Source organism: Chitinophaga sp., from assembly GCF_019236475.1.
Classification (GTDB): domain Bacteria; phylum Bacteroidota; class Bacteroidia; order Chitinophagales; family Chitinophagaceae; genus Chitinophaga.
Genome location: NZ_JAFAIX010000010.1, coordinates 115,343 through 230,685 on the forward strand (window position 1 = coordinate 115,343; position 115,343 = coordinate 230,685).

The 115,343-nt window shown below is 45.1% G+C and carries 86 protein-coding genes and 1 other RNA gene (2 of these 87 running past the window's edge); 41 read left to right on the plus strand and 46 right to left on the minus strand.

Annotated elements, in window-relative coordinates; all coding sequences use genetic code 11:
- Nucleotides 1–140, minus strand: the start of a protein-coding gene (locus JO154_RS14080) for an isoprenylcysteine carboxylmethyltransferase family protein (protein WP_291946536.1). 424 nt of this gene lie to the left of the window's left edge; 140 of the gene's 564 nt are visible here — the first part of the coding sequence; the start codon lies at nt 138–140; the stop codon falls past the left edge of the window.
- Between the two features lie 112 nt (nt 141–252).
- Between JO154_RS14080 and trxA the strand changes: the two genes are divergently transcribed.
- On the plus strand, nt 253–552 hold the full coding sequence (gene trxA, locus JO154_RS14085; RefSeq protein ID WP_291946538.1) for a thioredoxin: 300 nt from the start codon (nt 253–255) through the stop codon (nt 550–552).
- Between the two features lie 123 nt (nt 553–675).
- On the opposite strand, the gene JO154_RS14090 is transcribed toward trxA, so the two are convergent.
- The 4 genes from JO154_RS14090 to fbaA form a co-directional block, all read right to left on the minus strand.
- On the minus strand, nt 676–1,833 hold the full coding sequence (locus JO154_RS14090) for a hypothetical protein (RefSeq protein ID WP_291946540.1): 1,158 nt from the start codon (nt 1,831–1,833) through the stop codon (nt 676–678).
- 32 nt (nt 1,834–1,865) lie between these two features.
- The gene (gene smpB, locus JO154_RS14095; RefSeq protein ID WP_291946542.1) at nt 1,866–2,303 is read right to left on the minus strand and encodes an SsrA-binding protein SmpB; all 438 of its coding nucleotides are present in this window, start codon (nt 2,301–2,303) and stop codon (nt 1,866–1,868) included.
- A 76-nt stretch (nt 2,304–2,379) separates the two neighbouring features.
- Complete coding sequence (accD, locus tag JO154_RS14100) at nt 2,380–3,228, minus strand: acetyl-CoA carboxylase, carboxyltransferase subunit beta (RefSeq protein WP_291946544.1); 849 nt, start codon at nt 3,226–3,228, stop codon at nt 2,380–2,382.
- A gap of 148 nt (nt 3,229–3,376) precedes the next feature.
- On the minus strand, nt 3,377–4,444 hold the full coding sequence (gene fbaA, locus JO154_RS14105) for a class II fructose-bisphosphate aldolase (protein WP_111593010.1): 1,068 nt from the start codon (nt 4,442–4,444) through the stop codon (nt 3,377–3,379).
- A gap of 137 nt (nt 4,445–4,581) precedes the next feature.
- Here fbaA and JO154_RS14110 point away from each other — a divergent pair, with 137 nt between their 5' ends.
- A complete protein-coding gene (locus tag JO154_RS14110; RefSeq protein ID WP_291946548.1) occupies nt 4,582–4,821 on the plus strand; it encodes a hypothetical protein in 240 nt (79 codons plus the stop codon).
- Nucleotides 4,822–4,856: 35 nt separating this feature from the next.
- Here the strand turns inward: JO154_RS14110 and JO154_RS14115 are convergent, their stop codons facing one another.
- The 3 genes from JO154_RS14115 to JO154_RS14125 form a co-directional block, all read right to left on the minus strand.
- Nucleotides 4,857–5,294, minus strand: coding sequence for a ubiquinol-cytochrome c reductase iron-sulfur subunit (locus tag JO154_RS14115; RefSeq protein ID WP_291946550.1), 438 nt, complete (start codon nt 5,292–5,294; stop codon nt 4,857–4,859).
- Between the two features lie 90 nt (nt 5,295–5,384).
- Complete coding sequence (locus tag JO154_RS14120) at nt 5,385–6,176, minus strand: helical backbone metal receptor (protein ID WP_291946552.1); 792 nt, start codon at nt 6,174–6,176, stop codon at nt 5,385–5,387.
- Nucleotides 6,176–7,534: a pyridoxal-phosphate dependent enzyme gene (locus JO154_RS14125; protein ID WP_291946555.1), complete on the minus strand. Its 1,359-nt coding sequence runs from the start codon at nt 7,532–7,534 to the stop codon at nt 6,176–6,178. Before JO154_RS14125 ends, JO154_RS14120 begins: the two co-directional genes overlap by 1 nt.
- Nucleotides 7,535–7,624: 90 nt before the next feature.
- On the opposite strand from JO154_RS14125, the gene bioD reads away from it, so the two are divergent.
- The 10 genes from bioD to JO154_RS14175 all read left to right on the plus strand — a co-directional run bounded on the left by bioD (nt 7,625) and on the right by JO154_RS14175 (nt 18,648).
- Nucleotides 7,625–8,266, plus strand: a complete 642-nt coding sequence (bioD, locus tag JO154_RS14130) for a dethiobiotin synthase (RefSeq protein ID WP_291946557.1) — start codon at nt 7,625–7,627, stop codon at nt 8,264–8,266.
- A complete protein-coding gene (locus JO154_RS14135; protein ID WP_291946560.1) occupies nt 8,263–8,835 on the plus strand; it encodes a 5-formyltetrahydrofolate cyclo-ligase in 573 nt (190 codons plus the stop codon). The genes bioD and JO154_RS14135 overlap by 4 nt, the downstream gene beginning before the upstream one ends.
- A 12-nt stretch (nt 8,836–8,847) precedes the next feature.
- Nucleotides 8,848–9,918: a tetraacyldisaccharide 4'-kinase gene (lpxK, locus tag JO154_RS14140; RefSeq protein ID WP_291946562.1), complete on the plus strand. Its 1,071-nt coding sequence runs from the start codon at nt 8,848–8,850 to the stop codon at nt 9,916–9,918.
- A 16-nt stretch (nt 9,919–9,934) separates the two neighbouring features.
- Nucleotides 9,935–13,132, plus strand: a complete 3,198-nt coding sequence (gene rnr, locus JO154_RS14145; RefSeq protein WP_291946564.1) for a ribonuclease R — start codon at nt 9,935–9,937, stop codon at nt 13,130–13,132.
- 19 nt (nt 13,133–13,151) lie between these two features.
- Entirely contained in the window at nt 13,152–14,123 is a 972-nt protein-coding gene (locus JO154_RS14150; RefSeq protein WP_291946566.1) for a polyprenyl synthetase family protein, read from the plus strand.
- 123 nt (nt 14,124–14,246) lie between these two features.
- On the plus strand, nt 14,247–15,875 hold the full coding sequence (locus JO154_RS14155) for an amino acid permease (protein WP_291946568.1): 1,629 nt from the start codon (nt 14,247–14,249) through the stop codon (nt 15,873–15,875).
- A gap of 48 nt (nt 15,876–15,923) precedes the next feature.
- Nucleotides 15,924–16,412, plus strand: a complete 489-nt coding sequence (locus tag JO154_RS14160; RefSeq protein ID WP_291946570.1) for a DoxX family protein — start codon at nt 15,924–15,926, stop codon at nt 16,410–16,412.
- A gap of 183 nt (nt 16,413–16,595) precedes the next feature.
- Complete coding sequence (locus JO154_RS14165; protein WP_291946572.1) at nt 16,596–17,672, plus strand: Smr/MutS family protein; 1,077 nt, start codon at nt 16,596–16,598, stop codon at nt 17,670–17,672.
- 113 nt (nt 17,673–17,785) lie between these two features.
- Nucleotides 17,786–18,163: RNase P RNA component class A (gene rnpB / locus JO154_RS14170), an RNA gene on the plus strand.
- Nucleotides 18,164–18,231: 68 nt separating this feature from the next.
- Complete coding sequence (locus JO154_RS14175; protein ID WP_291946574.1) at nt 18,232–18,648, plus strand: DUF4870 domain-containing protein; 417 nt, start codon at nt 18,232–18,234, stop codon at nt 18,646–18,648.
- Nucleotides 18,649–18,777: 129 nt separating this feature from the next.
- On the opposite strand, the gene JO154_RS14180 is transcribed toward JO154_RS14175, so the two are convergent.
- The 10 genes from JO154_RS14180 to panC form a co-directional block, all read right to left on the minus strand.
- Nucleotides 18,778–20,475 carry a S8 family serine peptidase gene (locus JO154_RS14180; RefSeq protein WP_291946576.1) on the minus strand — a complete coding sequence of 566 codons (1,698 nt, stop codon included), beginning with the start codon at nt 20,473–20,475 and terminating at the stop codon, nt 18,778–18,780.
- Between the two features lie 531 nt (nt 20,476–21,006).
- On the minus strand, nt 21,007–22,533 hold the full coding sequence (locus JO154_RS14185; protein WP_291946578.1) for an aldehyde dehydrogenase family protein: 1,527 nt from the start codon (nt 22,531–22,533) through the stop codon (nt 21,007–21,009).
- A gap of 36 nt (nt 22,534–22,569) precedes the next feature.
- Nucleotides 22,570–23,460 carry a DUF1338 domain-containing protein gene (locus JO154_RS14190; RefSeq protein WP_291946580.1) on the minus strand — a complete coding sequence of 297 codons (891 nt, stop codon included), beginning with the start codon at nt 23,458–23,460 and terminating at the stop codon, nt 22,570–22,572.
- 10 nt (nt 23,461–23,470) lie between these two features.
- Complete coding sequence (locus JO154_RS14195) at nt 23,471–24,544, minus strand: saccharopine dehydrogenase C-terminal domain-containing protein (protein WP_291946582.1); 1,074 nt, start codon at nt 24,542–24,544, stop codon at nt 23,471–23,473.
- A gap of 340 nt (nt 24,545–24,884) precedes the next feature.
- Nucleotides 24,885–25,700 (minus strand): 3-methyl-2-oxobutanoate hydroxymethyltransferase, encoded by an 816-nt coding sequence (panB, locus tag JO154_RS14200; RefSeq protein ID WP_291946584.1) that lies wholly within the window; start codon nt 25,698–25,700, stop codon nt 24,885–24,887.
- Nucleotides 25,701–25,761: 61 nt separating this feature from the next.
- The gene (locus tag JO154_RS14205) at nt 25,762–26,658 is read right to left on the minus strand and encodes an exopolyphosphatase (protein WP_291946586.1); all 897 of its coding nucleotides are present in this window, start codon (nt 26,656–26,658) and stop codon (nt 25,762–25,764) included.
- Between the two features lie 70 nt (nt 26,659–26,728).
- Nucleotides 26,729–28,876: a polyphosphate kinase 1 gene (gene ppk1 / locus JO154_RS14210; RefSeq protein ID WP_291946588.1), complete on the minus strand. Its 2,148-nt coding sequence runs from the start codon at nt 28,874–28,876 to the stop codon at nt 26,729–26,731.
- A gap of 246 nt (nt 28,877–29,122) precedes the next feature.
- Nucleotides 29,123–30,154, minus strand: a complete 1,032-nt coding sequence (locus tag JO154_RS14215) for a lysylphosphatidylglycerol synthase transmembrane domain-containing protein (protein WP_291946590.1) — start codon at nt 30,152–30,154, stop codon at nt 29,123–29,125.
- Nucleotides 30,155–30,204: 50 nt separating this feature from the next.
- Nucleotides 30,205–30,549: an aspartate 1-decarboxylase gene (panD, locus tag JO154_RS14220; protein ID WP_291946592.1), complete on the minus strand. Its 345-nt coding sequence runs from the start codon at nt 30,547–30,549 to the stop codon at nt 30,205–30,207.
- 231 nt (nt 30,550–30,780) lie between these two features.
- Nucleotides 30,781–31,647, minus strand: a complete 867-nt coding sequence (panC, locus tag JO154_RS14225) for a pantoate--beta-alanine ligase (protein ID WP_291946594.1) — start codon at nt 31,645–31,647, stop codon at nt 30,781–30,783.
- A 110-nt stretch (nt 31,648–31,757) separates the two neighbouring features.
- Between panC and JO154_RS14230 the strand changes: the two genes are divergently transcribed.
- From JO154_RS14230 to metK, 3 genes are read left to right on the plus strand one after another with little or no spacing between them, the layout of a single operon-like run.
- A complete protein-coding gene (locus JO154_RS14230; protein WP_291946596.1) occupies nt 31,758–32,576 on the plus strand; it encodes a glycogen/starch synthase in 819 nt (272 codons plus the stop codon).
- A gap of 52 nt (nt 32,577–32,628) precedes the next feature.
- Entirely contained in the window at nt 32,629–33,984 is a 1,356-nt protein-coding gene (locus JO154_RS14235; RefSeq protein ID WP_291946598.1) for a DUF4270 family protein, read from the plus strand.
- Between the two features lie 21 nt (nt 33,985–34,005).
- Entirely contained in the window at nt 34,006–35,262 is a 1,257-nt protein-coding gene (gene metK / locus JO154_RS14240) for a methionine adenosyltransferase (protein ID WP_291946601.1), read from the plus strand.
- A 60-nt stretch (nt 35,263–35,322) separates the two neighbouring features.
- On the opposite strand, the gene JO154_RS14245 is transcribed toward metK, so the two are convergent.
- From JO154_RS14245 to JO154_RS14280, 8 genes are all read right to left on the minus strand, one after another.
- Nucleotides 35,323–36,975, minus strand: a complete 1,653-nt coding sequence (locus JO154_RS14245) for a hypothetical protein (protein WP_291946604.1) — start codon at nt 36,973–36,975, stop codon at nt 35,323–35,325.
- Between the two features lie 14 nt (nt 36,976–36,989).
- Entirely contained in the window at nt 36,990–37,736 is a 747-nt protein-coding gene (locus JO154_RS14250) for a TolC family protein (protein WP_291946605.1), read from the minus strand.
- A gap of 16 nt (nt 37,737–37,752) precedes the next feature.
- The gene (locus JO154_RS14255; protein WP_291946607.1) at nt 37,753–39,174 is read right to left on the minus strand and encodes an O-antigen ligase family protein; all 1,422 of its coding nucleotides are present in this window, start codon (nt 39,172–39,174) and stop codon (nt 37,753–37,755) included.
- Between the two features lie 107 nt (nt 39,175–39,281).
- Nucleotides 39,282–40,334: an acyltransferase gene (locus JO154_RS14260; protein ID WP_291946609.1), complete on the minus strand. Its 1,053-nt coding sequence runs from the start codon at nt 40,332–40,334 to the stop codon at nt 39,282–39,284.
- A gap of 1 nt (nt 40,335) precedes the next feature.
- On the minus strand, nt 40,336–42,537 hold the full coding sequence (locus tag JO154_RS14265; RefSeq protein ID WP_291946611.1) for a hypothetical protein: 2,202 nt from the start codon (nt 42,535–42,537) through the stop codon (nt 40,336–40,338).
- A 91-nt stretch (nt 42,538–42,628) separates the two neighbouring features.
- On the minus strand, nt 42,629–49,675 hold the full coding sequence (locus tag JO154_RS14270; protein ID WP_291946613.1) for a LamG-like jellyroll fold domain-containing protein: 7,047 nt from the start codon (nt 49,673–49,675) through the stop codon (nt 42,629–42,631).
- Between the two features lie 371 nt (nt 49,676–50,046).
- Nucleotides 50,047–51,231, minus strand: coding sequence for a glycosyltransferase family 2 protein (locus JO154_RS14275; RefSeq protein ID WP_291946615.1), 1,185 nt, complete (start codon nt 51,229–51,231; stop codon nt 50,047–50,049).
- Nucleotides 51,232–51,241: 10 nt separating this feature from the next.
- The gene (locus JO154_RS14280) at nt 51,242–52,486 is read right to left on the minus strand and encodes a hypothetical protein (protein WP_291946617.1); all 1,245 of its coding nucleotides are present in this window, start codon (nt 52,484–52,486) and stop codon (nt 51,242–51,244) included.
- 435 nt (nt 52,487–52,921) lie between these two features.
- Between JO154_RS14280 and JO154_RS14285 the strand changes: the two genes are divergently transcribed.
- Genes JO154_RS14285 through JO154_RS14305 form a run of 5 tightly spaced genes read left to right on the plus strand, consistent with a single transcriptional unit; the run spans nt 52,922 to nt 57,775 of the window.
- Complete coding sequence (locus tag JO154_RS14285; RefSeq protein WP_291946619.1) at nt 52,922–53,311, plus strand: response regulator; 390 nt, start codon at nt 52,922–52,924, stop codon at nt 53,309–53,311.
- A 37-nt stretch (nt 53,312–53,348) separates the two neighbouring features.
- Nucleotides 53,349–54,494: a sugar transferase gene (locus JO154_RS14290; RefSeq protein WP_291946621.1), complete on the plus strand. Its 1,146-nt coding sequence runs from the start codon at nt 53,349–53,351 to the stop codon at nt 54,492–54,494.
- 2 nt (nt 54,495–54,496) lie between these two features.
- Nucleotides 54,497–55,723, plus strand: coding sequence for a glycosyltransferase family 2 protein (locus JO154_RS14295; RefSeq protein ID WP_291946623.1), 1,227 nt, complete (start codon nt 54,497–54,499; stop codon nt 55,721–55,723).
- Nucleotides 55,710–56,603: a glycosyltransferase family 2 protein gene (locus tag JO154_RS14300; RefSeq protein ID WP_291946625.1), complete on the plus strand. Its 894-nt coding sequence runs from the start codon at nt 55,710–55,712 to the stop codon at nt 56,601–56,603. The genes JO154_RS14295 and JO154_RS14300 overlap by 14 nt, the downstream gene beginning before the upstream one ends.
- Before the next feature lie 29 nt (nt 56,604–56,632).
- Nucleotides 56,633–57,775, plus strand: coding sequence for a glycosyltransferase (locus tag JO154_RS14305; protein WP_291946627.1), 1,143 nt, complete (start codon nt 56,633–56,635; stop codon nt 57,773–57,775).
- Nucleotides 57,776–57,779: 4 nt separating this feature from the next.
- On the opposite strand, the gene JO154_RS14310 is transcribed toward JO154_RS14305, so the two are convergent.
- Both JO154_RS14310 and JO154_RS14315 read right to left on the minus strand, forming a co-directional pair.
- Nucleotides 57,780–58,637, minus strand: a complete 858-nt coding sequence (locus JO154_RS14310) for a beta-1,6-N-acetylglucosaminyltransferase (RefSeq protein WP_291946629.1) — start codon at nt 58,635–58,637, stop codon at nt 57,780–57,782.
- A gap of 8 nt (nt 58,638–58,645) precedes the next feature.
- Nucleotides 58,646–59,986, minus strand: coding sequence for a lipopolysaccharide biosynthesis protein (locus JO154_RS14315; RefSeq protein WP_291946631.1), 1,341 nt, complete (start codon nt 59,984–59,986; stop codon nt 58,646–58,648).
- 352 nt (nt 59,987–60,338) lie between these two features.
- Here JO154_RS14315 and JO154_RS14320 point away from each other — a divergent pair, with 352 nt between their 5' ends.
- Nucleotides 60,339–62,321 carry a PKD domain-containing protein gene (locus JO154_RS14320; RefSeq protein WP_291946633.1) on the plus strand — a complete coding sequence of 661 codons (1,983 nt, stop codon included), beginning with the start codon at nt 60,339–60,341 and terminating at the stop codon, nt 62,319–62,321.
- A 33-nt stretch (nt 62,322–62,354) separates the two neighbouring features.
- On the opposite strand, the gene JO154_RS14325 is transcribed toward JO154_RS14320, so the two are convergent.
- Complete coding sequence (locus JO154_RS14325; RefSeq protein WP_291946635.1) at nt 62,355–63,569, minus strand: glycosyltransferase; 1,215 nt, start codon at nt 63,567–63,569, stop codon at nt 62,355–62,357.
- Nucleotides 63,570–63,737: 168 nt separating this feature from the next.
- On the opposite strand from JO154_RS14325, the gene JO154_RS14330 reads away from it, so the two are divergent.
- The 3 genes from JO154_RS14330 (at nt 63,738) to JO154_RS14340 (ending at nt 66,290) form a co-directional block, all read left to right on the plus strand.
- Entirely contained in the window at nt 63,738–65,255 is a 1,518-nt protein-coding gene (locus JO154_RS14330; RefSeq protein WP_291946646.1) for a bifunctional GNAT family N-acetyltransferase/carbon-nitrogen hydrolase family protein, read from the plus strand.
- Nucleotides 65,256–65,449: 194 nt separating this feature from the next.
- A complete protein-coding gene (locus JO154_RS14335; RefSeq protein ID WP_291946647.1) occupies nt 65,450–65,749 on the plus strand; it encodes a thiamine-binding protein in 300 nt (99 codons plus the stop codon).
- A 43-nt stretch (nt 65,750–65,792) separates the two neighbouring features.
- Nucleotides 65,793–66,290: a PH domain-containing protein gene (locus tag JO154_RS14340; protein WP_291946649.1), complete on the plus strand. Its 498-nt coding sequence runs from the start codon at nt 65,793–65,795 to the stop codon at nt 66,288–66,290.
- 206 nt (nt 66,291–66,496) lie between these two features.
- Here JO154_RS14340 and JO154_RS14345 read toward each other — a convergent pair whose 3' ends face one another.
- Nucleotides 66,497–67,732, minus strand: coding sequence for a nucleoside recognition domain-containing protein (locus tag JO154_RS14345; protein ID WP_291946651.1), 1,236 nt, complete (start codon nt 67,730–67,732; stop codon nt 66,497–66,499).
- A 121-nt stretch (nt 67,733–67,853) separates the two neighbouring features.
- On the opposite strand from JO154_RS14345, the gene ychF reads away from it, so the two are divergent.
- The 4 genes from ychF (at nt 67,854) to JO154_RS14365 (ending at nt 76,052) form a co-directional block, all read left to right on the plus strand.
- Nucleotides 67,854–68,957 (plus strand): redox-regulated ATPase YchF, encoded by a 1,104-nt coding sequence (ychF, locus tag JO154_RS14350; protein ID WP_291946653.1) that lies wholly within the window; start codon nt 67,854–67,856, stop codon nt 68,955–68,957.
- Between the two features lie 241 nt (nt 68,958–69,198).
- Nucleotides 69,199–72,489 carry a hypothetical protein gene (locus JO154_RS14355; protein WP_291946655.1) on the plus strand — a complete coding sequence of 1,097 codons (3,291 nt, stop codon included), beginning with the start codon at nt 69,199–69,201 and terminating at the stop codon, nt 72,487–72,489.
- Between the two features lie 17 nt (nt 72,490–72,506).
- Entirely contained in the window at nt 72,507–74,144 is a 1,638-nt protein-coding gene (locus JO154_RS14360; RefSeq protein WP_291946657.1) for an SWIM zinc finger family protein, read from the plus strand.
- 369 nt (nt 74,145–74,513) lie between these two features.
- Nucleotides 74,514–76,052 carry a reverse transcriptase domain-containing protein gene (locus JO154_RS14365; RefSeq protein WP_291946659.1) on the plus strand — a complete coding sequence of 513 codons (1,539 nt, stop codon included), beginning with the start codon at nt 74,514–74,516 and terminating at the stop codon, nt 76,050–76,052.
- Nucleotides 76,053–76,233: 181 nt separating this feature from the next.
- Here JO154_RS14365 and JO154_RS14370 read toward each other — a convergent pair whose 3' ends face one another.
- Nucleotides 76,234–79,113 (minus strand): TonB-dependent receptor, encoded by a 2,880-nt coding sequence (locus tag JO154_RS14370; RefSeq protein ID WP_291946661.1) that lies wholly within the window; start codon nt 79,111–79,113, stop codon nt 76,234–76,236.
- Nucleotides 79,114–79,203: 90 nt separating this feature from the next.
- Nucleotides 79,204–80,217, minus strand: coding sequence for a homoserine O-acetyltransferase (gene metX / locus JO154_RS14375; protein ID WP_291946664.1), 1,014 nt, complete (start codon nt 80,215–80,217; stop codon nt 79,204–79,206).
- Between the two features lie 138 nt (nt 80,218–80,355).
- Between metX and JO154_RS14380 the strand changes: the two genes are divergently transcribed.
- The 4 genes from JO154_RS14380 (at nt 80,356) to JO154_RS14395 (ending at nt 84,997) form a co-directional block, all read left to right on the plus strand.
- A complete protein-coding gene (locus JO154_RS14380) occupies nt 80,356–80,775 on the plus strand; it encodes an OsmC family protein (RefSeq protein WP_291946666.1) in 420 nt (139 codons plus the stop codon).
- Nucleotides 80,776–80,792: 17 nt separating this feature from the next.
- Nucleotides 80,793–81,974, plus strand: a complete 1,182-nt coding sequence (locus JO154_RS14385) for an O-succinylhomoserine sulfhydrylase (RefSeq protein WP_291946668.1) — start codon at nt 80,793–80,795, stop codon at nt 81,972–81,974.
- Between the two features lie 110 nt (nt 81,975–82,084).
- Nucleotides 82,085–82,447 (plus strand): hypothetical protein, encoded by a 363-nt coding sequence (locus JO154_RS14390; protein WP_291946670.1) that lies wholly within the window; start codon nt 82,085–82,087, stop codon nt 82,445–82,447.
- A 36-nt stretch (nt 82,448–82,483) separates the two neighbouring features.
- Nucleotides 82,484–84,997, plus strand: a complete 2,514-nt coding sequence (locus tag JO154_RS14395; RefSeq protein ID WP_291946672.1) for a DUF5686 family protein — start codon at nt 82,484–82,486, stop codon at nt 84,995–84,997.
- Nucleotides 84,998–85,548: 551 nt separating this feature from the next.
- Here JO154_RS14395 and JO154_RS14400 read toward each other — a convergent pair.
- Nucleotides 85,549–85,968, minus strand: a complete 420-nt coding sequence (locus JO154_RS14400) for a response regulator (protein ID WP_291946673.1) — start codon at nt 85,966–85,968, stop codon at nt 85,549–85,551.
- Nucleotides 85,969–86,520: 552 nt separating this feature from the next.
- Here JO154_RS14400 and JO154_RS14405 point away from each other — a divergent pair.
- Nucleotides 86,521–87,540: a rhodanese-related sulfurtransferase gene (locus JO154_RS14405; RefSeq protein WP_291946675.1), complete on the plus strand. Its 1,020-nt coding sequence runs from the start codon at nt 86,521–86,523 to the stop codon at nt 87,538–87,540.
- Between the two features lie 86 nt (nt 87,541–87,626).
- On the opposite strand, the gene JO154_RS14410 is transcribed toward JO154_RS14405, so the two are convergent.
- A complete protein-coding gene (locus JO154_RS14410) occupies nt 87,627–88,016 on the minus strand; it encodes a hypothetical protein (RefSeq protein ID WP_291946677.1) in 390 nt (129 codons plus the stop codon).
- 141 nt (nt 88,017–88,157) lie between these two features.
- Here JO154_RS14410 and JO154_RS14415 point away from each other — a divergent pair, with 141 nt between their 5' ends.
- Nucleotides 88,158–89,009: a slipin family protein gene (locus tag JO154_RS14415; RefSeq protein ID WP_291946679.1), complete on the plus strand. Its 852-nt coding sequence runs from the start codon at nt 88,158–88,160 to the stop codon at nt 89,007–89,009.
- Nucleotides 89,010–89,233: 224 nt separating this feature from the next.
- Here JO154_RS14415 and JO154_RS14420 read toward each other — a convergent pair whose 3' ends face one another.
- The 7 genes from JO154_RS14420 to JO154_RS14450 form a co-directional block, all read right to left on the minus strand.
- A complete protein-coding gene (locus JO154_RS14420; RefSeq protein ID WP_291946681.1) occupies nt 89,234–92,338 on the minus strand; it encodes a CusA/CzcA family heavy metal efflux RND transporter in 3,105 nt (1,034 codons plus the stop codon).
- Between the two features lie 12 nt (nt 92,339–92,350).
- Complete coding sequence (locus JO154_RS14425; RefSeq protein WP_291946683.1) at nt 92,351–93,664, minus strand: carbohydrate porin; 1,314 nt, start codon at nt 93,662–93,664, stop codon at nt 92,351–92,353.
- Between the two features lie 8 nt (nt 93,665–93,672).
- Nucleotides 93,673–94,764: an efflux RND transporter periplasmic adaptor subunit gene (locus JO154_RS14430; protein ID WP_291946685.1), complete on the minus strand. Its 1,092-nt coding sequence runs from the start codon at nt 94,762–94,764 to the stop codon at nt 93,673–93,675.
- Nucleotides 94,765–94,768: 4 nt separating this feature from the next.
- Nucleotides 94,769–96,046, minus strand: coding sequence for a TolC family protein (locus tag JO154_RS14435; protein ID WP_291946687.1), 1,278 nt, complete (start codon nt 96,044–96,046; stop codon nt 94,769–94,771).
- A gap of 102 nt (nt 96,047–96,148) precedes the next feature.
- Nucleotides 96,149–97,519 carry a HAMP domain-containing sensor histidine kinase gene (locus JO154_RS14440; RefSeq protein ID WP_291946689.1) on the minus strand — a complete coding sequence of 457 codons (1,371 nt, stop codon included), beginning with the start codon at nt 97,517–97,519 and terminating at the stop codon, nt 96,149–96,151.
- A gap of 3 nt (nt 97,520–97,522) precedes the next feature.
- The gene (locus JO154_RS14445; protein WP_291946691.1) at nt 97,523–98,212 is read right to left on the minus strand and encodes a response regulator transcription factor; all 690 of its coding nucleotides are present in this window, start codon (nt 98,210–98,212) and stop codon (nt 97,523–97,525) included.
- A 67-nt stretch (nt 98,213–98,279) separates the two neighbouring features.
- Nucleotides 98,280–100,250 (minus strand): ABC-F family ATP-binding cassette domain-containing protein, encoded by a 1,971-nt coding sequence (locus JO154_RS14450; protein WP_291946693.1) that lies wholly within the window; start codon nt 100,248–100,250, stop codon nt 98,280–98,282.
- Nucleotides 100,251–100,363: 113 nt separating this feature from the next.
- Between JO154_RS14450 and JO154_RS14455 the strand changes: the two genes are divergently transcribed.
- The 3 genes from JO154_RS14455 (at nt 100,364) to infC (ending at nt 103,895) form a co-directional block, all read left to right on the plus strand.
- Nucleotides 100,364–100,951: a DUF3347 domain-containing protein gene (locus JO154_RS14455; RefSeq protein ID WP_291946695.1), complete on the plus strand. Its 588-nt coding sequence runs from the start codon at nt 100,364–100,366 to the stop codon at nt 100,949–100,951.
- A 158-nt stretch (nt 100,952–101,109) separates the two neighbouring features.
- Nucleotides 101,110–103,071, plus strand: a complete 1,962-nt coding sequence (gene thrS, locus JO154_RS14460; protein WP_291946698.1) for a threonine--tRNA ligase — start codon at nt 101,110–101,112, stop codon at nt 103,069–103,071.
- A gap of 167 nt (nt 103,072–103,238) precedes the next feature.
- Nucleotides 103,239–103,895, plus strand: coding sequence for a translation initiation factor IF-3 (infC, locus tag JO154_RS14465; protein WP_291946699.1), 657 nt, complete (start codon nt 103,239–103,241; stop codon nt 103,893–103,895).
- A gap of 56 nt (nt 103,896–103,951) precedes the next feature.
- On the opposite strand, the gene JO154_RS14470 is transcribed toward infC, so the two are convergent.
- Nucleotides 103,952–104,515, minus strand: coding sequence for an HD domain-containing protein (locus JO154_RS14470; protein WP_291946700.1), 564 nt, complete (start codon nt 104,513–104,515; stop codon nt 103,952–103,954).
- Between the two features lie 134 nt (nt 104,516–104,649).
- On the opposite strand from JO154_RS14470, the gene JO154_RS14475 reads away from it, so the two are divergent.
- Nucleotides 104,650–105,627 (plus strand): cation diffusion facilitator family transporter, encoded by a 978-nt coding sequence (locus JO154_RS14475; protein ID WP_291946701.1) that lies wholly within the window; start codon nt 104,650–104,652, stop codon nt 105,625–105,627.
- A gap of 3 nt (nt 105,628–105,630) precedes the next feature.
- Here JO154_RS14475 and JO154_RS14480 read toward each other — a convergent pair whose 3' ends face one another.
- The gene (locus tag JO154_RS14480) at nt 105,631–106,839 is read right to left on the minus strand and encodes a serine hydrolase (protein ID WP_291946703.1); all 1,209 of its coding nucleotides are present in this window, start codon (nt 106,837–106,839) and stop codon (nt 105,631–105,633) included.
- Between the two features lie 325 nt (nt 106,840–107,164).
- Between JO154_RS14480 and serA the strand changes: the two genes are divergently transcribed.
- From serA to JO154_RS14495, 3 genes are all read left to right on the plus strand, one after another.
- Complete coding sequence (gene serA, locus JO154_RS14485; RefSeq protein ID WP_291946705.1) at nt 107,165–108,400, plus strand: phosphoglycerate dehydrogenase; 1,236 nt, start codon at nt 107,165–107,167, stop codon at nt 108,398–108,400.
- 188 nt (nt 108,401–108,588) lie between these two features.
- Nucleotides 108,589–109,413, plus strand: a complete 825-nt coding sequence (locus tag JO154_RS14490; protein WP_291946707.1) for a hypothetical protein — start codon at nt 108,589–108,591, stop codon at nt 109,411–109,413.
- A 41-nt stretch (nt 109,414–109,454) separates the two neighbouring features.
- On the plus strand, nt 109,455–111,041 hold the full coding sequence (locus JO154_RS14495) for a S41 family peptidase (protein ID WP_291946709.1): 1,587 nt from the start codon (nt 109,455–109,457) through the stop codon (nt 111,039–111,041).
- Nucleotides 111,042–111,125: 84 nt separating this feature from the next.
- On the opposite strand, the gene JO154_RS14500 is transcribed toward JO154_RS14495, so the two are convergent.
- The 3 genes from JO154_RS14500 to JO154_RS14510 form a co-directional block, all read right to left on the minus strand.
- Nucleotides 111,126–113,378, minus strand: coding sequence for a family 20 glycosylhydrolase (locus JO154_RS14500; RefSeq protein WP_291946710.1), 2,253 nt, complete (start codon nt 113,376–113,378; stop codon nt 111,126–111,128).
- A gap of 92 nt (nt 113,379–113,470) precedes the next feature.
- Nucleotides 113,471–113,770, minus strand: a complete 300-nt coding sequence (locus JO154_RS14505) for a phosphoribosylpyrophosphate synthetase (protein ID WP_291946713.1) — start codon at nt 113,768–113,770, stop codon at nt 113,471–113,473.
- A gap of 98 nt (nt 113,771–113,868) precedes the next feature.
- Nucleotides 113,869–115,343, minus strand: part of the annotated coding region (locus JO154_RS14510) for a gliding motility-associated C-terminal domain-containing protein (protein ID WP_291946715.1) (this coding region is incomplete at its 5' end). Its footprint extends 3,940 nt past the window's final position; 1,475 of its 5,415 annotated nt are in view.

Here is a 115,343-nt window from a genome sequence, read left to right on the forward strand (position 1 = left end):
ATGATGATCACCAACCAGATGACATTCAAACTGTTTTTATCTTGTTGCTGTTTATCCTGCTGACTCGGGCGCAAAAGAACATTGAGTAGAATTTCAGAAGTCAGCCACAATACAAAGATGATAAAGGAAAGGAGATGCATAACAATTGTTTTTAGGGTGCAATAATATACGCAAATTTTACCATGTTACATAATCAATTGGTACTTTGTAACTTTGGGTATCAAATCTTACATTACGATAAAATACGGAACTATGGAAAATCTGCAGGAACTCATACAGTCATCCACTCCATTGCTGATAGATTGTTTTGCCACCTGGTGCGGCCCTTGTAAGATGGTACCGCCCATTTTGCAAGAAGTGAAAGAAAAACTAGGGGATAAGATTCGTATTGTAAAGATAGACGTAGACCGAAACCCACAGCTCTCCAACCAATGGCAGATCAGTAGTATTCCTACTCTGCTATTATTCAAAGAAGGCCAACTGCTTTGGCGGCAAAGCGGAGTTGTGCCTGCCCATCAATTGATACCATTGCTACAACAATATGTAAAATAACGGAGGCGTAAAATCTTCCATCTGTTTCCCCTGCCCGCAGGGCAGGGGAAACGAAAAAAATAAGCAAAGAGAAGGGACGTCGCAGACGTCCCTTCTCTTTGCTTATAAAAAAATCAACCTTCGTTAGATATTACTATAAAAACTGCGTAGCTCCCTATCCAAATCCGAATAAATCGGCTTGGTAAACTCCAAAAATAACTGATCCGGCGGAGGCGGCGCCATCTCCCGCCCACCCATCAAGCGCTTGTCATCATCAGAAAGCGCACGGGAATCACCTCTATACGTACCAAACTCATTTACCCAAGTATAACTACCTGGAATGCGGTTCTGCCGGATAGCTTGGCCATTGGCGGTATTGATGATACGGTAGTCCAGCAATCCTTTTGATACCACTGTTTGTTTGGTCAAAAAGAGTGTAGCCTTTACCGTTATATACTTCTTAATTTCTTTACCAGTGGAGTCTTTTGTAACACCGTCTACAATTTCTCTGCTAACATCGCGCTGGGTGCGGTCTACGTAAGTCTGACCTACTATGAAATCATAGAAGCGCAGTTCCAGGTATTGATCTGCTGGCACTTTGTTTTCTGCGGCGTAGCGCTCATCAAAAAACTGTACGAACCGATTGATCTGCTGTTGCTGGATATTGCGTACGAGGTAATCGCGGAATTGATCGGCGGAGAACTGGAAATAGGGGGAACGCACTTCGAGTTGACTAATCACTACTCTTACCACACCCATTTGAAAAGCCTCTTCCATGAGGGCTTTGGAGTTTTTGTAGTTGTTGACCAGCTTGAGGGCGGCACCAAATTCATCATATGCTTGTCTGGCGCTAACTTTATCACCTCTGTCCAGTAAAATATTTCCGCGCTCATAGCGGGCTTCTGCGGCGTTCTCCTGGGCGCCTGTAATGGCGGAGGAGTAGTCTTTTGGCTTCACCACCTCTAGCGCAGCAGGGCTCCCATTAATAACATTATAGAGGCGCTGCATCGCACGGTATTCACCTCTGATGTTTTCCCATTTGAGTTGATTATTGGAAACTAGCATTTGGCTGACACGATCTTCATGCAGCTTCATGGAGTGCTCATATGCAGCAGGAAGGAGTTGTCGGGCCTTGCTATCGGACGGACGACGCTGTAGCTTCTTTACGAAGGTTTCCACGGCCTCATCATAACGACCTTTGTTATATAATTTTTCTCCGGAGCGGCATGAAAATAGCAATGCCACCACTGCACAACAGATCAGTGTGCGCAGCGTTAGGAATGATAGGTTCGGAAGTTTCACTGGAATGCGGGTTTATGGGATAATGCTGATGACTATTTATATTGACGTCTCAACTCTCTTTCCGACTCACGTTGTTTGATGGAATCTCTCTTATCATGGAGTTTCTTACCCTTACCCAGGCCTATTTCCATCTTTGCCAAACTCTTTTCTGTAATGAACATACGTAAAGGAATAATGGTATATCCTTTTTCCTTCATCTTGTTCTCCAGCTTACGGAGTTCCTTCTTTGTCAGTAATAATTTGCGTTCCCGCAGGGGATCATGATTGGCTGCGGTGCCGTGGGAGTACTCTGCAATATGCAGGCTCTTAACAAACAATTCTCCTTTGGAGAAGTAGCAGAATGCATCATTAAAGCTCACTCTGCCGGCACGGATAGATTTAATCTCCGTTCCAGTTAATACTATGCCAGCAATATACTTGTCTTCTATTGCGTACTCAAAATATGCCGATCTGTTTCTTAATTCTGCCATAGTGTGTGATTACAAAAATGCTTTATGGATTTGAAAGTCTGACGACTGCAAATCCATAAAGCATACAATGTAATGTTTATTTTTTGAACAGTGCCAGTACTGTTGCCAGTTTGGTCTTCAATTCTTTTCTGTCCATGATGAAGTCCAGGAAACCGTGATCCAGCAGGAACTCAGCACTCTGGAAACCTTCAGGAAGATCTTTTTTAATAGTTTCCTTGATGATCCTTGGTCCTGCAAAGCCGATCAATGCGCCCGGTTCTGCAATGTTGAAATCACCCAGCATCGCGTAAGAAGCCGTTACACCACCAGTGGTAGGATCGGTCATCAGGGAGATGAATGGTAATCTTGCATCAGCCAATTGAGTCAGTTTGGCGGATGTTTTCGCCATCTGCATCAGTGAAAATGCACTCTCCATCATACGCGCACCGCCAGATTTGGATATAATCATCAGCGGCATTTTATGCATAATGCAATAATCAATAGACCTAGCAATCTTTTCCCCTACAACAGAACCCATGGAACCGCCGATGAAGTTGAAGTCCATACAAGCTACCACAAGGTCATTACCCAATACCTGACCAGCGCCAACTGTCATGGCATCCTTCAGTCCTGATTTCTTCTGCGCATCTTTCAGCCTGTCACCATAGGGCTTCAAATCTTTAAAGCCCAGAAAATCAGTTGGGTAAATATTGGGGAACAGTTCTTCGAACTGATTGTTGTCGAAAATGATCTCAAAGTACTCAGCGGAGTTGATACGGTTATGATAATTACACTTATCACAAACATAAAAATGCTCCTTCAGATCCTTAACAGTGGTGGTTTTTTTACAGTTAGGGCATTTGTGCCATAAACCATCAGGAGCTTCTTTCTTCTCACTGGTGGAGGTGGAAATGCCTTGTTTAATTCGCTTAAACCAGCTTGACATATTCTTCTGTTAGATTAGAAAATAGTGGTGCAAGATACGAATTAATGAATTATTTAAGTAAAAAATCAAATAATTATAGTATAATAAGTTACATATAAATAAAAAAGACCCGCCATTCGGCAGGTCTTTTCATTTATACCTTAGTATCTTATGCGTTTCTGTTGATACAGTTCAGGTCATGGAAGGCTTCTTCCAGACGCTTAACAAAGGTTTCTTCCCCTTTGCGCAGCCAAACGCGTGGATCGTAGTATTTTTTGTTAGGCTTATCTGCACCTTCTGGGTTACCCAGTTGGCCTTGCAGGTACTCTTTCTTCGCTTCGTAGAAATCATGTACACCTTCCCAGAATGCCCACTGCATATCGGTATCGATGTTCATTTTGATCACGCCATAACCCAGTGCTTCCGCAATCTGGTGTTTTGGAGAACCGCTACCACCATGGAATACATAGTAAACTGGTTTCGCTTTGGTACCGAATTTCTGCTGGATAAACTCCTGGCTGTTGTGCAGGATCACCGGACGCAGTTCTACGTTACCTGGGCTGTATACACCGTGTACGTTACCGAAAGCAGCAGCCACAGTGAAACGGTTACCTACTTTTGACAGTACTTCGTATGCATGCGCTACATCTTCAGGTTGTGTATAGAGTTTGGAATTATCTACACCAGAGTTGTCAACACCGTCTTCCTCACCACCGGTTACACCCAGCTCGATTTCGATAGACATACCCAGTTTGTTCATTCTCTCAAAGTATTTGTGAGAGATCTCGATATTTTCATGCAGCGGCTCTTCAGACAGATCCAGCATGTGAGAGCTGTACAGTGGATGACCGTGCAGTTTGAAATATTCTTCACCTGCAGTCAACAGACCGTCGATCCATGGCAGCCATTTTTTAGCAGCATGGTCTGTATGCAGTACTACTGGCACACCGTAATATTTGGCCACTTCATGCACATGCTTCGCACCGGAAATACCACCTGCAATGTTCGCCTGCAGTTTGTCGTTTGGCATTCCTTTACCAGCGAAGAATTGCGCGCCGCCGTTAGAAAACTGTATAATTACCGGTGAATTCACCTTTGCTGCTGTTTCCAGTACTGCGTTTACGGAGTTAGTTCCTACCACGTTCACAGCAGGCATAGCAAATCCGTTGTCTTTGGCATCGTTATACAGCGCATCCAGCTCTTCGCCGAATAATACGCCAGCTCTGTATTTTCCCATACTCTAAAAGATATTTGATTTTTAGGAAAGCAAATATAAGGAGTTAATGAGAAGATTTATAACGATTTCAGATTTTACACTATACCTTTAAACAGTTTGTCGATAATGGTCTATTTTACGCCCGTAAACCCAATAGTATGCAACCACGTTTCATGAAATACTTGCTAGCCTGGCTGATCACGTGTCTCACGACCACTACTTTCGCTACAATGCCTGCCGATTCTACTGGTTTCTTTCAATCCTTCGATAATACCCGGATTCACTTTACAGTTGAGGGAAAAGGGGAGCCTATTATGCTGTTGCACGGCTTTATGCAAAACGGAAATGCCTGGTCTAAATATCCGCTGTACGATTGGAAAAGAACGTACAGGCGGTAGGGTTAGAGCAAAAAGCCTTAGCCCTATTGCAAATCCTAGGAAACGGTCAACGTATTCCCATACACATAGACGGTAAAAGTAGGAAGCGACACGGTAGCTGGACCCGTATTCACAGCGCCGCTGGTGGTAAACCTACTGCCATGGCCACAAGGAGCATTACATTCAATTAACCCGGTAGCTTTGTTGTAGGTAGACACGGAGCAATTCTGATGGGTACAGGTAGACGATAATGCGACGAAGCTGTTGGAGTTATTCCCGGCAGCAACACGGATGACTATGATGCCATTGGATATCATAAAATCGCCAATGGCAAGCAATCCCGAATTCAGATCGACGGATAACCTGGCCGTACCACCACCAGGAGTGGCACTACCACCACCGCCATAACCTCCTCCACTACAGGCTGCCAGGCAACCCGCACAAGCCAGCGCAAGGGAAATCCCCAGACTGGTGACAAATTCACGTCTTTCCATATGAGAATTTTTAACAGTGAAAACAGTGTATTATACTCTGATTACGCTGCTAAAAATTGTCAGGTTGCCTGATCTAAAAAAATGGGAGAATTATTTTTGTTCCAATGAGGCAATTAGCCCGGAAAAGTAGGCGGGTGCACCTTTGAGCCTGCTTCCATACCAAGAAAAATATTCTCCGTCTACCAACAAAATGGTGGCTTCCGGTACCATTTCCTGTAATTCGGCTATATGCTTTTCCTTGAAGGGATAAGGTTCTGATGAAAGCAATACTAGGTCGCACTGACTGGCTTTCAATTGTGCTACCGTTATCTCAGGATATCTCGTCAACTCCCCAAAAACATTGCGAATGCCACAAGCTTGTAACATTTGCTGTATAAATGTATCTCCACCTGCTACCATCCAAGGTTGCCGCCAGATAAAATATGCGGCGGATAAGGGCCTCGGCAATGGCTGTAGCGCAGCAAAATCCTGCGAAATCTCTGCTATCATGGCCGCCGCCCGGTGACTGGTATGCGTAATGGCACCTATCCCAGCCATCATCCCATAGGCATCTTCCAAGGTATGAATGTCACTGACCCATACGGGATATTCCTCCATTAGCAGTTCTATATCCGCCTTGGTATTTTCTTCTTTATTGGCAATGATCAAATCCGGTTTCAGGGATCGAACCGTTTCCATATTTACTTGCTTCGTACCACCCACGCGGGTTTTGGACCTAAACCAAGCGTTGGGATGTACACAAAACTTCGTAATCCCCACTACCTGCTCTTCCAGGCCCAGGGAATATAACAATTCCGTTTGGGAAGGCACCAGGGAGATAATCCTCTCTGGCGCCTTTTCCAGTACGATATTTCGTTGCAATTGATCTGTAAAATGCATCATTATCTTCCGAGCGCCTGAATTACATCGTATTTGGTAACAATATGATAATCGCCGCTTTCGTCTTTGGTGAGCACAGCGCCGTTTTCTTTGTTGATGTAAAACGACAGTTTCTCAATCGGGGTGCTTTCACTCACAATCGGGAATGGTGCCTGCATCACCTGCTTAACAGTGGCATCTTTCAGGTGAACATCGTCGATCAGTTTGTTGAACAAATTGCTTTCAGAAACAGAGCCTATCATCTCTCCATCTGCAAATACCGGCAAATGTTCGATGTCATATTTTCTCATTTTTGAGATGACATCGCTCACTTTTATATCCGCGGTAATGCTTACCAGTGGCTGATTACGACGGGAACTTACCACATCTTTCACAGTTTTTACGTCCAAGAATCCACGTTCCATCATCCATTGGTCGTTATACACTTTACCTACATACCGACTACCATGATCGTGGAAAATTACCACTACCAAGTCCGTCGGTTTCAGGTGCTCTTTCAGTTGGATAAGCCCCGCCATAGCGGAACCGGCAGAATAACCCACAAAGATGCCTTCTTCTTTGGTGATCCGACGGGCCATCACGGCGCCGTCCTTGTCTGTCACCTTTTCAAAGCGGTCAATAACGCTCATATCATAGTTCTGCGGAATAAAGTCTTCCCCAATACCTTCTGTGATATAGGGATACACTTCGTTCATATCAATTTCCCCGGTCTCAAAATATTTTTTCAATAGGGAACCATAGCTATCTATAGCCCATACCTGGATATTTGGGTTCTTTTCCTTCAGGAACTTACCTATACCGGTGATAGTACCGCCGGTGCCCGTGGCTACTACCAGGTGGGTGATTTTTCCGTCTGTTTGATCCCAGATTTCCGGCCCTGTCTGTTCGTAGTGCGCATCCCTGTTGGCCAGGTTATCGTACTGGTTCACATAGAAGGAATTGGGTATCTCCTGGGCTAAGCGTTTGGAAACGGAGTAATAGGAGCGGGGATCTTCCGGCTCCACATTGGTAGGACAAACAATCACTTCTGCGCCCACCGCTTTGAGGATGTCGACTTTTTCTTTGGACTGCTTGTCTGTAGTAGTAAAGATACATTTGTAACCTTTGATGACTGCGGCCAAGGCCAATCCCATACCGGTATTGCCGGAAGTGCCTTCGATAATGGTGCCGCCGGGTTTGAGCAGACCTTTTTTCTCAGCTTCTTCCACCATTTTCAGGGCCATTCGGTCCTTGATGGAGTTGCCTGGGTTAAAAAACTCTACTTTGGCAAACACTGGGCATGGCAAGGTGGCAGATACACGGTGTAATTTGACTAAGGGAGTATGGCCAATCGTTTCGAGGATGTTTTCACAATATTTCATAATGCTATGAGGTTGTACATTTACTAAGATAGCTTTTTTCTCAATGCCACCAGCAGCCCAAACAATGCCGGAATCCCTATCTTTGCCAGGATGATGAACCGAATTTTTATTACAGGAACAGGCACTGGCGTTGGTAAAACCGTTACCGCCGCCTGTGTGACAGAGGCGCTGCAGGCCGATTACTGGAAGCCCGTGCAGACAGGACTGGCCGAAGGAACCGACACCAACACCATTAAGACCTTACTTTCCAATCATATAACTGTCTGTCATCCAGAGGTCTATGCCCTGGAAGAACCAGCCTCTCCACACCTGGCAGCCCGGCTGGAGCATACCATTATCGATCCCGGGAAAATCTTACAACAGTTGAACAGCTTCCCAACTGATCGGCCGCTGGTCATAGAAGGGGCAGGAGGACTAATGGTACCCATCAATGAAGAGATGTTCACCTTGGACCTGATTAAAGAGATGAATGCAGGTGTCATAATTGCCGCCCGTAACTATCTTGGCAGTATTAACCATGCAATGCTGACCGCAAGAATGCTGCAACATACAGGCGTTCCCGTTATAGGGTGGATCTTTGGGGGCGACTGGCACTCCAATGAAGAAGATATTATCCGCTGGTCCGGCATCCCCCGGATAGGACGCATTCCCCAAGCAGAAGCTGTCGGAAAGGCATTTATCAGTGAGCAGGCACAATTGTTGTCAGACTCGCTGTACCAACTGTTACAATGACAACTAAAAAGGATATACGAAAACAATTCCTAGAACAAAGGCTCAACCTGGATGAGTCCTCAGCAGTTCGGCTGAACTCCGCTCTGCTGGCCAATGTACTGAAGCTGAATTTCTCCGGATTACAGTATATCCATGTATTCCTTCCCATCCTGGAAAAGAAGGAGGCCGATACCTGGCCTATCATTGAGGCACTGCGCCACCAGTACCCAGAACTGCACTGGGTGCTCTCCCGGTCAGACATGCAAACCGCCACGATGACACATTTCCTCTGGGAACAGGATACTCTCCTTGTAAAAAACAGTTATGGTATCACAGAACCGGCTGCCGGCCAATCCGTAGCCCCTCAGCAGATAGACCTGGTGTTCGTTCCGCTGCTGGCTTTCGACATTTCCGGCCACCGGGTAGGTTATGGCAAAGGTATGTACGACCGATTCCTGCAGCAATGCCGCGCGGATGTACAAACCGTCGGCCTTTCCCTGTTTGAACCAATTCCGACAATTCCAGATACCGATGACAGGGATATCGCCCTGCAGACGGTCGTGACACCGGAAAATATTTATCAATTCTAAAAAGAACAGAACGTGCTCAAATACTTGTCAGTACTCCTATATCCTTTCTCACTGCTATATGGACTGGTGATGTGGATCAGAAACAAACTGTATGACAGCCGCCTGCTGACGGCCGTGGAATTTGACATTCCTACAATCGCCGCAGGTAACCTCTCCGTTGGCGGAACAGGCAAAACCCCGCATGTGGAATATCTCATCCGCCTACTGAAAGCACATTTCCAGGTAGCAACGCTCAGCAGAGGCTATAACCGCCGCACGAGCGGATATATCCTCGCCGATGAACATACCACTGCTGCTGAAATCGGAGATGAACCGATGCAGTTTCACGAAAAGTTCCCGGATGTCCATGTGTCTGTAGGGGAGGAACGCATGTTGGCCATTCCCCAACTCCTGATGGACGAACCAGGTACCCAGGTGGTACTGTTGGATGATGCTTTCCAACACCGTAGCATTAAACCTGGCATGAATATTATGATCACAGAGTACAACCGTCGGTTTACGAAAGATCATGTGGTGCCTTTTGGCAGATTACGAGAAGGAAGACAAGGATATACCAGAGCTAATTGTATCATTGTGTCTAAATGTCCGCCGAACCTTTCCCTGGCGGAAAAGCAGGCAATTGAAAAAGAAATAAATCCTTTACCGCATCAGCAGGTGTTTTTTACTACCTTGCAGTACGGAGCCATGTACGACCTGATTACGCATGAGCCGGTGCAACTGGCAGCAGATACCACCGTTTTGCTGGCCTGCGGCATCGCAAGACCTGAGCCACTGCTGGAAAAGCTCAGATCTTCGTTTGATCAGGTATTCCTGTTACCATTCCCGGATCATTACTACTATTCTGAAAAAGATATTGCTAAGATCAAGAAGGAACTGGACGATCTTCCAGGTAAAAACAAGATAGTAGTGACCACCGAGAAAGATGCCGTGAGGCTGCATTTACTGAAGAAAACACTTATAGAACAAAACCTGCACATGGCTGTTATGCCTGTGGAAATTGCGTTCCTTTTCGGAGCGCAGGAAACATTTAATAATTTTATTTTTGATTACGTAGGCAGCTATTACCCTGCAACCAATCAATGAAGAACTACCCTGAAACATGAGTAAAAAGAAGAAAGATAAAAGAGGCGGGAGCCAAAATAAGACCTACAAAGGCGTGGTAGAAGTGACCCGCTCTGGTATGGCCTTTGTGATCGTACAAGGCCTTCCCCGCGATATTCTGGTAAAACAGAAGAACCTGAACACAGCACTCGACAAAGATGAAGTGCTGGTAGATATTATTAAGCCTGCCCGCAGCGGAAGCCGCATGGAAGGCGTTATAACGGATATCCTTAAACGAAGCAAAACAGAATTCACCGGTACCCTGCAGGTCAGCAAAAACTTCGGTTTCCTGATCCCTGAAAAAGGGATGTTTATGCCGGACATCTATATCCCGGCCAACTCCTTAGGAGAAGCCCAAACCGGCGATAAAGCCGTAGTGAAAATCGTTGCCTGGGGCGAAAAATCTCGGAAACCCGTAGGGGAAATCGTGGAAATCCTTGATGCCAGCAATACCAACGACCTGGCCATGAAGGAAATCCTGATTGAAGCTGGATTCCCGCTGAACTTCCCTAAGGAAGCCCTGGAAGAGCTACAGCACATTCCTGACGCTATAACGGATGCGGAAGTACGAAAAAGAAGAGATTGCCGCGAAATCCTCACCTTCACCATTGACCCGGTGGATGCAAAAGATTTTGATGATGCGATTTCTATTCGCCTGTTGAAAAACGGACTGTATGAAATTGGGGTACATATCGCTGACGTAAGTCACTACGTACTGCCAGGTACAGAACTGGACAAAGAAGCAGAGAAACGCGCGAACTCCGTATACCTGCCAGACCGCGTACTACCTATGCTGCCGGAGAAGATTTCCAACGAACTCTGTTCACTCCGCCCACATGAGGATAAATATACTTTCTCTGCCATCTTCCAAATGAACGAACAAGGAGAGGTGAAGCAGCACTGGATAGGTAGAACCGTTATCCATTCTGCACATCGCTTTACGTACGAAGATGTACAAGAAATTATCGAAACCAACGAAGGACCTTATAAACAGGAAATCCTGTTGCTGAATAAGATTGCCCAAACCCTCCGCAAGGACCGTTTCTCTAAAGGAGCTATTAATTTCAGCTCCCAAGAGGTGCGCTTCAAGCTGGATGAAACAGGCAAACCAATCGGTATCATTATCAAGGAAAGTAAAGAGGCCCATCAGTTGATTGAAGAAATGATGCTGCTGGCCAATAGAACGGTGGCTGCTTATGTGGCCAAAATTAAGGTCAACAAACAGCCGGTTCCTTTCCCTTACCGCGTGCACGATACACCAGACCCAGAAAAGCTGAAGGTGTTTGCATCTTTCGCGCATAAATTCGGCTATCGTTTTGATCTGAGTACGCCAGACACCATCGCACGATCTTTCAATCGTATGCTGGAACTGGTGAAAGGAAAACCAGAACAGCACGTATTGGAAACCCTCGGCATCCGTACCATGGCCAAAGCGGCCTATACGATAGATAACGTAGGCCACTATGGACTTGGGTTTGACGACTACTGTCACTTTACTTCGCCTATCCGCCGATATCCGGATGTATTGGTACATCGGGTACTGGCTGAAGCGCTGGCCAATGATATCCATCCAAATAAACAGATGGAAAAAGAATGTAAGCACTGCTCTGAAATGGAACGTAAGGCCATGGAAGCAGAACGTGCGGCCAATAAATACAAACAGGTGGAATACATGCAGCAATTCATCGGTGAAAGTTTCATGGGTGTAATCAGCGGTGTAGCGCATTTCGGCTTCTGGGTGGAAACCGAGGATACCAAATGCGAAGGACTGGTAAGCGTGCATAACCTGAATAAGAAAGAAGAATTCATTTTCAGTGAAGCGGAATATGCGCTGGTAGGTACCCGTAGCGGTCGCAAGTTCCGTATAGGACAGGAGGTGGAAATCCGTGTGGTTGCCGCCAACCTGGCTAAAAGACAGTTGGATTATGAGCTGGAAGAAGAACTGCAAACAATGCAGCCACGAGTGCAGCAGCCTAGACAGGCCGTGCAGCAACAACAGCAACATCCAGGTAAGAAGAAAAAGAAAAAAGACAAGCAACGTAATTTCATACCTAAACCGGTAGTTAAAACTGAGATCGGAAACGGTATAGATATGCCACCAATAGATCATGCATCTATTTCTGAGAGTATCCTTACTCCGCCGGAAGTGCCTGTGAGCTTACAGCCAGACGTATTTTCAGCGATAGTTGCGCCTCAAGAATCACCTGTTATCACAGAATTAACAGGTGTGGTGAAGCCGAAGGAAGCAGTCGTGAAACCTGCTGCTACCAAGAAAACAGCGAAAGCTAAGAAGAAAGGAGTAGAAGCCATGTCAGTTGCTGGGGAGACACCAGTCGCTCCGAAAGCCACTGCCACTAAAGAAGTAGCAAAAGACAACAAACAAACCGTTGCTGAAGAACCAGTAGCTAAGGAGACGCCAGTTGCTCCGAAAGCCGCTGCCACTAAGCAGGTAGCAAAAGGCAAACAAGCCATTGCCGAAGCAGCAGCAGTTAAGGAGACACCAGTTGCTCCGAAAGCCGCTGCCACTAAGCAAGTAGGAAAAGGCAAGAAAGTTGTTGCTGAAAAATCAGTAGCTAAAGAGACACCAGTTGCTCCGAAAGCCGCCGCTACTAAGCAAGTAGCGAAAGGGAAGAAAGCTGTTGCTGAGAAACCAGTAGCTAAAGAGACACCAGTTGCTCCGAAAGCCGCTGCCACTAAGCAAGTAGCGAAAGGTAAGCAGCAAGCAGTTGCCACAAAACCAGTGGTTAAGAAGACAGCCGCCGCTCCCAAAGCCAAAGCCACAAAAGCTGAAGCTCCTGCGAAGAAAGGTAAAGCCGCTCCTAAAGCGACAAAAGCCGTTGCTAAAAAGCCAGCAGCTCCAAAGAAAGCAGTTGCTAAAAAAGCGGTAGTTTCGAAACCCGCAACGAAGAAGGCTGCTTCCACTGGAAAGACTGTTGTCGCGCCAGCAAAAAAACAAGCAGCAACTGCTAAAAAGAAAGCAGCAACTACAGTAAAAAAAGCCGCAACTACCAAAGCGACGCCTAAAAAAGCTGCTGCTGTAAAAACCACTGCTAAAAAGGCGGTCGCCAAACCAGCACCTAAAAAAGCGGCTACAAAAGCGACGCCTAAAAAGGTAGCTACTAAGGCGCCAGCGAAAAAAGCTGCACCTAAAAAAGCAACTGGAAAGAAAGGCAATACCGTAAAGAAGAAGAAATAATTTTAATCGTATATCAGCAATGCAATCATTTAAAGAGTTAACAGGACAGTTCAGTAAACATTTCGATCAGTTGCATTTCCCGGAGCAACCTAACCGGCTTTATGACGCCGCCAGACATATCCTGGAAATAGGAGGTAAACGTATCCGACCTGTATTATGCCTGATGGGTAATGAACTGTTCGATGAGCTGCACCAGGATGCATTTCACGCCGGCAGTGCGGTAGAACTCTTCCATAATTTCACCCTGATACACGACGATATTATGGACAAAGCCCCTATCCGCAGGGGAAATCCGACTGTTCATATGGTCTACGGCGAAACAGCCGCCATCCTCTCAGGAGATGTGATGCTGATCAATGTATATGAACGATTAAATAGAGTACATACCAAATACCAGAAAAAACTGGTATCTGTATTCAATAAAGCAGCCATCGAAGTATGTGAAGGCCAGCAACTGGACATGGATTTTGAACTCCTGGACCCAGAAGAAGTGGACTACGATGCTTACGTGAATATGATTGGCCTGAAGACCTCTGTACTACTGGCTGCTAGTCTCCAAATGGGAGCGATCATCGGCGGTGGTAGTGAAGGCAATCAAGGACATCTATATTCCTTCGGTAAAAACGTAGGGATTGCCTTTCAAATTCAGGACGATTTCCTGGACGCCTTTGGCGATCCAGAGAAGTTTGGTAAACAGCAGGGGGGAGATATTTTGGCCAATAAAAAGACCTTCTTGCTCCTGAAAGCCTTTGAGCTGTGTAATCCTGCGCAGAAAGCCGAGCTGAAGTCGCTGCTGGCATCCAATCCAGATGATAAAGTAGCTAGGGTTCTGCAACTTTTCCGCGATTGCAAAGTGGATGAATGGGCAGAAAAGGAGAAGGAGCGATTTACCCAGATGGCTTTCAAAAATCTGGAAGACATCGCTGTATTGAGCAGTCGTAAGCAACCATTGCGAGAACTGGCAGATTTCCTGTTGAACCGTCAGCAATAATCTGTTGAAACATAATTTGAAGTAAAAATCCGGGCCTAGGCCCGGATTTTTTAATTTACTGTAAAATATTTTTTATAACTTTTTCCCATATATTCGCGCCCAAAACTGTAATAATCCACGCCGATGTCCAATTCGCTGTTTCGTAAAAAGTCGCTCGCAACCATTTTAAAAGACGCCAACGCCGGTTTATCAGACGGACATGAGACAGGTGGAATGCATAAGGTCCTGAAAGTGAAGGATCTCACCGCGATGGGTATTGCAGCCGTTATCGGCGCCGGTATCTTCTCCACCATTGGAGAAGCCGCTTTTCATGGTGGCCCCGCCGTATCAATTCTCTTTGTTATCACAGCCGTTACTTGTGGCTTCTCTGCCCTCTGTTATGCAGAATTTGCATCCAGGGTACCTGTTTCCGGCTCTGCTTATACTTATTCTTACGTTACATTCGGAGAACTGGCTGCCTGGGTAATCGGGTGGGCGTTGATCCTGGAATATGCTATTGGGAATATCGCCGTGGCCATTTCCTGGGGCGGCTATTTTAATAACCTCCTGAATGGCTTGGGGATAGGACTCCCGGATTGGCTGACCAATAACTACGACAGTGCATCTCCAGCATTAATGGCTGCAGCCCCTCATATCTTTGGTGTGCCGGTTATTCTCAATCTGCCCGCATTTATGATTGTAGTACTGGTGACTTACCTGGCCTATGTAGGTATCCAGGAAAGTAAGCGTACCGCCAATCTGATGGTAGGCCTGAAAATAGCCGTGATTCTCTTTGTAATAGCTGTAGGTGCTTTCTTTGTAAAAACAGAGAACTGGCATCCATTTATGCCTAATGGCTTCTCTGGCGTTTTGCAGGGCGTTTCTGCCGTGTTCTTCGCCTATATCGGTTTTGATGCCGTAAGTACTACTGCAGAAGAATGTGCCAACCCACAGCGAGATTTGCCTAAAGGCATGATCTATTCCCTGATTATTTGTACCGTTTTATATATCCTTATCTCTTTTATCCTCACTGGTATGGTGCCTTTCACGGAGCTGAAAGTAGCCGATCCGCTGGCTTTTGTGTTTGATAAAGTAAACATGCCATGGATTAGTTATCTTATTTCTGTGAGTGCGGTGGTAGCTACTACCAGCGTATTGTTGGTATTCCAGATCGGGCAGCCACGTATCTGGATGAGTATGAGTAGAGATGGCCTGCTGCCAAAGAAATTCAGCACCATCCACAAACGGTTCAAAACCCCTTCTTTCGCCACTATCATCACCGGTATTATCGTAGGTGTTCCGGCATTGTTCCTGAACCTCACGATTGTTACAGATCTGACTAGTATTGGTACCCTCTTCGCCTTTATCCTGGTTTGTGGCGGGGTATTGATGCTACCTCCACAAGAGAAAACCGCTGAAAAGCGATTCCGCCTGCCATATATCAACAGCCTTTATGTGGTGCCACCAGTGGTAGCTGCGCTGTTATATTTCTTCGGCGGGGATATCCTGGATCGCCTGACTTTCAGCACGGGATGGGAGGTATGGAAGCATAATATTCCATTCATGCTGTTTGCAGTAGTAGCCATTATAACGATTATTTTGGCCTGTGTACGCAGGCTCTCTGCTATACCCGTTCTGGGACTTTTAAGCTGCTTTTACTTGATGACAGAAATCGGTCTTAAAAACTGGATCGTATTCACCATCTGGCTGCTGGCTGGCCTCGCTATCTATTTCCTGTACAGTTACAGTCACAGTAAACTCAAAAAACAATAAATTTTTCGTAACTTAATTGTAGCTCTTTGATCCATAAAATCTGATTTTATGAACACGCTACAAAAAATCGAAAAATGGGGAGATGCTCATTACCCCAAATGGCTCAGTTTTGTCAGAATGGCACTGGGTGGATTTCTGATGTATGTAGGCGTTTTGTTCGTCATGAACAGGGATGCGCTTACCGCCATGATTACTGATCACCCGGCGTTGACAGCTGTCGCATTCTACATTGCGCATTATATTGTTTTTGTGCACATCGTAGGTGGATTATTTATCGCTTCGGGACTTTACACTCGTTTTGCCTCAGCATTGAACTTACCAATTCTTTTGGGTGCGCTCTTTTTTGTGCACTCGCGTACTGGTTTGTTCCAGGTATACCCGGTGTTAGGCCTTTCACTCCTTGTCCTGTTACTGCTTGCCTTGTTCCTGGTAGAAGGAAGCGGCCCCATTTCAGTAGATGACTACATGCGCCGTCATCCGGAAAAGAAGCACAGTCGGCACTATACTGCCGGTATTAAGGACGATGAATCAGCCTGATTTTCATACAGGCATACACGTTAGGCGGGTTTGTTAACCCTGTTCTTACAGGAACCTCTCCTGCAATTTCTTTCTGTTACTGTATCTGTTCCTCTTTTTTGCTGGCGTCTGCCCGTATAAACCTTTCATTCTCCACTCTTTTCTTTGCCGGAAAAAATTTAGCTTTGCAGCAAGAATGCAATTATGAAATACGAAATCGGAGATAAAGTTCTGCTGTTGAGTTCCAAAGAAGAAGGAACTGTAGTAGAAATTGTGAATGATAATATGGTAATGATTGAAGTAAAAGGAACCTCTTTTCCAGTGTACCTGGATCAGATCGACTTTCCTTACTTCCATCGTTTTACAAAGGAGAAGTTGGTGAAACCCAAACCTAAATTGACTCCTGGCGATGAAATCAAAGTGAATCGCAGCAAATATGAGGACCTGAAAACAGATAAAGGCATGTTCCTTTCGGTACTGCCGGTGTATCATCATGATGGTTTCGATGAAACGATCAAGTTGATGAAATTCCATCTGTTTAATGACACCCCGCATGCGATGCGTTTCTATTTTCAGGTATGGCTGAACAATCAGTTGGACTTGGAAATCAAGAATGAGATCCATCCTTATAACCATTTTTATTTGACAGATTTGTTGTTCGAATCTTTGAATGATAACCCAAGATTTGAATTCACTTTTGTCTTGAAAGATGCACAGCCAGAACTGGCTTCTTCTGTTAAAAAAACATGGAAGATCAAAGCCAAACAGATGTTTGTGCAACTGGAAGAATTAAGGACCAAAGCAGAAGCCACGCTGACTATTCCGCTGTTTGAAAAGTATCCTACTAAAGCGGAAGAAAAGCCAGAGCTGCCTCCTGTACAGGAAACGCCTGCTGCCGCGGCCGCGAAAGGAAAGAAGCCAGACATTGCGAAAATCGGATCTGGTACTATGGCTAGTTTGCTGAGTAAAATTCAGTTGCAGCCAGAAACCACACTGGAGCCGAAACATGAAGTAGATCTGCACATAGAGAAGCTGGAGAAAAATTGGAAAGGGCTAAGCAATATTGCGATCTTGGCTATCCAGTTGAATGCATTTCAGCGATACCTAGATCTGGCTATCTCCCATAAACAACATCATCTGATCGTAATTCATGGCGTAGGAAAAGGCAAACTGAAAGACGAGATCCATAATATTCTGCGTCAAACGCCAGAAGTAGCGAACTTCGTGAATCAATACCACGCCCGTTATGGCTATGGTGCTACAGAGATTAACTTCAAATAGTATTAAAAGATATATTAGGAATTCCAATACAGCAAAGGGATTGCGACAATCAAAGTCTGCAATCCCTTTTCTGTTAATGGTTTCCGAAGAAATTTTCCTACCTTTGTATTCTAACTACAAACCGTGCTATCGTCTTTCTGACATTGAGCAGGAAGAAGGAAAGTCTGGACAGCGTAGAGCAACGCACCACCTAACGGGTGGGACTATTTCCTTGAAATAGGACAGCCAGTGCCACAGAAAATAACCGCCTGTGCTTCGGCACAGGTAAGGGTGAAAATGTGGGGTAAGCGCCCACGGTGTAGACAGGTAACTGTTTATGCGGGTAAACCTTGCGTGCTGAAATGCCATGTATACGGTCGATTGAGGGCTGCTCGTCCGATGACCGAGGGTAGGCAGATACAGGCGGTGTGTGAACATCGTCGTAGATAAATGGTAGCAGCTCCCCGGCTTGCCGGGGTTCACAGAATCCGGCTTATAGGTTTGTAGTTTTCTTTTCTTTCACTGTATTGCTAATTTCAGGATATCCTCTTAACTTCAATTTCTCCTAAAACTTTCTCCTATGGACCAAAGAGACGAACGAACTTGGGCCACCATTTTGCATTTAGCAGGTATAGCCGCTTTTATGTTATTTAAATGGGGCTGGGCAGGTAATATCATACTGGTGCTGGTATTATGGCTGCTGAAGCGCAACGATTCTGCTTACATAGAACAACAGGGTAAAGAAGCCCTTAATTTTCAAATTACCATTAGTCTGGTATCAGTTGTGCTGATAATAATCGGTTTCATTACCACAGGTATCCTCATGTTGGGCGCTTCCATGATTGGATTTTCCGGCGCAGGATTCAACGTTATCGGATGGATGGGGCTCTATGGTATACTGGGTATTTGCAACATCGTGTTCTCCATTATAGCTGCCGTGAGTGCGAGTAAAGGAGAGAATTACCGTTATCCTTTCGCTATCAGATTAGTTAGATAAAAACGCTCTTTTCCATTGTCCCTGGCCAGCGGACAGGGACAACGAAAAGCAAAAAAGAGGGAGTGACGTTTACGACGTCACTCCCTCTTTTTTGATACAACTTCTTTTTATATTTTAGTCAGACACGTTTTAATTCTTCTTAACAGGCTTCATTTTAGCCTTGTGTTTTTTCGGCTCTACACGGTCGCCTTTAATGGTAGCAGCCAATTTTAGTGCCTCATATGCGTTTATAATACCGCCGGTAGCAGAGAGATCAGCGAAGTTAATTTCTGTATCCTCTGTACCTGGTTTGTTGACCAGGGTAGTACCGTCAGGCAGGGGAGTAGCGCTTTTCTCCAGTACAAATTTCAGTTGTTTAGCACTGAGGTCTGGGTAGTAAGACAAAACCAAGGCTGCAACGCCTACTACCACAGGAGCTGCCATACTTGTACCGCTGGCAGCACCGTATTTATTACCTCCAGGGATGGTAGAATAGATCTGTACACCAGGAGCAAAGAGATCTACTTCTTGTTTACCATAATTGGAGAAGTTAGCTACTTTATCTTTTCCTCTGCCATTGCCGATTGCGCCTACGGTGATAAAGTTCGTAGCCTTTCCGCCGGAGAGGAAATTAGGATTAGGGTAATTCGGGATGGAGTCATTGTTTTGACCGTCATTACCTGCGGCATGCACCAGCAGTACGCCTTTCTGTTCTGCGTATTTCACGGCTTCATCCACCCAGTCTTTATGTGGGGAATAAGGCTTACCGAAGCTCATATTGATGATCTGTGCGCCGTTGTCTACTGCATAACGAATGGCGAGGGCAACGTCTTTATCGCGCTCATCTCCATCTGGAACGGCTTTCACCGCCATGATGCGCACATTATCTGCAATCCCTTCAATACCAGTTTTATTGTCGCGCACCGCGCCGATGATGCCAGAAACGTGAGTACCATGGAAGGCGAAAGTACCCATCACATCGTTGTTACCGTATTTACGGTCGTTGATATCATTGAAGTTATCGCCTACAATCTTTTCTCTGTTGGCGTTAGGCATTATTTCAGTGCTTTCCGCCTTACGTTTCAGTTCATTCAGGTATTCGTCAAATTCGGATTTGAATTCGTTGAAGGAGTCTGGAAGCTCATCGCCAGCGCTTTTCAGCAGTCGAGATACGAAATTGCGCGCCAGCAATACATCCTGGTTAGTTGTTTGGATACTATCTATCTGACCGAGTGTGAAGTTATCCTGGTGAAGGTAATTCTTCAGGATAGTTTCGCACTTGGAGAGGTTGTCGGACAGCTTGGACATGGTTTTATAAGAAACCTTGTACTGGGTAGCAGGCTTCTCTACTTTAGCTTGTAGTTTCAGCCAAATAGCATATTCTTTGGAATCTTTTGCGAGTGCGGAATCCGGATTGATATATTGCTGTTTGAAACGATAGTATTCGCGGGTTGCTTCGTCAGAGTCTTCTTTCAGGCTGGCGCCATTCTTGGCTCCGAGGAAGTTCCATCCATGAATATCATCGATGTAGCCATTACCGTCATCATCTTTGCCATTGTTGGGTATTTCCCGGCGATTGGTCCATAGCACAGGCTTCAGATCCTCATGCGTGGTATCAATTCCAGAATCAATCACTGCCACAATAACTGGGGTGCTTTTTTTGCCTTTCAGCAATTCTTTGTAGGCTTTTTCAGTAGCGGTGCCGTAAACACTGTCTGTTTCGTAACTCAACAGATGCCAGTTTTTGGGCACTGGGGTTTTGGATTGTGCAATGGTTTTGGTACTAAACGCAGTCATCAGAGCTACACAACCGGCCACGACTGCTGCCTCTCGACTAAACAATTTCATGATCAACATTTTCCCGTAATAAGTATAAAATAATCTAGATAAGGTTAAAGGTAGGGAAAAAAGCGGGATAACATTAAATATAAATGATAAGTGCGTAATGGGGTAGTTGACTGGTTATAAATAGCTGGAATATGATATTTCTAATAGAATATATATTAATTAATTGTATAAAGTAAGACGAAATCTACCCTATAATCGATTTAGCAGGAAGTAACGATTACAGCCGTAGCACAAACGTTGAATATGAATATTCAAAAATTAGTTTCATATTTATGGTCTGAAGAGTATTTGATAGCATCCTTGCTATCAGGTATTTTTCTCATAAGCATGGTTTCCGTTTAACGAAAAGCGGGGTTCTCTAGCCTCGCTACTATTTTTGAAATCATGGAACGTCGATGTATGTAGAAGCGCAGTAGCGCAAAGATTTTGTCAACCGCTTTTAAAAATCTGATCGGGCAGTAACACCTGAAATGAAATTAAAAGCTCCGACGCCTGGCGTCGGAGCTGCGATCCAAAAAGGTTTTTCTATAACTATAAGTCGAACTTAATACCTTGTGCCAGCGGCAGTTTGGTAGAGTAATTTATAGTGTTTGTTTGTCTTCTCATATACGCTTTCCACGCATCAGAGCCACTTTCGCGGCCACCACCGGTTTCTTTCTCCCCACCAAATGCACCACCGATTTCAGCACCGGAAGTACCGATGTTTACATTGGCAATACCGCAGTCGGACCCCGCTGAAGAGAGGAATTGTTCTGCCTCTCGGAGGTTGAGGGTCATGATGGCAGAGGATAATCCCTGTGGTACATCATTCTGCATATGAATCGCCTCTGTGAGGGTCTCATATTTCATCACGTAGAGGATCGGCGCAAATGTTTCATGCTGCACGATATCGTAGATATTTTTTACTTCCGCGATGCAAGGCTTTACATAGCAGCCGGAGGAATATTCTGGACCATCCAGTACGCCGCCTTTCACGAGGAATTTACCACCTTGTTTGTGTACCTCCTCGATACTCTGCAAATAAGCGTTTACAGCATCCCGATCAATCAGTGGACCCACATGGTTGTTTTCATCCAGCGGATTACCAATACGTAGTTGTCCGTATGCTTTGATGAGTCGCGCTACAAACTGATCATATACTTTCTCATGAATGATCAATCTGCGGGTGGAGGTACAACGCTGGCCCGCAGTGCCTACCGCGCCGAATACGGCCCCAATGAGCGACATATCCAGGTCTGCGTGTTCTGAGATAATAATGGCATTGTTGCCGCCCAGTTCCAGTATTGCGCGGCCAAGGCGTGCGCCCACCGCAGCGCTTACGGCCTTACCCATGCGAGTAGAACCAGTAGCGGACAAGAGTGGTACACGATGATCAGAAGCCAACCATTCGCCCGCATCGCGGCCGCCGGTGAGTAGGCAGCAAACGCCTTCTGGTACGTCATTGGCAGCAAATACGGCCTCGACTATACGTTGACAAGCAAGAGCAGTTACCGGTGTTTTTTCAGAAGGCTTCCAGATGCAGACATTTCCGCAAACCCATGCAAGCATAGCGTTCCAGCTCCAAACTGCTACCGGGAAGTTGAAGGCGGAAATAATACCTGTAATACCCAGTGGGTGCCATTGCTCGTACATCCGATGGCCAGGACGTTCAGAATGCATGGTGAGTCCGTGCAGTTGACGAGAAAGACCCACTGCGAAATCGCAGATATCAATCATTTCTTGTACTTCCCCTAACCCTTCCTGGAGGCTCTTTCCCATCTCGTAAGACACGAGTCTCCCTAAATCATGTTTATGTTTACGAAGTGCTTCCCCTATCTGGCGGACCACCTCACCTCGACGGGGAGCAGGCCACTGGCGCCATGTTTTAAATGCTTCGTGTGCAGTTGCCACTACCGCATCGTAGTCTTCTTTACTAGCGGATGTTACAGCAGCAATCACTTTCCCATCCACAGGGGAGGAGGAAGTAATAACGGCGCCACCACCTGGCAGCCAGTGCTTTCCTGTACTGACGCCACTTTGCTGAGCGGTGATACCAAAAGATTTCAGAGTCTCTTCCATAATATTTTTTGTTATACGCCTATAGCGAATAAGAAATTACGACATTTTTTCCGTTTGGGTAGTGTAGGTACTTTCGAAGATTTTATCCGCATTGCCGGCTTCGAAACCCTCTCTGCGATGTTCCCGCTTCACCGCATCGGCGGTCAAATTAGCGAATTGCGGCAATACCCTACGCTCGGCAAATTCCACATAGGAACCAGCGATCTTGTACTCGTCGCCGCCCGCGAAAGTGGCCGTCAGCATTTGCGCCACCGTTGCACTTTGCAGTAAATTCCCATCCGGACTGGCTTTAATCTTTCCACCAGCATCATTCAATACAAATCCATGTTTTTCCAGAAACTGGTTGAAATCCGCGATGGTATTATATCCTGTAGGAAGATTGTGAACACTAACTGTAAAATGGTTCAGGTAATAACGATTATAGATAACCCATGCAGCATACTCACTTTCGGCAGCAAGTGTCTTGAAATCCGCGAGGGTAGGCGTTCTCCATAAACCGCTATGCAAGAAAGTATCCACTGCTTTACTATCATCCAGGTTCAGGGCATTTACCGGATCCGTAGTCACTTCATCGGTATAGCTGTGGATGATTTCCTGTGCACGGGCACTCAGATCCTTCACACGCAGCTCAGAAATGAAGATACGCGGGTATTGTGGCGCTGGTGGCGCATACCACCAAGCATCCAGTTTCTTACCGGCAAAGTAATAATGATCTTTTTTCGTATAGCCGTAATGGAGAAATATCTTCTCTAGGGATTGTACGCCCAGGTGGGGCACGCCCATCGTACGAAACGCAATATGATCGTTTTCAATGTCGGCCGCCTGATGAATTATTCCTTCAGCTATCATCGTCTGGATAACTGCCGCTACATCCGGAACACGTTCCTGGTAACGGCTCATCAGGCCATTCAAAATCTCACTCAGCATGGTGGTATTATTAGTTGTTATAGTAGGATGCAAACCTGTTGGCAATCAGATCGCTGAAAAGTACGTCTTCCTGACGAACGAATCCCTGTTTAGGTAAAGCTCCTTTCGTATGTAAATCAATCACAGCACAAGCGGCACCGGCGGTAGTCAACTGTATAGCGGTAAAATCCTTTCCACTAATCTGTTGGTTATAGATCTTACGGGAGTAGGAACGCTGTACGGAGCGGCCATTGACCATACCGGAAACAGAAACGAATACCAGTACCACATCTTGCGGGGTGAAAGGTATGCTATCCTCCATTATTTCCTTCAGCATTGCTCTTTTTTTATTCAATTTTAACTCATTCAATAAAATCTTCATAAGATTGCAATGGCCAGGATAGCGAACCGTTTTATAGTCCAGGTTATAGACTTTCCCGTCCAATATTTCTGCTAGTGCAGAGAGCCCGCCAGAGGTATTAAAAGCCTCATATTCCACGCCATCCAGGGCAAATTTCTCATATCCTTCCATCGGCATGACCTCTTTTCTTACACCTTCATGAATGGCATCGCAGGGATTGCAGTATTCATTGATCAGGCCATCCGTGCTCCAGGTAAGGTTATACATGAGGCTGTTGGTAGGGAATTGTGGCAGGGCGCCTACGCGGAGGCGAACGCTATCCAGGGAATCGAATTGTTTGGCGATATCAAATGCTGCAATGCTGATGAATCCGGGAGCGAGGCCACATTGTGGCATGAAGCTCACGCCGGCTTTGCTGGCAATTTCACGGATGGCATTGGTAGTGGCCACATCTTCCGTCAAGTCAAAATAATGGGTGTTGGTTTGGGCTGCCGCAGTGGCAATTTTAACATTCAGGAAGAAAGGCGCGGCGCTAAGAACGATATCTTGTTCCTGCAAGGCATTTTGGAGAGCATTGGCATCATTTACATCCAGCAGCAGTGGCTTTACACCGGCAGATACATGCTTTTCCAGCATGTGCGGGTTACTATCGGCCATTGTTACTTGGTAATCGCCGGACTGTTGTAATAGGAATGCGGCTGTTTCGCCGATTTTTCCGGCGCCGATGATGGTGATCTTTTTCATGTGTCGATGGAATTGGTTTATATATAAAAAGGCTTCTAACGTACATGGCTATACGAAAATGAATGCATAAAAGCAGGAAGCCTGCATGCACCATCGTGTACGCATGTACGTAAGTAATCAATCTGCACCATGCAGACTGCCACTAAGATTCTGGAAATAAAAAGAGGGTAACCCCGTTAGCCATTAAGGCACGTGGGAGCAAGTGCTCCGTAGATAGGAGAGAAGAGAAAGCTGTATGTTTAACAGATAGTTCATTCTATCTGGCGAATATAAGTAAAATTGTGCAACAAAAAAAGCGTGCTGTATTTCTGCAGCACGCTTTTTTATCAATTGAATGATACTAATATTGTTCGTTATCGTTGGGGAAGTCTTTGGACTTCACATCTTTAATATATGCCTGTGTGGCATCATAAATTTCTGTGTACAGATCCAAGTAGCGACGTAAGAAGCGAGGTTTAAAATCCTTGTTGATACCCAGCATATCGTGCATTACCAGCACTTGACCGTCTACATATTTTCCGGCGCCGATACCAATGATAGGGATGTACAGTTCTTCGGCTACTTTTTTCGCTAATTGTGCGGGGATTTTTTCCAGTACAATGGCGAAGCAACCTGCATCCTGTAACAGCTTAGCATCATTGATTAATTTGGCAGCTTCCGCGTCTTCTGTAGCGCGAACAGCATAGGTGCCGAATTTATAAATAGACTGAGGCGTCAGGCCGAGGTGCCCCATAACGGGAACGCCTGCACTGATGATACGTTTTACAGATTCAATGATTTCTTCGCCACCTTCAATCTTGATACCATGTGCACCGGTTTCTTTCATGATACGGATGGTAGAATTCAAGGCTTCTTTGGAATTACCTTGATAGGATCCGAAAGGCAGATCCACTACTACAAAGGAGCGTTTGATAGCTCTTACAACCGACTGTGCATGATAGATCATTTGGTCTAGCGTAATAGGCAGGGTAGTTTCATGACCAGCCATCACATTGGATGCAGAGTCGCCCACCAGTAGAATGTCCGTTCCGGCATCATCCAGAATACGCGCCATGGAGTAGTCGTAGCAGGTAAGCATGGAAATACGCTCCCCGTCTACCTTCATCTTCTGTAATACATGCGTGGTGACACGCTTGATTTCTTTATTGACAGACATAAGCAGTAAGCATTTGCTTTCCGCAAAGGTGGGGATATAAAAAATAAAACGGAAATGTTTTTTATATAAGGCTGGTAGTGGCAGCAATTTCCGCGTGAAGTGCATGGATCAAGCCATCGGCCAGACCAATTTTAGGAACAAAAATTTCGGCAGTATCGGCCCAGCGCATCACATTGATATAGATCTGTAATGCGGGTACAATCACATCTGCACGATCTTCCCGAAGATTATAGATATGTATGCGTTCTTCTACGCTGAAGCTGGCGAATTCCTTGTAATAATCCTTCAGTGTTTCGAGGGAGAGCGGTTTGCCTTCTTTGCGTTTGGAGAGGGAAAAAACCTTGTTGATATTACCACCGGATCCAATGGCTACCATAGGACCAATGCCGCGAAGGTTAGATTTAAGAAAATCTTTCAACTGTTGCCAGGTACTGTCTGGTACTTGGCTATGGAGTAACCGAATGGTACCGATATTGAAAGATTCTTTGAATATGAGTTGTTTATTGCTAAACAGGGTGAGCTCGGTACTACCACCACCTACATCGATGTAGAGGTAAGATTTGGTATTATCCAACTGTTCCGCTACATGGTTTTCGTAAATATAGGAAGCTTCTTCCTGGCCGCTGATGATCTTGATATCGATGCCTGTTTGGTTACGTACTTCCTGCAATAGCTCTGGGCCATTGATGGCATCGCGCATGGCAGAGGTAGCACATGCTTTCAGGTATTTTACCTCATAAACATCCAGCAGCAGTTTGTAGGCGCGGATGGTGTCCAGTAAGCAGACTGCTCTTTTTTCAGATATTTTTCCGGTATCAAATACATCAAAACCCAGACGCAGCGGTACTCTTACCAGGTTTACCTTGGTAAAATCCATTGCCCCTGTACGGTTGGGAGAGGCCTCTGAAATAAGGAGCCTCGCAGCATTTGATCCAATATCTATCGCAGCTAACTTCATCTGAACGCGTTAATTAAGACGCAAAAATAATTATTTTTCTCTTCCTCTAAAAAACAATACCAGCAATTGCTTACTGGTATTGTTTTTCTTGTAGATATTTTAGGATTTCTACCTGGGATCGGATTTTTTTATCGCCTTCTCGGTAGTATTCGTTTTTCTGTTCATTATCCAGTATACGTGCTTTTACATTTCCGCTGAGCTGGATTTTCATGATTTCATACAGCTCTTTTCGTATAGCCGGGTCCGTAATTGGCACAGCAGCTTCTACCCGATGATCGAGGTTGCGGATCATCCAGTCGCAAGAAGCAATGTATACTTTCTCCTGTCCGCCATGGTGGAAAATAAACACCCTGGCATGTTCCAGGTATTCGTCCACGATGCTGACAGCATGTATATTCTTCTTCCACTTTTTATTCTCCGTATAGGCGCAACAGATACCTCTGATCACCATTTTAATATCCACACCGGCTTTGGCGGCATCGTAGAGCTTAGCGATCAACACGGCGTCAGATAAGGAGTTCATCTTAATGATGATACTCGCTTTCTTTTTATTGCGGGCATTTTTGATTTCGCGGTCTATCAGTCGGAGGAACGTGTTGCGCATGTTCAGCGGACTAACCGGCAGCGTTTTACAGCCTTCCAATAATTTGATATCGTGTCGACCATTTTCCAGGTAGGCAAAGATCTTATTAATATCTGCCATGATAGCGCGGTTGGCGGTGAGTAAGCAGTGATCGCCGTATACGCGAGCGGTTCTTTCATTGAGGTTACCGGTGCTGACAAATCCGCATTGAATTGTTTTATTGCCAATACGTTTTTTAATCACGCATAACTTGGCGTGTATTTTCATATTGGGAATGCCCAGCAGTACTTTAACCCCTTCGTCTTCCAGACGTGCTTTCCAGTCGAGGTTGGCCGCTTCATCAAATCGAGCGCGGAGTTCCAAGATGACGGTTACATGCTTCCCATTGCGTGCGGCATTGATGAGGGCATTGACAATTTTAGAATTCCTAGCTAGGCGATAAGCAGTCATCTTGATGCTGGAAACATTCGGATCGATAGCGGCTTCCCGCAAGAGATCTATGATGATATCAAATGAATGATAAGGGAAATGCAGCATTACATCCTGTCTTTGCACGACGTGCATTACACTGCTAGCATTCAGGAAGAGGGGATGTGTAAAAGATTTGCGATGAGAATGTGGTGGAAAGATGGTTTCCGGGAAGTCCATGAAATCCTTAAAGTTGTGGATACGAGCGCCGGGGATCAGGTTATCTTTTCCGGAGAGACCGAGGCGGCGGATCAGGTATTCCAACAAGAGGGGATCGATGTCCTTATCGTAGACGAAGCGTACTGGCTTACCTTTACGGCGGTCTTTCAATCCTTTCTCAATCTGATGAATGATACTGTCGGCAATATCATTATCGATATCCAGTTCTGCATCGCGGGTTACCTTGATGATATGGGAACTGAATTTGTCGAAGCCGAAGTAAGAGAAGATATTAGGGAGACAGAATCTCACGACATCTTCCAGCAAAATGATATCATGTTCGCCTGGTTTTGCCGGCAGGATGATAAACCTTGGTAGGACAGAAGGAATTTCGATCAGGGCAAATTTCTGCCCGATGCTATTATCCTGTCGGGCAAGTACTACGGCCAGGTAAATGGATTTATCACGCAGAATAGGAAACTGTTGAATACTTTCAATCATCAGGGGAATGATATTCGTTCTTACCTGTTCGTTGAAGTAGTTCAGTACAAATTTCTGTTGTTCTTTATTCAGTTGTTTTTCTGTGCGCAGGAAGATATTTTGTTCTTCCATTTCAACTGCGATCTCCTTCCAAATTCTGTCAAACTCCCTTTGTTGTTCCATTACGATAGTCTGAATGGAGTCAATAATTTTTCCGGGGTTTTCTTCAAGGTGCATTTTGACAGCGGATTTTCCGAAGGAGAGCATGCGTTTCAGGGTAGCAACACGTACGCGGAAAAATTCATCCAGGTTGTTGGAGAATATTCCAAGAAAACGGATCCTTTCATAGATGGGGACCGTTTTATCTCCAGCTTCCTGTAGTACTCTTGCATTGAATGCCAGCCAACTGACATCCCTTGCAATCATTTTCTTTTTCTCCGCAGGAGCCTTTTTGCGGGTAACTTTTTTTGGTATAACTGCTGTGGGCATTGTCATAATATCCAGGTTCTCACTCTTCTGCAAACGCATACGGACTTTTTTACATTCAAAAATTCACAAATAGATGTGCGATGTTACGGTTTTAGATCTAATGTAGGCATTAAATTAAAGTTAATGAAAACCGTTGAGATAAAATCAATATTCCTATTGTTGTTTAGGATTGATTCGCTAAGTTATAGCAGTAGATGATCAGCAAGAAATGGAATAGTGAAATACCATGGAAACTTATCCAAGAAGCAAAAGGAGCAACCTGGTGACAGTCGATAATAAGATAAATTATTTGCTGGTAGGAATGATGCCAGGTTTTTGATGGCGGTTTTTATTGTAGATCGGAAGAGCGATAAGGCTCACAAAGCCCAGTACTATTACCAGGATCGTTTGCACTACCCAGATGATCCAGCCAAAGGCGAATCCGATGACTTTATTGATACCGTAGAGTTCCAGTGTTTTCTGTACCAGTGTTTGGTAGGCGCCGATACCGCCGGGGGTAACGATCATGCCTATACTACCGATCACCAGTACTGCCAATGCAGCGGGGATACCGAGGTGCGTGGTTTCAGACAGGCAGTAGAATCCGATATACACCTGAGAGAGGTAGCAACACCAGATGAGGATTGATTGGAAGATGAACGCCCATTTGTTTTCCATTTTGCCGATGGAGAGAATGCCTTCCATCACCCCACGGGCCAGGCTTTTAATGGTAACAGCAGCTTTAGATCGGGCGAATTTTTTCAGCAGCCAGATAGTGATACCTATTGCAGCGGCAAGTATCAGCAGTAATACGAGTAATTGTACAAAATTGGCGTTCGCTATTTTGTTGCCGATAGGGGTGAGAATATCGCGGTTTACATAGCTACCGAGTACTTCTACTTGCGTGAGTACGGTCAGGGCCATGAGTAAGATGAGGCAGAGCATATCTACTGCTCTTTCGGCGATCATCGTACCAACGAGTTTATCAGCAGGGATTTTTTCGTATTGGGCTAGGATACCACAGCGGGTAACTTCGCCGAGTCGAGGAACGGCAAGATTAGCGAGATAGCCTACCATCACCGCAAAAAGGGTATTGAGGGTAGTGGGTTGGTGACCCAGTGGTTTCATGAGTAATTTCCATCTGGTAGCGCGGAACCAGTGGCTGGCAATACCGAGTATGACTGCGGGGATTACCAGCCAGTAGTTTGCGCGATGGAATGCCTGATTCATCTGATCCCATTCTTCGGGTGTCAGGTCTTTGGTAACTAACCAGATGAGGAGTACACCTATGCCGAAAAAACAGATAAACTTAATGAGGTTCTTAAGTGCTTTAGGCATATTGGCGATAGTTTAGGGTGTTACAATTGGTTAGAGACCGGTCAGGGCGATTATAATTTGTTGCCTTCTTTAGGGAAGACGGCTATTGGCGTATATTTTTTAGCTTCTTCGAAGTCCATGGTAGCATAGGAAATAATGATTACTATATCACCAGGGGCAACGAGGCGGGCAGCAGGGCCGTTCATACAGATAACGCCAGAGCCGCGTTTGCCTTTAATAACATAAGTTTCCAGTCTTTCGCCGTTATTTACATTGAGGACTTGTACTTTTTCGTATTCAATGAGACCCGCTGCATCCATCAGATCTTCATCGATGGTAATGCTACCTACGTACTGGAGGTTGGCTTCTGTCACGACCGCGCGGTGGATCTTACACTTTAATATTTCTATTTGCATAATTCAATCGACTCCCTGTGAGGAGGAGTGTCTGCAAAGCTATGTAAAATAATGTTTCGACCCAAAGCCGAAGTGATTCAAACAAAGACGCATAAGCAGCAAAGGGGCAATGGATTATGTTTGAAGGAATGTTAAGATATTATTTACGAAAATAATTTAACAATTCTTTGGACATATATAGTATAAAACTATTGCGTCTTTACGTTTCCTTTGCGTCTTTGTGTGAGAGGTTTACAGTTTGCCTTTAAGGATCATATTATCGATGAGGCGCACGCCGTCTAGCCAAGCAGCGATGGCAGCCACAACAACGGTATGGTCATCGGCAGGTTGATCGAGTGAGTGGAGCATATCGTCTTTGAGGGCGAGGATGTCCACGTATTCCGGTTCGAATCCAAGTTCTTTGAGTTGATCTATGGCTTCATGGGCTGATTCCATGAACAAGAGATCTTTACCGAAGTTATTTTTCAGTGTTGTCAATGCCTGATAGATGGCTACTGCTGTCTTGCGGGCAGCGGGAGAGAGGCGGACATTTCGGCTACTCATAGCGAGGCCGTCGGGCTCTCTTTCCGTTGGACATACAACTAATTCTGTGGAAGATCCAATGATTTTGAGTAACTTACTGACGATAAGACACTGTTGGAGGTCTTTCTGGCCCATAAAGAGTTTATTGGGTTGAACGATATCCAGCAATTTATGTACAATGCGGCCGACGCCCTGGAAGTGTCCTGGGCGGAATTTCCCCTCCAGAATGGATTCCAGGTCGCCAAAATCATAGTGGATACCGTCAGAAAGCCCTTCAGGATACATTTCATCTACGGATGGAAGGAAAACAATATCCGTTGATACATCATTTAATTTTTTAATATCGGCTTCAATTGTTATGGGATATTTTTCAAAATCTTTCGGGTCATTGAATTGAGTTGGGTTGACGAAGATGCTACAAACTACCACATCGGTATTTTTTTTTGCGGCCTGAATAAGTGACAGGTGCCCGCTATGCAGGGCGCCCATAGTAGGCACAAAACCAATTGTTTTGCCACTTTTTCTTACCAGGTCCAGGTGCTTCTTCAGGTCAATACCACGCTTAAATTGATACATAAAACATTGTTAAAAAGGATGTTAAAACTGACAGATTGGCCAATATTCCGTAAAAAATCCGTAATTTTGCAAGCCAAATTAAAAATTACTGCATTAATAATCAGCGTTAAATGTCCACAAAGAAAAGAATTCTTTTTATTGCCCAAGAGATGTCGCCTTACCTGGAATTGAGTGATTACGCGGCGATGGTCAATAAAATGGCAATTAAGTCCAATGAGGCCGGACTGGAAGTGAGAGTGATCATGCCGAGATTTGGAATTATTAATGAGAGAAGACACCGTTTGCACGAAGTGGTAAGGTTGTCTGGTATTAACATCGTGATTGACGGGGATGATTATCCGTTGATCATTAAGGTAGCATCGCTTCCTAATGCCCGACTGCAGGTCTACTTCCTGGATAACGAGGACTATTTCAAGCGTAAGACAGTATTTGCTGACGAGAATGAACAATTCTTTGATGATAATGCTGCCCGTGCTGTATTCTTCTGTAAGGGAGCTTTAGAAACGGTGAAGAAATTCGGATGGCCTCCGGACATCATTCACTGTAGTGGTTGGATGACCTCCCTGATACCAATGTATCTGAAAACTGCCTATAAGAAAGAACCGGTTTTTGCCAACAGCAAAATCGTTTACTCCATGCTTCCTAATACCTTCAAAGAAAAACTGGGAACAACTTTTGTAAAGAAAGCTACCATCAGTAACCAGATCAAAGAGAAAGATATGGAACTGTTCAAGGAAGGAACCAATTCCGCATTGAACAGAGGCGCTGCCAAATATGCAGATGCCGTGGTACTTGCAGCCGACAAACTGGAGAAAAAAGTGGTGGATGAGGTGAAGGCTGAAAAAGGCAAGATCATACTGCCTTTCAAGAAAGAAAATGAAGATCTGGGTGATTACCTGCAGCTATATAACCAGTTACTGGGTAAATAGCTTTGATGAAACGAATGTTCGGCAACTCAACTACTCATAAACACCATAACGCGTGAAGATTAAACTCAGGAACCTAAGCTACGTAGCTGCCATTGTCTCTGTATTATACGCATCCTCCGGTTGTAATCAGGCGACCCTCCTCGGTACAAACCTGATCCCTCCAGGGGATCTGGTAAACAGCCAGGATTCAATAGTTTCCAATATTATTACCAGGAACGTATCAAAATACGATTCAACTATAATCAACAACTTTAATAGCTATACGCATATTCTCGGCTCCATCACTGCAGATCCGGTATTTGGGAAAACCCATGCCTTCTTATTCATGCAGGTAGGGTTGCCTCAAAGTGCTTTTACTTTCCAAGGTACTAACCAAACACTGGACTCCGTAGTGCTCTCCCTGAGCTATTCTGGCTATACCGGGGATTCTACCACTCCGCAAACATTCAATGTTTACCGGATGAATGAACCAGGTTTCAAAATTGATTCCAATTATGCCTACAATAAAGTGTTGGGGTATAATCCAGGAGAATTGTTGGGTACTGCTACCGTTACACCGCTTTCTGCACGCGACTCTGTGAACGTGTTGGGAACGATGGAAGCGGCACAGATCCGTATTAAACTGAGCAGCGCTTTTGGTAACTTATTGCTGCAACAGAAGTCGGACGGCGCTTTTGCTACAGATTCCTCTTTCCGCGATTTCCTGAAAGGGTTTGCCATCATTCCGGATACCATGGCAGCGAACCACAAGAATATGCTGTATGTGAACATGAACAGTGTAAATACCAAACTGACCGTGTTCTATAAAGCCAATGGAAAAGACTCTACCATGCGTACCGCATTTGGCTTTAGCGGCTCTACCAGCGGCCATGCGACTACTTTCCTTCGTAATTATAACGGCTCTGAAGCAGGCAATTATATTAACACGAATAATCCTAAAGGCGACAGTATCCTGTTCTTGCAGGCGGCTCCTGGCTTGTTCACGAAAGTGACCATCCCTAATCTGGAGAATTTCCCGAATGTAATTATCAACTCTGCTGAACTGATTATCACGCAGATAACTGTGGGAGAAAGTGATAAAAATAATATTTTTATTGAGCCATCTAGCTTAACTTTGCGCCAGTATACAAACGGCGATTCCACCAAGGTCCCGATTGATGCAGGAAGTACAACTTTTTATACCGCACCTAAGCAGATTGTCACCAACTTTGGAGGTGTAATGGTTGCACAATACAAATTTAGCCTGAACCACTACATGGCTCAGTTGATCAAAAAGAATGAAACTAACAACGGATTCAAACTGGAGGGCTTCTCCTCATTGATGATGGATGTTCCCCGCGTGAAAGCTGGCGGTGGCAATCATTCTCAGTACAGTCTGAAACTGCGAGTTATTTATACCAAACCATAAAACTGCTAATCCAAGTTTTTTATGCCTTATTTATTTACATCTGAATCCGTTTCAGAAGGCCACCCAGACAAAGTTGCAGATCAGATTTCTGATGCGTTGATTGATAACTTCCTCGCATACGATGCCAAATCTAAAGTTGCTTGTGAAACACTGGTAACTACAGGTCAGGTTGTGCTGGCGGGTGAAGTGAAATCCGAAGCTTATCTCGATGTACAGGACATTGCCCGTGAAGTAATCCGTAAAATTGGTTACACTAAGAGCGAATACATGTTCGAAGCTAATTCATGTGGTATCCTCTCCGCTATCCATGAACAATCTCCTGATATCAACCAGGGTGTTGACCGTAAATCTCCTGAAGAACAAGGTGCAGGCGACCAAGGTATGATGTTCGGTTACGCTTCTCGCGAAACTGAAAACTACATGCCACTGGCACTGGATCTGGCACACAAACTGCTGCTGGAACTGGCTGAACTGCGCCGTGAAAATAAAGAAATCAAGTATCTGCGCCCGGATGCAAAATCCCAGGTGACTATCGAATACTCTGATGATAATAAACCAGTTCGTATCGATACTATCGTGATCTCTACACAGCACGATGATTTCGACCAAGACGAGGCTATGCTGGCGAAAATCAAAGCGGATATGATCAATATCCTGATTCCTCGCGTGAAAGCAAAACTGAAACCAGAACTGCAACATCTGTTCGATGGTTATGATATCCAACACCACATCAACCCAACCGGTAAATTTGTTATCGGCGGTCCTCACGGTGATACCGGCCTGACTGGCCGTAAAATCATCGTTGATACTTACGGTGGTAAAGGTGCTCACGGTGGTGGTGCTTTCTCTGGTAAAGATCCTTCCAAAGTAGACCGTTCTGCTGCTTACGCTACCCGTCACATCGCTAAAAACCTGGTTGCTGCCGGTGTTTGCGATGAGGTACTGGTACAGGTTTCTTACGCTATCGGTGTAGCTAAACCTTGCGGTATTTACGTGAATACTTACAATACTTCCAAAGTAAACCTGACTGATGGCGAAATCGCGAAGAAAGTGGAAGAAATCTTCGACCTGCGTCCGTACGCTATCGAACAACGTCTGAAACTGCGTAACCCAATCTATAGCGAAACTGCTGCTTATGGTCACATGGGCCGCGAACCTAAAGTGGTTACTAAAGTATTCAACAAAGGAAAGAAAAACGAAAAATCAGTGGAAGTAGAACTCTTCACCTGGGAAAAACTGGACTACGTTGATAAAGTGAAAGCAGCTTTTAATCTGTAAGCTTGCCCATCTTAAAAATAATAAGCGGCTGTTTCATCATGAAACAGCCGCTTTCTTTTATTAGTATATCTTGGATTCAACTGTTGATGGTAAACTCGCTTTAAAGGCCTCCAGATTCCTCCGTAATGCAGGTGCATCGGCACTGTCTAACGCGAAGAAATATACAATCCTATCTGCACACACTACATTGTCCTGTATACTCCAATTACCAGTTTCCGTCCACTTGCTATAGAGGGTAGGACCATACCAATCTCGATATATCACTGCCACCTTTACGCCTTCTTTTTGCAGGAATGTTTTCAGATAGTCGTTACTGTAAGTGCCGGTTAGTTTGCTTCTAGCTACTTCATTATTCCCTAAGCCCCATATATCTATGATGCGACTATCGGATAAGAAACTCACCGCGCCAATATCATTGGCCGCTACGGCGGTTCCTGGATAATATTGCTTCAGAAATTTTCCCATCTGTACCTGCTGCTCATAGATATTCCGACAAGCTCTATGTTGTACGCGATATCCAGCCACGGCTCTTGCAAAGAAGGGACTGCCAGCAAAGAAGAACAACAATAATAATATTACCTTCTGTGGTAATCCAATTCCTTGATACCAATTGACTACTGCTGGCCAGATACTCCATAACAATAAGGAGATGCTGATAATGGCCAGTCCTACCAAGTAGGCTTCATAACGGAACATCCAGCCTACTGCTGCCAATGCCATGTGCAAGGCACAGGCAATAGTCAATACGATACCAAAATACATGGCCTGTTGGGCGCGTGTGCCTGCTGCTTTGGCTTTCACCAATAAAACAAGTATAGGTACTATTATCAAAATTCTAATCAGAGAGGTACCGGAAATAGAGGTACTATAAGCTCTGGAAGGATCTGTATGAAATAAACCCTGTACTGTACTATTGCCATACATTAGTCGATAGATCAATATTTCTTGGAGTACTTGTGCCATACCGCCTGAACTGGCCGCACCGCCACTACTTTTCAATAATACGGAGTTAGGCAGTATATAACCACCATGAGCTACGGAGATAACCGCGAACAAGACTACGGGGAGTATTGCTAGGATACCCATTATCAGGGCGACTTTTATCTCCCTAAAATATAATAACAACAAACCTGCGGACCCTAATAAGAATAATGATTCAAAGCGGGCGCCAACCATCAAGGCGCCATACGCGCCACTGATCAGTATTTGCTTTGTACTTATCTTCTCTGCGGTGATCATCTCTACAACAGCCTGTAAAAATAACAGGGAGAACCACAAGTGCAACAGGTGTTCCATACCTGTAAGTATGATGACGGTAAATGGCAGTAGTATAATCAATGAAAGTAGGACTAATAGTCGGCCTGTAGCCGGCATAGCATATTTCAACAGTATACGATGTACACTATATAGCAAAAGGTAGGCGGTTACCACATTAATCCAGAATCCCACCATATAACCGTTAACGCCTGTACGAAAAATGATGGCCAGGATAACTGTAAATAATGGAGAGGAAGAGGCAGAGCCATAGGCATCAGGGGTAATTCCCCAAACGCCATGTAGCCCGAAGTTTTTGGCTACCGCCATATGAATAAAAGCGTCATCCAGCGAATAACAGAAGTGGCCGCCAGTCAATTGAGAAATCCTAATCCAGGAATATATTAGCAATACTGTCAGAAAAATCCAGGCGAAGTAAAGCGGTTTGTTTTGTTTCATCCGTTGCAGATTGATTATTTACTCATTAATTGAATCGCAGCTTCCAATGGCATATTGATGGAGCTTTCCAGGTCTATCTTTGCCTGATTCATGTCTCTGGTCAGTTTTACATTCTGTACCATTTCTACATTGTAGGATTTGTAAGCAGCACTGTAAACCTCCAGGGTAACCTCTCCTGCAGCAAATTTCTTTTCAACCGACTGAAAATTATTCAGTGCTTCTTCCAACAAGGGGAGATGTAGTTCAAACAATTTTTTAGTAGCAACAAAAATTTCGTAATCTGTCAACACTTTATTCCTGCTACCGCGCAAATCTGCCTGTCGCTCTGCTTCGTATAGTTTCTTCTGCGCCTGGGCAATTTTTACATTTCTCGGCGTAGTAAAGAAATCACCCAGAGTGAAAGCCAGTCCTAGGTTATAGGTAGGATAATAATTATTTTTATTATTATCGTTTTTAGGATCATTAGGATTATTGTAATAAGTATTGTTCCTATTGAAACTATTTTCATTTAGGTTGGTGAAAAAAGTAACATGGGTGAGCCATTGTGACCTGGCATTGGCAATTTGATAATCGCTGATTTTTTCCTTGGTCTCTACAGCATCCTGTATAGGCGTCTTGCTAGCAAGGTCAATGAGCAATTGCTTGAAACGTGCTTCCAATACGGGGCTTTTCAGGATGTTATTAAGCCCCAGGGAATCTTTTTGGGCCTGCACATGCAGCACAAAACAAAGGGATAAAGCGAACAACAGCAGTTTTTTCATACATGCTTATTTTCAGTTACAAATATTTTGATTTCACAATCACGCCAGTCATGGCATTCATAAAAATGGCCGTTTCCATCAATCCACCTGTTTCCTGGGCATACATAGAGATGACCACAGCAAACACCATGGATACGGCGGAAATAGCCAGCAGCTTGTCCAATTCATCTGTGAACCGGAAGTAATTGCCAATGCAAGTACTCATTTGTATATAATGAAATATCAATACAATGATGAGCATTATCCAACCCATTTCCAGTACAATCCTTACCAGTCCACTATCTGGCGGAAAGCCTGCCAGCGGATGCCCGGGATTATAGGCCTTACCTTCTCCACCAATAGTGAAAAGGCCGCCGCCAAAAGGATGCGAATACATAAATGGTTGCACACTATGCCTGTTTACTTCCCGCACATTTAACGATGCATCTTCTGTACCGATGAAGGCCGTTCTTACGCGGTTAAGCGTGGCATTACCATAGAAGGGACCAAATAAAATTCCACCGCCGATGATGGTGAACAACATCGCGGCAATAATGGTATTCCGCTTGTGAATGTTTACCAAGAGGAAAAGAAATAGTCCTGCTGGGATCATCACATATCCGGTTCTGGTGCCGGAATATCCTAGTGCCATCAAGTGAAATAATAGGGCTACCAATATGACCAGTTTCTTTCCCCAACTGATGACACTTGTACTGGCACTGAGCAGTATCAACAGCATAACGGAAGTAGCGGCCATCATAATCCCATAAACGGCCGGATCACTCATCGTGGAGGATACACGCAGATGTCCGTCGATCATAGTGGTGGCCAATTTCTCGGGGGTGGCCATCATGTAGGCCACTTCCCAGGAAGGAAGTCCGAACCACTCCTGGATACAGCCATAGACCGCGGTCACCGTGGATAGGCCCAGCCAGAACTTGAAAAAGGTATAAATGTCTTTCTTCGTCTTGAGTACCATGGTGGTTAAAATGGCAAACAGTAAGTAACGAAGTAGGATACGCATAAATACCACCAGTGTATCCTTACCAGGAGCCATAGGGTTAAACCCTTCCAAGAAATAATATATAAACTGCAAGTAGAGCAGCAACAATAAAGGTTCTTTATAATAGTTTACTGGGTTTTCACTCTTGCGATTTTTCTTGAGTAGTGTTCCCAGTACTGCACTGAATAGCATAGTATCCAGCGCTAAACCCACCTGCACCTCCTGGCCGTAAATTCGTTCAAAAAAGCGGATAGTCATCACCGTTGTAATGGTGATATAAAATCCCATCTTAGCACTGTTGAAGCATACTACAGCCAGCGTAATACCGAATATGGCAAACAAGATCAGCACCCCCATTTTAAAGTCGCTGGAGGTGATGTAGGATATCAGTGGTACTGCTATGGTGAGCAGTGCCAGCAAAATAATATTTGATCGCTGTAGCTTTACCGCTTCCATAAATTAGAGAAACATAACTTTTATTAACAAAGACAACAGTACGATCGCAATGAAAATATTGATCAGCCGCTGGTGAAAGCCCGTGCTCATCTGTTTGCCAGCTTTCTTCATAGTGGTTGTTTTTTAACAGTAAAAGGACCTTTGAATAACCAGCCCATTCTCAACGCCATTAATGTTTTATATGCCAGTATAGATAATGGAATGGCGGTTACTATCAGGATCAATAATAACAACGGCACATTCGTTATGAGTCCGCTTTTCAGCAACAGACTCCTTACCACCGCGGCCAGCATCACATGCATCAGGTAAATGTAGAGGCTATAATGACCAATCGTCTTCATAAATAATAACTTTTGATGACCCGATAACCAGGCGGAAAGCATCATCATGAATACGCTACCAATCAATGCTATCACGGCATACAGATAAAGATTCATCTGTTGGTGATAGAGAAAATACCATTGGGATAACACGAATACCGGCAGAAATAGTAGTAGATTATAGCCAGACGCGAGTCTGTCTTGCATCGATTTTTCCAGTAATAGTGGCGCTGAGAGTACTCCAATACTAAAGAAAATGTAATGCAGCATGACATCATAAAAAGTGCTCCATTGCATGACCAGCGGGGCGAGTGCCAGGAAAATCAATCCCAGCAATAATTGTAGCCGGTCGTTCAAGCCTAGCACGATATGATTGAATAGATATAGTGCTGTTACATTAAACAAGGCAAACAGGTACCAAAGTTGATCTAACCCCCTCGGCTGTACGATAATATCCAAGTAATTCCATACTGTTCTATTGGCGTTGGCATATTTTGCAAAGACGATTTGCAAAGTGATCTGGATAACCGCCCACAGTACATATGGATACAACAGGTTATTTACTCTTTCTGTAAATAAGCCACCAGGGCCACGTTTACGCAGTCCTGACTGGAAGAAAAGGCCAGAAAGCAAGAAGAACAATGGCATACGGAAGCTGAACAACATGTTATTGCCGTCGATAATCCACTGTGCCACTGGCAGACCGCTATGCTGTAATCCATACAGCATATGACGGTACACCACCAAGATGATGGCAATGCCCTTGGCATAGTCGACCCACTCAAAGCGTGATGCTGCTGCTTTTGGAGCTGGTGCAATATCAATGGTAGCGGTGCTCATCTTATAAGGTCAGGTAATCTTCTTTTACTTTATTTAATACGGCGCCAATGCATTTGTCGCCCAGGTTATGCAAAAACTGGATGGACTCTTTATCGGTCTGTGTTAGAGAAGCGCTTGAAGAAAATACGGCAATAACGCCTTCCACATAGTTCACCAGTTCTTTACTATCGGTGTAATCATTGAGTGGCGCACCTTCCAGCAGAATAAAATCGTAGTGCTTCGCCAGCTCCGGCAAGTAATTGAGCAAGTGATTTTCCGGCAGAATTTCAGAGGGCGTATAGTCGCCACCTTTACAGCCAATTACTTCTACACCTTCAGAAGGATACCTCGTTACGATATCTTTGATTTTTTCCATGCTGAATTTCCCAGGAGGGATAGACAAACTTTCCAAGGTGGGCTTGGCTTCCAATTGTACGGTCAGGTCATTGTTACAGAAATTGGTATCAATGATGAGTACTTTTTTATTGCTCAGGCTCAGACTATAGGCGAGGGCTTGCGTCAGCGTGGTTTTACCTTGCTGTGATTCTGTACTGGTAAACAGGAATATCTGTTTGCCACTATGTTCCACCTCATAGCGCAACTTTCGTAGGAGCTCTCGGAAAGTATTCTGTCGTTGCTTCTTATCATCCGGCGCTACTTTCACTCTTTTCTGTAAGATTTCCAGGATGCTGTATCTGTGAAGATCTGTACGATTGATAGTACTGATCAGTTTGAGGTCCACAGAGCGTTCAAAGATGGAGGGCGACTTCAACGAGTTATCTAGGAACTCCATGAAGATAATGGCCAAGGTGGATAAGAAGAAAACGGATATGCCCGAAAGACTCATCATGATGAGCCTTTTAGATGATTCAGGTTTGATAGCAGGTTGTCCTACCAGGCTTTGTTTGAACCCATCCTGGGGAGCAGCGCGATTATCAATTGCGGCATTAAGTTTTTCTTTCAATTTATTGTAATCCTCTTGGGCCACGGTTACTTCCTGCTGCAGAGAGCCTACTGTGGCCTCTTTGCTGGCGTAGGAGCCAAGCGTACCGCGGAGGGAAGCGATCCTAGATTCAAGGGTAGAAATGTTCATCCCGGTAGCTTTGATCTGCGCTTGCAAGCTACCTTTCTTTTGTTGCAGTTCATCTATATTGGTCACATTCTTACCAGATGTGGTGGTCATCTGATCCAGTTTACCTTGTAACTGTCCGCGTAAGGATTTGATCTTCGCCTCTAATGCATCATCTGAGCCACCGCCTTTTTGATACTCTTCATTGAGGTCGTTGATCTGACGACGTAGTGAGATAATATCTGCATTGGTACCAGTATTATATACTGTTTTTCCACTGCTGGCAAGGGACAACTGGTTATTGACATTTTCCAGGGATGCCTGGAGCGTATTCATATTAGCTTTTTCATCGAACAACTTTTTCTCAAAACCTTTTATCTGGTCCATCTCACTACCACTGGCGGATTCCACGTTTAACACACGTTCAGAAGCTTTATAGGCGCGAAGCGCTTCTACTTTTTGGTCCAGTTCTTTTTTCTTCTGTACAACGAGGCTTTCGAAGGTTTCCACGTTTTCTACCGTCTGTTCTGAGCGCTGACTGCGATAGTAGCGGATGAATTCTGCATACAGTCTGTTGACTATATATGCGGAAAGCTCCGGATGTTCTGAACTGGCAACGAGATTGATATAGTCCGTGCGATTTAGGCGTGATACAAACAAAACATTGCGCACCGACTCATAATCATACCCATAAATCTTTAACACCTCTTCTAGTTCTTTTTCATCTGGGCGGTAGGCACTCAACATCTGCATGGAATCGTGTTTCTGCTGACAGAGCATCAACATCTTTTGTTTGTCCGCCTTTTTCATCACGGGGTTCTTCAGTTGCGCTTCTTTCAAGGTGCGGAAAGGTTGCCCTTTTCCGCCCATATCATGCAACAGGAGGTCGTAAGAAAGTAAGGAGATCACAATAGGAGAGGTAACGGTCGTGATAATACCGTCAAACTTCTGGTCTACCTCAAACATGTTGACGTGATCATCGCGTAGCCTGATCTGGTCGGTGTAAGTGAGTCCGGTGGCCATTTGTGCGGTCGACACATACAGCCTGGGTTTGTTCATGGTGAAGAAGAAGGCTGCCACTACAGCCAGCATTGAGCTGATAAGAATCAGCCATTTTCGTTTCAGTAGTGCCTTCAGAAAATAGATTACATCCATATAAAATTCAACTTTTCGCTTTCATCCAGTTGCTGGAAAAGAGATGCCGCGGGTGCAGCATCTCTTTCCAACAAGATTGAATGATTATTTTTTATTGTTTGATCGCACGAATGACTTTCGTCTTATGCTGATCATCGGTTAACCTAATGAGATAGTATCCTGGTATAGTGATACTTCCTCCTGTATTGATTCTCAGTGTAGACCTTCCTTTTGGTACCTGCGACAGCATTTCGCCGTATACCAGTTGTCCATTGAGGTTGAACACTTCCAGCAGCACGCTTGAACTACGTTGCATACTCATGTCAATGTTCAGTTGATTGACAAATGGATTCGGGAATGCGCTGACATCTGCAAATACCGTTGATGTGTTGCCGTTAGTTGCATTCATAGCTGGCTGGTCTGCGGCTACCTTTACATTCTGATTCAATGTTTGTAAAGTACCTGGAATCGCTCCTGGGTTAGAAGGAGTGAAACCTTGAATCACCATTGCGCCCAGTAAGCCATAGCTAGAAGTTGGACCCGCGTCTACATCCAGTCTAATTTCACCATTCTGGTTTGGTACCACATTGTAAATGGTGGCAGTACCTTGGGTGTTGTAATAAGCATTCAACCAGGTTACTTGTTTGCCATTGGCTGTAAACTTGGTATTGTAATCCATCAGGTCAAGTGCACTAGAGAAGACGGTCAGGTTGTAGGCCAGTGACTGGTTGAGTCCTGTGATCTTCATGCTGGCGTGCGCGCCTGCGAACAATACAAAGTTTTGTCTCATCACTGCATCCGGATATACACCGGAGTTATTACCTGTATTCATACCCTGGCCACCATAAATCCCTGCGAAGTTGTCCATTATCGTCATACCGATATTGGTAGGCATACCACTATCATCCAATAAATTGGAGATCAATACACCCGGAGCAGGGCGTCTGGCGGTATTATTCCAAGGTGTTGGCGCGAGGCTGGTATCACAGAAGTTGACATATACATTCAGGGCATAAGTGGTACCACCGGCGCTGCCGCTGTAGTCGGAATAGACGCCTGATTTCACCGCTCTTATACGATAGATATAAGGTGTGTTAGGAGTCAGGTTGGTGTCCATATAGGAGGTTACGCCAGCCGCTGTAGTAGTTAAGAGCGATTCCGTACCGGTAATGCCAGTTTTCCTATAAATCTGGAATCCGGTTTCGTTGTTGCTACGATCTGCCCATACGAGGGAAATCCGTTTGCTGTCGAGCACTGTTGCACGGAGGCTACCAGGACTAACCACTGCTACTGTTGGATCGTAGGATTCTACCACCAGGGTATTGATGTAAGCCCATGACTTCGCATCTTGTGTAGCAGGTTTGGTGAGCGTTATGAGTGCGGAATCACCACTAGGGGTTACTCCGTTGACCTGCACTGTTTTACCGATGTTGTAAGCACCGTTGAGCGTAACGGTCTGACTATTGACTGTATAAGATGTAGAAGCGTCATAACCATAGTTCTGGCTACCAAAGAAAACGAAGTTGTATCGTTTGTTTGGATCGAGGCCATGCACCACCATCTTAGCAGTACCGCTCTTCAGATACCAGGATGTCATCATCACGGAATCTTGGTAGATACCTACGTTCTGACCTGTGTTCATACCATTATCGGTATTCCATCCGTCTCCAAAGGTGGTCAGCAGTTTAAATGTCATGCCGTTTGGCGTGTTATTTTCATCCACTACATTGTTTCCTGAGTTAGAGCCGATCAGTGGAGCACCTAACAGATTGTTCCAAGGCGCCGCTGCTGGCTGAGTACCGCCAAGGCTGAAGTAAGTCAGTGTAGTATTTTTATCAGATACAAACAGTCTGAAACTTCTAGAGCCAGTACCACCATGGGTATCTTGCACTGTGACTGTGATATTATAAGTACCAACGTTATCTGTAGTTGGATTGAACACCAGTTGACCATTACCGCTGCCAGCATCTGTAAATGTTACGAAAGATGGCAATCCGGCAGCCAAGAGTTGCAGGCCAGGTTGATCTACTGCATCATCTGTTGCATGGAGATTGATAGTTACCCCACTACCTGCGCGCACTTTAACATCTGGGATACTATCCAATACTGGATCCCTGTTTGGTAAAGTGATACCGGCATAGTTGGTAAAGGTAGAACCACCTGCACTGTTGTAGGCTCTGATTTTGTAATAATAAGTCTGATTCCCAATAGCAGAAGTGTCTATATAACTGGTCGCATCCGGAGGAGTGCTAGCCAGCAATGTGTAGTTGTTAATGCTATCCTGACTTCTGAATATCTGGTAGCTCAATTCATTATAGGCAACATCTATCCAAGTTAATTTTGCTTTTTGATTTTCTAAATTGACTGCAAAATTCTTCGGCATGGCAGGAGCGAGGCCATCATCGTAATTCCAGCCAAGTTCAATCACACTGAACTCACCCAGATAACTTGGATCTTTTCTTAAACCCGCGGCGAGGATAGTACCGTCTGCATTGGGTTTAATATTGTAGAAATTGGCTGTGTTACTATAGTTATTCCTGGTATAAAGTACTACAGTGCTGTCACCCACACGGTAAGTGGTGGCGCCGTTCGCATTGTCCATCCAGGAACTGCTTCCAGAGAAGAATTTCAAATAGTACACTTTTGAAATATCCAGTCCGGAAATTATTACCGGTATAGAGTCCGGTTGATTGTAAGTTAAGGCTCCGAAATAAGTGTATTCATTGAAAACTTTGGCTGGATAAGCAGTGGTTGCACCGCTAGGAACAACAGGTGGACTCGGATCCCAGAGCATACCTAAGTTCTTCAACTGGATACCTATTCTAGTAGTATCACCCGGCTCAGTTCTGAGGTTAGTCATGGTATTTGTGGAGCTAATATTCCATCCATCCCATGAGGAAACTGTTCTCCTGTTGAAATTCATCAACACCCGACCATTTGGATGGCCTTTACTGATAATCAGTGTAAATGTCTTCATATCAGTACCGCCTTTGTTATCCGTTACCCGTACGGTTACAGGATAAGTACCTGCATCCACATAACCAGGATTGATGGTAGCGGTACAATTCAGACCGTTGCCATTCAAGGTAATGAAGGATGGTAAATTTACACCGGTCCAGGTGAAGGTATTAGTGGTATCCTGGTCGGTAGCAGTCAGATTGATTACTTGTGTCTCTCCTTCATTCATACTCACATTCGCAATCGGATTGAGTACGGGAGGATAGTCATCATTGATGAGGAGGTTGAAGCTAGTCGTATCGCTGCCGCCGTGGTTATCATTGGCAATGACTACCATATTCAGGTAAGTACCTTGTTTGGTAACATCTGTGGCCACATTGAGATACGGGCCAGTAGGACCATTCATCAATGTAATAAAGGTAGGCAGGTTCATGAAGCTGAACGTAATCGGATCCCCATCCGGATCTGTAGCTACCAATGGAATCTGAATTGGATTATCGTACCTGATAGTTCTGCTTGGAATAGCGGCTACCACCGGCGGGTTATTCGGAGCAGTAGCAGAAGCTACATTGGAGAAATTAGATTGACCGCCATCGTTGGTTGCACGAACACGATAGTTATATGTTTCATTGGCGAAAACGCTGCTATCTGTATAGGTTCCCTGAGCGCCAGTTCCTGTTACCGGTCCTATTGTAGCGAGGGCGCGGAAATCAGTGCTGCTGCCCACGGAGCGTTGGATTTCATATTGACTCTCATTGCTGGCATTGTCTGTCCAGGTAATTTTAATGTTTTTACCTTGAACGGCTGCTGTCAATGTACTTGGGTCTGCCGGTACTGTTGGAAGGCCACCAGTATTCGTCATGTTCAAAGGTAGCGTACCTGCTTGCAGCGCCCCAATGGCGGCAGCATTCAATGCACTGTCGATAACAATAATATTATCAATCACACCAGAGAAGGTACCTGGAGAACCGTCATTAAATGCATTGTTGGCAGCATTAGTACTGCTGGCTTTACCAATATAGGCGATATCGGTACTATTGGTAATAGCGGTGCTGGTATTGCTGGTGCTGGTATATCCCAGGCCGTTCAGATATATTGTCAGTTTACCATTGGTATCAAACACTACTGCCACATGATACCAGGTGTTATTGCTCAACTGAGGAGTAACAGTGGCTTTTATGACAGTGGTACCACCACCGCCACCATAGGCCGCTTCCAGCACTTTATTATTCAGGCGAATCGCTAGCCCGTTGCCACGGGTTCCCTGTTCAAAGATATACTGATTGGCATTCGTCACATTGGTAGGTTTGACCCACATGGAAATGGTGCGCTTGCTGAAGTTATCCTGGAGGAAGCTACCGGAAGTCCCATTGCTGACAGCGAGGTAAGCATTCGTATTACCAGCGAAAACTGCTGCCTGGGAGCCTTCTTTCACATCAGTGGAAGTATAGGTCACTGCAGATCCTGCTGTGGCATTATTGCCTGCGTAGCTGGAGTCGGCAGTATTACCATTCAGTTTCCAGATGGCAGTATATGGATAAGAGTTCAACTGTGCGCTGGAGCCATATTTATTTACAGCCAGTACGCGGTAGTAATAGCGGGTATTAGGTTGTACCTGCATATCTGTGTAGCTGGTGATATTGGGAGACACGCGTCCGACGATAGTGAACGTGCCCTTCTGAGCGCTAGCTCTGTAAATTTCGAAGGCTTCCTCATTGGTGCCATTATCTGTCCAACTTATGGTCACACTCTTATAGCCATTGGCTACTGCGGTGATGCCAGAGGGAGAGGCCGGCGCGGTACCTGTGCTGGTAGCGCTTTCCTGTAGATAAGAAGGATCGATGTCTACAAAACTACTGGTACCAGGGATCTGCCATTTTACTTGCATTACCTGATCACCTCCTGCCTGGAAGAATACAGCGGTAATAGGTACCACTTGCCCTGCTGTTAGGGAGATACTGCCAGTGGCAGTTTGTGCAGCATGGGCGCCGTCATTGTTAACGGTGGCGGTACCACTATATGTATAGGCTTTATTGACGAACAGTTTACTACCATCATCAGAGTAGGTAGAGAATTGGTAGGTACCGGTAACGGGTATACGAAGATATCCTGTCCACATCATACCATAATTCACATCCCTTTGACGAACAGAAATATCTGTGCTGGTGCTGTAACCGGTTGCCAGCGCCGTTAACGTACCGAAGTTCGGTAAGTTTGACCAGGTGGTACCACTTGGGGTTTCGTAATAAGTCCATTTCCAGCCACGCCCGATCGCGTTAACGGAGAGCTGTGTACTAGGAACGGAATAGTTGCCACTCAAGTCTTTCGCAACTACGTATATGCTATAATATTGTTGACTGGTCAATCCGTATAATACCACATTCGTCTGACTGGCATCTACCGTATAGGTTTTAACGCCATTGACGTACACATCATAAGAGGCAACGCCTACATCATCTGTAGAGGCATCCCATGCAATTGGAATGGAAGTGCTGGTGCTGGCGCCATTCAGACGTAGATTGGCCGGAGGGGTAGGAGGATTCGTGTCTGCAATCGTGGCACCGCGAACCTCTGCAGATAGAGGGCCAGCAGCGTTATTATTGATAGGACGAATGACATAATAATAATTGGTATTAGGGATCAATCCATTGTCGGTATAGGTGACAATATCCTGTAGAACCTTTGCTACCAGTGTATATGGACCTCCTGGGGTCAGCGAGCGATATACTTCAAAGAATGTTTCATTATAGAGTGGATTTGCTTTGTCTGTCCAGTCGAGGCGCAGCGATGTTTTTGATACTGCCGTTGCGGTGAGTGACTGTATAGGATCCGGACCATTTGGGCCCTTTGCATTTACCACGAGGAAAGGTGCAGAAGGATTGCTGGAGCAACCGTATTGTTCTGTCACGGTCGCGGTGTAACTGCCTACTACGCTAGTGGTATAAGTACTATCTGTACTGAGCAGTTGATTAGAGGAGTTAAACCAGTTATATACCGTATATCCCGCAGGCAAGCGCATAGTGACACTAGTGCTGCCATCTGGGGCTGGTATCACATTGCTCTTCATGCCTGTTGAAATCGGAGGCGTTTGTGTAGGTGCTTTGATCTTTACTACCAATGGAGTAGGAGAGAACACAGACCAGGTGAGGCCATTATCGTTCGAAACACTTACTGCATAGGAACCAAGTGCGGTAACACTGATGGAATTGGAATTTGAATTAGGAATGTCCTGCCCATCTTTCTGCCATTTGTAGGCAGAAAAACCAGGAGAAATACCCACGGTAAGGCCAATAGGATCTCCGACACAGAATTCGGCTCTCCCAAACAATGGATAAGGGGTCAGTATATGCGCCCTGTTCATGGTTGGAAGAAAATCACTCTCCGCCCAGGCATGATACCAGGTATCGTGTGCTACGCCATCGTAAATAGTGTATCGAATGTTGGCACCGGCTGCTTTAGCAGTGTTGACTACATCCGTAGATGTATATGGTGCAGGAGAGCCATCCAGCGCTCCTTGGAAAAGCCATACGGGCGTGAATTTGTACTTGTCTATGTTTGCCGGATCTTTCAATGATACACCTGAACTACTCATAGGTAAGCAAGTAGCTACATATGAAGGGTAGGTCAATTTGAAAGTCCATGTACCGGCGCCTCCACTGGAAAGACCATTATCGATTACACGTAGCAGGTCTACTTTATTGTTGGCTGCCATGTAATCGAGAATTTCTTTAGTGCGACTCAATTCAAAATCTGTCCAGAAGCCGCCGGTGCTTTGGGGATACAAGAGGTAACCGTCGAACTGGCCGTTCAACACTGCGTTACTGAAGATGTAACCGCCGTGATACAGTTGCCATTCATTATCCTGGATAGGACCGGCTTCACCTCTACCGTGAAAGAATACGAAGATGGGGTATTTTTTTCCATCGTTGGCGGTGGGGTTATAGGATTTTGGAAACTGCACACGGAAAGCCATACCCTTGTAGATATATGCTTTCAGGGCAGTGGATTTCCAGCCATATGGCATGTTACCACTCCTGTCGGTGCTAATCCATTTTCCTATTACGCCATCTGCAGGCTGAGCGGGCAATGTGCCGCCAGTGTACCTGACGATGGGATCATTGGGGTCAATAACGCTCTGTGAACTGGCCTGCTTGAAACATAGCAGAAGAACGCAGAACAGGATTTGTAGAAATTTTTGCATAACATTCATGTTTATGAATAGGACAGTGAATTGCGCTGTAACTATTGATGCTCGCGTATGGCATACGAAAACGCCCATACGAAAACGCATGAATTCCAAAGGAGATGGCAAAAATTGTTGGAGGATTGGGATTAATTATTCCAAACCAAAGTTGGCTTTAACGAAGGATAAGGTGAATTATTGGTAAGGTTGTATTACTGGGGTCCCCGAGTATGTAGGCAATCACGACTGTACTCTATATATTCTTCTCGAGGTATATCCGGTATCGGCCGCTAATTTACTTCGACACTTTCAATTCGTCATTATTTTTAGGTAAAAGTTATTTTTTTGTTAGGGAACGTATCGTTTACCCGGTTGAATGCAACCCACTGCTATAAGCCCGCAGCACGTTCCGATCGCTCCCAAACCGCGGATTGACGCCCACGCATAAAGCGAATGAATCCTTTATATACAGCGATATTCATGAATACAAAATAAAATGGAATATAAAAGTATTTGATCTTCACATGGTGCTGAGCCATCAAAAATCCCGTATAGGCGGCACCGTAGAACAACATTTGCAAAGCGAACAAGATAAGATACGTATAGCCGGCATCGTTAAAAACCAAGATAAGATTACTGAGGAGCAGTAGCGCCAAACATAAGGGGGCCAAGGTCCATCGCAATACTCTGTGAGAAACGTACTGCCAGGTAATGGCAGGATAACGGAAAATATTTAACAGGTCAGACAAGCGACCTATTGCCTGAAAGCCCCCAGCAGCAATCCTTACCTTACGTTTGAATTCTTCTGCCAGTGACGCTGACGGCGATTCCATCGCATAGGCATGTGATTCATACTGCACGGTATAGCCCATCTTATTAATATTAAAGGAGATCATGAAATCATCCAAGATCGTGTCTTCCGAAACAGGTCTATATAACTTTGTTCTAACGGCCAACAATTCTCCTGCGGCGCCCATCACACTATACAACTCCGCATCCCAGCGTTTGAGCAACGATTCATACTTCCAGTAAGCACCTTCTCCTGCACCTTCTGTACCACTGTCGTTCCGAGCAATTACTTTCTTTTCTCCGGCCACTGCACCTGTTTTTTCGTTCCGAAAATGTTTCACCAACTCACGCACTGCCTCTGGATTCAAGAGGGTATTGGCATCAGAGAAAATGACGATCTCAGTGGTCACCAGTTTCATCGCACGGTTGACGGCTGCTGTTTTTCCATTCCGTTGTGGTTCATATAACAATTCCACCCCTTCATACTTGCTGATAATATCATTCGTAGCGTCTGTACTACCATCTGTTACAAACAGTATTCTGCATTTGTCACGAGGATAGTCCAGCTCCAAAGTATTCGCAATTTTCAGATGAATAAATGCACTCTCATTGTATGCAGCTACCAAAAATGTAACATCTGGCGTGTAGTCATCATCGTTATTTGGCACTGCTGGCCAAAAAATGCGTTTGATCCGCAGTACCAAGTACAAAACAATACCATATCCGAGGTAACTGTAGAAAATAGTAATCAAACTAAACAAACATAGGAATTTCCAAATATTCATAGATACCATACTAGCGAAATAGGAAATAAGTTTCAAGAGATAAAAAGCCAATTAGCATACCCACGGCAAAACGTGCTAGCTTCCAGTAATTGAGGCGATCATAAGGTACGAGCAACAGTACTGCCAATGCCGCAGCCTGCGCCACATAGCGGCTGCTGAACAAATGTGTGACACCACAACTGGTAGCCAATATTAATAAGCAACTGGCCAAAAGAAAGAGATATGTCTCTTCACTTCTCCTGATCCACGCTTGGTACATACTACATACTAGATAATATAAGGCTACGGTAGCCAATACTGGAGAGATCACAAATGGATAGATACGCACCATAGCCGTTGGCAGTACCTTCTCCAGGGCTTCGCTCAGTGGGGCATAGCTGTAATGCAAAACAAATATATTCAGTAGAGAAAACACTAGGTAAGTAATCAGCAATCCTCCCAGTATCTTGCGGTTAAATATAAACCAGGAAGGGGCGATAATGATCGTCATCATGGCGCCATAGGCAAAGGCAAGAATGCCATGCCAAAGACTAAATCCTCCGGCCGCTACCAGCGCCTGTTTGGGAGGCATTAATCCTTTCCATATATATATAACCGGCGCACAAATGGCCAACGCTGTCAACGCAAATAAAATGATGACCATCCATCGGCGACTATCCCTCCAATGATGTAATATTAATATCCCTGATGCAGGAATCATCACTATAAACGGACTCCTTCCCAATACGGCCAATCCCATGGCTACACCGGCTAATAAACTATATAATACACTTATTGTAACCGATTGCATGCTGTTTATACTTAGCAACAGCCAGTAAATCGCCAGCAGCGAAAAGAAGAGGGGAGGTATCTCTGTTAACGCCATACCAGATACTTGCCAGATCATTGGTACGGCCATTATATTCAATGCATATAGGAATGCAGTGCCTGCATTTATCTTGTAGTGTTGTACGATAATTCGTACAAGCATGAAGGTGATCCCTGCGAGTAATGTCATGTTCACTAGGCGCAAGCCTGGCATCTGCCACTGTGTTAGAAAATACAATGGATAGTGTATCATCTGATACAAGGGACCAGGCGCCTGATCATTCATCTCCAGTAAAAACCGGGCAGAGAGGCCTTCCTTTTCCATGAGGAAAAGATTACGGATAAACAGCGGCTCATCAAAGAGAGGAGGTTGCCGGTGCAGTAGCGTAATGAGTAACAGGAATGCATATCCGCCAATTCCAAGTATGAGTAATAGTCTTTTTTCCATATGTAACGGGGATTTGGGATTGGGACATGAAGGCATTAGGTATTTTTGGGAACGTAAAATTATAAATCAATATCAGTATTTCAAAATCATACACTGAAGAATATTATTTATGTGTATGTGTTTTTTGCACTTACGCTTAAATTTGATGCATTCACCGGAAAAAAATAACTGTTTACCAAAAAGATGATGGTGTATTTATAAAGAAATATAATTTTACGCTCAATCTGAATCGCCCGGTTGTGGCTAAAGTATTAAAAAACAAATAACAACCTATGACCCTGAGATGCCACCGTATCTCCGTAAGTATCCTCCGAGAAACCACCTGATAAAAATCTAATATTTTCGACCAGATCCCATAAAAAGCCTTCTCATGGTTTGGCTGCCGCATTGGCTGCACCCATGTCAACTTTTTAAACATTTAAACCAGAAGGTGGAATGAAAAAGAAAGTATTAATAATTGATGATAGCTTACCTATCAGATTTTTACTGGAGGCAATCTTCAGCAAAAATTACCATGTGGTGTCCGCGCAGGACGGACTGGTGGCTATGTCGTGGTTATCGAATGGAAATATGCCAGACTTAATTATTACTGATTTACAAATGCCAAATATAGATGGACATGAACTAGTACAGTTCCTGTCTGCTAGTAATTTATATAGAGAAATCCCCGTAGTTGTATTGTCTGCCTGCAACGATGCAGACACCATTGCTGCTGTCAACCAACATCAAAATGTTCAGGCCTTTTTCAGCAAACCCTTTGATCCTGTACTGTTGTCGACGTCTGTGGCTGATATTATGAATGGCCAACTGGTTGCAGCCAGCTAACCCCCCCAAACGATTGTTTTAACGCCAAATAGTAATTATGGGAACGTTTACACCTGGATTAACTCCTGTTGCATCACTGAAACCTGTGAATGAGAAAACGGAAACTGCTGTGATTCGCCAACTTAACCCTGAAAAGATTATCATCTTCGTCGGAAACACTTACCTGGATATCAGAGATACGCCCGGTAATTTCAAATTCCTGGTAGTCCAGGACCTGTCCGCCGCGCAGGCAGCCATTTCTGAAGTATTAAATGTGTTCAGAAAAATACCTGCTGTTATTATCTATCGATTTAACAGCCGCTATGAAGAGGAATGTGAACAATGGGAAAAATACTTCCAGGATAACCAGATCCTTCGCTCTATACCCTTCTTTATGTATTCTGAGCAAGTATCTGAACAGTTGAAAGCTTTCGCAAGGAAATACACTTTCATCGATGAGGTGATTACAAGAGATTGTCTGCTACATACCCTCGATAAGAAAATTGCTTTCGTTAGCAAGTTCAAGTACCTCAGTGTTATTACTCGTCAGGATAAACCTGCTGAAAAAAGAACGAACCTGTCTATAGGCTACCTTATGAAAAGAGGAGTGGATATATTACTGGCAAGTTCCGCACTGCTGCTATTGTCGCCATTCCTGCTGGTAATTGCACTGATGATCCGACTTGAATCTAAAGGCCCAGTGTTTTACGCTGCCAAACGTGCAGGTAAAAACTATAAAATTTTCAAGTTCTACAAATTCAGAACCATGGTGGCTGATGCAGATAAAAAACTGCAACAGCTCCAACACCTGAACCAGTACAGCAAAAATGAAGGCGGTGCGGTGTTCTATAAAGTATCAAATGATCCCCGCATCACCAAATTGGGCGCCTTCCTGCGCAACTCCAGTATCGACGAACTACCACAACTGGTAAACGTAATCCTGGGCGATATGTCGCTGGTGGGAAACCGCCCCCTGCCTTTGTATGAGGCGGCTACACTTACTACGGACGACTGGTCCCAGCGTTTTAATGCGCCAGCCGGCATCACAGGTCTGTGGCAAATTAGCAAACGGGGAAATAAGGATATGTCTGCCGAAGAAAGAATAGGTCTGGATATCAATTATGCCAACAAACATTCTTTTGGCTATGATATGTGGATTATGATGAATACACCTTTTGCCTTGGTGCAAAAAGAAAACGTATAGTAATGACCGTTATTGAAGTGATGTTGTTTGTTGTGCCGGCTTTCTGGGTATTGTATAACCTGAAGTTCTGCCTAGCGGCAACGATCGCTGGAAAGAAGAAAAGCAATACGCCTTATCCGGAGGCGTCTCGCCGGTTTGTGATTCTTGTGCCTGCTTACAAGGAAGATGGAATTATTCTGTCTACCGTACAGGCACATGAGGCATTGCATTACCCAAGAGAACTGTATGATATCGTAGTGATTGCAGATTCATTGCAACCTGCTACCATACAGACTTTACAGGCAACCAGCGCAATTATTGTAACAGTGCAGTTTGAGAAAAGCACCAAGGCCAAAGCCCTGAATGCAGCCATGAATCAGTTGGAAAAGCAATATGATGGTGCTGTAATCAGTGATGCGGATAATCTCCTGGACCCCGACTTCCTCCTGAAAATGAACCAGGCTTTCGGCGAGGGACATGAAGTGATCCAAGCCCGCAGGGTAGCGAAGAATATTGATACGCCATTTGCCATACTGGATACTGCCAATGAAATTATCTCCAATCATATCTATAGGAGGGGGAGTAATGCCATGGGCCTTTCCTCCTCTGTCATAGGATCGGGGATGGTCTTCAATTACCGGCTCATCAAGGAAATATTTTCCCGGATTGATGGAACCGGAGAAGATAAGATACTACAGATGATGATTGCGGAGCATAAAATTTTTACTGAACTGGGATTACCGGTTCAGTCAATTTTTTATATGGAAGATGCGCTGGTTTTCGATGAAAAGATCGATAACCCCGCCGCTTTCGCACGTCAGCGAAAACGCTGGCTGGCAGCGCAATACAGCTATCTGTGGGAATATCGTAAGAATGGCTGGGAGGCCTTGAAGAAAGGGAATTTCGATTACCTGAATTTATTTCTTTGTCATAACCTAATGCCACCCCGGATGCTGTTATTGGCATACCTGACGTTGGTTCCAGTTATCTACCTCATTTTTGGCGCCTACCTGTTTATCCCTTACTGGTACTGGTTGATTCTTTGGGGGCTCAATGCCATCAGCCTGTTGTTGCCCATTCCGCGGCAATTCTTCCACCGCTACTTTGTGCAGGCGATCATCAGCCTGCCAAGGGCTATCGGTATCATGGTGGGTTTGCTCTTCCGATTGAAAGGCGCCGGTACTGCGTTTATCCATACTAGTCATCATAAAACCGCTGTAAATAATCCACTGGTTGATGCAGAAAGATAAGTACATACCGCTTGTTTCTATAGTAACGGTCAACTACAATAATGCGGCCGTTACGGCTGCGTTATTGGCGTCTGTGGCCCGTAATGATTATGAGCGAGTAGAGATGATAGTGGTAGACAACGCTTCGTCGGAAAATCCCACTGCCCAGTATGCGAAAGATTATCCCTGGGTTAAAGTGATCCGCAGTGAAACCAATCTGGGATTTGCTGGTGGAAATAATCTGGGTATGAAGGCCGCCACCGGCGACTACCTCTTCCTGGTAAACAATGATACAGAGTTTACGCCTGGCCTGATCCCCGCACTGCTGGAGGTTTTCCAGGCATGCCCGGATGCAGGTATCGTCAGCCCTAAATTTCATTTTTTCTACGAACCCGGGGTGATTGAATATGCAGGCTATAATAAAGTGGATGTACTAACAGGCCGCAATTCCATGATTGGAAGAGGACAACGAGATGATGGTCAGTATACCGAACTATCAAATACCTGGTATGCACATGGGGGCGCGATGATGATAAAAAGAAGTGTATTGGAAGAAGTGGGACTGATGCCGGATATGTATTTTCTCTATTACGAGGAACTGGATTGGTGCGAACAATTCCGTAAAAAAGGCTACCAGATGTACTTTCAGCCTGCCGCCCTGATCTACCATAAGGAATCTATGTCTACTGGTCGCAATAGCCCTTTAAAGACGTACTACCTTACCCGTAACCGGATTTTATTTATGAGACGCAATGTGAAATGGCACCAGTTGATGCTGTTTGCAGGCTACTTCACTTGTATCACAATACCGAAGAATACCCTCAGTTTCTTGTTCCGTAGGGAATCTGAGCATCTGAAAGCATTTTGGAAAGGTGTTTCCTGGCACTTGAAATGGCAGTAAACACTGATTTAATGATAAATAGGTACAGTATGTACGCAAACAAAAAAATAAAAGTATTACAGACCATCCATCAAGGTAAAGTGGGAGGAGGGGAAAGGCATATCTTGGACCTGGTGAATCACCTGGACCGTAGCCGTTTCGAACCTACCGTGCTCTCTTTTACAGAAGGCCCCATGGTGGATACCCTGAAAAGAATGCGTATACCCGTTGAGGTGATCCATTCTGAAAAAGCTTTTGATTTTCGTGTATGGGGTAAGGTGAGGAGATTCCTAGAAGAAGAACAGGTGGATATTATCCATGTACATGGCACCCGCGCCAATACGAATATCCTGCCCATTTCATGGAAGCTGCAGCTCCCTGTTATCTATACAGTACATGGCTGGTCCTTTCATCATGGACTATCATTGCCTATTCACAAAGCCAGACAACTGGCGGAAAAATGGATTACCAGCAGGACCGCACTGAATATCGCTGTCTCTGAGTCTAACCGTCAAACAGGTATTGATTCTTTTGGGAAATTCCGTTCGGTAGTCATCCGTAATGGGGTCAACTTGGAACGCTTTAACCCCGCTGCTGCCAGCGATCACCTGCGTGCGCAATATGGTTTTGCTGCCGATGATATCGTGGTAGGTTTCATTGCCCGCATGACGGAACAAAAAGACCCATTGGGCCTGATTCGCGCCTTCGCTATGGCAGTGCAACAACAACCCCGCCTGAAACTCCTCATGGTGGGCGATGGCTCCTTGAAAGCAGAGGCCATCAAACTCGTTCAGCAACTAGGCATCACAGCTAATGTAGTGCTAGACAGCTTCCGCAGTGATATTCCTGATGTACTCCAAGCCATTGATATTTATTGCCTGCCTTCTCTCTGGGAAGGTTATCCTATTGGCGTTTTGGAAGCTATGGCGATGGGAAAAACGGTGATCGCTACAGACGTAGATGGCACCCGCGAAGCGCTGGAAAATGAAGTGAGCGGCCTCCTCATCCCTCCAGCAGATAAAACTGCTTTGTGCGAATCCCTCCGTAGAGTGGCTGCTGATAAAGGTTTCAGAGATAAACTATCATTCGCTGCTTTGCAACAAGCGAGAATAGAACATAGCATTACTGCTATGACAGCAAAAATTGAAGATATCTACAACAATATTTTTGTGCAACAGGAAATGGTGAAATAACCCACTACGATTGCCCTGCTAGGGTAATCCGTTGATCCACCTGTTGCAATATGTCCGGCGACTGTGTAATATCAAATTTCCTGGCGAAGAATTTTCCCGACGCTATCATGTTAGGAACATCAGCAGGCGTCAGTGTTTTAGGCGAAGGCTTCTTGGCCGACCAGTCGATATACCGCAAGTTATCCCGTACTACTTTCGACTTCCATTCTGCCGCATTCATGATTATGGTCTGAAAAATAAATTCATCCCCACCCCAGGTGTATTTATAATAGTTCAGGAAATTAGGATGTGCCTGTACGAAATCCAGGCAATAACGAGCGCACTCTTCGCTGAGGCTCCACCATGCAGAACCGCCCCAGTGCTTATATCCCAACGGTAACTTACGCACCGGCATCAGTCGGTTGACCCATCGGGCCATAAAATATTTTCCCCTGAAGTGAAAATCTTCAAAGTGGTACTGATCCAGTTTAGAAATGGTATCCTGTACTTCTTGTTCTGGCATGATATCCAGGAACTCTTTTCCCTGATGGATCGTGAAGAATTCAATGATTTCTGAGATAGGTCGCAGGGGATAATCCATGCCGCTGAGCAAGCATATATTCACATATTTACGCCTGCTGCCAAGCGCCACTTCCATACCATTCAGCGTAGCCCGAACAATACTGAAACCAGCCCAATTTACTTTTACCCTAGCAGGTACAAAGTAAACCTGGCTAAGCTGTGTACAGGCTTGATAATCCAGGATATCCGCTTTGGCGTCCAGGTGTACATAACAATCCACCGCGGGATGCGATAGTCGCTGTAGCAACTGTAATAATTGATCTGGGTTTTTGTGGGCGAGGATAATAAATGCAAGTCGCATGACACTATTTATTTTTTAACCAGTTGTATTTTTGTAGGTAATTTCTCCAACATCAAACTACACTCTGCCCAGCCAAGTTTCAGTATATCCTTTACCGTTATATCCAGGTATTTTTTCAGGCGGATATACCCGAAAATAATACCGATAACCAGGTTAAGGAAAGAGGCTGCGGCTACGGCCCTCAGATCCATAAAAAGCCATATAAACAGGAGGTCGCCAACTATATTGATACTCACTTTCAGCAGGTTCTTTTGAAAGTTTACCTGCGGTTTATTAATCATATCCAAGGTTACGCCAATGAAACGATCCATTGGGTAGAGGATAGCAGAAAAGAGGAATATCAGTACGATAGGGGTGGCGCCCAGGTAATTCTTCTTTGCCAGTATGATAATGAGCGGTTGTACAAAGATGATCAACCCGATAATAAAAGGCAATATCATAAAAGTAATGGCACCGGTGTACCTGCAAAAAGTACGGGCTACCGCCGGCATATCGTTCCTATTTGCAGCCGCAGATAAAGTAGGCTGGGCAGTAGCAGCAAAGCTGCGCAAGATAATTTCTATGACCTCCATGAACTTTTGCGGGATGCTGTAAATAGCCACTGCATTCGGATTGATCAGGGTGCGTATGAAGAAATTATCAGAATAAGGAATGAAACTAGACGCCACCATACTGCCTACTATCAGTCTCCCATATACGAAAAGCGCCTTTACATCCGCCATCTTCCTAAAGAACAGGCTTCGGATGGATGTCCAACCCAATATCATACTATATACACTGGTAACCAGTAGTGCTGCGGCATAGGCGTATAGAATTGTTTTGAGAGACATCTGTCCGCCGAAATGCAGTATCACCAACACTGCCAAGAAGCTGCTGTTTTGTAAAAGGCGTAACTGCACGATGCGGTCAAACTGATGCTTGGCCTGTAATAACCAACTGGCGAAGTTGAAAGGCAAACTCAATACCAACAGTAAGCCTAGGTGCATACCAAAGAAATGCCAGGTGGGATTGAAATATCGCCACATGGTAACCAATACCAAAAAATTGATGATCAGGAATCCTGCTGTAAGTAATAGCGCAATATACCAGGCCGCGCCACATACCCGTTGCGCCGTTTCCTCCTCGGTACCGGCATAGAATTTTATCAAACCAGACTGCAATAATCCAGTCCTGATTTGTTCCAAAATATTAAAGGTGGCAATGAATAATACCCATTCCCCGAATTCACTCTCGGGCAAGGTTCTTACCAACAGCGCAAATGAAAGTACATTAAAGAAGGCAGAAATGACATTCCCCAACAAGGATTGAAAATGATGATTCCTGACAACAGTCAACAGCCTGAAACCCATACTAATTTTTATGTTACAGACCTGCACAGACATACCTATGGCTATGTCACAGATCCGGGATAATCAATATAACTGTGGCTTTTTTGAACAGGATATAGTTGGAGTTGCCCACAAGATACAATTTTTTTCAAAAAATAGATGAATTTTAAAACTAATAAAATATTAATGTAATATATTGGTTGTGTAATAGTTGGATATATTAAAAAAATATGCTTTATTAATTTTGGGTATATATATGAAAAAAAACCACTATTTGTTTGAGAAATTATACTTTCTTTGCTGCGTATAATTGTTAGTTATACCGACGAATAAAACCATTAACATATCTGGGAAAACTTTACCAATCTTTATCATGAACGACCTCAATTATTTCAATAAGAGATTGAAAATTGTGATTGCCGTTGGAATGTGGTTTTGGATGATGCTTGCAACCCCTACAGCATCGGCGCAGCAGGGCAAGTTAACTGCAAGGGTGACCGGCCTTTGGAATCCGGCTGGACTATTGGAATCCTTACCACAGGATTATGCTACCTCCAATAAGAAGTATCCGTTATTACTATTCTTCCATGGCATTGGAGAGGAGGGCAACGGTACAACTGATATTTGGCGGGTGATTGCCAACGGGCCTCCTAAACTCATTAACCAAGGGATCTTTCCGGCTACCTTCACGGTCAATGGCAATACCTATTCCTTCATTGTGATATGTCCTCAACTAAAAGGCCCGCCTCCCAATATCAGGGCGCTCGATTCGCTCATTAATTACTGCTATCAAAACTATCGAGTAGATACTAATCGCGTGTACTTCACTGGGTTAAGTAGAGGAGGAGGAGAAGTTTGGGATTATTGCAGTGCGGCGAATTATTGCGCTAACCGTGCAGCCGCGCTGGTGCCGGTTTGCGGGGCCTATGATCCTGGCCCATTGCGCACGCCAATGCCCTATGCGCCTATTACCATTGCATCCAACAATCTACCTGTTTGGGCGCTCCATAACTCCGGTGATCCAACCGTTCCTGTGCAGGCTTCCAAAAACTGGTTTGATTTAATCAATGCCTACGTCCCTAAATGCGATCCCCAGATGAAACTGACCATATTCAATGCGTATGGTCACGATGCCTGGAGTAAAGCTTATGACCCTAATTACCGGGAAAATGGCATGAACGTGTACGAATGGATGTTGCAATACAGCACCGATAAACGCAATGGCCCAGTAACCAATCAACCGCCAGTAGCCAATGCAGGTAACAATATCACGATCACCCTCCCCGCCACTGCCCAACTAGACGGCTCCGCCTCCACTGATCCAGACGGCACGATCAGCTCCTATAAATGGACCCAACTATCTGGTCCCAACACTGCTGGTATCAGTAGTCCTAACACTGCAAAAACTGCGTTGACCAACTTGGTCAAAGGCGTATATACGTTCCAGTTAACCGTCACGGATAACGGAGGACTCACCGCCACCGCCAATGTACAGGTAACCGTACAAGACGTAGTGGCCAATCAACCGCCAGTAGCCAATGCAGGTAACAATATCACGATTACCCTCCCCGCCACTGCCCAACTAGACGGCTCCGGCTCCACTGATCCAGACGGCACGATCAGCTCCTATAAATGGACCCAACTATCCGGCCCCAATACGGCCAGCATAAGTAGTCCCAACACTGCAAAAACTGCGTTGACCAACTTGGTTAAAGGCGTATATACGTTCCAGTTAACCGTCACGGATAACGGGGGACTCACCGCCACCGCCAATGTACAGGTGACGGTGCAGGAGGCGCCCGTTAAGAAACCACCGGTTGCGGTGATCAGCGCGCCAGATACAATCGTGCTGCCTGTCAATAAAGTAAACCTGAATGCATCTGGCAGTACAGATCCCGATGGTACCATCGTTTCGTGGAACTGGACCCAAGTTTCCGGCCCCGGTGTATTCCTGGAAAATGGAGGAACGGCTGTCGCGACAGCCATCAATATGCCTTCCGGCGTCTATATTTTTAAATTAAATATCACAGATAACGACGGCCTCTCCGCCACCGCTTCCAAAAAAGTAGTGGTCGTAGACCCCAACGATCATATCCCGGACGATGGTATCGCAGTAAAATATTACCCAAATCCAACCCGAGGTAAACTACGACTGGAAGTACGAAAAGCAGATGTTCATAACCTACGTGTAACCATCTACGATATAAGAGGCCTGGCGGAGTCTAAGTATACTTATCCGCTGAACGGCAATACTTACATCGATTTGGACCTGAGTAGTCTGGCCAATGGAATCCATATGGTGGAAATCCGTGGCGAAAGTAATTTCAGATGGACCGGCAGAGTGATGAAGTTCTGACAGCCATCTGTTAGTAGCAACCCCCGCGCGTTTTTACTGCATGCGGGTTTTTTGTCGCTCGAAATTTTCAATAGCTGCATAAATGCCAGCCACGGAATTTTCCCAAGTATGGGATAATGCGAAATTCCGCCTGCTGAGGGCCAAAGCCGCATCATCATCCGCCAGCGCTTTTTCCGCTGCCTGGATATATTCCTCTACACCCGTTCCCAGGTATACGAAATCCTGAAACAATTCCATGGTAGGCGTAGCAGTAGCCAACACTGGTTTCCCCATGGCCAGGTATTCATCCACCTTTAAAGGATAATTCCCGACAGTCATATCATTCACCAACTGCGGATTCATACAGATATCAAAAAACTGGATATATGCTGGCAGTTCCTGCATGGCCTTGCGTCCACAGAAATGGACATTGGGCAACCGATGTAAGGCCGACTGCCGGAAGTCTTCATCTTCAGGACCTACCAACACGAAATCCCATTGCGTTTTTCGTGTAGCCATGGCAGTAATGAGGGAGATGTCGAGCCGTAGGATCGTCAGTGCGCCCACATAGCCAATAATAGGGCGGTTGCCACTGGGCATGTCCGCTGGCCGGACATAATTTTGCATTGGATCAAAAAGGGACAACTCACATCCCTGACCAATATAATAACTGTTAGGGTTATACGATTTCAGGCGATCGGTCAGATATTTGGAATTGGCTACGCCGATGTCTGCCTTGGCGATGTGCAAAGGTTCCATGGTTTGTCCGTGCTTTTTCCAGTAATCCACTGCCAGGAGGTAATCCCGACTATAATAAATGTATACTTCTGGTTGCAGGAGTTCCTTCAAATGGAAGCCGCGAAAAATATCGTTGTCGTTGAAAAGGATAATATTCCGGAACCCAAGCTGCCGGATGGCCTTGCGAATGGCTTTTGCAAAACGTCTGTTATTCAGATGGTTGAATACACGAAATAGTGGAGTAGAGGGCATCCAGTTGACAGATTCCATCACGGAGAGTGGAAAATAGTTCCACATATTCGGATTGATTTGCACGAGGGCATCGTTCCCTTTTTTCAGCAAGTCTTTATGGTGCAGGATGTTATGATCCTGGCGCTCTGTCAGGATGGTTTTGCGGTCTAGCGGTGCGTTGATATACAATACCCGGTTGTGTTTGGAGAATTCCAGGGCGATATTCTTGCAATTACTTCCTATTGGGGTGTACCACGGCTGCAGGCCAATAATGACAATATCCCGGTTTTGAACAGGCATAAGGGCTGTAGTTAAATGATAAATACAGGTTTGTTCCCAGGATGGATGGATAAAATCAGCGGAATGTAAAGTAAACAAATTTCCCCGAGAGTTGGCTGTCTCCCGGAAAATTCCACCTAAACCTCTTTGTAAGAAAAGTGTTAACTTATATATAGTTCAATCAATTTTATGTCCGATATCGTAGAAATCAGAAATCTCACTGCAGAAGATTACTTTGACCTGAAAGAATCTATGGTCTCTGCCTACGCCGATATGCACGGCAGCTATTGGCCCGAACCTACCATCCGCCATTTGATCAATATTTTCCCTGAAGGACAAATTGCCGTGACGGTGAATGATCGAGTGGTCGGTTGCGCACTGTCTATCATTGTGGATTACAATAAATTCGGAGACGATCATACCTACGAACAGGTGACTGGCTATTTTACTTTCAATACCCATAATCCCAAAGGGGATATTTTATATGGCATCGAAGTTTTCGTGCATCCTGATTTTCGGGGGCAGCGACTAGCCCGCCGTTTGTACGATGCCCGTAAAAACCTCTGTGAACAACGTAACTTGGAAGGGATTGTAGCTGGTGGGCGTATTCCCAATTTTGAAAAGTACGCGAATAAAATGACGCCCCGGCAGTATATCGAGAAAGTCCGCGATAAAGAAATTTACGACCCTACACTCACCTTTCAGTTTTCGAACGATTTCCAGGTGACGAAGATTCTACGAAATTATCTACCCACGGATGAAGCCAGTAAAGGCTTTGCCACTTTGCTGAAATGGTATAACATTTACTATGAACCTGATAAAGATAATATCCGGAATACGAAATCCACGGTGCGTATTGGGTTGGTACAGTGGCAGATGCGTGATTATCGACTAGAAGGGTTCCTCCAACAGGTCGAATTTTTCATCGATGCTGTTAGTGATTATGGGTCCGATTTTGTAGTGTTTCCTGAATTATTCAATGCGCCGCTCATGGCGGAATTCAATCAACTGGACCCAGCGGGGGCCATCAGGGGAGTGGCCAAGTATACGGAACAGATCCGGGAAGCCATGCAGCAGTTTGCCGTTTCCTACAATGTGAATGTCATCTGCGGTAGCATGCCCATAGTTATCGACGAGGCCTTGTACAATGTTTCCTACCTCTGCCGCAGAGATGGTACCCATGAAGAATATACGAAAATTCATCCGACCCCCAGTGAGGTGGCGGCATGGGGTATCAAGGGTGGTAATGAGATAAAGGTCTTTGATACCGATTGTGGTAAAATAGGTATTCAGGTTTGTTACGATGTGGAGTTTCCAGAGCCTTCCCGCATATTGGCGGAGCAGGGTATGCAGATTCTCTTTGTGCCTTTCATGACGGATACGCAACATGCTTTCAACCGGGTGCGCTTCTGTGCGCAGGCCCGGGCTATTGAAAATGAGTGTTACGTCGCCATTGCCGGGTGTATCGGGAACTTGCCCAAGGTGAATAATATGGACCTGCAATATGCACAAAGTTGTGTACTTACCCCCAGCGATTTCCAGTTCCCTGTAACGGGTATTGTGGCGGATGCCACTCCCAATACCGAGATGGTGGTCATCGCAGATGTGGACCTAGTATTGCTGAAGGAATTGCATGCTTTTGGAAGCGTACAAACAATGAAGGATATACGAAATGATTTGTATAAAGTCGTAGAGGTTAAGAAATGATTATTTAAGATTTAATTATTTGATTTTTAGGTAGATGGAAGTCACTACCGATAGTATTACTTTAATAAAGCCCGGATCTTTTGTACTCATTTTCAATGTGGTTGTATTACTTTTATAGGCACAGGTTTTCATCCTGTGCTTTAATCAACGTTTGTAAATAATTAATAATCAATAGAAAAGCAAAAGATTAAAAGATGAGCAAGACCATCAATTTAGCCCTCCAAATCATCCCTTCCGTGCCTTCAGAGCAGGTATATGCAGTAGTAGACGAAGCGATTGCGGTGATCAAAGACTCCGGTGTAAAATATAGGGTATGCCCTTTTGAAACGGTCATGGAAGGCACCTACGAAGAACTCATGGAAGTAGTGCGTAAAGCCCAGGAAGTATGTTTTAAAGCAGGAGCATCGCAGTTGCTGGTGTATATAAAAATGCAGATAAGAAAAGATGCCGATGTCACTATGGAAGAAAAAACAGGCAAGTATGATAGTATATAAATTTTTTTTTCTATCTTTCTTCTTGTAATTAAAAGGATAGACTATGCGTTACGCTGCGGAACAGGATAAAGCTTCAAAGATCACGACCCATCTTTTGATTATCCTGATAATGCTGATCGGATTTCGGCAGGCAACAGCAGTTTCCAACTCATCTATGGCTACCACCATTATGCTGTTTATACTTATCCCGGCCTTGTTGCTGGCATGGTGTTACAGTCCACGGTATTACCTGTTGACCGCTACTAGTATCATTATCAAGGGCCATTTACGTACAATTACCATTCCGCTGGAAGAGGTACTGCGTTTAAGAAGCATTGAAGAGGAAGACTTAGGCCAAAGTGCAAGGGTATTTGCCAGTGGGGGCGTATTTGGTTACCTCGGCGCCTATAGATCAGTGGAACTGGGTGATTATCAGCGTTGGTGTACTAACAACGAACATATGGTGTTGATAGAATCCGCTACTACCAAATGGGTGATTAGTCCGAGTAACTCGGCGGAGTTCATCCGAGAAGTAAATAAAATCATCAACGAAGTAAAATAAGTATAACGCTTACAGCTATACGCTCTTGCCTGTCGTTCCTGCCCAGCTAATAATCAAACATGCCCAAAGGAAATGAAGGCAAAACGTTCTTGCCTGTTGTCCCTGCCCGCAGGGCAGGGACAACGAAAAATAAAAAAACGGGAAGGGAAGTCGCAGACTTCCCTTCCCGTTTTTTATATCATTAATAGAAACGATCGCACCATTACTTACTGATGGAAGAACAAATACCCCAGCAAAATAGCTGAAACGATCCCGCAGAAATCCGCTATCAATCCTGCCGTAAGTGCATACCTTGTTTTCTTAATATTCACAGAGCCAAAGTACACGGCCAAGATATAAAAAGTAGTTTCTGTAGTTCCCTGAATGATGCTAGCAATACGACCGGCAAATGAATCTGGGCCGTTATGTTCCAGGATTTCCACCATTAGCGCCCTGGAGCCACTGCCGCTCAATGGCTTCATGAAGGCTACCGGCAACGCAGGTACGAAATCTGTATTCAATCCCATCGCGGCAAAGAGACTACCAATGCCATTCACCAAGTAATCCATGCAACCAGTGGCTCGGAAAGCCCCAATCGCCACGAGGATACCCACGAGGTAAGGAATGATCCTTACAGAAATTTGGAAACCCTCTTTAGCACCTTCTATAAAAGTATCATACACATTTATTTTTTTGATAATGCCAGCAGCTAAGAAAGACACCACTATGGCGAATATGATACCGCCACCCAAGCTCGCCGTACGAGGCCCGATCTGATCTGGTGGCATCGTTTTAACCCAAAAGTAGAGTCCTGATAATAAGGCGCCGAAGCCTAAGAGGAAAATCAGTACTGGTAATTTAAACAGGTTGATTTTCTGATAGATAGATACGGTAAACATCCCGGCAATAAATGCGATAAACGTGGAAATCAGGATAGGGATGAATACATCTGCCGGATTGGCGGCATGTGCGGAAAGGCGCAATGCAATGACGGAAGTAGGGATTAGGATCACCCCGGCGGTATTCAGCACGAGGAACATGATCTGGGGATTGCTGGCTTCCTCCGGCTTGGGATTGAGTTCCTGCAGCTCTTTCATGGCTTTGAGGCCCATAGGGGTAGCGGCATTGTCCATTCCCAGCATACTAGCGGAGAAATTCATCAACATGGAACCCATTGCAGGGTGCCCTTTAGGCACTTCCGGGAATAACTTGGAAAAGAAAGGGTTCACGAAATTGGAAAACCGCTGGATCATACCGCCAGCTTCACCCACACGCATGATACCTAGCCAGAAGGTCATGATACCCGCCAGGCCCAGCGAAATTTCAGCTCCCGCCTTGGCGTTGGTTAACATAGAGTTCATTACTGCCCCGAATACCGCGGTATCCTGCAGGATAAAGGTCTTGAACAAGGCAACTACAAAAGAAATGAGGAAGAATGCCAGCCAGACATAGTTTAAAGCCATGAGTTTTCAAATGTTTAATGCGTGAAGATAGTTTTTTGTTTCTATCCACCAAAGCTGATAAGGCTTTATAACCCTTTGAGAGTAAGAAATTAAACACTATCTTTGCGCAAATTTTTTTTAAATGGCTTTGCAAGTAGGAATCGTAGGACTGCCGAATGTCGGAAAATCAACTTTGTTTAACGCGGTGAGTAACAGCGCTAAAGCGCAAGCCAGCAACTACCGTTTCTGTACTATTGAACCCAATGTGGGCCTCGTGGATGTCCCCGATACCCGCCTCATGAAACTGGAAGAGCTGGTTAAACCTAACCGCGTAGTACCTACTACCATTGAGTTTGTGGATATTGCCGGTCTGGTAAAAGGCGCCAGCAAAGGCGAAGGTCTGGGAAACAAGTTCCTGGCCAATATCCGCGAAGTGGATGCGATCGTACATGTTATCCGCTGCTTTGAAGACGATAATATCCTCCGTGATGAAGGTCCCATCCACCCGGTGGGCGATAAAGGCATCATCGATACCGAATTACAGTTGAAAGATCTGGAAAGTGTGGAGAAAAAAGTCGCACGTACAGAGAAAATGGCTAAAACCGGCGGTGATCCAAAAGCGAAAAGAGAGTTCGAAATCCTGAAACAATGTCAGGAACACCTGGAACAGGGCCGCAACATCCGCGAACTGAACCTTAGCAAGGAAGACAGCGTGGCCATTGCCGACCTCTTCCTGCTGACCGCCAAACCAGTACTGTATGTTGCCAACGTAGACGAGGCTTCTATCCATACCGGTAACAAATTCTCCGAAGCCCTCTCTGCAGCGGCTAAAGAAGAAGGCGCCCAGGTAATCATCATGAACAACTCTATAGAAGCACAGATCTCCGAAATGGAAGATCCTGCGGATAAAGAACTGTTCCTCTCTGAATACAGTCTCACTGAACCAGGCCTCAACCGCTTAATCCGCTCCGCTTACGATCTGCTCCAACTGATCACTTACTTCACTGCTGGTGTGCAGGAAGTTCGCGCTTGGACTATCCACCGCGGTTGGAAAGCGCCTCAGGCTGCTAGCGTTATCCATACCGATTTCGAAAAAGGCTTCATCAAAGCTGAAGTAATTGGTTATGAGGATTTCGTGAAATTCGGTTCTGAATCTGGTGCCCGCGATAACGGCCGCCTCAGAATTGAAGGTAAAGAATACATCGTTGCCGATGGCGATGTAATGCACTTCCGCTTTAACGTGTAATTATACATAACAATACTTCATGTTTGTTCATGAAGGTTACAACAAAGAGGGGCCGGAGCAATCCGGCCCTTCGCTATTTATGCCCCCATGATAAGTTGGACGCCTGCCTCCCAGATTAGATGATGTCTCCCTAAACACTGCCATATGATAAAAAAATACTATATATATTAAAATAAAAATGCATAATTCATCTCTAATCACCTGATAATTTATTAGCTTAGCCGTCCTAATTAGTTAACTCATGAAATTCGTCAGGAATGTGAAGCTCTTCTTTAGGGAAGGGAACTCAGACAAGACCTATGAAATCGACTTGTGTGAAGTAGGGCCGGATCAATACCTTGTCAACTTTCGATACGGTAAACGAGGAGCCAACCTGAAAGAGGGAACCAAAACTGCCAGCCCCGTACCCCTGGCTAGCGCGACAACCATATTCGATGCATTGGAAAAAGAAAAACGTAGCAAAGGATACATCGGAGAACAGGAGTCGGCCGTCCAGGAACAATTGGAGTCTGTGGGCGAGGATACCTCGGTAGATGTGCTCAATCCCCGTCACAAAGCGATTCTAAAACGTTTACAGGGCAAACCAGGCGGCAAACATGCCTGGAAAACTTCCCGCATTATCTGGAGAGCCGGAGAACAAAAAATCCGTGAAGCTGCTCCTTATATTATCCGTCAGGGCGATCGCAAAGATGCCCTCCAGCGCTATTCCGCCATTTGGGCGATGAGTCGCGCCGGAGATCCAGCCGCTATCCCTGCCCTGAAAGCCTACGCGGAAAACAGCGCCTACCCGCTGAATATCCGGATGCTGGCCGCCAACGGCGTTACCATGCTGCTGCCAGAAGAAGAACAAGCAGCCTTCCTCCAGCCATATTATAATGGACTGCCGGATGTAATCAGGTTCTCGATCGACAGAGGCATTGCCCGTGATCTGTACAGCATCATGGCGAATCATATCATGCAGCAAATCCTGCCCCAATACACGGTGTTGGAGGACCTGTACCTGCTGTCTGCCGCTTACCCGATCGTGCGTCAGGCGCTGATTCCATTGATCGCACAATTGCCGCTGCGTCCATCCTGGTTCCAACATATCCGCCATATTTACAAGCAGGCGGAAATGAAAGATGACCATATCATAGTGGCCCTGCTGGCAAAACGTTTGTACCTCTCAAAACCTATGTTCCATATGCCAGCGAAGCCAGAAGAAGGCTGGCAGCCGGAAATCTATATTCCAGAACTACAGGATTTTGTAAAGGCACATTCCGAAATCAAGAAACCAGGCAGTCGCATTGCCTTCTCCCATAAAACACGCCGGTACTTTACCAGACGCTTACTCCGCCGCCTGAAACGTCTGGGACAGGATGGGGAAGACCATTATGTTCGCCTCGCTACCGCGGTACTGCTCCAGCATTCCCAGGAGGTAGACGCGTCTAATGCTTACCAGGACCGTGTATACAAATACGTCAATAATCGATATACTACGATCGATAGACAATTCCCGGAAAACTCGAAAGCAGTTTTCCTGACCTATATTATCCGCGGTAATGCTCCGGAACTACAATACCTTTCTGGTAAAGAGGAGTGGATGTTCAAACCGAAAGAGACCACGGATACGAATACACGTAGAGCGCAACCTAATCCAGATCTGGAAAAGAGAGCGAGTGGAAGCCTCATGAAGAAGCTCTTCAGTTGGCTGAATACAGATAAACACCTGACTGCGCAACCATCGGAATATCAGCCGGAAAATCAACCGGAAGTACATTCCGATATTCCTTTCCTATCGCTCTGGAAACAGATGCCGGAGGCATTTATTCAACTGCTCATCGGCGGACAAATGGAGCAGGTGCACGCTTTCGCGCTGGAACAGTTGAAAGCACATGAACGCTATGAAGAAATTAAAGCACGCATAGACGAAGATATCATCATCGCGTTCCTCTTTAATCGCCTGACCATTCCGCCATTATTTGGATTGGAACTGGCCAGAGAAAAATACAATCCTGCTGCGCCATCCCTGAAACTGCTGAAAGCCATGTCGCTGTGCCCGCAGCAACAGGTGAGAGAGCAGGCATTGCAATGGATCAAGGAAGGCAAGGATAGACTGCTGGCCGATACGGCGTTCCTGCTGGATCTTATCTTCTCTCCATATGATGAGGTGCGGAAATTCCTTGTAGAAATCTATCCACCAGAGCAGATGTCTACTGAACAGGCGCAAGCCCTCGCTGGTAAAGCTACTTCTTGGTTGATGGTGGTAGAAGCCAAAGACGATGCAACCAATCATGTGATCACGGAAGCTTGTCGCATGGTAGAACAATATTGTGCGACCATATTAAAAGAGATAGATATGCAGGTCATCAATGACCTCATGTCGAGAGATATTGTTGCAGTACAAGCATTTGCGGTGCGCTTACTGCTGCTCAAAACGGATACTTTCAACTTTGATGTCCTCTCCGGCGAAATGCTGGAAAAGCTCCTCGAAAGTGAATATGGTCCGCTAAGAGAAGCTGGTTTTGCTTTGATTCGTAGGATGACAGATGCAGAATTGCTACGCAGACCACAGTTTATCTTGTTCTGCTGTACGGCCTCTTTTAAAGGTGTCAGAAGACAATCCGCTCAGGTGCTGAAACGCCTTATCCCGCTGGATGAACGGCTGGCTATCTGGTTGGTCAATGAACTGGTACCAATGCTGATGCGTACGGAAAAATCCGAAGGTGCGCACGCTGATATCGCTAATTTGCTCAGCACAGAATTAGTGGGCTACCTGCATGATATCGACACCGCTACGGCATTACGTTTACTCTATGCCAATTACCGCCCAGCCCAAGAATTCGGCCTGGTGGTACTGGAGAAATATATTCCTGCTAATACCCTCACAATGAAACAGATCATTGCCACTGGCGCACATGAACTGTTACAAGCAAGAGAGTGGTGCTGGCGCTACTATCGGGAGAATGAAGCCCGCATTCGTACGGAAAAAGATGGGGCAGTAGCCCTGCTGGACAGCAAATGGGACGACACCCGGAAATTTGCGATCGAATATTTCGGATCTGTTTTTAAAGAAGAAGATTGGAGTCCAGAAAGCTTGATTGCCCTCGCGGACAGCGTACGACCTGATATTCAGCGTTTCGGAAGAGAACTGCTAATGCGTTTCTTCAAAGCAGAAGATGGACCGCAGTATCTCCTGAAACTGAGTCAGCATCCTAGTACGACTATGCAGATCTTCGCCACCAGCTATCTTACAAATTATGCAGCGGGCAACCTGGATTATATTAAATCAATGGAACACTACTTCCGTTCTGTATTGACCCGCGTGAATAAAGCCAGGGTAGCCAAAGAGCGTATCTTCGCTTTCCTGGAAACGGAATCACTGAAATCTGCGGAAGCAGCAAGTTTCATTGGTACGATCATCGCAGATATTTCCGCAACGGTAGCCATAGGGGATAAGGCCAGATGTATCAGCATCATGCGCAATATCAGCCAGCAGTACGAGATCACCCTGCCTATCCAATTTGTTGAACCCGCAGTACGCCTGCATTAAAAATCGTTTATCCATTTATGTTATTCAACTATAGATATAGCGGTAACTCCCAGGTGTTCAGTGATGCCAGTAGCTCCGGTATCTCTTTTGCGCCGGATACACACCGGGCGCCTACTTTTTTTGTAGGCAAACTGAATAAGAAAATCGCCTTCCGCGAGGCTATTTCCGCCCTCCACGATGTGGTGGTATCTGATCTGCGGTTTAAACCAAAAGATAAAACAGCCTATAAAGAATGGGCAGCACAACAAGAATCGTTATGGCTGGCGCAATACATGAACAGCTATGATGTAGATGCTGCCAACGAGCGCATTAAAGCGCTGGAAACATCACTACGACAAGTAAGAGATGAGAAAGATAAAGTGATGGGTCCCTTCAATAAGGCCAAACGCCAGTACTTTGATTATCTCTATGAGAAAGATAAAGATGCTTGGTTTGTGCTGGACCCAGTGATCAGCGTACATCCGGATGAAGTATTCTTCGAATGTTTCAGTCAGGATGAATCTACCTACGGTAAGCTGAGCGCCAATTATAACGTGTTTCGTGAAATCAATGAGTTTGAATGCGGTACCACGAATATCGACTATTCATCTGCGTTGTACGATGAGTTCCAGAAAATACGCGACTATAAAGAAACAGATTTCCGCATAGATCCAGGAGGATTTCAGGTACAAACAAGCCAGGAAGAACTGTATCATGAAGTGAAAATTGATCTGCCGGATAGCTGGGTAAGAGGCTTCCTCCAGGTTAGCTCCGCTATGACATTGCCTGCCAGCAGTTTCGATCTGCATCCAATGGATGTATATAATTTCTGTTCTTGGCTACGTCGCTTCAAAGAAAAGAAAGGGCCTCGTTCCATTCGTTTTATCCTGGAGCCTGGAAAACCTGTCAGAGCTGTCTTTGAACCTTGGAATAAAGAAATCGTATGTGCGAGATCGTTATACACAGGAAATCAGGCACGCGAAATTCGTATATGGGGGAGACGCCGACTCCTCATACTGGAGCGCCTAATCCCTATTGCGAAGAAGTTCACCATTCACTTGATGGGCACAGGTTTGCCTTCCTTCTACGTAGCGGACCTCGGCGATATGCAGTTTACTTTAGGTCTTTCTGGTTGGACTGCTAACGATTGGTCTAGAGCTGGTCAGTTTGATCTGATGGCGCCAAGAGCGGAAGCAACAGAAGGAGAGAAGCATACGGTTTACAATGCTTTGAAATCAAAATGGATGAGTTCAGGTCAGGACCTGGCAAAAGCCACTGGCCTGAGTAGCGCTACTGTACTCGGTGCGCTCGGACTGTTCACACAAGCAGGTAAAGTAATTTACGATCTGCATACCGGATTATACCGACTTCGTGAATTGAGTCGGGAACCACTGCCAATGGACCTGCTGCGTTTCAGTAGTCCAGAAGAAGAGCAGGCGGAAGTCCTTGTTAGAGAGAATCGTGTGAAGTTCACTGCGAACGAAATTATAGGATCAGGTACACAACTGAAAGGAACGGTAACGGCTAATCGTGCATACCATCCTATAATGACCATCGATGCTGATGAAAGAATGACCAACGCACAATGCGATTGTGATTTTTATCGTCAGAATAAACTTTACAAAGGACCGTGCAAACACATGTTAGCACTGAGAAAAGCATATGCTGTAAAATAATTTCATGCAAATAATTTTTGTTATTTGAAATTATTATATAACTTGCCGTCACATTGAACACAAGATCTTTATAAAGAGGAATTGATTGCACTTGCGCTCCTTCATGGAGATGAATGATGTTTCGTCATTCAGGTATTCTGACTATACATGCTTCACTAAATGCAATCTTTACTTTGGGAGGGGCGTACTATATCAATATTTACGGTACAAGCCCCTGGGGCTTAAATATCGATATAGTACGCCCCTCCCTGGAGTTGATTGATTTAGTCAATGGTTTGCACGAAGCGCCCTTTCCTCTTTATAAATTTCGAGCTCTCTCTCCCCGGCGGTTATATCCAGCAAATTTTTAGGTACTTTAATGAACTACTTATGCCGGAAGGTTTAACCCGTCAACAACTGTACGATAGAATTCGCCAGTCTTCCAAAGAAGAATTCATACTTGAAGAAATGACACGCCTAGGCTTCTGGGCCAGAGATGTCAATAAACCATCTGTTCCTGAAACGCTCATCCAACAGGAAGGAGGGCTGCAACGTCAGCTCAATGAACTGTTACAGGAAAAAGCCAAGTATAAAAATAAGCAACGTCTTCTCACAGACATGCGTAAAGAACGCATGGCAAAGGCGAAGTTGAAACGCGCTGAAACCAAAAAGCGCAACGAACAAAAACGCATTGAACGCGCAACTGCATGGGCGGAAAAGAAACAACAAGATATCATCTACCTAGGTGAAACCGTTTCCGCTGGGCTGAATAAAAATACCTCCAACGAAGCGCAGTTGCAGCATTTCGGTTTGCCCGTTTATCACAATGCCCAACAACTGGCAGATGGGATGCAACTGGCACTCGGTAAATTGCGCTTCCTCGCATTCAATCGCAGTGTGGGTACTACCACGCATTATCAGCGTTTCCAGATTCCGAAGAAATCCGGTGGTGTACGCACGATCTCCGCACCAATGCCACAGTTGAAAGCTGCCCAGCATTGGATACTGGAAAATATCCTCTATAAAATTTCCAATAGCAATGCAGCCAATGGCTTTGTGCGTGGGCGTTCCATCGTTACCAACGCACAGCCGCATATAGGCAAAGATGTTGTTGTCAATATTGATTTAAAAGATTTCTTCCCAGGTATCGCTTATAAAAGAGTAAAGGGGTTATTCTGCAAGTTGGGTTACAGCGAGCAGGTAGCCACTATCCTGGGCCTCATTTGTACGGAACCAGAAGTAGATGAAATCATCCTGGACGGCAGAAAGTACTATGTAGCTAAAACGGCTAGGGTGCTGCCGCAGGGAGCACCTACCAGTCCTGCTATTACAAACCTGATCTGCTTTAAAATGGATCGTAGGTTTGAAGGACTTTCTACCAAATACGGTTACGCCTATACGCGATATGCGGATGATATGACTTTTTCTGCCAAGGGAGACGCGGCCACTAAAGTGGGCCAATTGCTCTGGGCTGTAAAGAAAGTGGTGGCGGAAGAAGGCTTTGTACTCCATCCTGATAAGCTGAAAGTAATGCGTAAAGGGGATAGGCACGAGGTAACAGGTATCGTCGTAAATGAGAAACTCAGTATCGACAGAACCACCTTGCGTAAATTCCGCGCATTGTTACATCAGGTAGAACTGACTGGCCTCTCTGGGAAAAAATGGGGCAAAGGTAGCATCATCGCCAGCATGGAGGGTTATGCCAACTTCGTAGCGATGGTGAAACCCGAACAAGGCAATAAACTAAAAGCCCAACTGGCGGCATTGTTTAGTCGTGCAGATATCAAAGCAGAAGCACAGGCCATTTGGAAAAATGAGGAACAACCGCAGCAAGAGGGCTCCGTGTCTCCCGAAACACCAACACCACCTGAAACACCTGCTCCGCCTAAGCCTTCCGCTCCGGAAAAACCTTGGTGGAAAGTAATTTAAATAAAAGGTTCCTAAAACTCTCCCCCCTGAAGTGATGAAACGTCACTTCAGGGGGGAGAGTTCCTACCTGTCGTCCTTGCCACTGGCTAGAGACGATGAAAAAACAAAAACCGAAAATGACGCAGACGTCATTTTCGGTTTTTGATATAGCCATTTTATGGCTTATAAATTTCGATTAACCTTACAGGTTATATCCCAAAGATACATACCATTGAGAACCCACCGTAGGGTTACCCCATGACTGTACATAAGATCTATTCAGGATATTAGCACCACCCAGTTTAACGGTAGTTTTGGCTTTAGGGAAGAATTTGCTGGCTTGTGCATCCAGTGTACCATATGCAGGAATAACACCCTGGCTGGACACATTCACAGCATTGCTTACAAAAGAAGACTGCCATACAAATTGATCTTGCCATCTCCAGGTAACATTAAACCCGATATTGGATTTCGCAATGTTGCGGTTTCCTACATACAGGTTGTAACGTACTTTCGGCGTGTTGTACATTGGCAAGAAGCTGCCCAGGTCTTTCGTTACCAGTTCATTGTAAGAGATGTTACCGCCTACGGCAAAGTTCTGTGGCAGGGAATAATCTACACCCAGCGCCCAGCCCCAAGATTTGATATCCTTATCCAAGCTAACAGGTACGGAGAAGATATTTTGTCCGGTAGCTGTAGGCTGTACAAGGATTTGCGGACCATTGAAGTTTTTGAAGTTGTTGATGTACACATAAGCGTCCACGAGGAGTTTCTGTGCAAACAAGCCTTTGTAGCCCAGTTCCCATGCGCGGATTTTTTCAGGTTCAAAATCACGGAAGGTGTACTGTGTAGGATGTCCTGCCTGTACGGATTCCAGGGTGAACAGCGGTCCTGTATTCAGGTGATAACGCTCACGCAGGAATGGTAAACCACCGATCAGTCTTGCTTGTGGCGTCAACAGGTCGATGTATTGATCCTGGTTGGTAGGAATACGGAAACCTGTTTGGTAGGAAGCCCTGATATTATGAGATTCCAGGAAGGTATATACCGCAGATAAACGTGGACTGAACTGCCCCTTGAAGTTCTGGTTCTTATCATAACGCAAAGATCCAGTCAGTTTCACATGTTCATTCAGGATATTTTTCATGGCCTGTACATAACCGCCATATTCTTTTACACGGAACTCATTACCGTTATCATCTACGGCAAACAGTGTTTTTTCAGAGTTCAGTTCATATACGCGATAGTTACCACCAATAAGGATTTCAGCAAACTTCACGAGATCTTTGAAGTTATACATAAACTCTGCCTGGTAGAGGTTCGTTTTGTCCATAAATCTAGCGCCAACGCCGGTAGCATCACCTGGAATAGGTTTGCTTTTCACTTTATCAGCGGCGGCATTGAACTGATCAGATCCTGGCAGGAAACGACCGTTATCTGCCACTGTTCTGGCGCTGGTAGCAAACATGCCTCTATTGGAATTCACTGCCTGCTGGGCGGTGGCGAGTGCTTGTGCTGGTGTTGCGCCACCTGCGAGGGCTGCACCATATGCCTGCGCGAAAGCGCCTATAGATTGGGTGGCATAAGTACCGAAATACTGCTGATACCATACCTGGCTTGTTTTCCAGGCTTCGTTGATGCCGGAAGCTAAGGTACCAATGGCATAGCTATCGCCGGATCTTTCTTGTGTGGTGTACAAACGAACGTAGAAGTTAGAACCTTTTAATTCCGCCTTATACTGACCCATTTTGAAGTTCTTGATCGCATAACGGTCGGCCCCAGTATACACGGTGGTACCAGTACCGTAACTACCTTGGATCAAGGCTTCCAGGTTATCGTGAATTTTATAGTGGAAAGCGGCATTGAACTTCATGTTTTTGGTATTGTAATCCGCTACATCTTTTTCATCATAGCCGGTGCGGGTAACGAAACCATTTGCCAGTCCAGGCATCGCTGCTGCAAGTATCTGACCTGGGGTAACAGTATTGCCCAATTGTGCAGCTACTCCTGCCAGTGTTTGCGACAACTGGCTGCCTGGATTAGCAGCTTGTTGGCCCATGGCGGCAGTCATGTTCTGTGCCAGCTCATCGCCATAGACGTTTACGCCATTATAAGCCTCGTTATTGGCACGAGTACCATCGGCGAGGGTATGACCATTGGCGAGGCTCTGATCGCGGCGATCATGGGCCTGCCAGTCGTCTGCTTTGATATATCCGAAGTTGAGTTTAAACGCAAATTTATTGTTGAAGGCTTTAGCATAACGTACTGCCACGTCGTAATAGCCGGTGGTAGCGGAAGTACGACCTCCATCGTTCATGATGCCAGATTTTACATTTGCACTCAGCCCCTGATACTGGAAAGGGTTCTTACTGTTCAGCAGTACGATACCATTCAACGCATTAGGACCATAAAGGGCAGATGCGGCGCCAGGAATCAGCTCCACATTGTCCATATCCAGCTCGGAAATACCTACAATATTACCTACGGAGAAGTTCAGGCCAGGAGCTTGGTTGTCCATACCGTCTGTCAGTTGCAATACGCGGGTATTACCATTGGCATTGAAACCGCGGGTATTGACAGATTTGAAGGTCAAACTTTGGGTGCTCATTTCAACACCTTTCAGATTGGCCAAAGCGTCGTAGAAGGTAGGAGCGGGGCTGTTTTTAATGGCCCTGGAATCCAGCTTTTCGATAGATACCGGTGATTTCAAAATACTTTCCTGCACGCGACTGGCAGCTACTACCACTTCCAGACCTAGAATCTCTGTGGAAGCCAGTTCCACATTGATATCTGCGCCGGCACTGGTAACAGTGCGCTCTTCTGTTTTGTAACCTACATAGGAAAATACAAGGGTCAACGGAAATGCATGTGTGGTTTTTACCTGGAAGCCGCCGGAATTAGTGCTGACAGCCCCTTGACTAGTGCCTTTCACCGCAATACTTACACCCGAGAGCGGATTTCCACTGGTTTTGTCTTTTACAGTACCGGAAATTGTCGATTGACTCTGGGCATAGAGCAAACTGGGGACAAATAGCAATAGGTACAGCATTCGCTTTAAGAACCTGAGATGATTCATTTTCATAAACAGTGGAGGGTTTAGTTTGATTTCAGTTGATACCTAATAAATATAAGTAAAAAACTGTAATCAAACCCATCCCACTGTAAATATTCGCTAGAACCAGTCCTGTAGGATCTTTCCGATCTTTTCGAACTCAATTAGGAAGCCATCATGCCCGTAAGGGGAGTCAATTTCGTGATAGGTAGCATTTGGGAGATGATGTGCCAGGAATTGTTGCTCTTCCGGCGGACATAAAATATCGCTGGTAATACCGATGAGCAAAACTGGGATATGGATATGCGTTAGGGAGACAGTGATATCCTCATGACGGCCACGGGCAATATTATGGCTGTCCATCGCTTTTGTGAGCAGCCAGTACGACTGTGCATTAAAGCGTTTTACGAGTTTATCGCCCTGGTAAGTGATATAGGAAGACGCGCGGAAATGGTCCGTCTTTTCCTTATCTGGGTCGGATTGGGTGCGTACGAAAGTCTGGTAATTCCGATAGGTCAGCATACCAATCGCTCTTGCCGCTTTCAGTCCTTTATGACCGGCATAGGACGTTTCCTGTTCCCAGGTATGATCTGCTTCAATCGCCAATCGCTGAGCAGTATGAATGGCAATACCCCAGGCGCTTTCCGCTGCGCCGGTGCAGAGCAGGAATAATTTACCGATAATATCTTGTTCTGTCAAAGCCCATTCCATGGCCTGATAGCCACCCATAGAGCCGCCCACCAGCAGTTGAATATGTGGAATATTTAAGTGCTTGCGGAGAAGGATATGTGCTTGTACCATATCCCTTACCGTTACAGCAGGGAAGTGGCGGTACCAAGGCTTGCCTGTCTTCGGATTGTCTACAGAAGGGCCAGAGGTACCATAGCAAGAACCAAGGATATTGGCACAAACAATAAAATGGCGGGCAGGATCGATGACCTTGCCTTCACCCACCAGACCGGTCCACCAGTCGGCCACATCGCTGTTGGCTGTGAGGGCATGGCATATCCACACCACGTTACTGCCATCGGGCAGCATGGTTCCGTAGGTATGATATGCTATTTGCAGTTCCGGTAATGTTTCTCCGGATTCCAGTCTGAATGTTTCCTTGCTGTGAAATACCTTTGCCGACAACGATTTAAAATTTTCGCAAAACTAAGGTTTCAATCATTAAAAATGCAATGAAAATTCAGGAGGCCCTGCTGGTAAGGGTTTTCGCTGTCTTTGTTGGATGATCATGAATAGTTATCTTTGAAGTAGAAAACTATAGTTATGAAGATAGCATTACAAAGAATAGACGACGGATTCAATATGGAAGCAGTAGATGAAAACGGCCACAAAGTGCTGATGGATTCTTCTGTAGAAAATGGTGGAAAAAATAATGGCGTAAGACCAATGCAAATGATTATCATGGGCCTTGGTGGCTGTTCTGCCATTGATGTGGTGATGATCTTGAAGAAACAGCGCCAGGAGATCACTGATTTTCGCATCGAAATTGAAGCCGACAGAGAAAAGGGTAAAGAGCCTTCTCTTTGGGAAAATGCGCACCTAGTATTCCATCTGTATGGCAATATCGATGCAGATAAGGCTGCCCGCGCTGTTGAGCTGTCTATGAACAAATACTGCTCTGTGGCGGAAACACTGCGTAAAGGCAACACCCGGCTTACCTGGGAAGTGAAATTGAACGCCTAACTATAGAAAAATCGAGCATGCAAGAAAATCAATACCAACCGGAAACCAATGCAGTAAGGATTCAGACGGCCAGAACTGACCAGATGGAGCATTCTACCCCTATGTTCCTTACCTCCAGCTTTTGCTTTGATGATGCAGAAGAAATGAGAGCCACTTTCGCCGATGAAACCGATTTCAATATCTACAGCCGTTTCAGCAATCCTAACGTAGATGAATTCGTGCAAAAAATGGTAGTGCTGGAAGGAGCGGAGGCTGGATATGCCACCGCATCCGGCATGAGTGCCGTATTTGCTAGCTTCATGGCCCTGCTGCGTGCAGGGGATCACCTGTTATCTGCCCGTTCCATTTTTGGTTCTACACATACAGTGGTCACCAAGTTTCTGCCCAAATGGGGCATTGAATACAGCTACTTCGACATGAACGATCCTAGCAGTATCGAGGCGATGATTAAGCCTAATACTAAAATGATCTTCGTGGAAACCCCTTCCAACCCTGGTCTGGAGATAATAGATCTGGAATTGTTAGGGAAGATAGCGGCCAAACATAATATCATTCTCAATGTAGATAATTGCTTCGCGACACCTGTCCTCCAACGTCCGATTGCACTCGGCGCTCACCTGGTAACCCATTCGGCTACCAAGTGGATCGATGGTCAAGGACGTGTGCTCGGAGGGGTAGTAGTAGGAAAAAAAGAACTTATCAAGGAGATACATACTTTCTGTCGCAGTACAGGCCCAGCGATGTCGCCTTTCAATGCATGGGTGCTCAGCAAAAGCCTGGAAACACTGTATGTAAGGATGGAGCGCCATTCCCAGAGCGCACTGGCAATTGCCCAGGCGCTGGAAAGCAATCCTCATCTCAGTTCCGTGAAATATCCATACCTGCCTAGCCATCCACAGTATGCCATTGCGCAGAAACAGATGTCTGGCGGTGGCGGTATTGTATGCTTTGAACTGAAAGGCGGTATTGCCAGCGGCGTGAAGTTCCTGAACGCGCTAAAACTGCTGTCGCTCACAGCCAACCTCGGCGACTCCCGTAGTATAGCCTCTCATCCGGCCAGCACTACCCACGCCAAACTCACCGACCAGGAACGAGCTACAGTGGGTATAACGCCAGGGCTTATACGAATTTCCGTAGGACTTGAAAACGTAAAAGATATCCTCGCTGATATTCTCCAGGCACTGGAAAGCAGCAAATAATTCCCCGCAAAGGCGCAAAGTATTACCTGCTTTGCGCCTTTGTTCTTTTATGAACTTTACAAGGGAAAGTACACGTGGTTTTGAGATAAAAAATTCCCTATATTCGGATCATGAAATCCTTCGCCCATTTTTTGCTCATCCTCATCCTGGCCTATGTGGCAGGAATGACGCTTCCTTGGTGGAGCGCGCCGCTCGCGGCATTCCTGATTACCCTGTTATATCCGTTGAGGCCCGGAAAGTCTTTTTTCTCTTCTTTTAGCGCCGTCTTTATCTTGTGGTTGGTACTGGCATTCTACCAGGACATCCGTAATGATCACTTGTTGGCCAACCGTATGAGTATTACTATTCTCCAGGTAAAAAGTGCACCGTTGATGGGTGTGGTGAGCGCTTTGCTGGGTGGCCTTGCTGCTGGCTTTGCCGGACTAACGGCAGCGTATATACGCAGTACTAAAAGCACGCCAAGTGCTGCTTAATAATGGGGAATGTTCTACTGATCTAATCTTGGAATAATGAGATGCCTGCTATTACTGCTAACCATGGTGGTTAGCTTTTCTGCGTCAGGGAATACGCTGAAAGGAATTGTAACGGATGATCATCATCAGCCGTTGCCCTATGCTACGGTACTGGTGAAAGGAACTACGAACGGTACCACCACCAATGCCACTGGTCATTACCAGTTGGAACTGCCAACTGGAGATTATGTCATTATCTGCCAGTATATCGGGTTTAAAAAAACAGAACATAAAGTATCGATAAAAGAAACCGTGCAGGAGCTGGATTTCCAGTTGCAGCCGGTGAGTATGCAGGTAAAAGAGGTAGTGGTGAAGGCAGGAGGGGAAGACCCAGCCTATGCTATCATCCGCGAGGCCATCAAGAAAAGACGCTTCTACCAGCAACAGGTAAAAGAACTCACTTGTATCGCTTACAGTAAGGGTACGCTGCAATCTAGACAAGCACCAGATAAGTTATTCGGGAAGAAAATTGATAAGGCGGATATGGGCGTGGATAGCGCAGGAAAAGGCGTGATTTTCTTGACGGAAACAGTCAGCAAGGTGTCCTACCGCATGCCGGACAAGATGAAGCTGGAAGTAATCAGCTCTCGTAAAAGTGGGGGCGGAATTGGTTTGAGTTTTCCTGCATTCATTAGTTTCTATGACAACAACGTAGAGGCGGTAATCACGCAAATGGGCCCCAGAGGCTATATTTCACCCATTGCAGAAAATGCGCTCAACTTCTATAAATACCGATTGGAAGGCTCTTTCATAGAAGATGGAAAGAATGTTTATAAGATAACGGTGATTCCTAAACGAAAATTTGAACCCCTGTTTTCTGGTTCTATTTTCATTACGGATGGCGACTGGCGCATTCACAGTACTAACTTGTTGCTTACGCCAGAATACCAACTGGAATTGATGGACACATTATTGATCCGGCAAACGCATGTACCCGTAAACCAAGACGTATGGCGTATTAAAGACCAGGTAGTACATATTGCATTTCAGAAATTCGGATTTAAAGCGGATGGTAATTTTGTAAGCGTTTATTCTGATTACAACTTGCATCCTAATCTTCCTGATAGATACTTTGAGAAAGTGGTAATGAAACTGGATTCCTCTTTTGATAAAAAGCCTGTTTCTTACTGGGATAGTATCCGGCCAGTGCCATTGGAAACCTATGAGGCGCAGGATTTTCATACAAAGGACAGTGCGGCCAAAGCCAACAGGGATAGTGCTGCGAGTCGCTATAGAATCGATTCTATACAACGTAAGCAGGGGCACGTAAAAGTGATGGATGTGTTGTGGAACAATGTAAAGCATAACTATTACTTCCATCGGGATAGTGCCATCGTGTACAACGCGTTTTATATGAAGTCGCTCCTAAAGGCGCTGAAATATAATACAGTAGAGGGATTGGTATTGGCGCTGGAACCTTCCATTGTTTTCAATACGGGTAAAAGTGAAGCCCTGATGGTATCGCCATACTTTAGGTATGGGCTGAGTAATACGCATCTCAACGCTGGGCTGGGATTGAGTTACACCAATGAAAGCCGACTCTTTCACAAAACGGGACGCAATGCTTTCCAATTGTCTGGAGGGAAACGTGTCTCCCAATTTAATCATGAAAACCCGATTGACAATATCGCCAACGAATTCTATACGCTTATCCTGCGGGAGAATTACATGAAGTTGTATGAAAACTGGTTTGCCAAAGGAGTTTACACGCGTACGTTCGAAAATAACTATAGGCTTACCCTCAGTGGTACGTACGAGAATCGTATCCCACTAGAAAATACGACCGATTTCAGCATCTTCGGCAGTAAGAACAAACAGTTCCTGCCGAACCATCCATATGAATTAGCCAATGTGCCGTTTGAGAGACACAGTGCCGTCGTGATGGAAGCTTCCTTTCATTTTCAGCCAGGGCAGCGGTTTATAGAGCTGCCGGATAGGAGAGTGCCGTTTGGTTCAAAGGCGCCTATTTTTGAAATCAGCTACGCCAAAGGTATTCCGGGTATTGCTGGGAGTGTGGTGAACTTCGACAAATGGAAGGTGGGGATACAAGATGCGGTCAACTTAAAACTCTTTGGTGAATTCCGATATCATGTTAATCTCGGCGGATTCCTCAATAGTAAGGACGTAGAGATCCCGGACTATCAGCATTTCAATGGTAACCAAACCTTCTATACGCTGAAGTACCTGAACAGTTTCCAATTGGCGCCTTATTACTTGTACAGTACTACGGCCTCTTTCTATACCACCGCCAACGTAGAACATCATTTCAATGGTTTGTTGACCAATAAAATACCATTGTTCAATCGGCTGAAGTGGAACCTGGTAGCGGGCGCGAATGCCTTTTATGTCAATGGGGACAATAACTATTTAGAGGTATTTGCAGGCTTAGAAAATATCTTCAAAATTGCCCGTGTAGATGTGATTGCGGGTTATCAGAGCAAGGATAATACGCGTGTAGGCGTGCGTGTTGGATTTGGTGGGGTGCTGGGTAACTTGCTCAAACCCAATTAACAGGAAATAAAGAAAATAAAAAGTCGGGAAGATACGTGCCACTGGCGCGGATTTTTCCCGACTTTTTTTGTGAAAGGTGCCGTTGGAAAGGGGCTACTTGCCTTTTCTGACTTTACGGCTGGCACCACTGTCGAAGTAATACGCTAATAATCGATAAACCCATATTCCGACAATAGCGTACAAGAAATAAGTAACATAATGACTCATGACATAACATTTTTGGGTTAAACAATAATCTTCTCGAACCTATATTCAAATCAAATGCCAATCGGGGTATCTTAACTTTAAGCTAAAATTATATACAATAATAATCAAATAGTTAGAATTCAATAAATAACTTTTTCACACTTTATGAACATTTTTCCAGTAGATATTAAGGCAAATTTGTATCTGATAATCCAGTTTATTCACTATCTACTCCTCACACATAAATGTTATCTGTAATGGGTGACTCGAAAAAAATAGGGAAATGGGGCCAAAAAAAATCGACGGCTAGTAGAAACCAGCCGTCTTTCAGTATTTACGTTTTTATACTTTATGAAAAATTGTTTTTATACGCGATGTGCGACCTGGGTCGAAGTATGCGCAATTATATTTACCAGTAAGGAAGAAATATCATTTGAATTTTTGACAAGATATGCTGCTGCACCGGCTTTCCGGCATCTATTGGCTACTTCGGCAAAGCCTATGGTAGCGCAAACAATCACAATAGCCTCACATGTATTTCGGATGGTGGTGACCAGGGAGTCTACCGTCGCATGATTCCAGAAACTGTCTAAGATAATGAGATCGTAAGAGTGGTGTTGTAATTGTTGTAGTGCTAGATCAGCATCCTGTTGCAGGTTTACACCAAAATGTACACGTTCAAGCGCACTTTTAAGTGACTGACCAAATACAACATCGCTATCAATAACTAAAACATTTTTGCTGCTGATTTCCTGAAATCTGCCGGTGTAACGTGCGGGGTCCATACACATGATTTTGGTTTCAGAACGCCCCGGCAAAAAAATAAGCGCGGGACTCTTACATTCACCGATCGTTCAGGAGCCCGTAGGATGGCAGAAGGACGTGGCAAAGAAGAGCCCGCGCTAGTAGCACGAGCTTTACCTTCTCCTCGTTTCCTTCTTTGAAATTTCCTACGTTTCCTGAAGACGAGTTTAAAAGAATCAGCTTCAATCTTTTAACTTGGAGCTGCAATATAGCAATTTACTGCATAATTACAGGACTCCAGATGAAATTGATCCCCTTAACCGTAAATTAACGATAAATATTGACATGTTATCATATCTGGATAAAAAAATCTATATCCATCGGTAATAAAATACATCATATATGTGTTCATGACATATATCAGCTTTTTCTTCCGCAGAATTGACCTAATTTTGCGACTGCTACAGCAGAGTAGGCTGAATTAGACAAAGGAATAGATGAAGGGGGTGTTTCCCCATTTTTTATTGATTGCAGGTCAGTACTTTATGCTGAAATTTTGTTCACTAGGCACGTGTCCTTAAAATTTCAATGTAATGCCATTACACAACAGAGTTTCCGCAGCGGAACTGAAAATCAAGCTGCAAGAAGAAACATTCAAACGCATCACCGTTTCTTTCTATCAATATGCGAAAATAGAAGACCCACAAGCTTTTCGCGATGCGCTCTACACGGATCTATTTAAACTGGGAGTTTTCGGAAGAATCTATGTCGCCCACGAAGGGATCAACGCACAGATCAGCGTGCCGGAACACAACTTTGAGGCCTTTCGCGATGCCCTCTACAATGTGAGCTTCCTCAACGGCATCCGCCTCAACATCGCAGTAGATGACGATGGCAAATCCTTCTATGTGCTGAAAATTAAAGTACGCGAGAAGATCGTTGCGGACGGAATTGAGGATCCGAGCTTCGATATGGATAACAGAGGTAAATACCTCAATGCATCGGCTTTCAACGAAATGGTAGATACTTCTGAAACCATTATCGTAGACATGCGAAACCACTACGAATACGAGGTAGGCCACTTCGAAGGAGCTATCGAAGTACCATCTGATACTTTCCGCGAACAATTGCCAATGGCAGTGGATATGCTGAAAGATCAGAAAGATAAAAACATCATCATGTACTGCACCGGTGGTATCCGCTGCGAAAAAGCATCTGCATACATGTTGCACAATGGCTTCAAAAATGTGTATCACCTGGAAGGTGGTATCATTGAATACACGAACAAAGCCAAAACACAAGGCCTTCCCGTTAAATTCAAAGGTAAAAACTTTGTATTCGATGACCGCCTTGGAGAACGTATTACAGAGGATATTATCTCTGAATGCCACCAGTGTGGTAAACCCTGCGATACACATACGAACTGCCTGAATGATGGCTGCCATCTGCTCTTTATTCAGTGTGAAGAATGCGCCGCTAAATACGATGGCTGCTGCAGTGAAGATTGTAAAACAGTACATGCTTTACCAGCAGAAGAACAGGCTGAACTCCGCAAGGGTGTTGAGAAAGGACTGATGTTCAACAAATCAAGACGAAGAAGAAATAAAGTATAAATAAATCCACTCGGAAGAGGGGGTAACAAATGTCTCAGAATGGGCGTCTCAAATATCATTGAGACGCCCATTGTGTGTAAATTATTTCACAGAAATACGATCCCATAGTACAACTGTATCTGTTCCTTATAAAGAGGCCCAGTATCTCGCAACAATGCGCGTTCCCACCAGAATTCACCGGCCCTGGCATCCACTGTTAATGCGCTGAAGGTATTATCTGTTTTATGCACCGTATCTACAAAATCCATGAATGATGGATAGACCCGCAGTTCCCTGTCCTCTAATATTTTCTCCATCATACTCCTGAACACGATTCCCTCATCAAAATCGAAGACAGAACCAGCATAAACGCCCTGGCATTCTTGCACAAAATTATTCCAATGTAATGCAATCGCATCTGGTGTAACCAGGTCCGCATGTTCCCAATGAATTTGCTGTAACCCTTTTTTAAACTGATGTAGATATATGTCGTTCATACGCTCGGTTTAGTATTTTTCGCTACAGTAAAAGTACCTCAAAAATCGGAGAGCTACCTCAGCAAGCGTTAAACTATCCGTTTACTCGATTGTTTTATCTAATGGGCTTACCCATAAACAGCCTGGAAGGAGGTAAAAAAAATGAGGAGCAAAAATATTTTTCCTACCGTTATATTCTTTATCATCTTTGCCGCGGTCGTAGGAATTGCGTATTCTGGCACTGGCATGAAATCAGCTAGTAGTGCGGTTATTGTGGCGGTAGGGATATTGATCGCATCACTGGTATCATCGGCCATCAAAATTGCAGATCCCTGGGATCGGGCAGTGGTACTACGATTAGGCAAGTTCTGGCGTCTCAGAGGGCCGGGACTTTTTTTTATCATACCCGTGATTGATACCATTGCATACTGGATTGATACCAGGGTGATCGCTACATCATTTAAAGCGGAAAAAACGCTGACCAAAGATACCGTTCCGGTAGATGTAGATGCGGTACTGTTCTGGAAAGTGATGAACCCAGAGCGGGCAGCACTGGAAGTAGCAGATTATATAAACGCCATCAGTTGGGCATCACAGACCGCCCTGCGTGATGTAATCGGTAAAACATTACTGGCAGATATGCTGGAAGGCAGAGAGAAAATCAGTGCGGTGTTACAGAAAATTATCGATGAACGTACTGAGCCCTGGGGTATCCAGGTAAGATCTGTAGAGATTAAAGACGTATTGATACCACCCTCCCTTGAAAACGCGATGTCCATGCAGGCGCAGGCAGAAAGGGAACGTCAGGCGAGAGTGATCCTCGGAGATTCAGAACGACAAGTAGCAGAGAAATTCAACGAGGCCGCCAAGACATATGCCAACAACCCTACGGCGCTGCATCTGAGAGCAATGAACATGCTTTATGAAGGACTTAAACAAAACGCTACCGTTGTGATTGTACCTAGCTCTGCGATCGATACTATGCAGTTAGGAGGCCTTCTTAAAAAGGAATAAAATAATCTACAAAAAAAATCCACCCCGCGTGGTTTCTTCTCGGCGGGGTGGAGCGATTGAGTCTTTTACAGTGGGCTGGATATCATCCGGCCCTTTCTGTTGCTGGGCCCATTCTATCAACCTATATGCGAACTAAAAATTTTTATCTCGCAAAGCAGGAGAGGGTTGATACGCAGAGACACGATTTATTGACGGCGCATCTGCTTCTCTGTGCTTAGCGGGCATTACACTGCCTTCTGTTCAATTCCTTTTCTATATGCAGTATAGAAGATGATCGGGAATACCAACAGCGTCAATACCGTAGCTGTTATCAATCCTCCGATCACTACAATGGCCAGTGGCTTCTGGGTCTCAGATCCAATACCGTGAGACAATGCCGCTGGTACCAAACCAATTGCCGCCATCAAGGCGGTCATTACCACTGGACGAATACGACTCTGTACACCTGATTTGATAGCATCATTGAGATTCATGCGTTGCTCCAAGTTCTTATGAAATACAGAAATCAGGATCACGCCATTCTGTATACAAATACCAAAGAGCGCAATGAAACCTACCCCTGCTGAGATACCGAAGTTCATACCAGTAACATGCAATGCGAGTATCCCTCCAATCAGCGCAAATGGTACGTTCATCAATACCAGACCCGCGTCTTTCACATTACCCAACATGATAAACAATACAAGGAAGATGGCTACGATACTGATAGGTACTACTTGTCCCAGTCGTTGGGTAGCACGTACTTGGTTTTCAAATTCACCTGTCCAGCCAATGCTATAGGCTTTTGGCAGCTTAATAGCTTTGCTGACGCGTTCCTGTGCTTCTGCAATGGTGCTTCCCAAGTCGCGGTCACGAACGGAGAATTTAACCCCAATGAAACGCTTATTGGTATCGCGATAAATGAAGGCAGGACCAGTAATCGTTTTGATCTCTGCGATCTCTTTCAGCGGCACTTTATTACCATTGATGGTAGGCACCATCAGGTTGGCCAGATCATCTTCCGTTTTACGATAGTTCTCATCGTAACGGATACGTATGTCGAATTTCTTTTCTCCTTCATACAACTGAGTGGCGGTTTTACCGCCAATGGCCATTTCAATCACAGCCTGTGCATCACCGGTAGATACACCGTACTGGGCCATTTTATTGTCATCCAGGTTGATGCTCATTTCCGGCTGACCAATATTACGGATAACACCCAAGTCTTTGATACCTTGTACACTCTTCAACTGTGCTACCACTTGCTGTGATAAGGCTTCCAGCTTCACGAGATCATCACCGAATATTTTCACACCATTGGCAGCTTTGAAACCTGCTACGGCTTCCGATACGTTATCGCTGATAGGCTGGGAGAAGTTCAGGATAATACCAGGATATTTTCTCAGTCGGCCTTCCATTTGCGCGATCAACTCATCCTGTGTAATCTTACGTTTCCAATCTGCTTTCGGTACCAGGTCTACTTGATATTGTACGAAGTAAAAACCATTAGGATCGGTACCATCGTTAGAACGACCTACTTGTGAGAGCACCCGTTTTACTTCTGGGAATCCACCCAGATCCTGGCGAATATCACGGGCCATCTTCGTGCTTTCTGTGAGCGACATACTCATTGGTAACTCGGTGGTTACCCAGAGGGAACCTTCATTCAACTGCGGCAGGAACTCTGTTCCCAGGAATTTGGCAGATAGAAATACGAGTACCATAAAGGCCAATGATGCAATGAGGCTCAATCGCTTGTTACGGTAAGTCCAGCTAAACCCGTTGGTCACTATGCGATCGAAGAAGTGCACGACTACATTGTTCTTCTCTTTTACATTTTTGTTTAGGAGAATAGAACATAATACTGGCACCAGTGTTAGGGTGAACAGTAATGCGCCCAGCAATGCAAATCCCAGTGTCCAGGCCAGCGGCGAGAACATTTTACCTTCTACTTTCTGGAAAGAGAAGATAGGTACCAGGGAAATGATGATGATGAGTTTAGAAAAGAAGATTGCTTTTGCAAGATCGCCGCCGGTCTGTTTGATCCAGCCTAATTTGGCCATCTTGTTAAACCGTTCCATCCCGTATTTATGGGCCTTATGGTCTAGCATTACAAATATCCCTTCCACCATCACAACAGCTCCATCGATGATGATACCGAAGTCGATAGCGCCCATCGACAGCAGGTTTGCGCTCATGCCTTTCATACGCAGACACATAAACGCAAACAACAAGGCCAATGGAATAATGATCGATACAATCACGGTAGTACGCCAGTCGGCCATGAAGATGAATACAATCACCGTCACGAAAATGATACCTTCTAATAGGTTATGCATCACCGTATGGGTACAGAATTCCATCAAGGTATCTCGATCATAGAAGGTCACCATTTTGATGTCTTCCGGCAATACGGTGTCGTTCAGCTCTTTCAGCTTTTCTTTCAGTCGGGCGAGTACTTCGGAAGGGTTTTCTCCTTTACGCATCACCACAATCCCTTCCACGATATCATCGTCTTTGTCCAATCCCACTTGACCTACACGAGGAGCAGAGGCTTGGTGCACGTTGGCGAGATCTTTAACGAGTAGGGGAACGCCATTGATATTTTGAACGATGATATTTTGGATATCCTGTATGCTGTTGAGCAACCCGATACCGCGCACCACATAAGCTTGGCCGTTCTTTTCAATCACGTCTCCCCCCACATTCACGTTACTTTTACTGACAGCCTGGTAAAGCTCTAGGGGAGTAATATCATACTTTGCCAATCGTACTGGATCAGCGGAAAGCTCATAGATTTTTTCTTGTCCGCCGAATGCTACCACGTCTGCAACGCCGGGCACACTGCGGATTTGACGGTCTATCACCCAGTTCTGCCAGGTGAGTAGATCCCTGGAATCCCTTTTTGGACTTTTCAGGTAATAGCGGAAAATCTCACCGGTAGGGCCATACGGAGGTTGTACTTCCGGACCAGCGCCATCGGGCAAACTCACCGTGGCCAGCATGTTGTTTACTTGCTGACGGGCGAAGAAATCTTCCACATCGTCTTCGAAAATAATTGTTACGACAGAGAGTCCGAACATCGTCACCGAACGCACGCTGGTTTTGCGTTGTACGGCATTCATGGATACTTCAATAGGCAGTGTTACGAAGCGTTCTACCTCTTGTGCACTACGACCGTTCCATTTGGTAACGATGACGATCTGGGTGTTGGTCACATCGGGAAACGCCTCGATAGGTGTATGTACAAAGGAGAAAACGCCTGCGATAATGAGCGTTATTACCCCGATAAAAACAAAGAGTTTGTTCTTAAGGGAGAATGCTACAATATTTCGAATAAATTTATTCATGTTCCTGTTTCTTTAGAAAGCCACTCTGGTCCTGATTCCCAAGATATTAACTGGTCCGCGGTCTTTATTGTAGCCAGGATTGAGCACAAATTGGTAGTCGGGAGTAATGGCAAGATGCAGTTTAGAAATGTTCCAGCTATAGTATAACTCCAGGATGCCTTCATGGCCATAGTTCAGTTGTCCGTCGCCGATCATAAAACCATAACCGCCTGCGGCGAGGTATTTTTGATGATCTCGGGAGATGCCATTCACTACAATTGCCAATCCCATTCTATCCTGTGGACGATGCCAGCGGTTACCTGCCTGCACCCATCCCGCACTGATGGTTTGATCAATTTCTGTGAAAGCCCATGTCTGGTTATGACCATCGTTCCAAGAAGCTTTGAGGAAAGCGCCACCATCATCGGTGAATTCCTGGTCCATATTGATCCCGAAACCATACTTGGTATGGCCATTGCGGCCAACAGCATCCACATTAGGCGTATCTACCGCTACGCGGATGGCTTCCAGGTAATTGCCCATAGGGGCTTGGTTCAGAAAGGTCATGAAACGGATATTCCCTTCATGTTTACCATGGAGTTGGTGCGTATGCGTTAGTTCCGCCATCCAGCCGTTGGACTTACCATAGTTATAGTTCAGTTTTGGGCCATTGGCTTCAACTGGCTCCAATGAAGAGGCCATTTGCGCCATCCAGTTATCCTTGCGGTATTGCAGGGTAACGGCCATGGTATAACCTCGTACATCCGCAGGATAATCCCAGGCGGCATTATTCATCAAGCCCCAGTTGAGAAACTGCGTTCTTGGATCATGGCTATAGCTGTTCAAATCAAAATAGTCGGCCAGACTATATTTACCCACTATGAACCGGAGGTAATGCATTGGAGTGGTTCCCGCTACGTTGTTCTGGTCATCCTCATCGGTTTCTACACGGGAGGTAAACGGCAACGTATACACGCCAAAAGCTCTGGCCAAGTAAATCTTAGGGGTAGGGTCACCAATCCGGAAGGTTTCACCATTAGGAAATCCGGCGATACCAGTGGCTTTGCTCAAACCCTTTCCTCCGGCGAGTTCCGGGTTGATGAACAGTTCCAGGTTTTTCACCGGGCGAATACCGGCATATATGGTACTGGTAATGGAGGTGGCTCCAGGCTCGTGGGTTTCAAAGCTGTTCAATCCGGTGTATTTAGCCGGAAAATCAGGATGCCACTGCGTTACCAGCGTTTGCTGGAAGTGAAATGTGTAGGGGATCAGTGAATCTTTCTTTTCTTGTGCTGATCCATGCAAGACGCCGAGAGACAGGAGTCCGACGGTTAAAAATTTTTTCATACGGACGATTAGTCTTTTAGTGCGTCGTAAATAAGTAATTGATTTTTGGAGATCACTTTCTCATCGGGCTGAAGGCCTGACTGAATGTAAGTGACATCTCCAGCGGCTTTGGCTACTTCTACTTGCCTTACTGAAATGTTGAATTTATCTTTAAACACCAGTACATAGTTTTTACTATTATCAAAAATGACGGAAGCAGATGGCACTGCGATCTTCTCATCATTGTCTTTATAGGAAACATAGACGGTGGCAAACATTTCGGGTTTAAGCTCCATTTTTTTATTATCGATGCTGATACGCACCTGCATGGTTTTGGTAGCGGGATCCAGGAAGTTATAGATCTTGTCGATACGGCCATGGAAGGGCTGATCAGGGTAGCTCACGGTTACGACCTTCGCATCATAACCTTCTTTGATTCTCGCGATATCTGTTTCGAACACATTGGCCATTACCCATACGTCATCCAATTCGGAGATAGTGAAGATATTGGTGCTGTTATCGGTACGGATCTCCATGTTATTATTGATGTTCTTCTCAATAATATATCCGGAAATCGGCGCTGTTACGAGGTAGGTAGCGCCTTTCCCTTTACGGTATATTTTAAAAAGATCGTTCAGGCGTGTGATTTCGGCGTTGGATTTTGCCAGGTCGCCTTTGGCATTTACTACATCTTTTTCAGTGGAGAGGCGGCTGTCGTACAGGTCCTGTGCTACTTTCAGGTTTTTCTCGGCCACGCCTTGGTCGGAGCGGGCTTGTGCCAATTGTTTTTCATAATCGGCGATTTCCGCACTATGAATCACTGCTAGTACTTGTCCTTTCTGTACGTAATCGCCTAATTGTACTTTGATATCTTGCACATAACCACTCACCAGGGGAAATACTTTCAGTACTTTACCGCCGTTGGGAGCGACCTTTCCGGAGAGGCGAAGTAGGTTCTGCACCGGTTGCATGCGGGCAGTATCAATACGGATATTTTTGAGCATGGTGTCGCTGAGAACGAAAGTACTTTTCTCTGTATCTTCAGCCTGGGTGTGTTTGCATCCACTCCATATAACTGCTGCCAGCAGCGAAAACCCGATGAATATGATAGGGCGCGTCATGTGCTTAGTTTTTAAATAATTCTTGTCCTGTAGCATAGTTGAGTTCTTCGTATGCATTAACCCTGTTTGATAAAAATTTGTTGATATTTTTTGCGTTATCGCTGTAGCTGTTGAAGTAGTCAATAAATTGTAACAGGGAGAGGTTACCTTTTCGGAAATTCTTCGCTACCTCTGTTATCAGCGTATCGAACTCGCCCTGAAACTGGTGCAGGTCAAAGTCTTTGTAACGCTTTTCCAACTGAATGATACGGTGATAGGCATTTAACACTTCTGTCTGTGCAATGTTCTGTTGCTGCTGAAATTGAGCGGCTTCACTTTTCATGGCATATTGGGCAGAGCGGATATTGCCCTGGTTGCGGTTCCAGAGAGGAAGGTCGATGCCTACAGTCAATCCAATGAAGTTGTTGATATAACTACCTTGCTTGTCATAAGTAGCGCCCACGTGTAAATCAGGCACCGCCAGGGATTTCTGTAATCGGTAATTCAGTTCGGCAGTCTGGTACTCCAAAGCCGCTACTTTCACATCGGGGCGGTTTTGGGTAGCATTATCCATGAGTTGTGGCAATTGGATATGATCTAGACTGTAATGGGCCAGGTCCGCAGGCTGCAAACTGGCCACGTAGAAGTCCTGGCTATGAAGTAACTGTTGGAGGTTTTTCTGTGATTCGAGTTCATCCTGCTTTAGGTCCGCATAATCGTTTTCTAGTCCCACTTGGAGGGCTTGGAGTCTCACTAAATCAGCATGTGCAACAGCTCCTTTTTTATCGGCATCCACATATGCGTTGACGATCGTCTGGAGATTGCCCATCTGTTCTTTCAGTACTTTCCCTGATTGCTGGATGTAATAAATATTGTAGTAATTCTGGCGCAGTTGCAGCTTTAAAACGCGTACCAGTTCATCGAAGGTGGCCTCATTCATTTTGCTGGCAGCAGCAGCCAGTTGAATGCTCTTATTACGTTTGCCCGCCAGTCTTATCAACTGATCGATGTTGTACGAGGTTTCTCCATCGGAGCCTACTCTAAAGGGTTGCACATGGTCTGTGCTTCCAAAACCCAGTGTGGCATTGAAACTGGGGTTATCCCAGATTTTCGCTTGTCTAATAAGTGCTTTGGATGCATCAATTTGATATCGTTGTGCGAGTAAAGCATAGTTACGGACGAGGAAGGAGTCTTCCACTGCCTGCAGCGTTATAGGTGTTGGCTGACTTTGAGCTCTGAGAGGTTGTTTAAAGCCCAAGCCAATAGTGCATGCTGATACGATCAGCATCCTGAATGTTCGCATATAGCCCAATTTGAAGGGACAAAAATCTTAAAATGAGATTAAAACGAGCTTTAACCCGTATTAAAAACAGATTAAAATAAGATTAGTTGCGCGGCATTCAGTCTACAACATATGTGGTAAAATGACCGTAAATGTAGTGCCTTCGTTGGGGGTGGAGGTAACAGTAATATGTCCTTTATGTATCTGTATAATCTTTTTGCAAATGGATAATCCCAGTCCGTGACCTCGTGTCTTCCCAACATTCTGGCCTCTATAGAAGGGTTCAAATATCTTATTCAGTTCATCTGGAGGTATCCCGATACCGTTATCCCTTACCTGCACCATGATGTACTGCGTATAGAAATCAATACTAATATGTGCGGTATTGTCTCGGGAGAATTTGCAGGCATTATCCACGAGATTAATGAAGAGAATTTTTAAAAGGGAGTCGTTCCCGAAACAGGTTACCAACAGGTCATTGTCGGGGAGTTTATTGAATTGGATATCGATTTTACTCTCTTTTTGCTTCAAGCGGATCAAGTTGGCCATATCCATCAACAACTCGTCTATACGTACATTGGAGAAAACGAATTGTTGGTCTTTCATCTCTGACTGGGCCAATTGCAGCAGGCCATTAGTAAGATCCGTCAAGCTTTCTGCATCTTCCAATACGGAATTAAGGACATCCTGGTATTCGCTGGCATTGCGTTCTTTCGACAGCGTTACCTGTAACTGGCTGATAATAGAGGCGAGGGGAGTACGTAGTTCGTGGGAGGCATTGCTCACAAAGCTTTTCTGGAGATCGAATGAATCACTCAGACGTTGGAGCATCGTGTTAAAGTTGGCCGCCAGCTTGGCAATTTCATCTTTCCCTTGTACCGCTACCTGGCGGTCCTGGAGGTTATTGGCGTTGATACTATCTACTTCCTTCACTAGTTTGTCGATCGGTTCCACCATTTTGCGGGCAAAGAAATAACCCACACCTACCAATACAATGATGGCGGTGGCGAGCTCCAGTAGCAGGATTTGACTGAGATTGGTTAGGTTTTGATAACCATATTTATCAAAGGAAGACACGATCACAATTACCGACACATTGCCCTCTGTGTAGTAGATGCCGACTACCTCACCGTTACCTTTCTCATAACTGTAGGATTTATTCAGCGTAATATAATCGAGTAAACTCCGGTGGGTCCGGATGGTAGTATCTTTCAGATTACTATACAGCAGGTCGTAGTTGGGATTATATACCAGGATCGCTTCCTTGTAGAGATCCTGGAACGTAGTACGGTCCAGCTTTCGGAGTAGGTCTACTTTTACATGACCATCTTCAATAATTACATTGGCGATAGACCGGGCGCGGTATTCCAGTCTTTCGAGGTATTCCGCCTTGCGCGACTTGGAGGAGAAATAATAGGCCAGCACTGCAAAAATCATCAGCATCAGCGTGGCCGATGTGGTGTAGTAGAGTGCTATTTTATATTTAATCTTCAAGACTTACTGTTCTTCGGAGAGATAATAGCCCATCCCTGTTTTGGTATGTAGCAGTTTATTGTCGAAGTCTTTATCAATCTTCTTGCGGAGGAAATTCATGTATACCTCAATCACGTTCGTACCTGTATCGAAGTCGATATCCCATACTTTTTCCGCGATGGTGAGTTTGGAGATCACTTTCCCTTTATGCAACGCCAGGAATTCCAGGAGTTGGTATTCTTTCGCGGTGAGCGCGATTTTACGGCCTCCGCGGGATACTTCTTTTTTCTCCCGGTCAATTTCCAGGTCGGAGATAGTAATTTTATAATTAGTGCCTTGGGCTGTTTCAGCACCGGCGCGTTTGAGAAATACGCGGATGCGGGCTAGCAGTTCACGGAAATCAAAGGGTTTTACCAGGTAATCGTCTGCGCCCAATTCAAAAGCCTGCATTTTATCTTCCATACCACCCAAGGCGGTGAGCATGATGATAGGAATTCGGATATTCTTGGCACGAATGACCTCACATAGTTCATAACCGTTACTGTGAGGGAGGTTCAGGTCCAAGATTACCAGATCATAATTATTGCTAACCACCAGGCTTTTGCCCATACGGCCGTCGTAAGCCAGGTCAACATCAAAACCATTTTCTTCTAGTCCTTTCTTAACCGCATTGGCCACTTTCACTTCATCTTCAACAACAAGGATTTTTTGCATGAAAATGTAATTTTTTTTGAAGGGTGCAGAAAAAGCCGGCAGGGGTAGCTGCCGGCTTTCAGTAATATTAACTCATCAACGATGCTTCCAGTTGCATGATTTTCTCAAACAACTCTTCATATTGCTGATTAGCTTTCTCCAGGAATTTCAATACATCATTGTATTCGCTTTCCACGGAGGCAAATTTATTTTTATCCCCGTAGATCTCAGGTTTACCGAGACTAGCCTCTAGATCCGCTTTGCGGGCTTTGAGGTTGGCCAACTGGCCTTCTACGTTGGAAAACTGTTTCTGTTGTTTTTGCAGTTCCCTTTGCACTTCCTTATTGATAGCGCCTTTAGGAGCGACAGTTTCCTGTTTTACTTCCTTTTTAGGTTGTTCAGCGATGGTGGGAGTAGGCCCTGGACTTGGCTTAGCAGCAGGCTGCGGTGCGTTGTTGGCAGCCATGCGTTTTTTCCAAGCTTCCCATTCTGCGTAAGTACCTTTGAATTCCTTGATTTCTCCATCCACGATTTCCCAGATTTTGTTGGCCGTTTGGCTAACAAAGTAACGGTCGTGCGATACGAGTACGAGGCTACCTTCATATTTGTTCAGCGCGTCGATGAGCATCTGTACAGAGTTCATGTCCAGGTGGTTCGTAGGCTCATCCAGCATGAGGAAGTTGGCTTGGCCGATGATGGTTTTAGCCAGTGCCACACGGGCTTTTTCACCTCCGGAGAGAATACGGATTTTCTTGAACACATCATCTCCCGTGAAGAGGAAGCAACCCAGCAATTGACGCAGTTCCAGTTCGGTTTTGCCGCTACCGCAGTTTTTCAGTTCATCTAGGATTTCGCTGTTCAGGTCCAGGGATTCCAGTTGGTGCTGTGCATAGAAGCTGGTGATCACGTTATGACCTGGTGTATTTTCTCCCTCATGTGGTTCTGCACCAGCAATGATACGGAGCAGCGTGGATTTACCTTTACCGTTGGCACCGATCAGCGCGATCTTATCACCGCGGTTGATTTCAGCGCTGGTATTTTTCAGGATCACATTATTCCCGAAACTTTTGCTGATATTGGTTAAGGTAGACAGAATTTTACCGGGCATTCTCTCCACGGTAAAGTTGATCCTGATTTTAGAAGGACCATTATCTACCTGTTCAATTCTGTCCAGTTTATCGAGTCTTTTTGCAATACTCTGTGCCTGAGCGGCTTTGGAGGCTTTCGCCTTAAAGCGTTCGATGAAGCGTTCCTGCTGACGGATGTAATCCTGTTGGTTTTCGTAGGCGCGTTGCTGCATTTCGCGACGCAGTTCCTTTTCCACCTGATAGTCGGCATAGTTACCGGCGTAGTGGTGCAACTGTTGCTGATAAACCTCTACGATACCGTTTACCATTCGATCGAGGAAGAAGCGGTCGTGCGAAACAATAATTACAGCCCCGTTATAACCGGTCAGGTAGCGTTCCAGCCATTCGATGGAAGGAAGGTCCAAGTGGTTCGTAGGCTCATCGAGCATGAGTACATCCGGCTGTTGGAGGATGAGACGGGCCAGGAGTACGCGCATACGCCAGCCTCCGGAGAATTGGCTGTATGGGCGATCCAGGTCGGCGGTGCTGAAACCTAAACCTTCCAATACTTGGGCAGTTTTATGTTTCATGTTGTAACCGTCGAGCGACTCGAATTCATGTAATTTATCACTAAATTCATGGAGGAGTTCATCCGTCTGGCTATGTTCCAGTTCCTGGGTAATTCTTTCAATATCCTTTTCCAGTTCCAGGGCTTTGCCGAAAGCCATCATGCCCACGGTGAGGATGGATTCATCCGTTTCAAAGCTGAGGAGGTCCTGGTTGAAGAAACCAATAGTAAGGTTTTTACTTTTGTTTACGCTTCCTTTGGAGACAGAATATTCACCATTAATGATACGAAGTAGGGTAGATTTACCAGTACCATTCAGCCCGATCAGACCAATACGGTCTCCGGGTTCAATATGCCAGGAGGAATCTTCCAATATCACCCTGGAGCCAAACTCAAATGTAATATCCTGTAAAGCGATTAACATAATCTAAGCAAATAGTTAAAATAAACGTGCAAAGTTACTGATAATAAGCATAAATCACAGATTATAATCTCTATGAATACAATTCTTTAGTTTTGTTTAACAATTTAGTAATTATGAAATTAAAAATATATGCATCTATAAGTGCATTGATATTAGGTATAACCCTTTATTCTTGCCAACAACAAGGTCCTAAAACAGAAGAGGCGACACAAACAGCAGGATCTGCATTACAGGCCCCTTATAGCCAGGTATGGTATGACTCCCTGAACCAAGTAATGAATACTTACTATCATCTCTCTGCTGCATTGGTGAAGGCCGATACCGCCACTGCCACTGTAGTTGGATTGGCCCTGAAGCAGCATATAGATCGTTTACCTTATGCACAGTTACAGATGGACAGTGCGCATTTGGGCAATATTTCCGGCATAGGGGGGAGTATCAGTGCCGAGTTAGTAGGATTACAAGGAGAAACGGGTATAGAAGGAAAGCGGGAATCCTTTCAAATGGTTTCCGACATGCTGTTTGACTTAGTGAAAGCCACCGGATTCAAGGGCCATGCTGTCTACCGACAATTCTGCCCAATGGCATTTGATGACAAAGGCGCTTACTGGTTAAGCGAAACAAGAAAGATCACCAATCCTTATTTTGGTGAGAAAATGCTGGACTGTGGGTCTACAAACGATTCCCTGATATATAAGTAAGATTTTGAATACTGCAATCCCGTTGCCGTTTTTCATATTATTTTACGAAAATTGACATATATAATTTGCATTTTCTGAAAGCGGTTGCTTAAAAGATGACAGCTATTTCTTAACTTCGCAAACATTTTATTAAGGAACAACGGTATCCTTTCAAAAAAATGGATACTATAGAACAACGTATGATAAATATCACACTACCAGATGGCGCGGTGCGGCAGTATGATGCTGGCGTTACTGCATTGGACATCGCCAAATCCATCAGTGAAGGATTGGCGCGTAAGGTTTTGGCTGCAAAGGTAAACGGGGAGGTAATGGATGCCACCCGACCTATTACGACGGATGCAACGTTGCAGTTACTTACGTGGACGGACACGGATGGCAAGTCTACCATGTGGCATTCTTCCGCTCACCTCATGGCGGAAGCGCTGGAAGCGCTGTATCCTGGTGTGAAACTGGGTATCGGTCCGGCAATTGAAAACGGTTTCTATTATGATATTGACCTGGGAGGTCGTACCATCACCGAAGAAGACCTGAGAAAGGTAGAAGCGAAGATGGTGGAGCTTTCCAAGCATAACAGCATATATTCCCGTAAGGAAGTGAGTAAAGCAGATGCGCTGCAATACTTCACTGAAAAAGGAGATGAGTACAAACTGGAACTGATCAATGATCTGCAGGATGGTACCATCACTTTCTACACACAGGGTGGATTCACGGATTTGTGCCGTGGGCCTCATATTCCGAATACCAGCTTTATCAAAGCGATCAAGTTGACCAACATCGCTGGTGCTTACTGGCGCGGTAATGAGAAAAACAAAATGCTGACCCGTATCTACGGTATCACTTTCCCTAATCAGAAAGAGCTGGACGAGTACCTGACACTGATTGAGGAAGCGAAAAAACGTGATCACCGTAAGCTGGGTAAAGAACTGGAACTGTTTACTTTCTCTGAGAAAGTAGGCTTGGGGCTTCCTATGTGGCTGCCAAAAGGTGCGCTGCTGCGTGAACGCCTGCAACGTTTCCTCCAGGAGGCACAGATGGCTACCGGTTACCTGCCAGTAGTTACACCGCATATCGGTAACAAAAATCTGTATGTGACTTCTGGTCACTATGAAAAATACGGCCAGGATAGTTTCCGCCCGATCACCACACCAGAAGAAGGTGAGGAGTTCATGCTGAAACCGATGAACTGTCCGCATCACTGCGAGCTGTATAAAGCATCTCCTAAATCATATAAAGATTTGCCAGTACGCTTTGCCGAATTCGGTACTGTTTACCGCTACGAGCAACATGGTGAACTGCACGGTTTGACTCGCGTAAGAGGCTTTACTCAAGATGATGCGCACCTTTTCTGTCGTCCTGACCAAGTGAAGGAAGAATTCATGAAAGTGATCGACCTGGTGTTGTATGTATTCAACAGTCTTGGTTTCTCCAACTATACCGCACAGGTATCATTGCGTTCTAAAGAAGACCGCAGTAAATACATCGGTACAGATGAAAACTGGGAACTCGCGGAAAAAGCTATTATCGAATCTGCTGCTGAAAAAGGTCTGCCTACAGTAGTGGAATACGGTGAAGCTGCGTTCTATGGTCCTAAGCTGGACTTCATGGTGAAAGATGCACTGGGCCGTAAATGGCAGTTGGGTACCATCCAGGTAGATTACAATCTGCCAGAGCGTTTTGAGCTGGAATACATTGGCGCTGACAATGCGAAGCATCGTCCGGTAATGATTCACCGTGCACCATTCGGTTCCCTGGAGCGTTTCATCGCCGTATTGATCGAACACTGTGGCGGTAAATTCCCGCTGTGGTTGGCGCCTACACAGGTGAAAATTCTGCCTATCTCTGACAAGAGTCAGGAATATGCTGAAAAAGTGGCAGCACAACTGAAAGCAGCCGACATTCGTGCAGAGATCGATGACAGAAGTGAAAAAATTGGTAAGAAGATTCGTGAAGCCGAGCTCGCAAAAATCCCTTACATGTTGGTACTGGGTGAAAAAGAAGCTGCCGATAATCTGGTAGCCGTTCGCCGTCAGTCCAAAGGAGACCTGGGTACCATGACCATGGATCAGTTCAAAGCACTGGTAAATGAGGAAGTGGTGAACAGGAAACCATTTGAATAGTTCTTACAAATGTGGAAAAAAAGAATATAAGCTAATGAACATTACTATTTTTAGGTATGTTTATTGCTAAAGATTTTCGCATTACTTTTGCAGAAATTGTTTTTGGTCCATGGAGGTATGTGGACCATGGACACTGGACAATTTATTAATTAACTTTTATTTTCTTAATGCAAAACAGACCCAAACCAAGTTTTAACAACAGGGGAAGAAACCCAAATTTTCGTAGAGAGCAACAACAGGAACATCGTACAAACAAGATGATCCGTGTTCCTGAAGTAAGACTCGTAGGCGAGAATATCGAAGTGGGCGTTTATAAAACTGAAGATGCGCTTCGAATGGCGGAAGAACAGGGACTGGACCTGGTAGAAATTTCTCCAAACGCAGCACCTCCCGTATGCCGTATCATCGACTACAACAAATTCCTCTACGAGAAGAAGAAGAAGGAAAAGGAGATGAAGGCAAATGCGCACAAAAGCGAAGTGAAAGAAATTCGCTTTACGCCTAATACCGATGATCACGACTTCGACTTCAAAGCCAAACATGCCGAGAAATTCCTGAAAGACGGAAACAAGGTGAAAACCTATGTGCAGTTCAAAGGCCGTGCTATCATGTTTAAAGAGCGTGGTGAGCTGATCCTTCTGAAATTCGCAGAAAGACTCGCAGAAGTAGGTGGACTGGAAGGAATGCCTACCATGGAAGGTAAGCGTATGATTGCGATCTTCGCGCCAAAAACCGCTAAGAAAAAAGACAAACAACCTAAGGAAGCGAAAGAGCCAAAAGAACCTCGCGTTGCTGAAAGCAAGCAGGAAGATAGCGCTCAATAAGACTTTGGGTTAAAATATGTAAGCAGCCACGCCAGGAGCGTGGCTGCTTTAGTTATTTATGCCTGTTCCAAGTAATGGAGGATGCGTTGTTTCATACGCTGTAGATCTGTTTCCTTGACAGGTATACCCGTTTCTTTGCCCATATCATCCCAGATACGCAATTGGATATACTGTTCAAACAGTGGGTCAGCACGGAATACAGCCGCTTCTTTTTCCGTCATGGGGCCGCCTTGGAAGGCCAGTGTCTTTTTGCTGGTTTCAGAGAGGGTATCGTAATAAGCACTGTCGGAATACGTCAAGTAACGTTTGGCCTGTACATGGCTGGCTACTAAGAGGATGAGTCGCTCAGGAAAACCTCTTTCCTGTAGAAACCTGCGCCCAAGCGTATCATGCGCCATTGTACCATAACCCTCCATCTGTTCTTCCTCTTCAAAAAAATGGCCAATGTCGTGCAGGAATGCTGCCAGGATCATCTCATCATCAAATCCTTGTTCTTCTGCTATCAATGCCGATTGCATCATATGCATCAGCATGGTGACATCCTCTCCATAGGCTCTGTGGCCGTGGGTTTCATAAAGTGAAAATATTTCCGCTGCGATAGCTGCGTGTCTGTCTTCCATAAATCAGCATCTTTATATTGACTAACGTATATGCATATATCAAGATCGTTAATTACAGCGTATCGAAGTATTAAGAAGGAGTGAAATAACAATTTGTTTACCTTCGCTGTTTACATTTGCAAAAATCTGAACCTTTGCTGAAAAGAGAACTTCGCGTCATCCTGATTTCTTTGGTGGTGAGCTTTATCCTTACTGCCGTGAAATTCGTGGCCTATGGAATGACCCATTCCGTTGCAATTTTATCTGATGCCCTGGAATCCATTATCAATGTGGTAGCTGGCGCTTTTGCCAGTTACAGTATTTACTTAGCGGGGAAGCCGAAAGATGAAAACCATCCTTATGGCCATGGTAAAGTGGAATTCTTTTCGATAGGATTTGAGGGCGCCATGATCTTCTTTGCAGGCATACTTATTCTTGTCAAGGCAGCACAATATTTTATCTATCCGAAAGAGCTGCATAAAATGGAGAGCGGTATATGGTTGCTGGGAGCTACCACCGTGGCCAATCTCTTACTGGGACTATATTTGAAGCACTCTGGAAAAATGCTGAATTCCATTACCATTACCGGCAATGGTCAGCATATCATGACAGATGTGTATAGTAGTGCTGGTCTGATCGTAGCATTATTAATCATTCATTTTACCGAGTGGAATTGGCTGGATCCGGCTGTTTCTGTAGTGATGGGACTGTTGATTCTGGTGAATGGATATAAACTGATGCGTCGTTCGATTTCTGGATTGATGGATGAAACCGACATGCAGGTGGTGGATCGTGTGATAGCTATATTATCTGCGCATAGGAGAGAGAACTGGATTGATGTGCATAACATGCGTATACAGCAATATGGCAATAATTATCATATCGATTGCCATCTCACCTTACCTTATTATTTGGAGCTGAGTGAAGCCCATGACGAAGTGAAAAGGGTGGAAATGCTTGTCAATACTGAGTTTGAGAATAGTGAAGTGGAGTTCTTTATTCATATGGACCCTTGCATTCCATCTTGTTGTCATTACTGTTTGAAATCGGAATGCCCGGTTCGGAGTCATGCCTTTACTGGTGAAATCACCTGGAGCAGAGACAATGTACTGCCGAACCGAAAGCACGGGTAATCTTTATTCTTCCCCTGATTCCTCGCCATCGCCGTGGCCCAGGATATCCCGAATAGGTTTAACAGCGTGGTAAATACCCCGGTTATATTTATTGCCTAATATGATTAGGGTAGTGCTGTCTTGCACAAAACGATAGAAGACAGTATTGTTACCATGCCACCAACCGTTGTGGTAAACGATATTACGGGTACTATCTGGGTACACCATCAGGCGCCATCCGAGGCCATAATTTCTAACACCTGGTTTTTCATGGCTGTAAGGGGTATAAGCGGCCTTCAATGTTTCCGGTTTCAAGAAGTGGCCGGAATACAGGGCTTGATCCCATTTCAGCATATCTTCTGCAGTACTGTAAATGCCTTTATCGCCCATTACGCCATCAAAATAAGTATCTGGTTCTGCTTGACCGTTGAACTTATGGCTTTGGGTCTGGTGCGCTCTTACAGGGGAAGCAGGGTCATATACGAAGGTATTCATCATAAACAATGGTTTAAAGACTGTTTGCTGCATGAAATCCGCATATTTCTGACCACTGACTTTCTCGATAATAGAAGCCAGCAGGAGGTAGTTTGTATTACAATATTGGAAGTGCGTATTAGGCTGGTGTTGGATAGGAGGCTTGTGTACTTCCATCAGTTTGATCACTTCATCATTGGTGATAAAACGATCCTGGTCTTTCCAAAGACTATCACAGAAGTACAGATAATTTGGCAAGCCACTGCGATGGCTTAGCAGCATCTTGATAGTAATTCCTTTATAAGGGAACTCTGGGAAGTAGTGCTGTAGATTATCTTCCAGGGAGAGTTTGCCATGATCCGCCAACCATAGCACTGCTGCGCCGGTAAATGTTTTTGAAACAGATGCCAGTTGAAATGCGGAGCTATCGATGATGGGGGTTCTGGTACGAAAATTCTCCAGGCCATGGTATTTCTCGAATATCACCACGCCTTTTCTGGCAACAATCATAGCGCCGTTAAATCCTGTGCGGACAAACTTGCTATAAAAATCATTTAATCCTTGTTGTATTTGAATCGTACGTGGTGAAGTAAGGATTGCTTCCTTTTCTGACGGTGTAAGTCCTATAGTGTATAATGCACTGTCTGCCGTGGTTTTTTTCGCATGTGCTGCTTTTCGTGCTGCTGTACTCTGACAGCTTGTGATGATGACAACTCCTGTAATAGTGAGTAGTATGCCTGCTGCTTTCAATCGCTTCATTTAGAAATGTGTGACGCTTTATTGCCTATTGATCTCCCGAACATGTTGTAATTACAAAACACTAAATTAGTTATGAATGTTACCCCTTACCAAATAAAAATACCGCCGCGGGTCAGTTTTAATGTTTTTTTAAGAGGATGAACGTATTGTTGATTAAAAAACTTGCAACCGTTTCATTGATTTTTTGATAAAATCAAATTTGCTGGGTCAAGTATTTGAATATTCGTCAACATCTAGTAGGTTTGTGCCTTGTTAATTCCCGCGAAGGCAGCAATTATTAAGCCAATTGCACAAAAAGAATATACATATAATTTTATATAATACTATGGATCAGCACAAATTGACAAGTTATCCGAAGGAGAAGATTAGCATTTTATTGTTGGAGAACATCAGCGAGGCGGCTGTTGCGGAATTCACCAACGCAGGCTATTCGGTACGTAAGTTGTCGGGCGCGCTGAGCGAAGAAGACCTGATAGCGGAAATCAAAGACGTACATCTGTTGGGGATTCGTTCCAAGACACAGGTAACCCGTAAAGTACTGCAAGCTGCCAAGAAGCTGCAGGCGATTGGATGCTTTTGTATCGGGACCAACCAAGTAGATCTGAAAGCGGCCACAGAAGTGGGCGTAGCCGTGTTCAACGCACCTTATTCCAATACCCGTTCGGTAGCGGAATTGGTAATCGGCCTGTCGATCATGTTGATTCGTCGTATTATTGATAAGAATAATGCCGCCCATCAGGGTATCTGGATGAAAGAAGCCACCGGTAGCTATGAGCTGCGTGGTAAAACACTGGGTATTGTGGGTTATGGGAATATTGGTTCTCAAGTGAGCGTATTGGCAGAAGCCCTGGGGATGAACGTGATGTATTACGATGCGGAAACCAAATTGCCGCTTGGTAATGCTACTCAGATCAGGACTTTAAAAGGATTGTTTGAGCAGGCAGACATCATCTCCTTGCACGTCCCATCTTCCAAGACTACAGAGAATATGATCAATGCAGAAACACTGTCTTATATCAAGCCTGGCGCAATTTTCATCAACTATGCCCGTGGTGAGGTGGTAGACCTGGATGCACTGAAAGATGCGCTCGTTAGCGGCAGGCTCTCTGGTGCGGCCATTGATGTATTCCCAGTAGAACCTGAAAAAAACGGCGCTGCATTCTCTACGCCATTGCAAAAGTTGCCTAATGTGATCCTGACCCCGCATATTGGTGGTAGCACAGAGGAAGCGCAACATAATATAGGCTTAGACGTTAGTAGCAAACTGTTGAACTACCTGGAAAAAGGAGCTAGCTTCGGTTCTCATACCGTTCCTGCGATCAGTGTACCGGCAGTGGAACATACGCATCGTATCCTCCATATCCACCAGAACGTGCCAGGCGTATTGTCTGCCATCAACACCGCACTTTCTGAGAATAAGATCAATATCTTGGGACAATATTTGAAAACCAATGAGTTGATTGGTTATGTGGTATTGGATGTAGACAAACAACTTTCTGCAGAGGCGGTGGCCTTGTTGAAAGAAGTAAAACATACTATCAAAACCAGGTTATTATATTAATAGCTATGGATCAAATAGTTGGAAGGCTGCCCAATGGGCGGCCTTTCTTTTTGGCAGTAGTCCATTGCTTGGTAAGCGGGATTCACCCCTTCAATCGGCCTGTTCATCGAGTGATAGCAGCGGGAAAAAATGTTTTTGCGTACCTTGTCTATAAATAACTATCTTGGCGAAATTAATGTCTCATCTGCATGAAAATTGGTAAGTTAATTTTGCCCGGCACCGCACTGTTAGCCGGTTTGTTTATGGTCTCTTCGGTAAAAGGACAGGATGCTGATCCTAATAAATGGGCGCCCGTTAATATCCAAATAGACGGGAAAGCCAACGAGTGGCCGAAGCCTTTGAATTTCTATAATAACGACACGAAATTATTTTATACTATCGCGAACGATTCCAACAATCTTTATGTTGTAATAAATGTTCCAGATCCGGTTAGCCAGATGAAAATTATGCGGGCTGGCGTTACCTTCTCTGTTAATCCCACAGGAAAGAAAAAGGTAGTGTCGTCCGTTACATTCCCGCTGCTGGGTGAGGATGCCCCTGAAGTGGTTGAGTCCCAGAATCAACGTACATCAGTGGAGTGGAGGAGAAGCGTTTTACAAAATGCAAAACAAATTAATGTGGAAGGCCTCATTGGCGTACCAGATGGAAACCTGCCGGTGAAGAATGACAAAAACATTCGCTGCGCCGCTTCCCTCGACGATCAGGGAAATATGGTATGTGAACTGGCCATCCCCCTACAATATCTTGGTTTAACAATCAGCAACGATAAGCCCGTAGCTTACAGGTTTAAAGTCAATCCTCTTAGTCGCGACGACCGTAAAGCAAAAGAAAAAGAACAAAAAGACAAACAGGCTGCCATTGTTGCTGCACAGAAAGAAGGTAAAACACCTCCCGCCGAACATCATAAAGAGGGCGAACATGGCATGTATCATGGTTTGAATGGTCCGGGTATGGAAAATCTTTTCTATGCCAAAGACTTCTGGACTAGACAAACGATGGCTACTCACCGTTAATCCCTTGAAATAACATATTTCATATAGCCATAATCGTTATTATGCAACAGCAATTACTTAGCCTCTCAAAAAAGTTGTTAGTGGCAGCATGCTGCGTCACCTTGGTGTTTTCCTGTAAAAAGGATAAGCTAACAGCCGATAACAACGGCAGCAACGGTGGCTCCACTAGTGGCGGTACCACCGCACTGTCCAATGAAGATTCCCTGAAATACCTCATGTACAACATTATGCAGGTATCTTATGCGGATGGTGGCCGAACGCCTTCTAAAGGCCTGCCCACTTACTATTGGTATAACTCTGTGCCTACGATCAATCCACTGGATTCCAAGTATGGTAGTGCGGATATATTGCTGAACACAATGGCGGCTTATGCTATCAACCCAACTACTCAAAAGCCTTACGATCATTACAGCTTCCTGGATCGCACAGGTGTGCTCACCAACAAGCTGATGAACGGTGTTGCTGCAACGCTGAATGTAATGGCTACAACAGGAGATATTGGGATGGAATATGCGCCGGTATGGGATGCCACCAATAAACGCGTACGCTTCTTTGTATTGTATGCGGATAAGAACAGTCCTGCTGGCCAGAAAGGCGTTACTAGAGGCTGGGAGATCGTGTCTTTCAATGGTATCACCAAATTTGATACGACTTACACCTTCCTCTCCAGTGCTGCTAATGCAATCCTGAAATCCAGCTCCGTACAATTGGGCTTTATCCGCAATGATGGAAGCAGCTATAATACTACGCTGACAGCCGCAAGTTATAATGTCAATCCTGTTGCATTCGACACGGTGCTCACGATGAACAATCAGCCAGTAGGGTACTTTGTAATGTACACCTATTCTAGTGTTGTCAATTCATCCGGACAGGATACCTATACGAAAACAGCCATTGATGCATCTTTCAATAAATTCAAAACCGCAGGGATTAAGAATCTGATTGTAGACCTTCGTTATAATGGTGGTGGAGCGGTATCAACAGCGGAGTATTTGGATAACCTGATTGCTCCTGCCAGTGCTGCCGGAAAGGTGATGTATTATTACACGTACAATGATAAATTACAGGCGGTGGCAGCTTCAATAGGACTGGAATCGCAGGTGAATTATGGTACTAGCACCGGTAGTTTGAGCCTGACTAATGTATTCTTCATTACCAGTAGAAATACCGCTTCTGCCAGTGAGCTAACGTTGAACAACCTGCGTCCTTACTTTACCAATGGCGTACACCTGGTAGGGGATACTACCTATGGTAAACCAGTAGGTTTCATTGATTTCAATATTTCCATGTTTGATAGTACACATACCCAGAAATATCTGGCTGATTTGTATGCGATCAACTTTGCTACTACCAATGCAAACCACTCAGGGGGCTACTTTACAGGGATCGCACCAGATCCTGGCGCCAATGCCGCAGACAGAGTGAACGTGCCATGGGGAAACACCACTTACGATGATAACCTAATCATGATCAATAATTATCTGAATGGAAAGGGGTATAGTTTGGCGAGAGTAGAATCGCTGTCTAATAACTTCTTCACACCTATTAAGGGTAATACGCTGCACACAGCATTTAATGGCATGGTGGACTATCGCCTGAGCCGGAAAATCCAAGCAGGTCTGAAGTAGATCGTGTCTCCCTAAAATATTAAAAGGAGCAAAATCATAAAGGAATGTCCTTTACGATTTTGCTCCTTCTTCATTTATAGAAACTTAGTGTACGATGATCTCATCCGAGAAGAGGAAACCATGTTGGGCATTCTTCGCTTTTACACGAATATAGCGTGATTGTTTGCCGCCCAAATCAAATTGGAATGTCTTAAACGTAAGCTGGTGTTGACTTTCATGTATATCATTTTTTACTACCATTTCTTGGCCAAATGTAACACCATCATTAGAAAGCGACACCGTTACATCCGCTGGAATATAAATGCCTACTGCTGTCAGTTGCATAAAATTCAGTGCTACCGTATGTAATGTCTGCACCGATTCCATATCCACCACCACATCCATATCATGAGAGTCAAACCCTTGCCACTGGCCATCTCCATAGGAAACTGTTCCCAGGTATCCATCTGTTAATGTTGCTTCTTTTTTGGCAGGATAACTCTTGCTATAAGGCTCTTTGTATATCACCGGTTTGCCGATGGCCAGGTGATAATCGGCCATCAGTACGGCCGGTGTACCTTGCAGGAGTGTATCACGGAACACTGCTGCCGTGATTTTGGAAGAACCGGTAAATGAAAACGGACCCGTATACAAGGTGGAATGCTGACTAGGCACTGTACCATCCATCGTATAGCGGATTACAGGCTGGTATTGCTCTGACAGAAGACTAATCGTAGTTTCCTTTTTATCGTAGTTGATAGTCGGAACAATTGTAACCGTATAGGAAGGGCGACAATAATTTACGTATAGTCGTTGCAGTAAGAGATAATGCGATTGTAATCTGCGTTGGAAATCCGCAAAATCTTTCTGGTCTTTATTGGTCCAGGCTACCTCTGCTAATGCTGGGAGTCGCGGATAGGTCATATACTCCAGGTGGCTAGTATTAGGAATTAACTCCGTCCAGATATTAGCCTGCACACCGAGGATATGTTTAGATTCAAGGGCCCCGGGTTGAAAAGGATCAGGGTTATAACTGTAGACCTTTTCTACTGGCAGGTAGCCGCCTTGGGCCTCCGGTTGCGTAGCTGGATCCGCTTGGTAATGATCGAAATAGCAGTAAGCGCCGGGAGTCATGACCACATCATGGCCCGCTTTGGCAGCGGTAATACCACCACTTTCACCGCGCCACGACATCACCGTTGCTTCTGGAGCAAGGCCACCTTCCAGGATTTCATCCCAGCCAAGTAATTTACGATGATGTGCTTTCAGGAATTGTTCCATTCTGCGCACTGCATAGCTCTGTAACTCATGTTCATCTTTCAGATGTGCCGTACGGATGCGTTCTTGGCATTTGGGGCAAGCCTTCCATGCTTTCTTGTTGGCCTCATCGCCACCAATATGGATGTATTGAGAAGGGAAGATGTCCATTACTTCCGTCAATACTTTTTCCAGGAAGCTATAAGTGGAATCGTTGCCCAGGCAGAATTCCGAATTTTGGTAAGGCGTTCCTGAGCAGGAGAGTTGCGGATAAACAGCAAGTACTTCTTCCGAATGGCCGGGCATTTCAATTTCGGGGATGACCGTTATCCCACGTTGAGCGGCATAAGCGACTATATCGCGGGCATCGTCTTGCGTATAAAATCCACCATAGGCATTAGCATCACCTGCATGCGCATAACGTTTACCATTCGCAGCCCATTCTTTCCAACCTTCACCGTATCTCCAGGCCGCATGGCTGGTCAGTTCGGGGAACTGTTTGATCTGTAATCGCCATCCGGCGCCGTCTACCAGGTGCCAGTGGAAGGTATTGATTTTATAAAGCGCCATCAGGTCCAGGTAACGTTTGATATAGGAAACTGGAAAGAAGTGGCGAGACACGTCCAACATCACGCCTCTATACTTAAACCGTGGATGGTCTTGGATTTCCACGCAGGGAATCTGGCTCATATCCGGTTGTAGGAGTCGTAATTGGAGGAGCGTTTGCACCCCATTGATGGCTGCGGCAGTAGTGCGGGCGGCTATGGTAATGCCATTCTCCTGTATTTGCAGTTTATAACTGTTACTATCTGGCAGTGCGTTTGCGGAAACGCTCATGATCCGGATGGTAACAGGTGCTGTAGGTTTTTTATAGGGAGACACGATCCCGATTGTTTGCCCGGAATCTGCTAGGAGTCGCGCGACGGGCGCGAACATTGCGGATGCAACGATGGCAGTGGATTTCGTCCAGTGGAAAGTGCCTACACCTGGAGAGATTTGTGTTGGCTTAGGAATCAGGTCCAGGTTGGGTTTGAGCTGCGCGTGGATTTGCAGGGAGGAACCTGCGAGCAGCGTCAGGAAACAGGCTAAACGTTTTATCATGCTCACTTATTCTTTGATACACGGACGAAAATAATATAAAAAAAGTCCTCCGGCAATGCGGTAGGACTTTAATATGTTAAGCGGTAAAATAGTTATCTGGAGCCTAGTTTACGGATTAGATCTTCAGAAATATCTTCTGAGTAGGTGCCATAACCATGCATCAGCACACCTTTGCGACCATCTTTGGTGGCAATGGCGTATACGATATCTTCATCTTCGGGATTTGAGTCTCCTTCAAATCGATGGGTTTCGAGGATATCAAAATCTTCCGGTTTAACGGAGGATTCATTTTCAGTATCCTGGATGGTATCAAATTGCAGGTTGAAATCTTTTGTAAAGCCGCGTTGACGGAGATCCTGCAGGGCATCGGTAACGGTATCGTAAATTTTCATAGTCCAAACTTTCTGGTTACAATTTACAGAAAATATCCAGAAGCAAAAAAGCTGGTCTTGGGAAAGACCAGCTTTTTGCAAATGTTAGGTTAAAAGGATTATCTCACTACTGTGACTTCACCTTTGAGAACATTCGGTGTTCCGTTAGCGGATTTCTTGTAAGTCAGCCACCAAACGTAGGTTCCGATTTCTACAGGTACGCCTTTGTATTTACCGTCCCATCCTCTGTGTTGATCGGAGGAGATGAAGATCAGTTCACCCCAGCGGTTGAAGATGCGCAGTTCGTATTCGTACATTGGTCCGCGAACCACAGGTTTGAATACATCGTTGCGACCGTCGCCATTTGGAGAGAAGGCGTTTGGTACTTGCGGTTTAGGTTCACATTGTGTGAAGTCTACGCGGATTTTATCGGTAGCGCTTCCGCAGTCGTTGAAGACAGTCACGGTGTAAGTACCGCTTTCTGTTACGTTCATTGTAGGAGCGGAAGAACCATTATCCCAGCGTACCGCACTGATACCAGTACCCAGTGCTCGGAGGGTGAGGGTTTCACCTTTACACATTACGGTGTCGTTTCCGAGTTTCACTTTAGGTAGACCTGTTACGTTTACTTTCACGCTGTCCATGAATACGCGTTGACAGAATTTATCCATTACTGCCAGTTTGTATCTACCGGCCTGGTTGATTTGTTTCACCGGATTCGGATCACCATCATTCCAGAGGTAAGAGATAGCGTTATCAGTAGTACCGTCCAGGGTGATAGAAGAACCAGGGCAAATATTTCTGTCTGGTCCCAGATTTACCTTGATGGTAGGTTTCAGTCTCACGTTAACCGTGTCTCTCACCACGCAATTGTCTCTGCTTACAGCTACCCAGTATCCACCAGGTTTGCTTACAACGATAGAGTTGCTGGTTTCGCCGGTCTGCCATTGAATGCGTCCGCCGTTAGAGTTTACGGTGAGCATGATAGACTGATCAGGGCAGATAGTCGTATCGCGGCTCAGGCTGATATCTGGTGGTGGGTTCACGCGAACTTTCACCGTATCGATAGTGATACAACCTGATTTGGATACTTTCACCCAGAAGTCTTCCTGCGTACCTACCAGGATAGAGGAGGTGGTAGCACCTGTGCTCCAGAGGTAAGTGGCGCCGTTTACGTAGGCATCCAGTTTCACTGATTGACCGCGACAGATGGTAGTATCAGGGATAGTTACCAGCGGAGTCGGGATCAGACCTACTTTAATGGTATCGGTAGTAGCACATTGGCCATTGGATACATTCACCCAGTAAGTACCAGCTTTAGTGATGTTGATACGTTGGGAGGTTTCACCAGTAGACCAGTGGATGCTGTAAGCGAAGTTCGCAGCACCTGCATCCAGTACGAGGCTGTTGCCACCGCAGATGGTTGTGTCTTTACCCAGCTTCACCACAGGAGTTTGCAGGTATTTCAGGTCGTATTTAACGGTGTCTGAAGAGCAACCTGTTGTACCGTCGGTGATGATGAAGGATGCGCTTGTCGCACCGTTCAGGTTGAAGGTATTGCTAGTTTGCGTGATAGGCAGGCCAGTTACTGCGT

Bases quoted from the DNA above. Each gene is read 5' to 3' on its own strand.
- JO154_RS14245 (WP_291946604.1), bottom strand. From the start codon at position 36,975: ATGAAACAAAACAAACCGCTTTACTTCGCCTGGATTTTTCTGACAGTA.
- JO154_RS14330 (WP_291946646.1), top strand. From the start codon at position 63,738: ATGTCCGATATCGTAGAAATCAGAAATCTCACTGCAGAAGATTACTTT.
- JO154_RS14335 (WP_291946647.1), top strand. From the start codon at position 65,450: ATGAGCAAGACCATCAATTTAGCCCTCCAAATCATCCCTTCCGTGCCT.
- JO154_RS14325 (WP_291946635.1), bottom strand. From the start codon at position 63,569: ATGCCTGTTCAAAACCGGGATATTGTCATTATTGGCCTGCAGCCGTGG.
- JO154_RS14400 (WP_291946673.1), bottom strand. From the start codon at position 85,968: ATGGACCCCGCACGTTACACCGGCAGATTTCAGGAAATCAGCAGCAAA.
- JO154_RS14255 (WP_291946607.1), bottom strand. From the start codon at position 39,174: ATGGAAGCGGTAAAGCTACAGCGATCAAATATTATTTTGCTGGCACTG.
- JO154_RS14155 (WP_291946568.1), top strand. From the start codon at position 14,247: ATGTCCAATTCGCTGTTTCGTAAAAAGTCGCTCGCAACCATTTTAAAA.
- JO154_RS14340 (WP_291946649.1), top strand. From the start codon at position 65,793: ATGCGTTACGCTGCGGAACAGGATAAAGCTTCAAAGATCACGACCCAT.
- rnr (WP_291946564.1), top strand. From the start codon at position 9,935: ATGAGTAAAAAGAAGAAAGATAAAAGAGGCGGGAGCCAAAATAAGACC.
- JO154_RS14305 (WP_291946627.1), top strand. From the start codon at position 56,633: ATGTACGCAAACAAAAAAATAAAAGTATTACAGACCATCCATCAAGGT.
- panC (WP_291946594.1), bottom strand. From the start codon at position 31,647: ATGTATCAATTTAAGCGTGGTATTGACCTGAAGAAGCACCTGGACCTG.
- JO154_RS14110 (WP_291946548.1), top strand. From the start codon at position 4,582: ATGCAACCACGTTTCATGAAATACTTGCTAGCCTGGCTGATCACGTGT.
- JO154_RS14425 (WP_291946683.1), bottom strand. From the start codon at position 93,664: ATGAAAAAATTTTTAACCGTCGGACTCCTGTCTCTCGGCGTCTTGCAT.
- JO154_RS14260 (WP_291946609.1), bottom strand. From the start codon at position 40,334: ATGAGCACCGCTACCATTGATATTGCACCAGCTCCAAAAGCAGCAGCA.
- JO154_RS14250 (WP_291946605.1), bottom strand. From the start codon at position 37,736: ATGAAAAAACTGCTGTTGTTCGCTTTATCCCTTTGTTTTGTGCTGCAT.
- JO154_RS14380 (WP_291946666.1), top strand. From the start codon at position 80,356: ATGAAGATAGCATTACAAAGAATAGACGACGGATTCAATATGGAAGCA.
- JO154_RS14405 (WP_291946675.1), top strand. From the start codon at position 86,521: ATGCCATTACACAACAGAGTTTCCGCAGCGGAACTGAAAATCAAGCTG.
- JO154_RS14310 (WP_291946629.1), bottom strand. From the start codon at position 58,637: ATGCGACTTGCATTTATTATCCTCGCCCACAAAAACCCAGATCAATTA.
- JO154_RS14395 (WP_291946672.1), top strand. From the start codon at position 82,484: ATGAGATGCCTGCTATTACTGCTAACCATGGTGGTTAGCTTTTCTGCG.
- JO154_RS14480 (WP_291946703.1), bottom strand. From the start codon at position 106,839: ATGAAGCGATTGAAAGCAGCAGGCATACTACTCACTATTACAGGAGTT.
- JO154_RS14495 (WP_291946709.1), top strand. From the start codon at position 109,455: ATGCAACAGCAATTACTTAGCCTCTCAAAAAAGTTGTTAGTGGCAGCA.
- JO154_RS14290 (WP_291946621.1), top strand. From the start codon at position 53,349: ATGGGAACGTTTACACCTGGATTAACTCCTGTTGCATCACTGAAACCT.
- JO154_RS14490 (WP_291946707.1), top strand. From the start codon at position 108,589: ATGAAAATTGGTAAGTTAATTTTGCCCGGCACCGCACTGTTAGCCGGT.
- JO154_RS14445 (WP_291946691.1), bottom strand. From the start codon at position 98,212: ATGCAAAAAATCCTTGTTGTTGAAGATGAAGTGAAAGTGGCCAATGCG.
- JO154_RS14115 (WP_291946550.1), bottom strand. From the start codon at position 5,294: ATGGAAAGACGTGAATTTGTCACCAGTCTGGGGATTTCCCTTGCGCTG.
- JO154_RS14345 (WP_291946651.1), bottom strand. From the start codon at position 67,732: ATGGCTTTAAACTATGTCTGGCTGGCATTCTTCCTCATTTCTTTTGTA.
- JO154_RS14315 (WP_291946631.1), bottom strand. From the start codon at position 59,986: ATGGGTTTCAGGCTGTTGACTGTTGTCAGGAATCATCATTTTCAATCC.
- JO154_RS14230 (WP_291946596.1), top strand. From the start codon at position 31,758: ATGTCCACAAAGAAAAGAATTCTTTTTATTGCCCAAGAGATGTCGCCT.
- bioD (WP_291946557.1), top strand. From the start codon at position 7,625: ATGATGAACCGAATTTTTATTACAGGAACAGGCACTGGCGTTGGTAAA.
- JO154_RS14215 (WP_291946590.1), bottom strand. From the start codon at position 30,154: ATGCCTAAAGCACTTAAGAACCTCATTAAGTTTATCTGTTTTTTCGGC.
- JO154_RS14410 (WP_291946677.1), bottom strand. From the start codon at position 88,016: ATGAACGACATATATCTACATCAGTTTAAAAAAGGGTTACAGCAAATT.
- JO154_RS14390 (WP_291946670.1), top strand. From the start codon at position 82,085: ATGAAATCCTTCGCCCATTTTTTGCTCATCCTCATCCTGGCCTATGTG.
- JO154_RS14285 (WP_291946619.1), top strand. From the start codon at position 52,922: ATGAAAAAGAAAGTATTAATAATTGATGATAGCTTACCTATCAGATTT.
- thrS (WP_291946698.1), top strand. From the start codon at position 101,110: ATGGATACTATAGAACAACGTATGATAAATATCACACTACCAGATGGC.
- JO154_RS14355 (WP_291946655.1), top strand. From the start codon at position 69,199: ATGAAATTCGTCAGGAATGTGAAGCTCTTCTTTAGGGAAGGGAACTCA.
- accD (WP_291946544.1), bottom strand. From the start codon at position 3,228: ATGTCAAGCTGGTTTAAGCGAATTAAACAAGGCATTTCCACCTCCACC.
- ppk1 (WP_291946588.1), bottom strand. From the start codon at position 28,876: ATGCGTTTGCAGAAGAGTGAGAACCTGGATATTATGACAATGCCCACA.
- JO154_RS14180 (WP_291946576.1), bottom strand. From the start codon at position 20,475: ATGAAATTGTTTAGTCGAGAGGCAGCAGTCGTGGCCGGTTGTGTAGCT.
- JO154_RS14435 (WP_291946687.1), bottom strand. From the start codon at position 96,046: ATGCGAACATTCAGGATGCTGATCGTATCAGCATGCACTATTGGCTTG.
- JO154_RS14450 (WP_291946693.1), bottom strand. From the start codon at position 100,250: ATGTTAATCGCTTTACAGGATATTACATTTGAGTTTGGCTCCAGGGTG.
- JO154_RS14280 (WP_291946617.1), bottom strand. From the start codon at position 52,486: ATGGAAAAAAGACTATTACTCATACTTGGAATTGGCGGATATGCATTC.
- JO154_RS14165 (WP_291946572.1), top strand. From the start codon at position 16,596: ATGAAATACGAAATCGGAGATAAAGTTCTGCTGTTGAGTTCCAAAGAA.
- JO154_RS14505 (WP_291946713.1), bottom strand. From the start codon at position 113,770: ATGAAAATTTACGATACCGTTACCGATGCCCTGCAGGATCTCCGTCAA.
- JO154_RS14420 (WP_291946681.1), bottom strand. From the start codon at position 92,338: ATGAATAAATTTATTCGAAATATTGTAGCATTCTCCCTTAAGAACAAA.
- JO154_RS14455 (WP_291946695.1), top strand. From the start codon at position 100,364: ATGAAATTAAAAATATATGCATCTATAAGTGCATTGATATTAGGTATA.
- JO154_RS14150 (WP_291946566.1), top strand. From the start codon at position 13,152: ATGCAATCATTTAAAGAGTTAACAGGACAGTTCAGTAAACATTTCGAT.
- panB (WP_291946584.1), bottom strand. From the start codon at position 25,700: ATGTCTGTCAATAAAGAAATCAAGCGTGTCACCACGCATGTATTACAG.
- JO154_RS14270 (WP_291946613.1), bottom strand. From the start codon at position 49,675: ATGCAAAAATTTCTACAAATCCTGTTCTGCGTTCTTCTGCTATGTTTC.
- JO154_RS14125 (WP_291946555.1), bottom strand. From the start codon at position 7,534: ATGAAATATTGTGAAAACATCCTCGAAACGATTGGCCATACTCCCTTA.
- JO154_RS14195 (WP_291946582.1), bottom strand. From the start codon at position 24,544: ATGAAAAAGATCACCATCATCGGCGCCGGAAAAATCGGCGAAACAGCC.
- JO154_RS14500 (WP_291946710.1), bottom strand. From the start codon at position 113,378: ATGATAAAACGTTTAGCCTGTTTCCTGACGCTGCTCGCAGGTTCCTCC.
- JO154_RS14370 (WP_291946661.1), bottom strand. From the start codon at position 79,113: ATGAAAATGAATCATCTCAGGTTCTTAAAGCGAATGCTGTACCTATTG.
- JO154_RS14365 (WP_291946659.1), top strand. From the start codon at position 74,514: ATGCCGGAAGGTTTAACCCGTCAACAACTGTACGATAGAATTCGCCAG.
- fbaA (WP_111593010.1), bottom strand. From the start codon at position 4,444: ATGGGAAAATACAGAGCTGGCGTATTATTCGGCGAAGAGCTGGATGCG.
- JO154_RS14160 (WP_291946570.1), top strand. From the start codon at position 15,924: ATGAACACGCTACAAAAAATCGAAAAATGGGGAGATGCTCATTACCCC.
- metK (WP_291946601.1), top strand. From the start codon at position 34,006: ATGCCTTATTTATTTACATCTGAATCCGTTTCAGAAGGCCACCCAGAC.
- JO154_RS14265 (WP_291946611.1), bottom strand. From the start codon at position 42,537: ATGGATGTAATCTATTTTCTGAAGGCACTACTGAAACGAAAATGGCTG.
- ychF (WP_291946653.1), top strand. From the start codon at position 67,854: ATGGCTTTGCAAGTAGGAATCGTAGGACTGCCGAATGTCGGAAAATCA.
- smpB (WP_291946542.1), bottom strand. From the start codon at position 2,303: ATGGCAGAATTAAGAAACAGATCGGCATATTTTGAGTACGCAATAGAA.
- JO154_RS14175 (WP_291946574.1), top strand. From the start codon at position 18,232: ATGGACCAAAGAGACGAACGAACTTGGGCCACCATTTTGCATTTAGCA.
- JO154_RS14430 (WP_291946685.1), bottom strand. From the start codon at position 94,764: ATGACGCGCCCTATCATATTCATCGGGTTTTCGCTGCTGGCAGCAGTT.
- JO154_RS14135 (WP_291946560.1), top strand. From the start codon at position 8,263: ATGACAACTAAAAAGGATATACGAAAACAATTCCTAGAACAAAGGCTC.
- panD (WP_291946592.1), bottom strand. From the start codon at position 30,549: ATGCAAATAGAAATATTAAAGTGTAAGATCCACCGCGCGGTCGTGACA.
- serA (WP_291946705.1), top strand. From the start codon at position 107,165: ATGGATCAGCACAAATTGACAAGTTATCCGAAGGAGAAGATTAGCATT.
- JO154_RS14295 (WP_291946623.1), top strand. From the start codon at position 54,497: ATGACCGTTATTGAAGTGATGTTGTTTGTTGTGCCGGCTTTCTGGGTA.
- trxA (WP_291946538.1), top strand. From the start codon at position 253: ATGGAAAATCTGCAGGAACTCATACAGTCATCCACTCCATTGCTGATA.
- JO154_RS14320 (WP_291946633.1), top strand. From the start codon at position 60,339: ATGAACGACCTCAATTATTTCAATAAGAGATTGAAAATTGTGATTGCC.
- JO154_RS14190 (WP_291946580.1), bottom strand. From the start codon at position 23,460: ATGCTGAGTGAGATTTTGAATGGCCTGATGAGCCGTTACCAGGAACGT.
- JO154_RS14185 (WP_291946578.1), bottom strand. From the start codon at position 22,533: ATGGAAGAGACTCTGAAATCTTTTGGTATCACCGCTCAGCAAAGTGGC.
- JO154_RS14360 (WP_291946657.1), top strand. From the start codon at position 72,507: ATGTTATTCAACTATAGATATAGCGGTAACTCCCAGGTGTTCAGTGAT.
- JO154_RS14385 (WP_291946668.1), top strand. From the start codon at position 80,793: ATGCAAGAAAATCAATACCAACCGGAAACCAATGCAGTAAGGATTCAG.
- JO154_RS14415 (WP_291946679.1), top strand. From the start codon at position 88,158: ATGAGGAGCAAAAATATTTTTCCTACCGTTATATTCTTTATCATCTTT.
- JO154_RS14470 (WP_291946700.1), bottom strand. From the start codon at position 104,515: ATGGAAGACAGACACGCAGCTATCGCAGCGGAAATATTTTCACTTTAT.
- JO154_RS14205 (WP_291946586.1), bottom strand. From the start codon at position 26,658: ATGAAGTTAGCTGCGATAGATATTGGATCAAATGCTGCGAGGCTCCTT.
- JO154_RS14300 (WP_291946625.1), top strand. From the start codon at position 55,710: ATGCAGAAAGATAAGTACATACCGCTTGTTTCTATAGTAACGGTCAAC.
- JO154_RS14275 (WP_291946615.1), bottom strand. From the start codon at position 51,231: ATGAATATTTGGAAATTCCTATGTTTGTTTAGTTTGATTACTATTTTC.
- infC (WP_291946699.1), top strand. From the start codon at position 103,239: ATGCAAAACAGACCCAAACCAAGTTTTAACAACAGGGGAAGAAACCCA.
- JO154_RS14120 (WP_291946552.1), bottom strand. From the start codon at position 6,176: ATGATGCATTTTACAGATCAATTGCAACGAAATATCGTACTGGAAAAG.